The 115,343-nt window shown below is 73.7% G+C and carries 43 protein-coding genes and 2 pseudogenes (1 of these 45 cut by a window edge); 24 read left to right on the forward strand and 21 right to left on the reverse strand.

Annotation, left to right across the window (positions count from 1 at the left end; translation table 11 throughout):
* The 5 genes and pseudogenes from CP983_RS44620 to CP983_RS04435 all read right to left on the reverse strand — a co-directional run.
* Positions 1-4,518, reverse strand: the 5' end (the start) of a protein-coding gene (locus CP983_RS44620; RefSeq protein WP_229914636.1) for a type I polyketide synthase. 5,265 nt of this gene lie to the left of the window's left edge; only the first 4,518 of its 9,783 coding nucleotides appear in the window; the start codon lies at positions 4,516-4,518; the stop codon falls past the left edge of the window.
* Between the two features lie 108 nt (positions 4,519-4,626).
* A pseudogene (locus tag CP983_RS04405) lies at positions 4,627-7,812 on the reverse strand (type I polyketide synthase); the annotation flags it as partial.
* Positions 7,813-8,031: 219 nt separating this feature from the next.
* Entirely contained in the window at positions 8,032-23,115 is a 15,084-nt protein-coding gene (locus CP983_RS44625) for a type I polyketide synthase (protein ID WP_280116552.1), read from the reverse strand.
* Between the two features lie 48 nt (positions 23,116-23,163).
* Positions 23,164-37,704 (reverse strand): SDR family NAD(P)-dependent oxidoreductase, encoded by a 14,541-nt coding sequence (locus CP983_RS04430; RefSeq protein ID WP_444545305.1) that lies wholly within the window; start codon positions 37,702-37,704, stop codon positions 23,164-23,166.
* A gap of 20 nt (positions 37,705-37,724) precedes the next feature.
* Positions 37,725-76,619 (reverse strand): type I polyketide synthase, encoded by a 38,895-nt coding sequence (locus tag CP983_RS04435; protein WP_150498594.1) that lies wholly within the window; start codon positions 76,617-76,619, stop codon positions 37,725-37,727.
* 438 nt (positions 76,620-77,057) lie between these two features.
* Between CP983_RS04435 and CP983_RS04440 the strand changes: the two genes are divergently transcribed.
* The 5 genes from CP983_RS04440 to CP983_RS04460 are packed head-to-tail and all read left to right on the forward strand — an operon-like array spanning position 77,058 to position 80,639.
* A complete protein-coding gene (locus tag CP983_RS04440) occupies positions 77,058-77,531 on the forward strand; it encodes a carboxymuconolactone decarboxylase family protein (protein ID WP_107908714.1) in 474 nt (157 codons plus the stop codon).
* A gap of 36 nt (positions 77,532-77,567) precedes the next feature.
* Positions 77,568-77,972, forward strand: a complete 405-nt coding sequence (locus CP983_RS04445) for a cupin domain-containing protein (RefSeq protein ID WP_150498595.1) — start codon at positions 77,568-77,570, stop codon at positions 77,970-77,972.
* A gap of 22 nt (positions 77,973-77,994) precedes the next feature.
* The gene (locus CP983_RS04450) at positions 77,995-79,215 is read left to right on the forward strand and encodes a macrolide family glycosyltransferase (RefSeq protein WP_150498596.1); all 1,221 of its coding nucleotides are present in this window, start codon (positions 77,995-77,997) and stop codon (positions 79,213-79,215) included.
* 3 nt (positions 79,216-79,218) lie between these two features.
* Positions 79,219-79,704, forward strand: a complete 486-nt coding sequence (locus CP983_RS04455) for a hypothetical protein (RefSeq protein WP_150498597.1) — start codon at positions 79,219-79,221, stop codon at positions 79,702-79,704.
* The gene (locus tag CP983_RS04460; RefSeq protein WP_150498598.1) at positions 79,701-80,639 is read left to right on the forward strand and encodes a hypothetical protein; all 939 of its coding nucleotides are present in this window, start codon (positions 79,701-79,703) and stop codon (positions 80,637-80,639) included. Before CP983_RS04455 ends, CP983_RS04460 begins: the two co-directional genes overlap by 4 nt.
* An 8-nt stretch (positions 80,640-80,647) precedes the next feature.
* On the opposite strand, the gene CP983_RS04465 is transcribed toward CP983_RS04460, so the two are convergent.
* Complete coding sequence (locus CP983_RS04465; protein WP_150498599.1) at positions 80,648-81,547, reverse strand: UTP--glucose-1-phosphate uridylyltransferase; 900 nt, start codon at positions 81,545-81,547, stop codon at positions 80,648-80,650.
* A gap of 168 nt (positions 81,548-81,715) precedes the next feature.
* Between CP983_RS04465 and CP983_RS04470 the strand changes: the two genes are divergently transcribed.
* From CP983_RS04470 to CP983_RS04495, 6 genes are all read left to right on the forward strand, one after another.
* Complete coding sequence (locus CP983_RS04470; protein WP_150498600.1) at positions 81,716-82,480, forward strand: class I SAM-dependent methyltransferase; 765 nt, start codon at positions 81,716-81,718, stop codon at positions 82,478-82,480.
* A gap of 83 nt (positions 82,481-82,563) precedes the next feature.
* A complete protein-coding gene (locus CP983_RS04475; protein ID WP_150498601.1) occupies positions 82,564-83,460 on the forward strand; it encodes an RNA polymerase sigma-70 factor in 897 nt (298 codons plus the stop codon).
* Between the two features lie 159 nt (positions 83,461-83,619).
* Positions 83,620-84,114: an Ohr family peroxiredoxin gene (locus CP983_RS04480; protein WP_150498602.1), complete on the forward strand. Its 495-nt coding sequence runs from the start codon at positions 83,620-83,622 to the stop codon at positions 84,112-84,114.
* 99 nt (positions 84,115-84,213) lie between these two features.
* Complete coding sequence (locus CP983_RS04485) at positions 84,214-85,449, forward strand: NAD(P)/FAD-dependent oxidoreductase (RefSeq protein ID WP_373309784.1); 1,236 nt, start codon at positions 84,214-84,216, stop codon at positions 85,447-85,449.
* A gap of 132 nt (positions 85,450-85,581) precedes the next feature.
* Positions 85,582-87,282: an FAD-dependent oxidoreductase gene (locus tag CP983_RS04490; RefSeq protein ID WP_167537873.1), complete on the forward strand. Its 1,701-nt coding sequence runs from the start codon at positions 85,582-85,584 to the stop codon at positions 87,280-87,282.
* A gap of 114 nt (positions 87,283-87,396) precedes the next feature.
* Positions 87,397-88,143 (forward strand): SDR family oxidoreductase, encoded by a 747-nt coding sequence (locus CP983_RS04495; protein ID WP_150498604.1) that lies wholly within the window; start codon positions 87,397-87,399, stop codon positions 88,141-88,143.
* Positions 88,144-88,253: 110 nt separating this feature from the next.
* Here CP983_RS04495 and CP983_RS04500 read toward each other — a convergent pair whose 3' ends face one another.
* Together CP983_RS04500 and CP983_RS43845 are read right to left on the reverse strand one after the other, a co-directional pair.
* Positions 88,254-88,928, reverse strand: coding sequence for a sigma-70 family RNA polymerase sigma factor (locus tag CP983_RS04500; protein WP_107908737.1), 675 nt, complete (start codon positions 88,926-88,928; stop codon positions 88,254-88,256).
* Positions 88,929-89,019: 91 nt separating this feature from the next.
* Entirely contained in the window at positions 89,020-89,283 is a 264-nt protein-coding gene (locus CP983_RS43845) for a WhiB family transcriptional regulator (RefSeq protein ID WP_167537642.1), read from the reverse strand.
* Positions 89,284-89,488: 205 nt separating this feature from the next.
* Between CP983_RS43845 and CP983_RS04510 the strand changes: the two genes are divergently transcribed.
* On the forward strand, positions 89,489-90,205 hold the full coding sequence (locus tag CP983_RS04510; RefSeq protein ID WP_229914637.1) for a sigma-70 family RNA polymerase sigma factor family protein: 717 nt from the start codon (positions 89,489-89,491) through the stop codon (positions 90,203-90,205).
* Between the two features lie 20 nt (positions 90,206-90,225).
* On the opposite strand, the gene CP983_RS04515 is transcribed toward CP983_RS04510, so the two are convergent.
* The 3 genes from CP983_RS04515 to CP983_RS04525 form a co-directional block, all read right to left on the reverse strand.
* The gene (locus tag CP983_RS04515; protein WP_150498607.1) at positions 90,226-92,022 is read right to left on the reverse strand and encodes a stealth family protein; all 1,797 of its coding nucleotides are present in this window, start codon (positions 92,020-92,022) and stop codon (positions 90,226-90,228) included.
* 30 nt (positions 92,023-92,052) lie between these two features.
* Positions 92,053-93,723 carry a stealth family protein gene (locus CP983_RS04520; RefSeq protein WP_229914638.1) on the reverse strand — a complete coding sequence of 557 codons (1,671 nt, stop codon included), beginning with the start codon at positions 93,721-93,723 and terminating at the stop codon, positions 92,053-92,055.
* Between the two features lie 204 nt (positions 93,724-93,927).
* Entirely contained in the window at positions 93,928-94,761 is an 834-nt protein-coding gene (locus tag CP983_RS04525; protein WP_150498609.1) for an oxidoreductase, read from the reverse strand.
* 218 nt (positions 94,762-94,979) lie between these two features.
* On the opposite strand from CP983_RS04525, the gene CP983_RS04530 reads away from it, so the two are divergent.
* On the forward strand, positions 94,980-95,981 hold the full coding sequence (locus tag CP983_RS04530; RefSeq protein ID WP_208852829.1) for an AraC family transcriptional regulator: 1,002 nt from the start codon (positions 94,980-94,982) through the stop codon (positions 95,979-95,981).
* Between the two features lie 32 nt (positions 95,982-96,013).
* On the opposite strand, the gene CP983_RS04535 is transcribed toward CP983_RS04530, so the two are convergent.
* On the reverse strand, positions 96,014-97,402 hold the full coding sequence (locus CP983_RS04535; RefSeq protein WP_150498611.1) for a glycoside hydrolase family 43 protein: 1,389 nt from the start codon (positions 97,400-97,402) through the stop codon (positions 96,014-96,016).
* A 258-nt stretch (positions 97,403-97,660) separates the two neighbouring features.
* Between CP983_RS04535 and CP983_RS04540 the strand changes: the two genes are divergently transcribed.
* The 4 genes from CP983_RS04540 (at position 97,661) to CP983_RS04555 (ending at position 101,458) form a co-directional block, all read left to right on the forward strand.
* Positions 97,661-99,085 carry an amidase gene (locus CP983_RS04540; protein ID WP_150498612.1) on the forward strand — a complete coding sequence of 475 codons (1,425 nt, stop codon included), beginning with the start codon at positions 97,661-97,663 and terminating at the stop codon, positions 99,083-99,085.
* A 40-nt stretch (positions 99,086-99,125) separates the two neighbouring features.
* Positions 99,126-99,344 (forward strand): hypothetical protein, encoded by a 219-nt coding sequence (locus CP983_RS04545; RefSeq protein WP_229914639.1) that lies wholly within the window; start codon positions 99,126-99,128, stop codon positions 99,342-99,344.
* A gap of 134 nt (positions 99,345-99,478) precedes the next feature.
* Complete coding sequence (locus CP983_RS04550) at positions 99,479-100,948, forward strand: SPFH domain-containing protein (RefSeq protein WP_150498613.1); 1,470 nt, start codon at positions 99,479-99,481, stop codon at positions 100,946-100,948.
* A 63-nt stretch (positions 100,949-101,011) separates the two neighbouring features.
* Positions 101,012-101,458, forward strand: a complete 447-nt coding sequence (locus CP983_RS04555; protein WP_125524275.1) for a type II toxin-antitoxin system PemK/MazF family toxin — start codon at positions 101,012-101,014, stop codon at positions 101,456-101,458.
* Positions 101,459-101,531: 73 nt separating this feature from the next.
* On the opposite strand, the gene CP983_RS04560 is transcribed toward CP983_RS04555, so the two are convergent.
* Positions 101,532-102,344 carry a TIGR02452 family protein gene (locus CP983_RS04560; RefSeq protein ID WP_167537643.1) on the reverse strand — a complete coding sequence of 271 codons (813 nt, stop codon included), beginning with the start codon at positions 102,342-102,344 and terminating at the stop codon, positions 101,532-101,534.
* Positions 102,341-102,472, reverse strand: coding sequence for a hypothetical protein (locus CP983_RS44935; RefSeq protein ID WP_268256180.1), 132 nt, complete (start codon positions 102,470-102,472; stop codon positions 102,341-102,343). The genes CP983_RS04560 and CP983_RS44935 overlap by 4 nt, the downstream gene beginning before the upstream one ends.
* A 213-nt stretch (positions 102,473-102,685) precedes the next feature.
* Here CP983_RS44935 and egtA point away from each other — a divergent pair, with 213 nt between their 5' ends.
* The 5 genes from egtA to CP983_RS04585 all read left to right on the forward strand — a co-directional run bounded on the left by egtA (position 102,686) and on the right by CP983_RS04585 (position 107,338).
* The gene (gene egtA / locus CP983_RS04565) at positions 102,686-103,990 is read left to right on the forward strand and encodes an ergothioneine biosynthesis glutamate--cysteine ligase EgtA (protein WP_125524273.1); all 1,305 of its coding nucleotides are present in this window, start codon (positions 102,686-102,688) and stop codon (positions 103,988-103,990) included.
* A complete protein-coding gene (egtB, locus tag CP983_RS04570; RefSeq protein WP_150498615.1) occupies positions 103,987-105,306 on the forward strand; it encodes an ergothioneine biosynthesis protein EgtB in 1,320 nt (439 codons plus the stop codon). The genes egtA and egtB overlap by 4 nt, the downstream gene beginning before the upstream one ends.
* Complete coding sequence (gene egtC, locus CP983_RS04575; RefSeq protein WP_150498616.1) at positions 105,306-106,097, forward strand: ergothioneine biosynthesis protein EgtC; 792 nt, start codon at positions 105,306-105,308, stop codon at positions 106,095-106,097. The genes egtB and egtC overlap by 1 nt, the downstream gene beginning before the upstream one ends.
* Positions 106,094-107,056 (forward strand): L-histidine N(alpha)-methyltransferase, encoded by a 963-nt coding sequence (egtD, locus tag CP983_RS04580; RefSeq protein ID WP_150498617.1) that lies wholly within the window; start codon positions 106,094-106,096, stop codon positions 107,054-107,056. Before egtC ends, egtD begins: the two co-directional genes overlap by 4 nt.
* 66 nt (positions 107,057-107,122) lie before the next feature.
* A complete protein-coding gene (locus CP983_RS04585) occupies positions 107,123-107,338 on the forward strand; it encodes a dodecin (protein ID WP_030950329.1) in 216 nt (71 codons plus the stop codon).
* A gap of 30 nt (positions 107,339-107,368) precedes the next feature.
* Here CP983_RS04585 and CP983_RS04590 read toward each other — a convergent pair whose 3' ends face one another.
* Entirely contained in the window at positions 107,369-107,860 is a 492-nt protein-coding gene (locus CP983_RS04590; protein ID WP_150498618.1) for a phosphatase domain-containing protein, read from the reverse strand.
* Positions 107,861-107,893: 33 nt separating this feature from the next.
* Positions 107,894-108,277: a hypothetical protein gene (locus tag CP983_RS04595; RefSeq protein WP_107908811.1), complete on the reverse strand. Its 384-nt coding sequence runs from the start codon at positions 108,275-108,277 to the stop codon at positions 107,894-107,896.
* 176 nt (positions 108,278-108,453) lie between these two features.
* Between CP983_RS04595 and CP983_RS04600 the strand changes: the two genes are divergently transcribed.
* Positions 108,454-108,837: a hypothetical protein gene (locus CP983_RS04600; protein ID WP_125524268.1), complete on the forward strand. Its 384-nt coding sequence runs from the start codon at positions 108,454-108,456 to the stop codon at positions 108,835-108,837.
* 99 nt (positions 108,838-108,936) lie between these two features.
* Here the strand turns inward: CP983_RS04600 and CP983_RS04605 are convergent, their stop codons facing one another.
* The 5 genes and pseudogenes from CP983_RS04605 to pgm form a co-directional block, all read right to left on the reverse strand.
* Positions 108,937-111,420 (reverse strand): tetratricopeptide repeat protein, encoded by a 2,484-nt coding sequence (locus CP983_RS04605; protein WP_150498619.1) that lies wholly within the window; start codon positions 111,418-111,420, stop codon positions 108,937-108,939.
* Positions 111,413-111,787: an STAS domain-containing protein gene (locus CP983_RS44640; protein ID WP_229914710.1), complete on the reverse strand. Its 375-nt coding sequence runs from the start codon at positions 111,785-111,787 to the stop codon at positions 111,413-111,415. The genes CP983_RS04605 and CP983_RS44640 overlap by 8 nt, the downstream gene beginning before the upstream one ends.
* A 90-nt stretch (positions 111,788-111,877) precedes the next feature.
* Positions 111,878-112,207: pseudogene (locus tag CP983_RS44645) on the reverse strand (STAS domain-containing protein); the annotation flags it as partial.
* A 59-nt stretch (positions 112,208-112,266) separates the two neighbouring features.
* Positions 112,267-112,830, reverse strand: coding sequence for a hypothetical protein (locus tag CP983_RS04615; protein WP_150498621.1), 564 nt, complete (start codon positions 112,828-112,830; stop codon positions 112,267-112,269).
* Between the two features lies 1 nt (position 112,831).
* Positions 112,832-114,472: a phosphoglucomutase (alpha-D-glucose-1,6-bisphosphate-dependent) gene (gene pgm / locus CP983_RS04620; protein WP_150498622.1), complete on the reverse strand. Its 1,641-nt coding sequence runs from the start codon at positions 114,470-114,472 to the stop codon at positions 112,832-112,834.
* Between the two features lie 111 nt (positions 114,473-114,583).
* On the opposite strand from pgm, the gene CP983_RS04625 reads away from it, so the two are divergent.
* Complete coding sequence (locus tag CP983_RS04625; protein WP_167537644.1) at positions 114,584-115,264, forward strand: class I SAM-dependent methyltransferase; 681 nt, start codon at positions 114,584-114,586, stop codon at positions 115,262-115,264.
* Positions 115,265-115,343: the final 79 nt, after the last annotated feature.

Raw genomic sequence — 115,343 nt, forward strand, 5'->3', positions numbered from 1 at the left:
GGCTTCACGGGTGCCGGTCAGGGCGGCCAGCAGGTGTGCGGCGAGTTCGCGCGGGGTGGGGTGATCGAAGACGACTCCGGCGGTGAGTGGCAGACCCGTCGCGGCGACGAGCCGGTTGCGCAGTTCAACGGCGGTGAGGGAGTCGAACCCGGAGGCCCGGAAGGCGCGGTCGGGCGGTACGTCGGCGGCCCGGCGGTGGCCCAGGGCGCCCGCGGACTCGGCGCGCACCGCGTCCAGCACGAGCGTGGTGTGTTCGGCGGGCGGTGCCGTACGCAGCCGGTCGGCCAGGGGCGTGGTGGCCGGGGCCGGGGCGGGTGCGGCGGGGTGGCCGTCGAGGACCGGGCTGCGCCGCGGGCCCGTGCGGAGTGCTGCGGCCAGGGGCTCGAGGTCGGCGACCAGGAGAGCGGGGTGGGGGTCGGAGGTGGCTTCCAGCAGGGCGGTCAGGGCCAGTTCGGGGTCGAGGCCGCCCAGGCCCGATCGTCGGCCCTGCGCGTCGTCGAGTCCGGCGGCCATGCCGGCGCCGCGCCAGGCCGCCCAGGCGATCGACACCGCGGGGAGCCCTTCGGCGCGGCGGCGGGCAGCGAGGGTGTCGAGGACGGTGTTGGCCGCCGCGTAATTGGCCTGACCGGGGTTGCCGAGGGCGCCGGACACCGATGAGAAGAGCACGAACGCCGAGAGGTCGTGGTCCCGGGTCAGCGCGTCGAGGTGCAGCGCGGCGGTGGCCTTGGCGCGGAAGACGTCGGCGAACCGGTCCGGGGTGAGCCGCTCCAGCACGCCGTCGTCGAGGACGCCGGCCGCGTGCACCACGGCCGTCAGCGGCCGCTCGGCGGGGATCGCGGCGAGCAGTGCGGCGAGCGCGTCCCGGTCGGCGACGTCGCAGGCGGCGATGTCCACCTCGCAGCCGGCGGCGGCCAGTTCACGTCTCAGGTCGTCCGCACCGGGCGCGTCCGGGCCACGGCGCGAGACCAGCAACAGCCGCTCGGCACCCTCGCCGGCCAACCGACGCGCCACCTGCGCGCCGAGGCCACCGGTGCCGCCCGTGACGAGGGTCGTGCCGGCGGGACGCCAACCGGTGGCCGTCTCATCGGGCATCCGGGGCGCAGGCACTAGCCGTCGTACGAGGGCTCCGGTGGCACGTACGGCCACTTCGTCCTCGCCGCCCTGGGCCGTGAGGGCCCCCAGTGCCAGGGCGACGGTGGGCCCGCTCGGTTCTTCGGCGGGCAGGTCGAGCAGGCCGCCCCAGCGGTCGGGTGTCTCACGGGCGGCGACCCGGCCGAGGCCCCAGAGAGCGGCTCCCGCGAGGCCATGGGCCCGGTCGGTGTCGACGGCGGCCATCGCGTCCCGGGTCGCACACCACACGGGTGCCCGCAGTCCGGCGTCGCCGGTCGCCTGTACGGCGGTCAGCGCGGCGAGCAGCCCGGCGGGTACGTCCGCCGCGTCCGAGTCCTCGAGCGCGGTGAGGCACAGGACGCCGGCCGGCTCGGCGTCACGCAGCAGCGCGGTGAGCGTGGCGCGGTCGGCGCCGGCGGGGCAGCGGACCGGCAGGGCCGCCGTGCCGAGGGCGTCTGTGAGGGCGGTGGCCCAGGGGTCGTCGTGCTCGGGCAGCAGGACCAGCCACGGGCCGGTCGTCCCACCCGGCGCCGGGAAGGTGTGCGGCTGCCAGTGCTCGCGGTGGCGCAGGGCGTCGAGGGCGGTCCGGCTGCGGTGCCGGGACCGCCAGGACAGCAGGGCGGGGACGACGGAGCGGACGGCGTCCTCGGTGACGCCGAGGCGGCCCGCCAGTGCGGCCGGTTCGGTGCGGCGGAGCGCCGACCACAAGTCCGTGCCGTCCGTCTCGCGGTCGGCGTGGCGGAAGGGGAAGCGGCCGCGACGGAACGGGTAGGTGGGCAGCGCGACCCGTCGGGCCCCGGTCCCGGCGAACAGGGCCGTGAAGTCGACCGGGACGCCGTGGACGTACAGCCTGGCCAGGGCCGTGACGGCGGAGTGCTCCTCGTCGGGGCCGCCGTGCAGCAGGGGTGTGACGACGGCGTCGGGCGGCAGGGTCTCCTGGGCGAGGGCCGCGAGGACACCGCCGGGGCCGACCTCCAGCCAGGCGCCGACGCCGTGCTCGGCCAGCGTGCGCACGCCGTCGGCGAAGCGGACCGTCTCGCGCAGGTGACGTACCCAGTAGTCGGGGGTGGTCAGTTCGCCGGGTTCGGCGATGCGTCCGGTGACGTTGGAGACGACGGGCAGGGCGGGTTCGGCGAAGGACAGCTCCGCGACCGCCGCACGGAAGGGGTCGAGGGCGGGGTCCATCAGCCGTGAGTGGAAGGCGTGCGACACCCGCAGGCGGCCGGTGCGGTGCCCGGCATCGGCCAGCCGGGCCGCGACCGCTTCCACGGCCTCGTCGGGGCCCGAGAGGACCACGGAACGCGGGCCGTTGACGGCTGCGAGGACGACGCCGTCGGTGAGCAGCGGACGGACCTCGTCCTCACCGGCGGACACGGCGACCATCGCGCCGCCCGCGGGCAGGTCCTGCATCAGGCGGGCCCGCGCGGACACCAGGCGGCAGGCGTCCGCCAGGGACAGCACGCCGGCGACGTGCGCGGCGGCGATCTCGCCGACGGAGTGGCCCATGAGGTACTCGGGCCGTACGCCCCAGGAGACCACGAGCCGGTACAGGGCGACCTCGACGGCGAACAGCGCGGGCTGCGCGAACTCCGTGCGGTGCAGGGTCTTTTCGTCGCCGGCCCACATCGCCGACCGCACGTTCGGGTCGAGCTCGGCGAGGACCTCGTCCAGGGCCGCTTCGAACACCGGGAAGCGGTCCGCGAGTTCGCGTCCCATGCCGAGGCGCTGGCTGCCCTGGCCGGAGAACAGGAGGGCGACGGACGGCTCGTCGCCCGCCACGGCCTCGGCGAGCGGCGGGGCGTCCGGGGCCGAGCCGAGCAGCACGGCCCGGTGCTCGAAGGAGGACCGTCCGGTGGCCAGTGAGTGGCCGACGTCGAGCGGGTCGAGCCCGGCGGCCCGTTCGCGGACGCGGGTGATGTGGTCGGTGAGGGCTTCGGCGGTGCGGGCGGACAGGGGCCAGGGCACCGCGTGTGCGGGCGACGACGGCGCATGGGCCGGTTCGGGTGTCGGTTCAGGCACGTGGGCCGGTTCCGGCTCGGGAGCCGCCTCCAGGACCACGTGGGCGTTGGTGCCGCTGATGCCGAACGCGGACACGGCGGCCCGCCGGGGGCGGCCGGTGCGGGGCCAGTCGGCGGACTGGCGCAGCAGTTCGACACGGCCCGCGGTCCACTCGACGGCGTCGGTGGGGTCGTCCGCGTGCAGCGTGCGGGGCAGCCTGCCGTGCCGCATCGCGAGCACCGTCTTGATGACGCCGGCGACGCCCGCGGCGGCCTGGGTGTGCCCGATGTTGGACTTCAACGAGCCGAGCAGCAGGGGCCGTTCGCGGTCCTGGCCGTAGGTGGCGAGGAGCGCGGACGCCTCGACGGGGTCGCCGAGCCGGGTGCCGGTGCCGTGCGCCTCGACGGCGTCGACGTCGGCGGGATCGAGTCCGGCGGCGGCGAGTGCCTGCCGGATGACCTGCTGCTGGGCGCGGCCGCTGGGGGCGGTCAGGCCGTTGGAGGCGCCGTCGGAGTTGACGGCGGTGCCCCGTACCAGCGCCAGGACACGGTGCCCGTGACGGCGTGCGTCGGACAGGCGCTCCACGACGAGTACGGCGACGCCCTCGGACCAGCCGGTGCCGTCGGCGTCCGCGGAGAACGCCTTGCAGCGGCCGTCGGGGGCGAGTCCGCCCTGCCTGCTGAACTCGGTGAACACGGCCGGGTCGGAGAGCACGGTGACGCCGCCGACGACGGCGAGTTCGCTCTCGCCGGTCCGCAGGGCCTGGACGGCGGTGTGCAGGGCGACCAGGGAGGAGGAGCAGGCGGTGTCGAGGGTCAGGGCCGGGCCCTCGAGGCCGAGGACGTAGGCGAGCCGCCCGGACAGGACGCTGGACGCGGTGCCGGTCATGACGTGTCCGGCGCCGTCGCCGGGTCCGGGGCGGCCGGAGTCCCACTGGTAGGTGCCCGCGTACACGCCGGTGCGGCTGCCGCGCAGGGACTGCGGGTCGATGCCGGCGTTCTCCAGGGCCTCCCAGGCGACTTCGAGGAACAGCCGCTGCTGCGGGTCCATGGTGGCGGCCTCGCGGGGCGAGATCCCGAAGAACTCCGCGTCGAAGGCGTCGGCGCCGTCGAGGAACCCGCCCCCGCGGGCGGTGCTGCCGGCGAGCAGTGCGGGCAGGTCCCAGCCGCGGTCGGCGGGGAACGCGGTGACGGCGTCCCGGCCGGTGTCGACGAGCCGCCACAGGTCGTCCGGCGAGGTGACGTCCCCCGGTAGGCGGCAGCCCATGCCGACGACGGCGACGGGGTCGTCGCCCGGCGTTCCGGGGGCACGGTCCGACTCCAGTTCCTCGATGCGCCGGTGGGCACGGCGCAGCTCCGCCGTGACCCGTCGGAGGTAGTCGACGACTGTGTCCTGCTGCTCTTCCTGCACGGGATGTCCCATCGCGTCGGCGGGGGCGTACGTGGCCTGCGGGTGGGGGGTGGCCCGCTGAGGTCGCTGGCTTTCCGGGGATGTGGGGGTGCCGCTCCGGGGCGCCGGTCAGCGGACCGGGAACTCCTTGTCGATCGGGAACTCCTGGTCGATGAGGTCCAGGAGCCGGTCGACGGGGGCGGCGGCGATGTCGGCGGCCTCCGCCGTGGGATGACCTGCGGCGCCGTCGCCGTCGCCGCCGCCGTTGGCGCGGCCGGCCGGGGCGCGCCGGCCCAGGTCGTTCAGCAGGGCTTCCAGGCGGCGTACGGCGCGCCGGCGCTCGGGGTGGTTCCCGGGCAGGTCGCGCAGTGCCTGTTCGAAGCCGGTCGGCCAGTCGGGCAGCGGGAGCGGCTGCTCGTCGAGGTGTTCGGCGAGCCGGGCGGCGAGCGCGGCCGGGGTGGGCCGGTCGTAGAACAGGGTGGTCGGCAGGTCGAGTCCGGTGGCCTTGCCCAGGCGCACTCGCAGTTCGGTCTCGGCGTAGGAGTCGAGGCCCAGGGAGCGCAGGGCGGTGCGGGGTTCGACGCGGCCGGGGTCGGCGTGCCCGAGGGCGGCGGCGGCCTCGACCCGGATCAGGGTGAGCAGTGCGCGGACCCTGCGGGGGCCGGTGAGGGCCCGCAGGGCGTCGGGTTCGCCTGTCGGCCGGTCCGCCGGGGTGGGCAGGGGCGTGCGGGCCCGGTCCGCCGGGGTGGGCCAGTGGCGTTCGCGCTGGAAGGGGTATGTCGGCAGTTCGGTGCGGCGGGCGCCGGTGCCGGTGAACAGGGCGGGCCAGTGCACGTCGCTGCCGGTGACGTGGAGCCGGGCGAGCGCGGTGAGCAGGGCCGTCTCGGGGTCGGTGCCGGCTCGCTGGGCGGCGACCGTCACCACGCCGCTCCACGCGAGCAGTTCGACGGTGCTCGCGGTGAGGGCGGCGTCCGTGCCCACTTCGAGGAACGTGTGCACGCCCGCGTCGCGCAGGGCGGTGACGGCGTCGGCGAACCGTACGGTGGCGCCGGCCTGGCCGCTCCAGTGTGCGGGTGAGGCGAGGTCGGTATCGGTGACGCGGGCGCCGGTCAGGGTGGACACGACCGGGATGCGCGGGGTGCGCGGTTCGAGGCCGGCCAGGTCCCTGCGGAAGGCGTCGAGCGCGTCGGCCACGAGCGGGGAGTGCAGCCCGTGCGGGGCCGGGAGGGCGGTGGTGGCGTGCCCTTCGTTCGCCAAGGCGTCGGCGACACGGGCGACTTCACTCGCCGCGCCGGACAGCACGAGCCGGTCGGGGCCGTCGACGGCCGCGACACCGACGCCCGCGGTGAGCAGCGGTGCCACCTCGGCCTCGGTGGCGCGTACGGCGACGGTGGCGGCGGTGCCGAGCCGCTCGGCCAGCCGGACCCGGGCGGCGACGACCCGGCAGGCGTCGGTGAGGGACAGCGCACCGGCGGCATGCGCGGCGGCGACCTCGCCGAGCCCGTGCCCGACGACGTGGGTGGGAGTCCGGCCGAGGGATTCCAGCAGCCGGTACAGGGCGATCTCGTGGGCGAACAGGAGGGGTTCGGCCTGCGCGACGAAGGCCTGCTCGCCCGCCGAGATCTCCCGCTCACCCCCCACGAGGTCGCGCAGTGGTTCGGCCAGCAGACCGTCGAACGCCTCGCGTACGGCGGCGAAGGCGCGCGCGAACACCGGGAACCGTGCGGCGAGGGTGCCGGTCCGTGCGGCGTGCGGGGTGCCGCGTCCGGCGAACAGGACGGCGGACAGGCCGCGTTCGGCGACGCAGCGGGCGGCGGTGGGCGTGCCGTCGGCGGAGGCCAGCAGGACGGTGCGGTGCGGCAGCGCGGTGGCCCGGCCGGTGGCCAGCGAGTGGGCGATGTCGGCGCGGGCCCGGTCGTCGGCGGGGTCCAGCCGGCGCAGCCGGGCGACGGCGGCGTCCAGGGCGTTCGCCGACCGTGCGGAGACCACCCAGGGCACGATGTGCGGACTCCTGTCGGGCTGCTCGGCCGGTAGGGGTGCGGGCGGTGCCTGTTCGAGGACGACGTGGGCGTTGCTGCCGCCGATCCCGAAGGAGGAGACCGCGGCGCGGCGCGGCCTTCCGGTGGCGGGCCAGTCGGTGGGCTCGCTCAGCAGCCGCGCCGACCCCGCGTTCCAGTCGACGGCCGGGGTCGGCTCCGACAGGTGCGGGGTGGCGGGCAGGACGCCGTGCCGCAGGGCGAGGACGGTCTTGATGAGCCCTGCGATGCCCGCGGCGGCCTGGGCGTGGCCGAGGTTGGCCTTCACGGAGCCTATGAGCAGCGGGTGTTCGCGATCGCGTCCGTAGGTGGCGAGGAGTGCCTCGGCCTCCACGGGGTCGCCGACGCGGGTGCCGGTGCCGTGTGCCTCCACGGCGTCGACGTCGCCGGTGCCGAGCCCCGCGTCGTGCAGCGCCAGGGCGATCAGCTCGCGCTGGGCGGTGCCGCTCGGCGCGGTCAGCCGGTCGGTGGCGCCGTCGGCGTTGACGGCGGTGCCGCGGACGAGGGCGAGCACGGGGTGGCCGTTCAGCCGGGCGTCGGAGAGGCGTTCCAGGACGAGGACGCCGACGCCCTCGGCCCAGGCGGTGCCGTCGGCGTCGGCGGAGAACGGCTTGCAGCGGCCGTCGGGGGCGAGGCCGCCCTGCCTGGCGTAGCCGACGAGGCTGCGGGGCGTGGACAGCACGTTGGCGCCGCCCGCCAGGGCGAGGGTGCACTCCCCGGCACGCAGAGCCCGTACCGCGCAGTGCAGGGCGGTCAGCGAGGAGGAGGACGCGGTGTCGAGGCTGAGCGCGGGGCCGCGCAGTCCGAGGACGTGGGCGAGACGGCCGGAGGCGACGCCGGGCGCGGTGCCGGTGACGGTGCCCGCTGCCATGTCGTCGGCGGCCCGCGCGGTGACCAGGGCGTAGTCCTCGCCGCTGACGCCGACGTAGACGCCGGTGCGGGTGCCGTGCAGTGACAGCGGGTCGATGCCGGCCCGCTCCACGGCCTCCCAGGCGGTCTCCAGCAGCAGCCGCTGCTGGGGGTCGGTGGCGACGGCCTCGCGGGGCGAGAGTCCGAAGAAGCCGGCGTCGAAGTCGGCGACGCCGTCGAGGAATCCGCCGCGCCGGGGCACGGCGGCCCGGTCCGGCGCGTCGAGGGCGTCCGGGTCCCAGCCCCGGTCGGCGGGCAGCGGGCCGATGGCGTCACGGCCGGCGAGGAGCAGTTCCCACAGCCCCTCGGGGTCGGTGATCCCGCCGGGCAGTCGGCAGGCCATGGCGACGACCGCGACCGGCTCGGCGGCGACGGGGTCGTGCAGGTCGAAGAACTCCAGTCCGGACAGGATGGTCATGCCGCACCGCCTCCGATGGTCCAAACACTCAGCGAGACTGTTGTGGAAGGTAGGTCGGGGGGCTCTCGGTTTTCCTTAGACCTGTGGGCCGCCGCCCGGTGCCTTCCAGGGCATGGCGCGTCCGCGCACGGCACCTGTCGTGCCGTGCGCGGACGTGCGTGCGGGTGCGGGTCAGAGCCCTTCGGACTCCAGGGCCCGCAGCCACTCCTCCATCAGCCGGGCGGTCTCGTGGGACTGCTCGGCGACGAGGGTCTGGTGGGTGGCGTCGATCATGCGGGTGGTGTGGGCCGGTACGGGCGGGGCCTGGTCGCCGCGGTCGACCGCGGGCATGGACGTGGTGCAGCGGATCAGCAGGCTGGGCACGCCGGTCTTGTAGCGTTCCGCGCCGCCGGTGGTCATCCGCAGGAACCACTGGGCCATCGCGGACAGCCGGGCGCTGTCGAGCTTCACCGCGGGCTTGTCCATGTCGGCGAGGTAGTTCTCGTGGAAGAGGTCCCAGTCGACGCCCTCCCCCGCCTTGTACTCGAGGCTGAGCGTGTCGAGCATGATCACGCCCTCGGGGCGGATGCCCCAGGTCTCCTCCAGTACGCCCGCCGCGCGGTAGGCGAACGTGCCGCCCATGGAGTAGCCGACGAGCACGAACGGCTCGCCCTCGCTGGCCAGCAGGGCGCTCTCGGCGATGAGGCGGACCGCGGCCTCGCTGTCGGCGGGCAGCGCCTCGCCCTCGGCGAAGCCGAGCAGCGGCAGCGCGCTGACGTGCCGGCTGCCGCGGAACGGGGCGGCCAGCCGGGCGTACTGGTGCACACCACCGGTGGCGCCGGGCGCGCTGACGCAGATCAGCCGGGGTCGCGCGGGTCCTTCGGCCAGGGCGACCGGCTGCGGCAGTTCCGGTACCTCGGCGGTGAGTTCGACCTGCGGCCGGGTCGCCGCGACCGCCATCAGCAGCCTCATGGCCTCCAGGGTCTTGCCGTTCCTGACGGTGTCGAAGAACAGGTTGACCACCGAGTCCGGTGCGCTGTCGCGGGTGTTCGCGGTGAGCGTGCCGGGGCCGGCCGCAGCCCGGTTGCCGAGGGCGGCCAGCTGGCCCTGGAGCCATTCGGCGAGCCGGGCGGGGGTGCGGTGGTCGAAGACGGCCGATGTCGGCACCCGCAGCCCGAGCGCCTCGCCGAGCTGGTTGCGCAGTTCCAGGGCGATGAGCGAGTCGAAGCCCAGGGTGAGGAACTCACGGTTCGGGTCCAGGGGGCCGTCCTCGCGCCGGCCGAGCAGTACCGCCGAGGTCTCCACGATGAGGTCGGTGAGCGCCTTGTGCTGCTCGGCGGCGTCCAGCTCGGCGAGCCGGTCGCGGAGTGTGGCGAAGGACCGGGTGGCGGTGGCGGCGGTGCGCCGGGCTCCGCCGAGCAGGCCGCGCAGCAGGGGCGGTACGTCGCCGCCGGCGCGTGTCCGGTCGATCCGCAGCGGCACGAGGTGGGCCTCGTCGCGGCTGAGCGCGGCGTCGAACAGTGCCAGCCCGAACTCCAGGCCGAGCGGCGGGGTCCCGGAGCGTTCCATGCGCTGCACGTCGGTCTCGGTCAGCTGCGCGGTCATGCCGGTACGGCGGGCCCAGAACCCCCAGGACAGCGAGGTGGCGGGCAGTCCCTGTGCGCGGCGGTGGCCGGCGAGGGCGTCGAGGTAGGCGTTGGCGGCGGAGTAGCCGGCCTGTGCCTGGCTGCCGAGGACGCCGGAGACCGAGGAGTACAGGACGAACGCGGCGAGGTCCGACTCCCTTGTGGCCCGGTGCAGATGCCAGGCGCCGTCGGCCTTGGGGCGCAGCACGGCGGACACCCGCTCGGCGGTGAGCGACGGCAGCACGCCGTCGTCGAGGGCGCCCGCGGTGTGCACGACGGCCGTCAGCGGGTGTTCCGCGGGCACCGCGGCGACCAGCGCGTCGACGGCGTCGGCGTCGGAGACGTCGCAGGCCGCCACGGTCACCGAGGCGCCGGCGTCGGTGAGTTCGGCGCGCAGCGCGTCGGCGCCGGGCGCGGCCTCGCCGCCGCGGGACGCCAGCAGCAGGTGCCGTATGCCGTGCCGGGTGACCAGGTGCCGGGCGAGTTCGCCGCCGAGGCCGCCGGTGCCGCCGGTGATGAGGACGGTGCCGTCCGGGTTCCAGCCGGCGATTCCTCCAGTGCCGTCCGCGCTCCCGTCGGCGGCACCGCCGGTGCTCTCGGCCGGCGGCCCGGCGGTGACCCTGGCGAGCCTGGGCACGCTCGGGCGGCCGTCGCGGACCGCCCACTGCTCCTCCTCGGCCACGAGCACGGCGGGCAGGGCCGTGGCGGAGGTCTCCGCCTCGTCGAGGTCGACCAGGACGAAGCGGCCCGGGTTCTCCGACTGGGCGGAGCGCACGAGTCCCCAGACGGCGGCCGCGGCCGGGTCGGTCACCGCACCGCCGTCGGGGGCGACGGCGCCACGGGTGACGAGGAGGAGCCGCGAGCGGTCGAGGCGTTCGTCGGCGAGCCAGTGCTGAAGCAGCGTCAGGGTCCGGGTGACGGTGTCGTGCGCGGCGTCGGCGTCCCGGCCGCCGGTGACGGAGACGAGGAAGCCGTGCGGGACGGGGCCGTTGTCGCCGTCCTCACCGATGGCTGCGGCGAAGGTCTCGGCGTAGGCGACCACGCTCTCCCCCGCCAGCGCCAGGGCCTGGCCGAGGCCGTGGGCGTCGTCGCCGACGACGGCCCAGCGGGCGCCCGCGGGTGCGGACAGGTCGGCCGGCGCGGGTTCCCAGGTGAGGTGCAGCAGGGCGTCGCGCGGGTCGTCGACAGGGGTGGCCGTGGGCCGGTCGGTGCCGGCGCGCAGGGTGAGGGTGCCGACGGTGACGACGGGGTCGCCCTCGACGTCGGTCGCGGCGATGGTGAGGGAGTCGGGGCCGGTGCGGGTGATGCGGGCGCGGAGCACGGTGGCGCCGGAGGCGTGCAGGGTGACGTCCTGCCAGCCGAACGGCAGCATCCGCTCGTGGTTCTCCTCGCCCGCGTGGACACCGGCGTGCAGTACGGCGTCCAGGAGCGCCGGGTGCAGTCCGAGGCCCTGGGTGCTGCCGACCGGTTCGGGCAGGACGACCTCGGCGTAGGCGTCGTCGTCGAGCCGCCACACGCCGCGCAGTCCCTGGAAGGCGGGCCCGTAGTCGAGTCCGGCGCGGGAGTAGCGCTGGTAGATGTCGGTGACGTCGACCTCGGTGGCGCCGGCGGGCGGCCACTCGGTGGTGTCGAGCGGGGCCGGGGCGGCGGGGTCCTGGGAGAGGGCTCCGGTGGCGTGCAGCTGCCAGGGAGTGTCGCCGCGGGCGGGCCGGGAGTGGAACCGTATGCCGCGCCGGCCCTCCTCGTCGGCCGCGTCGACCCGGACCTGCACCTGCACGGCGCCGCGTTCGGGCAGGACGAGCGGGGCGGCGACGGTGAGTTCGTCGACCCTTGCGCAGCCCGCGGCGTCTCCGGCCCGGACGGCGAGTTCGAGGAATCCGGTGCCGGGGAAGAACACGGCTCCGGACACGCGGTGTTGACCGAGCCAGGGCTGCGCGGACAGGGACAGGGTGCCGGTGAGGACGAGGTCGCCGGAGTCGGCGACGGTGACGGCGGCGCCGAGCAGCGGATGCCCGGTCGGGTCGAGGCCGGCACCCGAAACGTCGGTGGTCATCGCGGCGGCGGTGGGCCAGTACCGCTGCCGCTGGAAGGCGTACGTGGGCAGATCGACGGCCCTGGAACGGCCGCCGATCGCTGCCGTCCAGTCCACGGGCACGCCGCGGACGAAGGCTTCGGCGAGGGAGGTGAGCACACGGTCCGTGCCGTCCTCGCCGCGCCGCAGTGTGCCGACGGCGACGGCGTCGATGCCGGCCGCCTCCGCGCACGACTGGACGGCGCCGGTCAGCACGGGGTGCGGCCCGCACTCCACGAACCGGGTGCAGCCCTGGTCGAGCAGCGCGTGGACGGCGTCCGCGAACCGCACGGTCTGCCGCAGGTTGCGGTACCAGTACTCGGCGTCCGTCGCGGCGGTGTCGAGGCGTTCGCCGGTGACCGTGGACAGCAGCGGGATCCGCGGGGCGCGCGGGGTCAGCGGCGCGAGGTCGGTGAGCAGGTCGGCGTGCAGGTCCGCGACATGGGCGGAGTGGGAGGCGTAGTCGACGGCGATGCGGCGGACGCGGACGCCGTCGTCGGTGAGCCGGCCGAAGAACTCGTCGAGGGAGGCCGCGTCGCCGCTGACGACGACGGCGTCGGGCGCGTTGACCGCGGCGAGGGACAGCCGCCCGTCCCAGGGGGCGATGAGGGGTTCGACGTCGGCGGCGGGCAGCGGGACCGCGATCATGCCGCCGCGTCCGGCGAGGCGGCGGGCGATGGCCCGGCTGCGCAGGGCCACGACGCGGGCGCCGTCGGTCAGGGACAGCGCCCCGGCGACGACGGCCGCGGCGATCTCGCCCTGGGAGTGTCCGACCACCGCGTCCGGGACGACACCGTGGGCCTCCCAGACCGCGGCCAGCGAGACCATGACGGCCCAGGTGGCCGGCTGGACGACGTCGACGCGCTCCAGCGCTGGGGCGTCCTCGGTGCCGCGCAGGACGTCGAGGAGGGACCAGTCGGTGAACTCGGCGAGCGCGGCGGCGCATTCGGCGATGCGCGCGGCGAACACCGGGGACTCCTCCAGCAGCCGGGCACCCATGCCGGCCCACTGGGCGCCCTGCCCGGGGAAGACGAGCACGGTACGGCCCTCGCCGTCGCCGCTTCCGCGTACGACTCCGGCGGCCACCGCGTCGCCCGCGGCGAGCGTGTCGAGTCCGGCGAGGAGGGCGTCGCGGCCGGTGCCGACGACGACCGCGCGGTGCTCGAAGACGGCCCGGTCGCCGGCGAGGGCGTGGGCCACGTCAGCGAGGTCCGCGGCGGGGTCGTGGCCGATGCCTTCCGCGAGTGAGGCGGCCTGGCCGCGCAGTGCGGCGGGGGTACGGGCGGACAGCACCCACGGCAACGCACGTCCGGCCGACGCCGGGGCACCGGTGTCGTCGTCCGTCCGTGACGGGAGGGGGTCCGCGGCCTGTTCGAGGACGACGTGCGCGTTGGTGCCGCTGATGCCGAACGAGGACACGCCCGCCCGGCGGGGCCGCCCCGTGTCCGGCCACGGGGTGGCGCGGTCGAGCAGCGTCACCGGGCCCGAGGACCAGTCGACGTGCGACGACGGCGTCTCGACGTGCAGTGTGGGCGGCAGGGTGCCGTGGCGCAGGGCCATGACGGTCTTGATGACGCCGGCGACTCCGGCGGCGGCCTGGGTGTGCCCGATGTTGGACTTCACCGAGCCCAGCAGCAGGGGCCGGGCACGCTCGGGCGCCCCGAACACCGCCATCAGGGCCTCTGCCTCTATGGGGTCGCCGAGTGTCGTGCCGGTGCCGTGCGCCTCCACGGCGTCGATGTCCGCGGGCGTGAGTCCGGCGGCGCCGAGGGCTTGGCGGATGACGCGCTGCTGGGAGGGCCCGTTGGGGGCGCTGAGCCCGTTGGAAGCGCCGTCCTGGTTGACGGCGGAGCCGCGGACCACGGCGAGGATCCGGTGCCCGTGCCGTTCGGCGTCGGACAGCCGCTCCACCACGAGCACTCCGACGCCCTCGGACCAGCCGGTGCCGTCGGCCGCGTCGGAGAACGCCCTGCAGCGGCCGTCCCCGGAGAGGCCGCCCATCGCGGTGAAACCGGAGAAGCTGGAGGAGCTGGTCATCACGGTGACACCGCCGGCGAGGGCGAGTTCGCACTCGCCGCCGCGCAGCGCCTGGGCGGCCAGGTGCAGGGAGACCAGGGAGGAGGAGCAGGCCGTGTCGACGGTGGCCGCGGGTCCCTCCAGACCGAAGACGTAGGCGATGCGGCCGGAGATGACGCTGGCGGCGAGGCCGGTGCCGAGGTGGGTCTCCAGGTTCTCGGCGCAGCGGGAGACGAGTTCGGCGTAGTCCTGCCCGTTGGTGCCGACGAAGACGCCGGTGCGGCTGCCGCGCAGGGTGTGCGGGTCGATGCCGGCCCGCTCGAAGGCCTCCCAGGTCGTCTCCAGCAGGACGCGCTGCTGGGGGTCCATCGCCAGGGCCTCGCGCGGGCTGATGCCGAAGAACTCCGGGTCGAAGTCGGCGACGTCGCCGAGGAATCCGCCCTCGGCGGTGGCGCTGTGCCCGCGGCCCGCCCCGGTGAGGACGTCGAGGTCCCAGCCCCGGTCGGTGGGGAACGGACCGATGGCGTCCCGGCCGCCCGCGACCAGCTCCCACAGGTCCTCCGGGGACCGGACGTCGCCGGGGAAGCGGCAGGCCATGCCGACGATCGCGAGGGGTTCGTCGGGGGCGGCGGCCCGTCCGGCGGGCACGGGAGCGGGCGCGGCGGCCGGCTCGCCGAGCAGCGTGTCGAGGAGATGCTCGGCGAGGGTGCGGGGCCGCGGGTGGTCGAAGAGCAGTCCGGCGGGCAGCGGCAGGCCGGTGACCCGGGCCAGCCGGGTGCGCAGCTCCATCGAGGTGAGCGAGTCGAAGCCGAGGTCCTGGAAGGGCTTGTCGGGGCGGATCGCGGCGGGGCCGGGGTGCGCGAGCACGGCCGCGGCCTGGGTGCGCACCAGGTCGAGCAGCAGCGGCAGCCGCTCGCCGGGAGTCGTGGCGTGCACCTTCTCCCGCAGGGCGCGGCGGGCGTCCTCACCGGCGGAGCGTGAGGTGCGGGCCGTGCGCAGCGCCTCCCGGCCGGCGGGCAGCGCGGCCAGGGCGGGCGACGGGCGGAGGCTGAACAGCGCCTGGAGGAACGGCGGATGCCGGAGCCCGGCGACCACCGTGACGGGGTGGGGTTCGGGGACGAGTTCGGCGAGCGCGGTGAGCGCCGCGACCGGGTCCAGCAGCGCGGCGCCGGCGGACCGCTCCGGGTCCTGGACTCCGGCGGCCATGCCTGCCCCGGCCCAGGCACCCCAGGCGACGGACGTGGCGGGCAGACCTTCGGCCCTACGGCGCTGCGCGAGGGCGTCCAGCACCGTGTTCGCCGCGGCGTAGTTGCCCTGCCCCGGGTTGCCGACCGCACCGGCCACCGACGAGAACAGCACGAACGCCGACAGGTCGTGCTCGCGGGTCAACTCGTCCAGCAGCAGCGCGGAATTGACCTTGGCGCGGAAGACGTCGGTGAACCTGTCGGGGGTCAGCCCGTCCAGCACGGCGTCGTCGAGGACACCGGCGGCGTGGACGACGGCGGTCAGCGGTACGTCGGCCGGGATCGCGTCCAGCGCGGCCGACAGCTCCGCGCGGTCGGCGGTGTCGCACGCGGCGATGGTCACACGCACCCCGAGCTGGGCCTCCAACTCCTGCGCACCGGGCGCCTGTCGGCCACGCCGGCTGAGCAGCAGCAGATGCCCGGCACCGTGCTCGGCCGCCCACCGGGCCACATGCCCGCCCAACGCACCCGTACCGCCCGTGATGAGCACGGTCCCCGACGGCTCCCACACCGGAGCCTCCTCCGCACCCGGCGCCTGCACGAAACGCCGACCGAGGACACCGGCACCGCGCACGGCGACCTCGTCCTCGTCACCCGGAGTGGCGAGGAAGGAGGCGAACCGGCTCAGCGCGGCGTCGTCCAAGAGGCCCGGCAGGTCGATCAACCCGCCCCACCGGTCCGGGTACTCCAGAGCGGCGACCCGCCCGAGCCCCCACAAGGCGGCCTGCGACGGATCGACGGACCCCGCACCGGAACCGGCGGTGGTGACGGCGCCCCTGGTCACCGACCACACCGGCGCGTTCAGACCGGCGTCGTCGAGTGCCTGGAGGAGCAGGGCCGTCGCGGGCAGGCCGGCGGGCACGTCGCCGGAGAGCGTGCTGGTGTCGGCGGCCAGCAGGGAGACGACTCGGGTGACGGAGCCAGCCGTCGCGAACTGCTGCAACTGTGCGGCGAGTGCGTCGCGCCCGGTGCCGTCCACGACGAGCAGCGCGGTGTCCGGGCCGAGCGCGTCGGCGACGGCGCGTGCCCAGGCGGCCGGGTCTGCGGGCAGCACCGCGAGCCAGGTGCCTTCGCGGCGACCGGCCGCCGTGGCGGTCAGCGGCTGCCAGGTCTCGCGGTGACGCCAGGAGTCGACGGTCGTACGCACCCGGCTGCGGCTCCGCCACGAGGACAGCGCCGGGACGATCGCGTCGAGGGCGTCGGGGGCGACGTCGAGGCGCCCGGCGAGGGCGGCGACGTCGGCGCGCTCCACGGCGGCCCAGAACTCGGCGTCCGCGCCGGAGCCCCGCGGTACCGGTTCGGCGGCCTCGGGCCAGTAACGGGCCCGCTGGAAGGCGTACGTGGGCAGGTCGACGCGGCGCGCGCCGGTGCCGGTGAAGAAGTCGGGCCAGTCCACGGGAACGCCGGTGGCGTGGAGCCTGGCCAGCGCGGTCACGGCGGCCGTCTCCTCGTCCTGGTCCCGGCGCAGCAATGGCACGGCCTCGACGACGTCCGCCACGCTCTCCCCGACCTGCGGGATGAGAACGGCGTCGGGACCGATCTCCAGGAAGTGCCGCACACCCGCGTCCCCGAGCGCCCGCAGCCCGTCTCCGAACCGCACGGTCTCCCGCACGTGACGCACCCAGTGCTCGGCGGAACGCCCGTCACCATCTGCCAGGTTGGAGACCAGACGCAGGGTGGGCTCACCGAAGGTCAGCCCGGCGAGGGCGGCACGGAAGTCGTCGAGCATCGGGTCCATCAGCGGCGAGTGGAAGGCATGGCTGACCGACAGCCGCGTGTGCCGCCGCTCCCCCAGCGCCGCCAACACCCGCTCCACGCCCTCCTCGGCACCCGAAAGCACCACGGCACAAGGCCCGTTGACCGCAGCCAACGCCACCTCACCGCCCAGATGCGGGAGCACTTCCTCCTCGGTCGCCTCCACGGCGACCATCGCGCCGCCCTCCGGCAACGCCTCCATCAACCGCGCCCGCGCCGACACCACCACACACGCATCCGCCAGCGACAGCACCCCGGCGACGTGTGCGGCCGTGATCTCACCGACCGAGTGACCGGCAACGTACTTGGGCACGACGCCCAGCGACTCGACCAACCGGTACAGCGCCACCTCGACCGCGAACAAGGCGGGCTGAGCCACACCCGTACGCTCCAACACCCCCGGGTCCGCACCCCACATCGCCTCCCGCACCCCAGGCGGCAACTGCCCCAACACCTCATCAAGGGCTCGCGCGAACACCGGGAACCGGCCGTACAGCTCCCGCCCCATCCCCAGCCGTTGACCACCCTGACCGGAGAACAGGACGGCGATCGGGCCGGGCTCGGCGACCGCCCTCGCGGCCTCGGTGAGTCCGTCGGGGGTGGCGAGCAGGACGGCCCGGTGGGGGAAGGTGGAGCGGCCGACGGCCAGGGAGTGGCCGACGTCCGCGGGGGCGTGGTCGCCCGCGTGGGCGCGGATCCGGTCGAGCTGGGCGTCCAGCGCAGCCTCGCTGATGGCGGTCACGGGCCAGGGCACCGCGTGCGGGGTGACGGCGACCGTCTCCTCCGCCTCGGCCCGCGGGGCCTGTTCCAGCAGGACGTGGGCGTTGGTGCCGCTGATGCCGAAGGAGGACACCCCCATGCGGCGCGGGCGGCCGGTGTCGGGCCAGTCGGTGTTGGCGGTGGCGATCTCGACAGCACCCACGGACCAGTCGACGTGGGAAGAGGGCACGTCCGCGTGCAGCGTGCGCGGGACGACGGCGTGACGCAGGGCCATGACGGCCTTGATGAGTCCGGCGGCGCCGGCCGCGGCCTGCGTGTGGCCGATGTTGGACTTCACCGAGCCCAGCAGCAGCGGCCGTTCACGGTCCTGGCCGTAGGTCGCCAGCAGGGCCTGCGCCTCGATCGGGTCACCGAGGCGGGTGCCGGTGCCGTGCGCCTCGACCGCGTCCACCTCGGCCGGCTTCAACCCCGCCGACGCCAAAGCCTGCCGGATCACCCGCTGCTGCGACGGACCGTTCGGCGCCGTGAGCCCGTTCGACGCACCGTCCTGATTGATCGCCGAGCCGCGCACGGTGGCCAGGACGGGATGTCCGTGGCGGACGGCGTCCGAGAGTCGTTCGAGTACGACCATGCCGACGCCCTCGGACCAGCCGGTGCCGTCGGCGTCGTCGCCGAAGGCCTTGCAGCGGCCGTCCTCGGCGAGGCCGCCGTGGTGGCGGAAGCCCATGAAGGCGGCGGAGGTGGTCATGACGGTGACGCCGCCGGCGAGGGCGAGGGAGCACTCGCCGCTGCGCAGCGCCTGCGCCGCGAGGTGCAGCGACACCAGCGCCGACGAGCACGCCGTGTCCACGGTGACCGCCGGGCCCTCCAGGCCGAAGACGTAGGCGAGCCGGCCGGAGATGACGCTGGCCGACAGCATGACGCCGCGGCCTTCCATGTCCTTGGCGCGGGCGATGAGGTGGTGGTAGTCGACGCCGTTGCTGCCGACGAAGACGCCGGTGCGGCTGCCGCGCAGGCTCTGCGGGTCGATGCCGGACCGCTCGAACGCCTCCCAGCCCGTCTCCAGCAGGACCCGCTGCTGCGGGTCCATGGCGACGGCCTCTCGCGGGCTGATGCCGAAGAACTCGGGGTCGAAGTCGGCGGCGTCGTGCAGGAAGCCGCCCTGGCCCCGGATCTCCCAGCCGCGGTCGGTGGGGAAGGCGGAGATGGCGTCGCCGCCGGAGGCGACCAGGTCCCACAACTGCTCGGGGGTCTGCACTCCGCCGGGGAAACGGCACGCCATGCCGACCACGACGACCGGGTCCTCGGTGGTGTCGGCGGGCTCCGCGGCGAGCAGCGGGCCGTCCGACTCGTCCTCGCTGCCGAGGAGTTCGGCGACGAGGTGCTCGGCGAGGGTCCGGGGCCGGGTGAAGTCGAAGAGGAGGCTCGCGGGCAGGGCGAGGCCCGTGGAGCGGGCGAGCTGGTTGCGCAGTTCCATCGACGTCAGCGAGTCGAAGCCGATGTCGTGGAAGGCGCGTTCGGCGTCCACGGCCTCCGGTCCCGCGTGGCCGAGGACGCCCGCGGCGTGGGCGCGGACCAGTTCGAGGAGCAGCGGGACGCGCTCGTCCTCGGGGGCGGCGTACACCTTGCGGCGCAGCACGGAGGCGGCGGAGCGGGTGTCGTCGCGGAGTCTGCGGGCCGCGGTGCGGGCCTCCGCCGCGGTGGGCAGGGCGCTGAGGGCGGCGCAGGGGCGGATGCTGAACAGCATTCGCAGGGTGTCCTGCTGCTGGAGGTCGGCGACGACGGTCACGGGCGCCGCGTCGACGGCGAGTTCGGCGAGCACGCCGAGGGCGAGCCCGGGTTCCAGGGCGGTGGTGCCGGTTTCGCGCAGCGCGTCGGTCAGCGCGGCGGCCATGCCTCCGCCGTCCCAGGCGCCCCAGGCGACGGACGTGGCGGGCAGGCCCTCGGCCCGGCGCCGCTGGGCCAGAGCGTCCAGCACCGTGTTCGCGGCGGCGTAGTTGCCCTGCCCCGGATTGCCGACCGCACCGGCCACCGACGAGAACAGCACGAAGGCCGACAGGTCGTGCTCACGGGTGAGTTCGTCCAGCAGCAGCGCGGGATTGACCTTGGCGCGGAACACGGCGCCGAAGCGCTGCGGGGTGAGGCCGTTGAGTACGGCGTCGTCGAGGACACCGGCGGCATGGACGACGGCGGTCAGCGGTACGTCGGCGGGGATCGCGTCCAGCGCGGCCGACAGCTCCGCGCGGTTGGCGGTGTCGCACGCGGCGATGGTCACGCGCGCGCCGAGCCCGGTCAGCTCGGCCTCCAACTCCTCGACGCCGGGCGCCTGTCGGCCACGTCGGCTGAGCAGCAGCAGATGCCCGGCACCGTGCTCGGCGGCCCACCGGGCCACATGCCCGCCCAACGCACCCGTACCACCGGTGATCAGCACGGTCCCGGACGGCTCCCACACCGGAGCCTCCTGCGCACCCGGCGCCGGCACGAGCCGGCGTCCGAAGACTCCGGTGCCCCGGACGGCGACCTCGTCCTCCTCGCCCCCGCCGGCCAGGTGAGTGGTGAACCGGCGCAGTGCGGCGGCGTCCGGCTGCCCCGGCAGGTCGATCAACCCGCCCCACCGGTCCGGGTACTCCAGAGCGGCGACCCGCCCGAGCCCCCAGAGCGCGGCTTGCAGCGGCCGCACGGTCTCGTCGGGCGAGGCGGCGACCGCGCCGCGGGTGGCGGCCCAGATCCGGGTGCGGATCCCGGCGTCGTCCATGGCCTGGAGCAGTACGGCGGTGTCGACCAGGCCGACCGGGACGCTGGTCCAGCGGGTGGCGTCGGTGCCGGCGAGCAGGGAGAGCACGCCGGTGAAGCGGGTTCCGTCGGCGGTGAGCCGGGACAGTTCCTCGGCGAGTTCACCGCGCGCGGGCCGCTTGCCGACCCGGACGGACACGGTGCCGGGTCCGAGCGCGCCGGTCACGGCGTCGAGCCAGGCGCTGTCCGTGTCGGGTCCGTCGGCGGGCAGCACGACCAGCCAGGTCCCGGACGGTCCGGCGGCGGGTGCCATGGGCAGCGGCTGCCACGTCTCGCGGAAGCGCAACGCGTCGGCCAGCGACCGGGCCCGCCGTCTGCTGCGCCAGGCGGACAGCGCGGGGATCACCCCGCCGAGCGCCTCGGTGCCGATGTCCAGCCGGTTGGCGAGCGCCGCGAGGTCCTCGCGCTCCACGGCGGCCCAGAAGTCGGCGTCCGCACCGTCACCGGACGCGGCCAGGGCCACCGCGTCGGCGGGTTCGGGCCAGTAGTGCTCGTGCTGGAAGGGGTAGGTGGGCAGGTCGACGGTGCGGGCGCCGGTCCCGGCGTAGAGCGCCGGCCAGTCCACGGGTACGCCATCGGCGTGGAGCCTGGCCAGTGCGGTCACGGCGGCCGTCTCCTCGTCACGGTCCCGCCGCAGCAGCGGTACGGCGTTCTCCACCAGGGGTGTGAGGACGGCGTCGGGGCCGATCTCCAGGAAGTGCCGCACACCCGCGTCCGCGAGCGCACCGACACCGTCGGCGAACCGCACGGTCTCCCGGGCGTGCCGCACCCAGTGGTCGGGCGAGGCGAGGTCGGCCGGGCGGATCGGCGCGCCGGTGACGGTGGAGACGACATCGACGTGCGCCTCGTGGGCCGTGAGCCCGGCGAGGGCGGCACGGAAGTCGTCGAGCATCGGATCCATGAGCGGCGAATGGAAGGCGTGGCTGACGGACAGCCGCGTGTGCCGCCGCTCCCCCAGCGCCGCCAACACCCGCTCGACGCCTTCCTCGGCGCCCGAAAGCACCACGGCACGGGGCCCGTTGACCGCAGCCAACGCCACGTCACCGCCCAGATGCGGCAGTACTTCCTCCTCGGTCGCCTCCACGGCGACCATCGCGCCGCCCTCCGGCAACGCCTCCATCAACCGCGCCCGCGCCGACACCACCACACACGCATCCGCCAGCGACAACACACCCGAGACATGCGCGGCCGCGATCTCACCCACCGAGTGACCGGCGACGTAGTCGGGAGTGACGCCGAGGGATTCCACGAGGCGATAGAGGGCCACCTCGACCGCGAACAAGGCGGGCTGAGCCACACCCGTACGCTCCAACACCCCCGGGTCCGCACCCCACATCGCCTCCCGCACCCCAGGCGGCAACTGCCCCAACACCTCGTCAAGGGCTCGCGCGAACACCGGGAACCGGCCGTACAACTCGCGCCCCATGCCCAGCCGTTGAGCACCCTGACCGGAGAACAGGAGGGCGAGCGGACCCTCCTGGGCCTCGCCCCGGGCCACCTCGGCCGGCGCTCCCCCGGCGGCGACCAGCACCGCGCGGTGTTCGAAGGCCGAGCGGGCGGTGGCGAGTGAGTGGCCGACGTCCAGCGCCGGGTGGTGCTCCGCCCGGGTGCGGATCCGGTCGAGTTGTTCGTCCAGTGCGGCCTCGGTGCGGGCGGCGACCGGCCAGGCGACGGCGCCGGGGGTGACGGTGGCCTGCTCCGGGTCGGTGGTGGCGGCAGGGGTGTGCTGTTCCACGATGACGTGGGCGTTGGTGCCGCTGATGCCGAAGGATGAGACGCCGACGCGGCGCGGCCGGCCGGTGTCGGGCCAGTCGGTGGTGGAGGTGAGGAGTTCGACGGCGCCCTCGGCCCAGTCGACGTGGCCGGAGGGGCGGGCGACGTGAAGGGTGGGCGGCAGTGCGGTGTGGTGCAGGGCCATGACGGCCTTGATGAGTCCGGCGGCGCCGGCCGCGGCCTGGGTGTGGCCGATGTTGGACTTCACCGAGCCGAGCAGCAGGGGCCGTTCACGGTCCTGGCCGTACGTGGCGAGCAGGGCCTGTGCCTCGATCGGGTCACCGAGGCGGGTGCCGGTGCCGTGCGCCTCGACCGCGTCCACCTCAGCCGGCTGCAACCCCGCCGACGCCAAAGCCTGCCGGATCACCCGCTGCTGCGACGGACCGTTCGGCGCCGTAAGCCCGTTCGACGCACCGTCCTGGTTGACCGCGGAGCCCTTCACCACGGCCAGGATGCGGCGGCCGTTGCGTATCGCGTCCGACAGCTTCTCCAGTACGACGACGCCGATGCCCTCCGACCAGGTGGTGCCGTCGGCGTCGTCGGAGAACGCCTTGCAGCGGCCGTCGGACGCGAGGCCGCCCTGCACGTCGAAGCCGGCGAAGGCTGCCGGGGTCGTCATCACGGTGACGCCGCCGGCCAGGGCGAGGGAGCACTCGCCGCTGCGCAGCGCCTGCGCCGCCAGGTGCAGCGACACCAGCGCCGACGAGCACGCCGTGTCCACGGTGACCGCCGGGCCGACGAGGCCGAGCACGTAGGCGACGCGGCCGGAGATCACGCTGGCGGCGAGGCCGGTGCCGGCGTGTCCGGACAGGTCCTCCTTCGCGGTGTGGACGAGGCGGACGTAGTCCTGGCCGTTGGTGCCGACGAAGACGCCGGTCTGGCTGCCGCGCAGGCTCTGCGGGTCGATGCCGGACCGCTCGAACGCCTCCCAGCCCGTCTCCAGCAGCAGCCGCTGCTGCGGGTCCATCGCGAGGGCCTCGCGCGGGCTGATGCCGAAGAAGCCCGCGTCGAAGCCGCCGGCGTCGTCCAGGAAGCCGCCGCGGCCCTGGAGGTCCCAGCCGCGGTCCGCGGGGAACGGGGTGATGGCGTCGGTGCCGGAGGCGACCAGCTCCCACAGTTGCTCGGGGGTCTGCACTCCGCCGGGGAAACGGCAGGCCATGCCGACCACGGCGACCGGCTCGTGGCGGCCCGACTCGGCCTCGTCGAGACGCCGCCGGGTCTCGTGCAGGTCAGCGGTGACGTACCTGAGGTACTCGACGAGTTTTGCTTCGTCCGGCATGGTCGATGCCCTTTCCTCGGTGGGAGACCGGTGGGGAGTTGCGACCGCTCAGCGGTCGGTGGGTCGGCCGATCTCGCTGTCGATGAAGGCGATGAGGTCTTCGGCGCCGGCGGCGTCGAGGCGCTTGCGCACGTCGTCGCCCGCGCCCTGCCGTTCGGCGCCGTCGTCGGTGATCCGGGCCAGCAGGGCCCGCAGCCGGGCGGCGGTGCCGGTGCGGGCGGCGGGGTCGAGGCCGTCCGCGTCGAGCGCGCCGGTCAGGGCCGTGTCCAGGCGGTCGAGTTCGGCGTGCAGGGCGTCGGCGGGTGCTGTCGGGCCGCGGCCGAGCCGGTGGGCGAGGTGCTCGGCGACGGCCAGCGGGGTGGGGTGGTCGAAGACGAGGGTGGCCGGGATGCGCAGGCCGGTGACGGTGCCGAGGCGGTTGCGCATCTCCACGGAGGTCAGGGAGTCGAAGCCGAGGGCCGCGAACTCGTCGTCGGCGCCGATCTGTTCGGGCGTGTCGTGGCCGAGCACGGTCGCGGCCTCGGTGCGCACCAGGTCGGTGAGGTGCCGGGTGCGTTCCTGGGGGCGCAGTCCGTCGAGGCGGGCGGCGAGTTCGGCGGCGCGGTTGCGGCCGGCGGCGGTGCGGCGGCCGCCGATCAGTCCGCGCAGGACGGGCGGCACCGGTCCGGCGAAGGGCAGGGCCGCGCCGGTGCGGGCGGCGGTGCGCATCAGCACGGGCCGGGCGTCGTCGCGGGCGGTGGCCGCGTCGAACAGGGCGAGGCCCAGTTCGGGTTCGAGGGGCGGGGTGCCGGAGCGGTTCATGCGCCGGATGTGGTCCTCGCCGAGTCCGCCGGTCATGCCGGCGCTGTGCGCCCAGGGGCCCCAGGCCAGCGAGTGGGCGGGCCGTCCGGTGGCGGTGCGGTGCTGGGCGAGGGCGTCGAGGAAGGCGTTGGCGGCGGCGTAGTTGGCCTGGCCGGGGCTGCCGACGACGCCGGCGGTGGAGGAGTACGTGACGAACGCGTCCAGGTCGAGGTGGGCGGTGGCGCGGTGCAGATGCCAGGCCGCGTCGGCCTTGGGCCGCAGGACGGTGTCGAACCGGTCGGGGGTGAGGGCGTCCAGGACGCCGTCGTCCAGAACGCCCGCGGTGTGGACCACGGCGGTCAGCGGGTGCTCGGCCGGGATGCCGGCGATCAGGGCGGTCACGTCGGCCGGGTCGGCCACGTCGGCGGCGGCCAGGGTGACCCGGGCGCCGTGGACTTCTAGTTCGTCGCGGAGTTCCGTGGCGCCCGGGGCGTCGGGGCCGCGTCGCCCGGCGAGCAGCAGGTGGCGTGCGCCGTGGGCGGTGACCAGGTGGCGGGCGAGGATGCGGGCCAGGCCGCCGGTGCCGCCGGTGATGAGCACGGTGCCGTCGGTGCGCCAGCCGGCCGGTCCCGGGGTGGCTGTGGCGGCGGCGTCGGGCACGCGGGCGAGGCGCGCCACGCGCAGGCATCCGTCGCGCACCATGAACTGCTCCTCGTCCGTGTCCGGCAGGGCGGGCAGCACGGACGTGGTGGACGCGCCGCCGTCGGCGTCGACGAGGAGGAACCGGCCGGGGTGTTCCATCTGGGCGGACCGCACCAGGCCCCAGACCGCCGCGGCGGCCGGGTCGGTGACGTCCGCGCCGTGGGGTGCGACCGCGCCGCGGGTGAGGAACACCATGCGGGTGCGGGCGAACCGGTCCTCGGCGAGGAACTCCTGCGTCAACGTCAGTGCGCGGTGGGTCAGTTCGTGGACCGCCGCGGCCGCGTCGGCGCGGCCCGTGAGCGGGACGGCGAGCAGCCGCACCGGCGCGTCGTCACCTTCTCGCAGTTCGGCTAGGGACTTCACTGGTTCCGCGAGCGGTCCGAGGGCGAGGGCCGGGTCGGTGTCGTCGTCGGTGAGGACGTACCAGGGGGCCGGTGCGGCGGGCACGGCCGGGACGGGCCGTTCCTCCCAGTCCAGGTGGAACAGGGAGGTGCGCAGGTCGGGTCCGGCGGCGGGGGCGTCGGCGGGCCGCTGTGCGGGGCGCAGGGCGACCGAGCGGGCGGTGAGGACGGGTGCGCCGGAGGGGTCGGCGGCGACGAGTCGGCGTGTGTCGCCGCTGCCGGTCAGCCGGATCCGCAGTTCGGTGGCCGATACGGCGTGCAGGGACACCTCGCCCCAGTCGGCGGCGAGCAGCCGCTCGGGCTCGGCCTGTCCGGGCTCGGTGACGAGGTGGGCGGCGTGCAGGGCGGCGTCGAGGAGCACCGGGTGCAGTCCGAACCCGGCGTGTTCGCCGGTCTCCTTGGGCAGGGCGAGTTCGGCGTACAGGTCGTCGCCGTGCCGCCAGGCGGCGCGCAGGGCGCGGGCGGCGGGGCCGTGTTCGACTCCGGCGTCGGCGAGCCGGTCGTAGAGGTCGTCCAGGGCGAGTTCGGTGGCGTCGGGCGGAGGCCACTGACCGGCGGCGTACCGGGTGGTGTCGGGTGCGGGGGCCGGTGGCTCGGCGGTGAGGCGGCCGTGGGCGTGCTCGGTCCACGCGGCGTCCGGTTCGTGGGCGGGCCTCGTGTGGCACCACAGGCGGCGGGCCCCGTCGTCGCCGGGGGCGCCGATACGGAGCTGGAGCTGGAGGGCGCCCTGGTCGGGCACGGTCACCGGTTCGGTCAGGGCGAGTTCGTCGACGTGCGGTGTGCCGACCTGGTCGCCGGCGCGTACGGCGGCCTCCACCAGGGCGGCGCCGGTCAGCCTGACCGTGCCGTCCACGGCAGAGCCGTCCAGCCAGGGGTGCAGGGTGCGGGACAGGGTGCCGGTGAGGACGAGGTCCCCTGCTCCGGCGACGGGCAGCGCTGCGCCGAGCAGGGGGTGATCGGTGGCGGCGAGGCCGAGTCCGGTCGCGTCGGCGGAGCGCAGGGAGGCGGTGGGCCACAGCCGGCGCCGCTGGAAGGGGTAGGTCGGCAGGTCGTGCAGGCGCCGGGCGCCCGTGCCGGCGTACAGGGCCGTCCAGTCGACCGTGACGCCCTGGACGTGCAGCGCGGCGAGCGCGGCCACCGTCGACGCCTCCTCGGGACGGTCGCGGCGCAGCAGCGGTACGGCGACGGCGGCGGGTGCGAGGTCGGCGACGAGGGAGGTGAGGCCGCCGTCGGGGCCGATCTCCAGGAAGGCGTCGGCTCCGGTGCCGGCCAGCGTGCCGATGGCGTCGGCGAAGCGGACGGGTTCACGCAGGTGGCGCACCCAGTACTCGGGGGAGGCGAGGTCGTCGCCGGCCGGGGCGCCGGTCGCGGCGGACACGAACGGGATGCGGGGCCGGTGGTGGGTGAGGGTCGCGGTGACGGTCCGCAAGTCGTCGAGCATCGGGTCCATCAGCGGGGAGTGGAAGGCGTGGGACACGTCCAGTCGACGGGTGCGGCGGTCGCCGAGCCGGGCGAGGACGGCCTCCACGGCGGGTTCGGCGCCGGACAGCACGAGGGCGTTCGGGCCGTTGACGGCGGCGACGGCCACGTCCGAGGTGAGGAGGGGCAGCGTCTCTTCCTCGGTGGCGGCGACGGCCACCATGACGCCGCCGGGCGGCAGTTCGCCCATCAGGCGGGCGCGGGCGCAGACCAGGGCGCAGGCGTCGTCGAGGGTGAGGACGCCCGCGACATGGGCGGCCGCGATCTCACCGACGGAGTGCCCGGTGACGCACTCAGGTGTGACGCCGAGGGACGTCACGAGGCGGTGCAGGGCGATCTGGAGGGCGAACAGGGCGGGCTGTGCGTGCTCGGTGCGGCGCAGTGTGTCGGGGTCGTCGCCCCAGACGATGTCGCGCAGGCCGGGCGGGAGATGGCCGAGCACCTCGTCGAAGGCTTCGGCGAACACCGGGAACCGGTCGTACAACTCCCGCCCCATGCCCGGCCGTTGCGCACCCTGTCCGGAGAAGACCAGGACCGGGCCGCGTTCGGCGGCGGTGCCGCGCACGGTGTCGCCGTCGGCGAGGAGCACCGCGCGGTGGGCGAAGTGCGAGCGGGCGGCGAGGGAGTGGCCCACGTCGCGCGGGTCGCGGCCGCGCGCCCAGTCGGTCAGCGCGGCGATCCGTGCGTCGAGGGTCTCCTCGGTGCGGGCGGACACCGGCCAGGGCGCGAGGGTCGCTTCCGCGCGGGCGGGTGTGGTCTCCGACGTCTCCGGCTCGGGTGTCGGCGCGCCCTCGATGATGACGTGTGCGTTGGTGCCGCTGATCCCGAACGCGGACACGGCGATCCGCGCCGGCCTGCCCGTCTCGGGCCACTCGGTGGTGTCGGTGAGCAGGGACAGGGCCCCGGAGGACCAGTCGACACGGCTGGAGGGTGTGCCGGCGTGGAGGGTGCGGGGCAGCCGGCCGTGGCGCAGCGCGAGCACCGACTTGATGACCCCGGCGACTCCGGCGGCGGCCTGGGTGTGGCCGATGTTCGTCTTCACCGACCCGAGCAGCAGGGGCCGTTCGCGGTCGCGGCCGTAGGTGGCGAGCAGCGCCTGGGCCTCGATGGGGTCGCCGAGCCGGGTGCCGGTGCCGTGTGCCTCGACGGCGTCGACGTCGGCCGGGGTGAGGCGGGCGCTCGCGAGGGCCTGGCGGATGACGCGCTGCTGGGAGGGGCCGTTGGGAGCGCTGAGGCCGTTGGAGGCGCCGTCCTGGTTGACGGCGGAGCCGCGCACGACGGCCAGCACCTCGTGACCGTTGCGCACGGCGTCCGAGAGCCGCTCCACGACCAGCATGCCGATGCCCTCGGACCACACGGTGCCGTCGGCGTCGTCGGAGAACGCCTTGCAGCGGCCGTCCGCCGCGAGGCCGCCCTGGATGCTGAAGCCGACGAAGCTGACCGAGGTGGTCATCACGGTGACGCCGCCGGCCAGGGCGAGTTCGCACTCGCCGCCGCGCAGCGCCTGGGCGGCGAGGTGCAGCGAGACGAGGGACGAGGAGCAGGCCGTGTCGACGGTCAGCGCCGGGCCTTCCAGGCCGAACACGTACGCCAGCCGGCCCGAGATCACACTCGCGGCGAGGCCGGTGCCGAGGTGGCCGCCGATGTCCTCGCGGGCGCGGGTGGCGAGGTGGACGTAGTCCTGGCCGTTGGTGCCGACGAAGACGCCGGTGCGGCTGCCGCGCAGCGCCTCGGGGTCGAGTCCGGCGTGTTCGAACGCCTCCCAGGAGGTCTCCAGGAGCAGCCGCTGCTGCGGGTCCATCGCGAGGGCCTCGCGGGGGCTGATGCCGAAGAAGCCGGGGTCGAAGTCGGCGGCGTCGTACAGGAATCCGCCACGGCTGGTGGCGCTGCTGCCGGGGCCGGTGCCGTGCAGGGTGTCGAGGTCCCAGCCGCGGTCGTCCGGGAAGGGTCCGGTGCCGTCGCGGCCGGCGAGCATCAGCTCCCAGAACTCCTCGGGGGTGCTGACGTCGCCGGGGAAGCGGCAGGCCATGCCGACGATAGCCAGCGGCTCGTCCGGTGCGACGGGCGCGGCCGATGCGGCCGACCGGCCGGCGGTGTCCCCCAGCAGTTCGGCCAGCAGGTGCGCGGCCAGTCGGCGCGGGCTCGGGTAGTCGTAGACCGAGGTCGCGGGCAGTTGGAGACCGGTGCCGGCGGTGAGCCGTCTGGCCAGCTCCACGGCGGTGAGCGAGTCCATGCCCAGCCTGCCGAACTCGTGGTCGGGGTCGATCTCGTCGCTGCCGCGGTGGCCGAGGACGGCGGCTGTTTCCGTGCGCACCAGCCCCAGCAGATGTCGTTTGCGCTCCTCCGGGCCAAGGGCGGTGAGCCGCGCGGCAAGCCCCTCCTGGGGGACGGCCGGTTCGGTCCGGGGGACGGGCCGGGGGGCGGCGGGTCCGCCGTCGGGCCAGTGGCGCTCCCGCTGGAAGGGGTACGTCGGCAGCTCGACGCGGCGTCCCCCGGTGCCCGCGCCGACGGCTCGCCAGTCGACGGGTACGCCCGCGGCGTGGAGCGTGGCGAGCGCCCCGATCACGGTGTCCTCCTCGCCCCGGTCGCGGCGCAGCAGCGGGGTGGCGACGCCGTCGGCCGGGCCGGTGGCGAGGACGATGCCGCTGAGCACACCGGACGGGCCGGCCTCCAGGAAGGCCCCGGCGCCCGCGGTACGCAGGGCGTCCACCGCGTCGGCGAACCGCACGGTCTCCCGGGCGTGCCGCACCCAGTACTCCGCCGAGCACAGTTCCTCCGGCTCGGCGACACGGCCGCTGAGGGCGGACGCCACCGTCATCCGGGGCGCGTGGAACTCCAGTCCGGCCAGGGCCTGCCGGAAGTCGTCCAGCATCGGCTCCATGAGCGGCGAGTGGAAGGCATGGGACACGGCTAGGCGGGTGTGTCGCCGCTCCCCGAGGGCGGTGACGACGGCGGTCGCCTCGTCCTCGGTGCCGGAGACGACGACCGCGGTGGGGCCGTTGACCGCGGCGAGGGAGACGCCGTCGGTGAGCAGTGGCCGTACCTCGTCCTCGGTCGCCTCGACCGCGATCATCACGCCGCCCGGCGGCAGCGCGGCCATCAGCCGGCCCCGGGCCGCCACCAGCGCGCAGGCGTCCTTGAGGGAGAGGACTCCGGCGACATGGGCGGCGGCCACCTCGCCGACGGAGTGCCCGGTGACGTGTCCGGCGGTGACGCCCCAGGATTCCAGCAGCCGGAACAGGGCCACCTCTACGGCGAACACGGCGCTCTGGGCGTGGTCGGTGCGGCTCAGCAGCACCTCGTCCGTGCCCCACATCGCGTCCCGGACGGCCGGGTCGAAGTGGCCGAGGACCTCGTCGAGGGCGGCGGCGAACTCCGGGAAGCGGGCGTGCAGTTCGTGGCCCATGCCGGGGCGCTGGCTGCCCTGGCCGGGGAAGACGACGGCGAGGGAACGGTCGGCGGCGAGGCCGCGGGCGAGTTCGGTCGTGCCGTCGGGGTGCAGGACGGCACGGTGTTCGAGGCAGGCACGTCCGGCCAGCGTCCAGGCCACGTCGCGGGCGTCCAGCCCTTCGGCGGCGGCCCGGATCCGGGCGATCTGGGCGTCGAGGGCTGTTTCGGTGCGGGCGGAGATCACCCACGGGAGCCGCGCGGTGGGCGTCGAGCGGTCCGGCTCCGGTGCGCCCGGCGGGGGCCCGTCCTGCGGCGGCTGTTCGAGCAGGACGTGTGCGTTGGTGCCGCTGATGCCGAAGGAGGAGACGCCCGCGCGGCGGGGTCGGCCGGTGTCCGGCCAGGGCACGTTGCCGGTGAGGAGTTCGACCGCGCCGCTCGACCAGTCGACGTGCCGGGACGGCGGGTCGGCGTGCAGGGTGCGGGGCAGGACGCCGTGCCGCATCGCCATCACGGTCTTGATGAGTCCGGCGGCGCCTGCCGCGGCCTGGGTGTGGCCGAGGTTGGACTTCACGGAGCCGAGCAGCAGGGGCCGTTCGCGGTCCTGGCCGTAGGTGGCGAGCAGGGCCTGGGCCTCGATCGGGTCGCCGAGGCTGGTGCCGGTGCCGTGGGCCTCCACGGCGTCCACGTCGGCGGGGGTGAGCCCCGCGTTGGCGAGGGCCTGGCGGATGACCTGCTGCTGGGAGGGGCCGTTGGGCGCGGTGAGCCCGTTGGAGGCACCGTCCTGGTTGACGGCGGAGCCGCGCACCACGGCGAGGACCTCGTGCCCGTTGCGCACGGCGTCCGACAGCCGCTCCACGACGAGCACCGCGACGCCCTCGGACCACCCGGTGCCGTCGGCGCCGTCGCCGAAGGCCTTGCAGCGGCCGTCGGCGGCGAGGCCGCCCATGCGGGAGAACCCGGCGAAGCCCACCGGCGTGGACATGACGGTGACCGCTCCGACGAGGGCGAGTCCGCACTCGCCGCCGCGCAGCGCCTGCCCGGCGAGGTGCAGGGCGACGAGGGAGGAGGAGCAGGCGGTGTCGACGGTGAGGGCGGGGCCCTCAAGACCGAACACGTACGCCAGCCGGCCGGAGGCGACGCTGGTGTTGAGGCCGGTGGTGGCGTGGGCCTCGACGTCGACGGCGGACTGCATGACGAGGGTGCCGTAGTCCTGGCCGCTGAGGCCGACGAAGACGCCGGTGCGGCTGCCGCGCAGGCCGTGCGGGTCGAGGTCGGCCCGCTCCAGTGCTTCCCACGCGGTCTCCAGCAGGAGCCGCTGCTGCGGGTCCGTCGCCACGGCCTCGCGCGGGGAGATCTCGAAGAACGCGGCGTCGAACTCGCTCGCGCCGCGCAGGAATCCGCCCGCGACGCCGTCGGCGGAGGCGACGCCGGTGTGCTTCTCCCAGCCCCGGTCGTCGGGCATGCCGGAGATGGCGTCGCCGCCGGCGGCGACGAACTCCCACAGTTCTTCGGGCGAAGTGATGCCGCCGGGATAGCGGCAGGCCATGCCGACGACGGCGAGCGGCTCGTCCGTGGGGCCGGTAGCGGACGCGGCCGGTGTCGCGGGGGCGTCGCCGACGGCGCCCTCCTCGATGAGTTCACCGAGCAGGTGGACGGCGAGCCGGCGTGGCGTGGGGTAGTCGAAGACCAGCGTGGCGGGCAGTTGGAGGCCGGTGGCGGTGGCCAGCCGGTTGCGCAGCTCGATCGCGGTGAGCGAGTCCACGCCGAGCCGGCGGAACTCGCTGTCTGCGTCGACGGCGTCGCTCGTGCCGTGCCCCAGCACACCGGCCGCTTCCGCCCGCACCAACTCGACGAGGTGGCGGCGGCGTTCGTCGGGCCGTTGTCCCGCGAGCCGGTCCATGAGGGCGCCGCGTGTCACGGTTCCGCTGCCGGCGGTGCGTCGCCCGGGGCGGACGAGGCCGCGCAGCAGCGCGGGGACGGGGACGCCCGGGGGCAGGGGTGTGCCACCCACGGGCAGCGGGGCGAGGGCGGCCGCGTCGGTGGCGAGGGCGGCGTCGAGGAGGGCGAGGCCCTGCTCGGCGGTCAGGGGCGGGAGCCCGAGGGCGGAGACGCGGTCCCGGTCGCGGTCGGCGAGCGCCGCGGTCATGCCGCCGCCGTCCTGTTCCCAGCCGGGCCAGCGCAGCGCCAGCGCGGGCAGGCCGTGCGCGCGGCGGTGCTCGGCGAGCGCGTCGAGGAAGGCGTTGGCGGCGGCGTAGTTGGCCTGGCCGGGGCTGCCCATCAGGCCGGCGGTGGACGAGTACAGCACGAACGCGGCCAGGTCCAGGTCGCGGGTCTGCTCGTGCAGTTGCCAGGCCGCGTCGGCCTTCGGCCGCAGCACGGTGTCCAGCCGGTCGGGTGTGAGGGCGTCCAGCACGCCGTCGTCGAGGACGCCCGCCGTGTGGACGACCGCTGTCAGGGGGTGCGCCGCGGGGACGGCGTCGAGCAGGGCGGCCACGGCGCCGGGCTCGGTGAGGTCGCAGGCGACGAGGTCGACCTCGGCGCCGTGCGCGGCGAGTTCCCCGGCGAGTTCGCGGGCGCCGGGCGCGTCCGGTCCGCGGCGGCCGGCCAGCAGCAGGTGCCGTGCGCCGTGCCGGGTGACGAGGTGGCGGGCGAGGAGGCTGCCGAGGCCGCCGGTGCCGCCGGTGATCAGGACCGTGCCGTCAGGGTTCAGGGCGGGCGGCAGGGTGAGGGCGAGTTTGCCGGTGTGCCGGGCGAGGCTCATGAAGCGGAACGCCTCGGCGGCCCGCCGCACGTCCCAGGACCGCACCGGCAGGGGCCGCAGGACGCCGTCGGCGAACAGCGTGTCGAGGGCGGTCAGCATGCGCCGGATGCCGTCGGGGTCCACCCAGCCCAGGTCGAAGGGCTCGTAGCGGATGCCGTCGGGGACGGTGTCCGCGGCGCGCAGGTCGGTCTTGCCCATCTCCAGGAACCGGCCGCCGGGTCCGAGGAGTCGCAGCGAGGCGTCGACGAACTCCCCGGACAGGGCGTTGAGGACGACGTCGAGGCCGACTGCCGAGAACCGGTCGGCGAAGCCGGTGTCGCGGGACGAGGCGATGTGGTCGTCCGGCAGGCCCAGTCCGCGCAGGACGGGCCACTTGGGCTCACTGGCGGTGGCGAAGACCTCCGCGCCGAGGTGGCGTGCGAGCTGGATCGCGGCCATGCCGACACCGCCGGCCCCCGCGTGCACGAGGACCTTCTCGCCGGGCCTGACGTCGGCGAGTTCGACGAGCGCCCGGTAGGCGGTGAGGAACACCAGCGGCATCGAACCGGCCGTCTCCCAGGACCAGTCGGCGGGTACGGCGGTCAGCTGCCGTTCGTCCACGACGACACTCGGCGCGAAGCCACCGGCGACCATGCCCATCACGCGGTCGCCCGGCCGCCACAGCTCGGCCCCGGGACCCGTCTCCACGACGACACCGGCGGCCTCGGAGCCCAGCAGCCCGGCCTCGCCCGGGTACATGCCGAGCGCGCTCAGCACGTCCCGGAAGTTGATCCCGGCGGCCCGCACCGCGATCCGTACCTGCCGCCCCGTCAGCTCCTGCTGCTCGCAGGGCGTCAGCGCGAGCCCGTCCAGGCTGCCGCGTTCGGTCACGTCCAGCCGCCACGGCCCGGTCACCGGCGGCACGAGCGAGTCGCCCGCGCCCCGCGCAAGCCGCCCGACCCGCAGTTCCCCGTCGCGCAGGACGGCCTGCGGTTCGGCGTCGTCGAGGAGGGCGGGCAGGGCCGGCAGCAGCGCGGCGGAGGCCTCGTCGGTGTCCACCAGCAGCAGCCGGCCGGGGTGTTCGGCCTGCGCGGACCGGACCAGTCCCCATACGGCGGCGCCGCCCAGGTCGGTCACGTCGTCGGCGTCGGTCGCGGCGACGGCGCCTCGCGTGACCAGCAGCAGCCGGGAACGGCGGAAGCGGTCGTCGGAAAGGAAGTCCCGCAGCAGGGCGAGCACTTGGCGAGTGGCGGCACGGGCCGCCTCGGCACCCTCGCCCGCCCCGGCGACGGAGACCACGAGGTGCCGCGGAGCCCGCTCCCCCGACAGCGCGTCCGCGCCCTCGCCCGGCCCGCCGACAGGAACCACGACGTGCCGCGTAGCCCGCTCCCCCGACAGCGCGTCCAGCGTCGGCACCTGCGCTGCGCCCTCCAGATGGGCCGCGAGCCCGAGCAGGTCCTCGCCGACCAGTGCCCAGCCGCCCTGCGCGGCGGCCGGCACCTCGTGGTGCTGCCACTCCAGGCGGAACAGCGACCCGGCCGGGTCGGGCAGGGCGGGCGTGGCGGCGGCGTCGGGGGCGGCGCGCAGGGTGAGGCCGGCGACGGAGACGACCGGGGCGCCCTGTGCGTCGGCGGCGTCGACCACGACGGTGTCCGGTCCGGTGCGCAGCAGCCGGGCGCGCAGCAGTCCGGCGCCCGAGGCGTGCAGGGTCACATCGCGCCACTCGAACGGCAGCAGGCGCTCGGAGTCGTGGTCCAGGGCGGCCGCGTGCAGGACGGAGTCCAGCAGGCCGGGGTGCACGCCGTACTCGCCGGTGTCGCCGACCGAGGCATCCAGGGCGATCTCCGCGAACAGTTCCTCACCGCGCCGCCACAGGGCGCGCAGTCCTCGGAACGCGGGGCCGTACGCCAGGCCGACGGCCTCGTAGCGGTCGTAGCGGTCGGTTATGTCGACGGCCTGCGCGTCGCGCGGCGGCCACTCGGCGGCGTCGAAGCGGGCCGGTTCGGCGGGGTCCGGTGCGAGCCGGCCGGTGGCGTGCAGGGTCCACGGCGCCTCGGGCCGGTCGGCGGGGCGGGAGTGGAACCACAGCTCGCGGCGCCCGGTCCCGTCCGGCCCGCCGACCTTCAGCTGGACCTGCACGGCACCCTCGTCGGGCAGCACGAGCGGTACGGCGAGGGTCAGTTCGGCGACGCGGGCGCAGCCCACCTGGTCCCCGGCGCGGATCGCCAGTTCCAGGAAGCCGGTGCCGGGGAAGAACAGCATGCCGCCGACGCGATGGTCGGCGAGCCAGGGCTGTACCGCGGTGGAGAGCACGCCGGTGAGCACGAGGTCGTCGGAGCCGGCGACGACCATCGCGGCGCCGAGCAGGGGGTGCCCGACCGCTTCGAGCCCGGCGCCGGTCACCTCCAGGGTGCGGGCGCCGCCGGCCGGCCAGTACCGCTCGCGCTGGAAGGCGTACGTCGGCAGGTCCACGCGGCGGGCGCCGGTGCCGGCGAAGAACGCGGCCCAGTCGACGGAGACGCCGTGGACGTGGATCCCGGTGAGGCCGGTGACGAGCGCGGGCTCCTCGGGCCGGTCCCGGCGCAACAGCGGCTGCACCAGGACCTGTTCGGGCAGGCAGGCGTGGGCGGCGGCGGACAGTACGGCGTCCGGGCCGACCTCCAGGAAGGCGGTGGCCCCGGCTTCGGCGAGCGCTGTGACACCGTCGGCGAAGCGCACGGTCTCACGTACGTGCCGTACCCAGTACTCCGCCGAGCACAGCTCCTCCGGCTCGGCGATCAGGCCGGTGAGTCCCGAGACGACGGCCAGGTCCGGTGCGTGCCACGTGAGCCCCTCGGCGACCTCGCGGAAGTCGTCCAGGATCGGGTCCATCAGCGGTGAGTGGAAGGCGTGGCTCACCGCGAGCCGGGTGTGCCGCCGCTCCCCCAGCGCCGCGAGCACCCGCTCGACATCCGCCTCGGCGCCCGAAAGGACCAGCGCGCGCGGCCCGTTGACCGCGGCCACCGCCACGCCGGGTGTCAGCAGCGGCCGTATCTCGTCCTCGCTCGCCTCGACGGCGACCATGACGCCGCCCGGCGGGAGGGCCGCCATGAGCCGGCCGCGGGCCGTCACCAGAGTGGCGGCGTCCGCGAGGGACAGCACGCCAGCCACGTGCGCGGCGGCGATCTCACCGACCGAGTGCCCGGCGACGAACTCGGCGCGCACGCCCCAGGACTCCAGCAGCCGGTAGAGCGCGACCTCTACGGCGAACAGCGCGGCCTGGGTGTGGTCCGTGCGGTTCAGCAGCGCCTCGTCCGTGCCCCACATGACCTCGCGCAGCCCGGGGTCGAAGCAGGCCAGCGCCTCGTCCAGGGCGGTGGCGAACACCGGGAACCGGGCATGGAGTTCACGGCCCATGCCGAGCCGCTGGCTGCCCTGACCGGAGAACAGCAGGGCCAGTCTGGGCCGGCCGGTGACCTGGCCGTGGCGGGTGCCGGGGCCGGTGGGGTCGGCGAGCGCGGCGGGCGTGCGGTCGACCGCGGCGGTGCGGTGGTCGAGGGCGGCGCGGGTGACGGCGAGGGAGTAGGCGACGTCGATGGGCCGCAGGTTCTCGTCGTCGGCGAGGAGGTCGCGCAGTCGGGCGGCCTGGTCGCGCAGGGCGGCCGGGGTGGCGGCGGACAGCAGCCAGGGCAGGACGCCGGGGGTGCGGGCGGGGGCCGTCGGCCCGGGCCGCGGCGGGGCGGGCGGGGCCTGTTCGAGGATGACGTGGCTGTTGGTGCCGGTCACGCCGAAGGAGGAGACGCCGGCGCGGCGCGGGTGGCCGGTGTCGGGCCAGGGCCGCTCGGTGGCGAGGACCTCGACCTCGCCGGACGTCCAGTCGACGAGGCGGGTGGGGGTGTCGGCGTGCAGGGTGCGCGGCGCGATGCCGTGCCGGATCGCCATGACGGTCTTGATGACGCCGGCGACCCCGGAGGCGGCCTGCGCGTGCCCGAAGTTGGACTTCACCGACCCCAGCAGTAAGGGCCGTGCGCGGTCCTGGCCGTAGGTGGCGAGCAGGCTCTGTGCCTCGATGGGGTCGCCGAGCGGGGTGCCGGTGCCGTGGGCCTCGACGACGTCGATGTCGGCGGGGGTGAGGCGGGCGGCGGCGAGGGCGGCGCGGATGACGCGTTGCTGGGAGGGGCCGTTGGGGGCGGTGAAGCCGTTGGAGGCGCCGTCCTGGTTGACGGCGGAGCCCCGGACGACGGCCAGTACCTCGTGGCCGTGGCGTTCGGCGTCGGAGAGCCGCTCCAGCAGCAGCACCCCGGCGCCCTCGGCCCAGCCGGTGCCGTCGGCGCCGTCTCCGAAGGCCTTGCAGCGGCCGTCCCGGGCGAGCCCGCCCTGCCGGCTGAACTCGACGAGCGGTCCGGGTGTCGCCATCACGTTGACACCGCCGGCCAGCGCCAGGGTGCTCTCGCCGCCCCTCAGTGACTGGCAGGCCAGGTGCAGGGCGACGAGGGAGGAGGAGCAGGCCGTGTCGACGGTCAGCGCGGGCCCTTCGAGGCCGAGCGTGTAGGAGAGCCGTCCGGACAGGGCGCCGGCGCCGATGCCGCTGCCGACCTCGCCGTCGGCGTCGGACAGGGAGCGCAGTACGAGATGGGCGTAGTCCTGGCCGTTGGTGCCCATGAAGACGCCGGTGCGGCTGCCGCGCAGGGTGGTGGCGTCGAGGCCGGCGCGTTCGATGGCCTCCCAGGAGATCTCCAGCAGCAGGCGCTGCTGGGGGTCCATGCGCTGTGCCTCGCGCGGGGAGATGCCGAAGAAGGCGGCGTCGAAGTCGGTGACGCCGTCGAGGAAGCCGCCGCGGGTGCTGAGTTCGTGTCCGTGCTCGTCGGTCCCGGCGCCGTTCAGCGCGGTGAGGTCCCAGCCGCGGTCGGCGGGCAGCGCGGACACGGCGTCGGTGCCGTCGGTGACGAGCCGCCACAGGTCCTCCCCGGAGCGCACGCCGCCGGGGTAGCGGCAGCCGATGGCGACGACGGCGATCGGCTCCGCCGCGGCGGCGGCCAGCTGCCGGTTCTTCCTGCGCAGACGGTCGACGTCCTTCATGGCGGCCCGCAGGGCCTGGACGACCTGCTCGCTGGGCATCGTGGTCATGGCTGGCTCCGTCACTCGGCGGACTCGTCGGTCAGGTCGTCCGGGTCATCGGGTTCGGTGGGGTCGTCGGGGCCGGCTCCGTGCCCCTGGAGCGCGGCGCGCACGAGGTCGTCGAGCGCCATGCCGTCGATGTCGGCGTCGGGCCCGGGGTCCGCCGACGGCTCGGCGGCGAGGGCGAGGAGTTCGTCGAGCAGGCCGCTCTCGCGCAGCCGGTCCAGGGGCAGGCGGGCGAGCGCCGAGCGGATCCCGGCGTCCTCGGGGGCGTCGTCGGGCGGGGTGGTGGACGTCTCCGGTGTCGCGGGGGCGAGGCGTTCCGTCAGGTGCTCGGCGAGCGCCAGTGGCGTGGGGTGGTCGAAGACGAGGGTGGCGGCGAGGGGCAGACCGGTCGCGGCGGTGAGCTGGTTGCGCAGCTCGACCGCGCCGAGGGAGTCGACGCCGAGGTCGCGGAAGAGGCGTTCGGCGCCGATGGCGGCCGGGTCGCGGTGACCGAGGACGGCCGCGGACCGGGCCAGCACCAGGTCCAGGACGGCGTCGGTGCGGCGTGCCGGGGGCAGCTTGGCGAGCCGTTCCCGCAGGGCGGTGGCCGGTTCGACGGTCGGCTCGGCGGTGCCCTGTGGCCGGTCGTGGCCGGGGAGGCCGCGCAGCAGGGCACGGGGACGTCCGGCGGCGGGCCCGGCGAACGCGCCGGCGGCCAGTCCCGCGACCAGGGCGGTCGGGTGGGGTTCGGCGACCAGCCGGCACAGCATCTCGGCGGCGAGCTCGGGATCCATGGGCTCGATGCCGACCCGCCGCATGGCCTCCTCGGCGGCCGCGCCCCCGGCCATGCCGCCGCCTCCCCAGACTCCCCACGCGATGGACGTCGCGGGCAGGCCCTCGCCCCGGCGTCGTTCGGCGAGCGCGTCCAGCACGGCGTTGGCGGCGGCGTAGTTGGCCTGGCCGGGGTTGCCGACGAGGGCGGTCGCCGAGGAGAAGAGGGCGAACACCTCCAGGTCGCGGTCCCGGGTGAGTTCGTCCAGCAGCAGCGCGGAGGCCGCCTTGGCGCGGAAGACCGTCGCGAACCGCTCGGGGGTGAGCCGGTCCAGCACACCGTCGTCGACGACCCCGGCGGTGTGCACCACGGCCGTCAGCGGCAGGTCTTCCGGTATCGCGGCGAGCAGGCCGGTGAGCTGCTCCCGGTCGGCGACGTCGCAGGCTGCGAGGGTGACGCGGGTGCCGAGGCCGGTCAGCTCGTCGCGCAGTGCGGCTGCACCCGGTGCGTCGGGTCCGCGTCGTCCGGCGAGTACGAGGTGCGGGGCGCCGGACTTGGCGAGTCGCCGCGCGACATGGGCGGCCAGGGCGCCGGTGCCGCCGGTGATGAGGATGGTGCCGGTGGGCTGCCAGGCGGTGTCGGTGCCCGATGCCGGGAGGCCGGCGTCGGGTCCGTCGGCAGGGGCCGGCACGATACGTCCCGCGAAGACCGTGCCGCCGCGGACGGCGACCTGGTCCTCGCCGTCCTGTCCGGCGAGGACGGCGGCGAGGGCGTCGAGTTCGCGCGCGCCGGGCACGGCGGCCGGAAGGTCGACCAGACCGCCCCAGCGGTCGGGGTACTCCAGCGCGGCGACCCGGCCGAGGCCCCAGACGGCGGCCTGTCGCGGGGCCGGGGCCACGTCCGCCGCCCCGACCGCGACCGCACCGCGCGTGACGCACCACAGGGGCGCGGTCACACCGGCGTCGCCGAGTGCCTGGACGAGGGCCGCTGTCCGGGAGGGGACCTCGTGGTCGGCCGTACGGTCGTCCAGGGCCAGCAACGACAGCACACCCGTGAAGCCGGTCTCCAACTTGCCTACTTCAGCGGCAAGTTGAGCCCTCTCCGTACTGTCGACGCGCATCCGCACGACACTCGCGCCGAGCCCGTCGAGGACCGCGTCCGTCCAGGCGTCGTCGGCGCCGGAGGCGGGCAGTACCGCGAGCCAGGTGCCGGTGGCGCGGCGGGCCGGGAGGCCGGACAGCGGCTGCCACTCGACGCGGTACCGCCAGCCGTCCATGCGGGTCTCGGTGTCACGGCCGCGCCGCCAGTCGAGGAGCGCGGGCAGCACCTTGGCCAGGGCGTCGTCGTCGACATCGAGACGGGCGCCCAGCTCGGCGAAGTCCTCCTGCTCGACGGCCGTCCAGAAGTCACCGTCCATGCTCTGCGCGGCCCGCTTGGCGGTGTGCTCGGGCCAGAACCGCTCGTGCTGGAAGGGGTACGTCGGGACGTCGACGCGGCGCGCTCCGGTGCCGGCGAAGTACGCGTCCCAGTCCACGCCGAGTCCGGCGAGCCGCAGCCGGGCCACGGCGGTGCTCAGCGAGGCGGCCTCCGCGTGGTCCCGGCGCAGCAGCGGCACGGCGAGTGCGGACGCGGCGTCACCGGCGCCCGCCGGACCGAGCAGCGCACCGCCCGGTCCGACCTCCACCAGCACCGACGCCTGACGCTCGCCCAGGGTGCGCACCCCGTCGGCGAACCGGACGGCCTCGCGTACGTGCCGCACCCAGTACGCGGGAGTCCCGAAGCCGTCGTCGGCGGTGGCGAGTCGTCCGGTCAGGTTGGAGACGACCGGGATCGCGGGCGCCATGACCGTGAGGCCGGTGAGTTCGGCGCGGAAGCCCTCCAGCATGGGCTCCATGTGCGGGGAGTGGAAGGCGTGGCTGACCCGGAGGTGGCTGGTACGGCGGCCCAGGTCGGCGAAGTGCCCGGCGATGCGCAGGACTTCGTCCTCGTCGCCGGAGACGACGACCGCGTCGGGCCCGTTGACGGCGGCCAGGGACACCCGGTCGGTGAGCAGCGGCCGGACCTCGTCCTCGGTGGCCTGCACCGCGCTCATGGCGCCGCCCTCGGGCAGCCGGTCCATGAGGCGGGCCCGGGCTGCGACCAGCCGGCAGGCGTCGGCGAGCGGGAGGGCGCCCGCGACATGGGCGGCGGCGATCTCACCGACGGAGTGCCCGACGACGTAGTCCGGGGTGATGCCCCAGTGCTCCAGCAGCCGGAACAGCGCGACCTCGACGGCGAACAGGGCCGGCTGCGCCGTGCCGGTGCGGTCGAGGGCTGCCTCGTCGTCGCCCCACATCACGTCCCGCACGCCCGGGCCGAAGTGCCCGAGCACCTCGTCGAGGGCGGCGCGGAAGGCCGGGTGGGTGTCGTACGACTCGCGTCCCATGCCGAGGCGTTGGCTGCCCTGCCCCGGGAAGAGGAACGCGACCCGGCCGGTGCGAGGGGCGTCCGCCCGCAGCACGCCGGGGGCGTCGACGATGCCGGACGGGTCGGCAAGCGCCGCCAGTCCCGTCATGAGGTCGTCATGGCCGGTGGCGGTGAGCGCGGCACGGTGCTCGAAGAGGGCGCGTCCCGTGGCCATTGCGTACGCCAGGTCGGCGACGGCCGGGCGCGGCTCGGCGGTGACCCGGTCGAGCAGTCGGCGGGCCTGGTCGCGCAGGGCGGCGGGGGTACGGGCGGAGAGCACGACTGGCAGCGGGTGCCGCACGTCCGGTGCGGGCTCTTCGCCGGGCCCCGCCGGTGCCTGTTCCAGTATGACGTGGGCGTTGGTGCCGCTCGCGCCGAAGGAGGACACGCCCGCGCGGCGCGGTCGGCCGGTGTCCGGCCAGTCGGTGGCCTCGGTCAGCAGGCGTACGGCGCCGGAGGCCCAGTCGATGTGCGGGGACGGTGTGTCGGCGTGCAGGGTGCGCGGCAGCAGGCCGCTGTGCATCGCCTGCACCATCTTGATCACGCCGGCGACACCGGACGCGGCCTGGGTGTGGCCGATGTTCGACTTCACCGAGCCGAGCAGCAGGGGCCTTTCACGGTCCTGGCCGTACGTGGCGAGCAGGGCCTGGGCCTCGATCGGATCACCGAGGCTGGTGCCGGTGCCGTGCGCCTCGACGGCGTCGACGCCGGCCGGGGGGAGCCCGGCGGCGGCCAGGGCCCGGCGGATGACGCGCTGCTGGGCGGGCCCGTTGGGGGCGGTGAGCCCGTTGGAGGCGCCGTCCTGGTTGATGGCCGTACCGCGGACGACGGCGAGCACCCGGTGTCCGAGGCGTTCGGCGTCCGAGAGCCGTTCGACGACGAGCATGCCGACGCCCTCGGCCCAGCCGGTGCCGTCCGCGTCGGCGGAGAACGCCTTGCAGCGGCCGTCCGCGGACAGCGCGCCCTGCGCGGTGAACTCGACGAAGCCGACCGGCGTCGACATCACCGTCACACCGCCGGCCAGCGCCACGGTGCACTCCCCCGCGCGCAGCGCCTGCACTGCGAGGTGCAGCGCCACCAGGGAGGAGGAGCAGGCGGTGTCGACGGAGACGGTGGGGCCTTGCAGCCCCAGTGCGTAGGCGACGCGGCCGGAGAGCAGGCTGCCGGACTGCGCGGTCTCCCAGCGGCCGAGGTCGTCCGGGAGCCGGTAGTCGCCGCTGGTGCCGCCGACGAACACGCCCGCGTCGCCGCCGCGCAGCCCGGTCGGGTCGATACCGGCCCGCTCCAGCGCCTCCCAGGCGGCCTCCAGGACGAGCCGCTGCTGCGGGTCCATCACGAGGGCCTCGTTGGGCGAGATGCCGAAGAAGCCGGGGTCGAAGTCGGCGGCGTCGGCGAGGAATCCACCGCGCCGGGTGACGCTGCCGCCGGGCCCGCCGGAGAGCAGCCGGTCGAAGTCCCAGCCGCGGTCGAGCGGCATGTCGCCGGTGGCGTCGACTCCGGCGACCACGAGGTCCCACAGGTCCTCCGGGGACCGTACGCCGCCGGGGTAGCGGCAGCTCATGCCGACGATGACGATCGGGTCGTCGGTGGCTGCGGCGGGGACCTGGAGGGTGTCCGTCGGCTCGGACCGCACTTGGCCGGTACCGAGGAGTTCGGTGAGCAGATGGCGGGCGAGTTCGTCCGGGGTGGGGTGGTCGAACACGGCCGTGGCGGGCACCGGCAGGCCTGTGGCGCGGGCCAGTTGGTCGCGCAGGTCGACGGCGGCGAGGGAGTCGAAGCCGAGGTCGCGGAAGGGGCGGTCGGGTTCGATCGCGTCGGCCGCCGACGTGCCGTGGCCATGGCCCAGAACGACGGCGCTCCTCTCCCGCACGAGGCGCAGGAGCCGGTCGGCGCGTTCGGTCGCGGCGGGAAGGGCACGGAGCTCTTCACGCAGGCGCGTGGCCGGGTCGTCGCCGGGTTCGGTTGCGGTTGCGGCTGCCAGTGCGTCGCGCGCCTCGGGCAGGGCCGCGAACAGGGCGGCGGATGCGCCGCTCGCGGGGGCGAACGTCGCCCAGTCGACGTCGGCGGCGATGACGGCGGGCAGGCCGAGGCCGACGGCCCGGTCGAGGGCGGCGAGCGCGGTGTCCGGGGCGAGGGCCGGTAGCCCACTGAGCCGCAGATGCCCGGCGAGGGACGGCTCCACGGTGCCGGCCCAGGCGTTCCAGGCGACGGCCACGACAGCCCTGCCCCGCTCCCGGCCACGCTCGGCCACGGCCTCCAGAGCGGCACCGGCAGCGGCTTCGGCGGCACGGCCCCGGGCGCCCCAGGTGGCGGCGATCGAGCCGAACAGCACGAAGGCGTCCAGGTCACGGTCGGCCAGGAGTTCGTCCAGCGCGAGCACTCCGGCGAGCGCGTCGTCGAGGGTCCTTCCGGTTTCGGATTCCTCCGCGTGGACGACGGCGGTGAGCGCGGCCACGTCCGGACCGTCGAGGAGCGCGCTCAGGGCGGCACGGTCGGAGATGTCGCAGGCCTGGACGGTGAGGCGGGCTGTGGGCGTGGGGCGGTCGGCGGTGTTCGGGTCGGGGAGGACGCGAGCGGTAGTGACCGCATCGGGGTCGCGCCCGACGGGCGGGGCGTGGTCGGCGGGGTCCGCGTCGGGGAGCACGCATTCGGCAGTGTCCGCGTCGGGGAGGACGTGAGCGGCTGTGCCCGCGTCGGAGAGAACGCGAGTTGCAGTGGCCGAGTCGGGTCCGCGCCCGACGGGCGGGGCGTGGTCGGCGGGGTCCGCGTCGGGGAGAACCCGTTCGGCAGCGTCCGTGCCGGGGAGGACGCGAGCGGCCGTGTCCGCCTCCGGGTCGCGCCCGACGAGCAGGACGTGGTCGGCGCCGCCGAGTGCGGCGTGACGGGCGACGGCCACCCCCATCGGGCCGGTGCCGACGACGAGCACGGTGCCGCGCGGCGTCCAGGCGGCGCCGTGGGCATCCGGACGTACGCGCACGATCCGGCGGGCGCGCAAGCCGTCGGCCCGCAGCGCCAGTTCGCGTTCGGCCGACGCCTCGGCGATGGTGAGCAGGGCGCCCAGCCGTGCGTCAGGGGTGGTGCCGAGGTCGATCAGGCCGCCCCAACGGCCCGCGTGCTCCAGTGCCGAGACGCGCCCGGCACCCCAGGCCGCGGCGGACACCGGCTCCGGCGCGGGGTCGGTGGCATCGGCCTTGACGCCCTGGCGGGTCGCGCACCACAGCGGCGCCGTGAGACCCGCCCGCTCCAGCATGAGCAGCAGGCCATCCGGACCATGAGCACGCACCGCGCCGGGCAGGGCCAGCACGCCGGTCGGTTCGAGGGCGACATCGGCGAGCGCGTCGCTGTCGGCCGGCTGAGGACGACCGGCGCCCAATTCCCGGACGGCGACGCCCCGCTGGACGCGATCGTCACCGAGCTCCGGTACGGCAGTGTCGACCAGCCCAACGCGATCGCCACCAAGCTCCGTCACGGCAGCGTCGACCGGCTCAACGGGATCGCCACCCAACTCCGCCCCCGCAGCATCGACCAGCTCAACGCGATCGGCCCCCAGCGCCGCCACGGCCGCCTCGGCCCACGCCCCGTCCCCCTCCCCTGTCAGCAGCAGCCAGCGTCCGGTGCCCGAGTCCTCCGGGAGCGTGGTCGTCGCCCACTCGGTGCGGTAGAGCAGGTCGTCCGCGGTGGCGCGGGCGCGGCGCCTGCGGCGCCACGTCGCCAGGGCGGCCGTCGCCTCGGAGCCGAGGTCGGCCCCCAGGGTGGCGGCGAGTGCCGCCGGGTCGGCCGCCTCGACCGCCTTCCAGAACTCCGCCTCCACAGGGTCCGTCGAAGCCACGGGCGCGGTCTCGGGCCAGTAGCGGCGGTGCTGGAAGGCATAGGTGGGCAGATCGACCAGGCGGGCGCCGGTGCCGGCGAAGAAGCTCGCCCAGTCCACCGGGACACCGTCGGCATGCAGCCGGGCGAGAGCGGTCAGCGCGGCGGTCGGTTCGTCGCCGTCCAGGCTCAGCAGCGGCACCACGGGCGTGGCGTCGTCGAGTTGGGAACGTACAGCGCCGGAGAGCACGGCGTCCGGCCCCGCCTCGACGAACGCGCCGACGCCGGCGTCCCGCAGCGCGGCGACGCAGTCGGCGAATCGCACGGTCTCGCGGACGTGCCGCACCCAGTAGTCGGGGTTGCCGAGTTCGCCGTCCGTGGCGGGCCGGCCGGTGAGGTTGGAGACGACGGTGAGCTTCGGCGGGTGGAACTCCAGCCGGTCGAGCGCGGCGCGGAACTCGCCGAGCATCGGCTCCATCAGCGGCGAGTGGAAGGCGTGGCTGACCCGCAGGCGGGTGACCTGCGCGGCGTCGAGCCGGTCGAGGACGGCGTTCAGCGCGCTCTCCTCGCCGGACAGCACCACCGCGTCGGGCGCGTTGACGGCGGCGACGGCGACGGCCGCACCCAGTAGCGGCCGTACGTCCGCCTCGCGCGCCCGTACCGCGGCCATGGCGCCGCCGGACGGCAGGGCGTCCATGAGCCGGGCCCGGGCGGCGACCAGGGCGCAGGCGTCGTCGAGGGTGAGGACGCCCGCGACATGGGCGGCCGTGATCTCACCGACGGAGTGGCCGGCGACGTACTCGGGTGTGACGCCCCAGGACTCCAGCAGCCGGAACAGGGCGACCTCGACGGCGAACAGGGCGGGTTGCGCGGTGCCGGTGCGGTCGAGGGCGGCCGTGTCGTCGCCCCACATCAGAGGGCGCAGTGGGCGGCCGAGTTCCAGGTCGAGGCGGGCCAGTACGGCGTCGAGCGCGTCGGCGAACACCGGGAAACGGGCGTGCAGTTCACGGCCCATGCCGAGGCGCTGGCTGCCCTGCCCGGAGAACAGGACGGCGAGCGGGCCGCGGCTACCCCGGGCCCGGCCGCGTGCGACCTCGGTCGTGCCGTCGGGTCCGGCGAGCAGTACGGCGCGGTGCGGGAGGGCGGCGCGGGCGGTGGCCAGGGTGAGGGCCACGTCCGCGGCGGAACCGTCCGGGGCCGCGGTGCGCAGCCGGTCGAGCTGCGCGTCGAGGGCGGCGCCGGTACGGGCGGAGACCACCCACGGCCACGGAACGAGGGCTTCCCCTCCGGCCTCGGCCGACCGCCCGGTGGTGACCGGTTCCCCGGGCGCCTGCTCCGCTGCGACCGATTCCTCGGGCGCCTCCTCCACGACCACGTGCGCGTTGGTGCCGCTCATGCCGAACGCCGAGACTCCGGCGCGGCGCGGGCCGTGGTCGGTGGGCCATTCGGTCGGCTCGGTGAGGAGGGTGAGTCCGCCGGGTGTCCAGCCGATGTGCGGGGAGGGCTCGTCGGCGTGCAGGGTGCGCGGCAGGACGCCGTGGTGCATGGCGAGGAGCATCTTGATGACACCGGCGACACCGGCGGCGGCCTGCGTGTGACCGAGGTTGGACTTCACCGTGCCGAGCAGCAGGGGCCGTTCCCGCTCTCGTCCGTAGGCGGCGAGGAGGGCCTCGGCCTCGATCGGGTCGCCGAGGGTCGTGCCGGTGCCGTGGGCCTCGACGGCCTGGACGTCGGCGGGCCGCAGCCCCGCGTCGGCGAGGGCGTGCCGGATGACGCGCTGCTGGGAGGGGCCGTTGGGGGCGGTGAGGCCGTTGGAGGCGCCGTCCTGGTTGACGGCGGAGCCGCGGATGAGGCCGAGGACGTGGTGTCCGTTGCGGCGGGCGTCGGAGAGCCGTTCGAGGACGAGGACGCCGACGCCCTCGGACCAGGAGGTGCCGTCGGCCGCGGCGGAGAACGCCTTGCAGCGGCCGTCGGAGGCGAGTCCGCCCTGGGCGCTGAACTCGACGAACGCGTCGGGTGCCGACATCACCGACACACCGCCGGCCAGGGCGAGGCCGCAGTCCCCGTCGCGCAGCGCCCGTGCGGCCCAGTGCAGGGCGACGAGCGAGGCGGAGCAGGCGGTGTCGACGGTGACGGCCGGTCCTTCCAGGCCGAGGACGTAGGCCAGTCGGCCGGAGAGCACGCTGGCCGTGTTGCCGGTGGCGGCGTAGCCCTGGACGTCGGCGGTGCCGCGCCGCAGGACGGTGACGTAGTCCTGGCCGTTGGTGCCGACGAAGACGCCGGTGGGGGTGGCGCGCAGGCCGGTCGGGTCGATGCCGGCGCGCTCCAGGGCCTCCCAGCTGGTTTCGAGCAGGAGCCGCTGCTGCGGGTCCATGGCGAGGGCCTCGCGCGGGCTGATGCCGAAGAAGTCGGCGTCGAAGTCGGCGACGCCGTCGAGGAATCCGCCCTCGCGGGTGGTGGAGGCGCCGTCGGCGAGCGCGGCGAGGTCCCAGCCGCGGTCGTCGGGGAACGGGCCGATGGCGTCGTGGCCGTCGGCGAGCAGCCGCCACAGGTCGTCGGGTCCGGTGACGCCGCCGGGGAAGCGGCAGCCGATGCCGACGACGGCGATCGGGTCGCCGGCGACCGCCCGTGCCTGCGGCACCGTGTCCCCGGGCGCGGACTCGGCGGTGTCGCCGAGGAGTTCGCCGAGGAGGAAGTCGGCGAGGTGCTGCGGGGTGGGGTGGTCGTAGACCAGGGAGGCGGGCAGGGTGAGGCCGGTGGCGGCGGCGATGCCGTTGCGGAGTTCGAGGGTGGTCAGCGAGTCGAAGCCGAGGTCGCGGAAGGTCCAGTCGGCCTCGACGGTCCGTGGGTCGGCGTGGCCGAGGACGGCGGCGATGCCGGCGCGCAGCAGGTCGAGCAGGGTCCGTCCGCGTTCGGCGGCGGGCAGCCCGGCCAGCCGGGACCGCAGGTCGTCCCCGCCCGGGTCGGCGGAGTGTTCCTCGGCAGCCGTGGGCCCGGCGAGTTCGGTGAGCAGTGCGGCCGTGGCGGGCTGGAGCGCGGCGAGGCGGGACCAGTCGACGTCGGCGACGGTGACGGCGGTGTCGTCGTGGGCGACGGCGTCAATGAGGGCGTCGACGCCGGCTTCGGGGTCGAGTGGGGTGAGTCCGGCTCGGCGCAGTCGGCGGTCGATGTCGTCACCGGCGGCCATGCCGGATCCGGCCCAGGGTCCCCAGGCGATGGCGGTGGCGGGCAGCCCGTCGGCGCGGCGGCGGGCGGCGAGCGCGTCGAGCCGGGCGTTGGCGGCGGCGTAGTTGCCCTGTCCGGCGGCGCCGAGGACTCCGGCGGTCGAGGAGTACAGCACGAAGGCGGTCAGCGGCAGTTCGCGGGTGAGCGCGTCGAGGTTCTCCGCCGCGGTGACCTTGGCCCGTAGGACGGCCGTGAAGTCGGCCGGCGTGAGGGCGTCCAGGACGCGGTCCTCGACGACGCCGGCCGTGTGGAGTACGGCGGTCAGCGGTGCGTCGGCGGGCAGTTCGGCCAGGACGGCCGCGAGGGCGTCCCGGTCGGCGGCGTCGCAGGCGGCCAGGGTGACGCGGGCGCCCAGCGCGGTCAGTTCGTCCCGCAGCCCGGCGGCCCCGGGCGCGTCGGGTCCGCGGCGGCTGAGGAGCAGCAGATGCCCGGCACCCTCGCGGGCGAGGCGACGCGCGGCGTGGGCGCCGAGGGCGCCGGTGCCCCCCGTGACGAGGACGGTGCCGTGCGGGTCGGCGAGGCCATGGGCCGGCGTCGCCGGGTTCTCCCGGTGCGGCGCCCGCACGAGCGTGCGGACGTACACGCCCGAGTCACGTACGGCGGTCTCGGCGTCGCCGCCGGCCAGCACGGCCCGCAGTCGCCGCCCGGCAGCGGCGTCGATCCGCTCCGGCAGGTCCACCAATCCGCTCAGTCGCCCGGGTTGTTCGAGCGCGACGACCCGGCCCAGTCCCCACACCCCGGCCTGGGCGGGGTCCCGGACGGGCTCGCCGACGCCGAGGACGGAGACGGCGCCACGGGTCACGCACCACAAGGGGGCGTCGAGCTCGGCGTCCCCGAGGGCCTGGGAGGCGGTGGCGGTCAGCGCGGCGCCGTCCTCGCCCGCGAGTGCCAGCAGGGACAGCACGCCAGTGAACGTCCCCTCCAGGGCGCGGAGTTGATCGGCGGTCCGGGCACGTTCGCCGGTCACGGTGACGCGTACGACGGGTGTGCCGAGGGCGGCGAGGGTGGCCTCCGCCCACTCGGCGTCGCCCGTGTCCTCGGGCAGCAGGGCCAGCCAGGTGCCGGTGAGGGTTGCCGTGGCGGGCCGGGCGGGACGCCAGACCACATGGTGGCGCAGGGCGTCGAGGCGGGCCCGGTCGTGGCGGCGCCGGCGCCAGGCGGCGAGAGCGGGCGTGAGGGAGCCGGCGGTGTCCGTGTCGAGGCCGAGCTGGGCGGCGAGGGCGGTGGTGTCCTCGCGTTCCACGGCGGACCAGAAGGCGGCGTCGGCGGGGTCCGCGGCGGCCGCCGGTGTTCCGGTGCCGGGTTCGGGCCAGTAGCGCTGCCGTTGGAAGGCGTAGGTGGGCAGGTCGAGGTGGTGGTCCGGCACGTCCGTGGCGGCGAGGAAGGCGGCCCAGTCCACGGTCACGCCGTGCACATGGGCGCCCGCGACGGCGGTGGTGAGCTGCGGGACCTCGGCACGGTCGCCACGCAGCAGGGGCACGACGGCCGCGGAGGCGCCCGTGGCGGGGTCGGCGTCGAGGACGGCGCGGGTCATGCCGCTGAGGACGGCGTCGGGCCCGACCTCAAGGAACGTCCGCACTCCGCGAGCGGTCAGGGTCGTCACGGCGTCGGCGAACCGTACGGTGTCGCGCAGGTGCCGCACCCAGTGGTCGGGGGCGGCGAGTTCGTCGTCGGTGCTGACGTCGCCGGTGCGGGTGGACACGAGCGGGAGTACGGCGGGCGCCGATTCGATGCCGGCGACGGCCTCGGCGAACGCGTCGAGCACGGCGTCCATGCGGGGCGAGTGGAAGGCGTGGCTGACGCGCAGCCGGCGGGTGCGGTGGCCGCTGGCGGAGAGCGCGGCGGCGACGGCCTCGACGGCGTCCTCGTCGCCGGAAAGCACCAGTGAGGCGGGCCCGTTGACGGCCGCGACGGACACCCGCTCGTCCAGCAGCGGGGTCACTTCGTCCTCGGTCGCCGTCACGGACACCATCGCGCCGCCCTCGGGCAGCCGGGCCATGAGGCGGGCGCGGGCGGCCACCAGTGCGCAGGCGTCGGCGAGTTCGAGTACCCCGGCCGCGTGGGCGGCGGCGATCTCGCCGACGGAGTGCCCGGCGACGTAGTCCGGTGTGATGCCCCAGGACTCGACGAGGCGGTACAGCGCGACCTCGAAGGCGAACAGGGCGAGCTGCGTGTATCCGGTGCGGTCCAGCAGCGCGGCCTCGGGGGTGCCCTCGGCCGCGAACATCACGTCCCGCAGCGGCACGTCGAGATCCGTGTCGAGGTGGGCGAGGGCGGCGTCGAGCGCGTCGGCGAACACCGGGTGGCGGTCGTACAGTTCACGTCCCATGCCGAGGCGCTGGCCGCCCTGCCCGGTGAAGAGGAAGGCGACCCGGCCGCGTCCGGCGCCGGACGCGGCCGGGCGGATCACGCCGGGGTCGGGCTGTCCGTCGACGAGCGCGTGCAGGCCGCGCAGCAGGTCGTCCCTGCCGTGTGCGACCACGGCGGCGCGTCGCTCGAACACCGAGCGGTGCAGGGCGAGCGCGGCGGCGAGCCGGTCGACCGGCAGATCCGGCCGCTCCTCGGCGAACGCGAGGAGGCGGCCGGCCTGGGCGCGCAGGGCGTCGTCTCCGCGGGCGGAGAGCAGCACGGGGAGCGGGTGGGACGCCGCCAAGTCCTGGGATGCGGCGAGTTCTTGGGTATCGGGTGTGCACGAGGAACTCTGCTGTACGTCCTCGGAGGCGCCCGCATCCGGCCGCCGCGGCTCCTCGTCCCGGCGCCCCCCGGTCCCCTCCGGGGCCTCCTCCAGCACCGTGTGCACGTTGGTGCCGCTGATGCCGAACGACGACACCGCGGCGCGTCGGGGTCGGCCCGTCTCCGGCCAGTCGGTGGCCTCGGTGAGCAGCCGTACCTCGCCCGCGGACCAGTCGACGTGCGCGGAGGGTGTGTCGGCGTGCAGGGTCGGCGGGAGGACACCGTGCCGCAGCGCGGTGACCATCTTGATGACGCCGGCGACGCCGGAGGCGGCCTGGCTGTGCCCGATGTTGGACTTCACCGAGCCGAGCAGCAGTGGGCGTTCGCGGTCCTGGCCGTACGTGGCGAGCAGGGCCTGCGCCTCGATCGGGTCGCCGAGGGCGGTGCCGGTGCCGTGGCCCTCGACGGCGTCCACGTCGGACGGCTCCAGGCGGGCACCCGCGAGGGCGGCGCGGATGACGCGCTGCTGGGCGGGCCCGTTGGGCGCGGTGAGCCCGTTGGAGGCGCCGTCCTGGTTGACGGCCGACCCGCGGACGACGGCGAGCACGGGGTGGCCGTTGCGGACGGCGTCGGAGAGCCGTTCCACGAGGACCATGCCGACGCCCTCGGCGAGCGCCATGCCGTCGGCGCCGTCGCCGTAGGCCTTGCAGCGGCCGTCGGGGGCGAGGGCGCGCTGGCTGCTGAAGCCGATGAAGGTGTTCGGGGTGGCCATGAGGCTGACGCCGCCCGCGAGGGCGAGGTCGCTCTCGCCGCCCCGCAGCGACTGGCAGGCCAGGTGGAGCGCGGTGAGGGAGGAGGAGCAGGCGGTGTCGAGGGTGACGGCCGGGCCCTCGAGGCCGAGCAGGTAGGCGACGCGGCCGGACAGGACGCTGGTGAGGGAGCCGGTCACGGCGTGCCCGTCGGCGCCCTCGCCGTGGGCGGCGGGGTAGTCGTGGTAGCTGGCGCCGATGAACGCGCCGGTGCGGCTGCCCCGGATCGACTCGGGCACGATCCCGGCGCGTTCGAAGGCTTCCCAGGACGTCTCGAGGAGCAGGCGCTGCTGCGGGTCCATGGTGAGGGCCTCGCGGGGCGAGATGCCGAAGAAGAGCGGGTCGAAGCCGGCGGCGTCGCGCAGGAATCCGCCCTGCACGGCGTAGGTGCGGCCCGGGGTGTCGGGGTCGGGGTCGTACAGCGCGTCGACGGGCCACCCGCGGTCGGCGGGGAAGCCGCTGATGGCGTCGGTGCCGGACATGACGAGGTCCCACAGGGCCTCGGGCGAGTCGACGCCTCCGGGGTAGCGGCAGCTCATGCCGATGACGGCGATCGGGTCGTCGGCGGTGACGGCGACGGGTGCGGCGGGGCCGGAGGTGCCGGGGCCGGTGTCGTCGAGGAGGGTGCGCAGGAACGCCGCGAGCGCGGCGGGCGTCGGGTGGTCGAAGACGAGGGTGGCGGGCAGGGTGAGCCCGGTGGCGGAGGCGATCCGGTTGCGCAGGTCGACGGCGGTGATCGAGTCGAAGCCGATGTCGCGGAACGCGCGCCGCTCGGACAGGTCGTCGGGCCCGGCGAGGCCGAGGACGGCGGCGGCCTGCCCGCGCACGGTGTCCAGCAGCAGCCGGTCCCGTTCGGCGGCCGGCAGTGCGGCCAGCCGGGCGGCGAACTCGCCCTCGACTGTGCCCTGTTGCCGCTCGGTGCTCTCGACGGCCCGGCGGGTGTCGGGCACCTCGTCGAAGAGCCGGGTCTCGCGGACGGAGGTGAAGACGGGGTGGTAGCGGTCCCAGTCGACGTCGGCGACGGCGAGGACCGCCTCGTCGTCGTCCAGGGCGCGGCGCATCCCGGCGAGCGCGAGGTCGGCGTTCATGAACACGAGGCCGGTGCGGCGCACTTGGTCGGGGGCGACACGGCCGACGCCGAGTTCGTTGGCCCAGATGCCCCAGTGCACGGAGGTCGCCTTGAGGCCCCGGGCGCGGCGTTCGGCGGCGATCGCGGCCAGGTGGGCGTTACCGGCGACGTACGCGGCGTGCTGTCCGCTGCCCCACAGTCCGGCGACGGAGGAGAACAGCACGAACGCGTCGAGGTCGTGGTCGGCGAGGAGCGCGTCGAGGTTGCGGGCGCCGTCGACCTTGGCGTGCAGGACGCGGGAGAGGGCGGCGAGGTCGGTGGCGGCGAGGGTGTGCAGCTCGATGACGGCGGCGGCGTGGATCACCGTGCGCAGGGTGTGCCCGTCGGCGCGCAGCCCGTCCAGGAGTGCGCCGAGGGCGGCCCGGTCGGTGATGTCGCAGGCGGCGACGGTGACCTCGGTGCCCGACTCGGCCAGTTCGGCGACGAGTTCGGTGGCGCCGGGCGCGTCCGGGCCGCGGCGGCTGACCAGCACGATGCGCTCCGCGCCTTGGGCGGACAGCCAGCGGGCGATGTGGGGGCCGAGGGTGCCGGTGCCGCCGGTGACCAGGGTGGTGCCGCGGGGGGTCCAGCCGCCTGTGCCGTGATGGGTCGTTGTTCGGCTGCCGCGCCGTCGTGGCTGGTCGCGCAGTTCCCCGCGCCCCTTTGCCGCGCTGCCGTGCTGAGCCGTGCGGTCGCGTACGACACGGCGGGCGAAGACGCCCGAGGCGCGCAGGGCGAGTTGGTCCTCGGCCGTGTGCGCGCCGCCCGTCAGAAGTGCGGCGAGCCTGCGCGCGGCCCGCTCGTCCAGGGTCTCGGGCAGGTCGACCGTCCCGCCCCAGAGGCCGGGGTGCTCCAGTGCCGCCGTCCAGCCGATGCCGACCGACTGCGCCTGCACGGGCCGGGTGACCCGGTCGGCGCGGCCGGTGGCGGCGGCTCCCCGGGTCAGCAGCCACAGCGGGCGGTTCGCGTCGAGGTCGCCGAGGGCCTGGACGAGGACGACGTTGAGGGCGGTGCCGAGAGCGGCACCCGGATGGCCGGGGCAGTCCTGTTCGGCTTCGGCAAGCAGGGAGACGATGCCGGTGACGGGGGTCGTGTCGCCCGACACGCCCTCGTCCCGCAGCAGCTCGGCGACCGTCTCGCGGTCGAGGTGGGTGTCGTCGAGCACGACCCGCACAGTTTCGGCTCCGTGCGCGGCGAGAGCCTCCGCGACATCCGTACCACCGCCGGCGTCGGCGGTGACGACGAGCCACCGCCCGCCGGCCGCAGCGGACGGCGCGGACAGCGGCACCCAGCGCACCTTGTACCGCCAGTCGTCCAGCGTGGACTGCTCGCTGCGGCGCCTGCGCCATGCGGTGAGGCCGGGCAGTACGGCGGCCAGCGCGTCCTCTGCGACGTCGAGGTCCCGGGAGAGTCCCGGCAGGTCGGCCTCCTCCACGGCGCTCCAGAAGGCGGCGTCCTCCGTGCCGCCACCGCCCTCGCCCGCCCCGGGTGTCACGGGCGGTACCCAGAGCCGCTGGTGCTGGAAGCGGTAGGTGGGCAGGTCGACCCGGCTTCGCGCCCCGTCGCCGTACGCCGCGGTCCAGTCGACGCGCACGCCGCGCACGAACGCCTCGGCGAGGGAGGTGAGCACGCGCCGCGCGTCGTCCTCGCCGCGTCGCAGTGTGCCGCCGACGTACGCGGCGACGCCCGCCTCGTCGACGGCGCCCTGGATGCCGAGGGTGAGCACGGGGTGGGCGCTGATCTCGATGAACGCCCGGTGCTGCCCGGCGAGGAGGCGTTCGACGGCCGGTCCGAAGCGGACCGTCTGCCGCAGGTTGCGGTACCAGTACGCGGCGTCCGTGCCGCCACCGCCCGCGACCGGGTCGCCCAGCCACTCCCCCGTCACGGTGGACAGCATCGGGATGCGCGGCTCGCGCGGGGTCACCGGGGCGAGCACGTCGAGGAGTTCGTCGTGCAGGTCCGTCACGTGCGGGGAGTGCGAGGCGTAGTCCACGGGGATCTTGCGGGCCCGCACGCCCTCGGCGGTGAGTTCGTCGTGCAGGGCGTCCAGGGCCTCGGGGTCGCCGCAGACCACGACCGCGCCGGGCCCGTTGACGGCGGCGACGGTCAGCCGCTCCTCCCACGGCTCCAGCCGTGCGGCGGCCTCGGCGGCGGGCAGCGGCACCGACATCATGCCGCCGCGCCCGGCGAGGGTGCGGCCGATGGCCTGGCTGCGCAGCGCCACGACCCGGGCGCCGTCCTCCAGGGAGAACGCGCCCGCGACGACGGCCGCGGCGATCTCGCCCTGCGAGTGCCCGATCACGGCGTCGGCACGGACGCCGTACGCCTCCCACACGGTGGCCAGGGACACCATCACGGCCCAGGTGACGGGCTGGACGACGTCCACCCGGTCGAGTCCGGGCGCGCCGGGTTCCTGGCGGAGCACGGCGGTCAGGGACCAGTCGACGAACGGTTCGAGGGCGAGGGCGCAGGCGGCGACGCGCTCCGCGAACACGGGCGACAGGTCGAGCAGGCGCGCGCCCATGCCGTCCCACTGGGTGCCCTGGCCTGGGAAGACGAACACGGTACGGCCGTCGACGTCGGCCTCGCCGTGCACGACGGGCGCGGCGGGTTCCTGCCCGGCGAACGCGCCCAGCGCGACGGCGAGTTCACCGGCATCTGCGCCGAGGGCGACCGCGCGGTGGTCGAGCAGCGAGCGGGTGGTCACCAGGGCGTGGCCGGTGTCGGCCGGGTCGTCACCGGGCCGTGCCGCGGCGTGGGCGGCGAGCGCGATGGCCTGGTCCCGCAGCGCGGCACGGGCACGGGCGGACAGCACCCAAGGGAGGGCGCCGGACACGGGAGGCGCGGTGGGCAACGGGGGCTCGGGGGCCGCCGGCAGTGCGTCCGGTGCCTCCTCCAGGACGGTGTGCGCGTTGGTGCCGCTGATGCCGAAGGAGGACACGGCGCACCGGCGCGGACGCCCGTGCGCGGGCCACTGCCGCTCCTCGTCGAGCAGCCGCAGCACTCCCGTGGTCCAGTCGATGTGCCGGGACGGCGTGTCGACGTGCAGGGTGGGCGGCAGGACGCCGTGCCGCAGTGCCAGCACCATCTTCATGACACCGGCGACACCGGCCGCGGACTGCGCGTGCCCGATGTTGGACTTCACCGAGCCGAGCCACACCGGACGCTCCGGGTCCCGTTCCCTGCCGTACGTCGCGACCAGCGCCTGCGCCTCGATCGGGTCGCCGAGCGCGGTGCCGGTGCCGTGCGCCTCGACGGCGTCGATGTCGTCCGGCGTGACGTGCGCGTTGGCGAGGGCCTGCCGGATGACGCGCTGCTGGGAGGGCCCGTTGGGGGCGGTCAGCCCGTTGGAGGCACCGTCCTGGTTGACGGCGGAGCCGCGGATCACGGCGAGGATCGGGTGGCCGAGTCGCTGGGCGTCGGAGAGGCGTTCCACGAGCAGCAGCCCGACGCCCTCGCCGAGGGTCATGCCGTCGGCCTCGTCGCCGAACGCCTTGCACCGGCCGTCGGAGGCGAGCGCCCGCTGCCGGCTGAACGCCACGAACGAGTCCGGCGTCGTCATGACCGTCGCACCGCCGGCCAGGGCGAGGGTGCTCTCGCCGCCCCGCAGCGACTGGCACGCCAGATGCAGCGCGACGAGGGAGGACGAGCAGGCCGTGTCGACGGTGACGGCGGGCCCTTCGAGCCCGAGGACGTACGACAGCCGGCCCGACAGCACGCTCGGGCTGGACCCGGTGACCATGTGCCCCTCGGTGCCCTCGCCGGCGCCGCGTCCGTAGTCCTGGTAGCTGGAGCCGATGAACGCGCCCGTGCGGCTGGCGCGCAGCGTGCCCGGGTCGATGCCGGCCCGCTCGACGGCCTCCCACGCGGTCTCCAGCAGCAGCCGCTGCTGCGGGTCCATGACGAGCGCCTCACGCGGCGAGATCCCGAAGAACGCGGGGTCGAAGTCACCGGCCGCGTCGAGGAATCCGCCCTGTGTGGAGTACGTGGTCCCGCTCCGGTCGGCGTCCGGGTCGTACAGCCCGGACACGTCCCAGCCACGGTCGGCGGGGAACTCCCCGATGGCGTCCGTGCCGGAGGCGATCAGCTGCCAGAAGGCCTCCGGGGAGTCGACGCCGCCGGGGAAGCGGCAGCTCATGCCGATGATGGCGATCGGTTCGTCGGACACGTCGGCGGCGGTCACGTCGACGTCGGCCCCGTCGCCCTCGGCGAGGATCTCCCCGAGCAGATGGCGGGCCAGCGCGAGCGGCGTCGGATGGTCGAAGACCATGGTGGCCGGCAGCGGCAGACCGACGGCAGCGGTGAGCCGTTTACGCAGCTCGACGGCCATCAGCGAGTCGAACCCGTGCTCCTGGAAGGCCCGCTCGGGCTTGACGGCGTCCGGCCCGGGATGCCCGAGCACGGCCGCCGCGTGGGTGCGGACCACATCGAGGACGAACGGCAACCTGTCGTCCTCGCGGTTCGCCAGCAGGCGCGTGCGCAACTCGGCCGCGGCACCCGCGCGTTCCTGCCGGGCCTGCTGGGCGGCGGCCGCGATCTGGCGGGCGCCGGGCAGTGAGGTGAGGGACGCGGTGTGCCGCAGCGCGAACATGCCGTCCAGCAGTTCGGCGTCGGCGAGGTCGGCGACGACCGTGTCCGGCGCGCTCTCGGCGACCAGTTCGGCCATCGCCGTCAACGCGAGCTCCGGCTCCAGGGAACGCCCGGACGCATGCCGGCTGAGCCGCCCCTCGGCGGCCATGCCGGCTCCGCGCCAGGCACCCCAGGCGAGGGCGGTCGCGGGCAGCCCGGCAGCGACCCGTCGACGGGCCAGAGCGTCCAACGCCGCGTTCGCGGCGGAGTAGTTGGCCTGGCCGGGGTTGCCGACGGCGCCGGCGAGCGACGAGAACAGCACGAAGGCGTCCAGGTCCGGGACCAGGTCCCGGGTCAGCTCGTCGAGGACCTCGGCGGCGGCCACCTTGGCCCGGAACACCGCGTCGAACCGCTCCGGTGTGAGCGCGTGCAGCACACCGTCGTCCAGGACACCGGCCGTGTGCACCACGGCCGTCAGCGGCGCCTCGTCCGGTATCGCGGCCAGCAGTTCACCGAGCCCGTCCCGGTCGGCGACGTCGCAGGCCGCGACGGTGACGGCGACTCCGAGCGCCGTCAGCTCCTCCTCCAACTCCGATGCACCGGGCGCCTGCGGCCCACGCCGGCTCACCAGCAGCAGCCGCTCGGCCCCGTTCCCGGCGAGCCAGCGCGCGACGTGGGCGCCGAGGGCCCCGGTGCCGCCGGTGACGAGGACGGTTCCGGAGGGACGCCATGCGGCAGGGGGCTGAACCGGGTCGGCGTGGCTGTCGGCAGGCCGCCTCTCAGCGGGCGCCGCGACGAGCCGTCGGCCGTACGAACCCGCTTCCCGTACGGCGACCTGGTCCTCGCCGTCGGTGCGCGCGAGCACGTCCAGGAACCGTCCCAGGATCCGCTCGTCCAGTTCCTCGGGGAGATCGACGAGCCCGCCCCAGCGCTCGGGATGCTCCAGCGCGACGACCCGGCCGAGCCCCCATACGGCGGCGGCCCGCGGCTCGGGCAGCCCGCGCGCGGCGTCGTCCGCGGCCGGCACACTCACCGCACCACATGTCACGGCCCAAACCCGGCCGTCGAGCCCGGCCTCCTCAAGGGCCCGCACCAGAGCGGCCGTTCCGGTCGCGGCCACCGGAGCCCCGGAGTCCCGTACGTCGGTCGCGGCGGCCGGCAGCGACACCACACCGGCGATCCCGACACCGTCGTCCAGCCCGGCGAGGCTCTCGCGCAGCCGCAGCGCGAGGTCGTGCGCCGCCTCCTCGGCACCGACCTCCACAACCACGGTCTGCCCGCCCAGCGCTGTCACGACGGACCGCACCCATGGGTCCTCACCCCGCCCGAACGGCACCACGGCGAGCCACGGCCGCTCGGCCTCACGGCCCCCGCCGACCCGCGCGACACCGTCCCCGAGGGCCTGCCACGTCTCCCTGAACCGCAGCGCGTCCACGGCCGACCGCATCCGCCGCCGCCCGCGCCATGCCGACATCGCCGGTACTACGTCGCTCAACGCCTCGCTGTCGACGCGCAGTTGAACTGCGAGACCCTCGACGTCCGCATCGTCCACGGCCGCCCAGAACTCGGCCTCGGCGGCACCGCCGACGGACGCCGACAGCGCGGCGGCGGCACCGGACTCGGGCCAGTAGTTCTGCCGCTGGAAGGGGTAGGTGGGGGCGTCGGTGAGACGGGCGCCGGTACCGGCGAAGAGGGCAGGCCAGTCCACGGAGACGCCGTGCGCGAAGAGCCTCGACAGGGCCGTGAGGGCGGCCGCCTCCTCGGGACGGTTCTTCCGAAGCACCGGCGCAACGACGGCTTCCTCGGCCGTGCTGTCCTCGATGAGGGCGGTGAGCGTGCCGTCGGGGCCGATTTCGAGGAAGCGGGTGACGCCCTGGTCGTCGGCCAGGGTGCGGATGCCGTCGGCGAAACGGACGGTCTCACGGACGTGCTGGACCCAGTAGTCGGTGGTGTCCGGGCTGGTCAGGTTGCCGGTGAGGCTGGAGACGAAGGGGATGCTCGGCTCGCCGAAGCGAAGATCGGCGATGGCGGCCCGGAAGTCCTCCAGCATCGGGTCCATGAGCGGCGAGTGGAAGGCATGGGAGACACGGAGACGGCTGGTTCGACGCCCGGGCAGAGCGGCGGCGACCGCGAGGACCGCCTCCTCCACACCTGAGAGCACGATGGAGGTCGGGCCGTTGATAGCTGCAATGCTCACCTCGTCGGTGAGGTACGGGGCGACCTCGTCCTCGGTCGCTTCGACCGCCAGCATCAGCCCGCCCTGAGGGAGGGCCTGCATCAGCCTGGCCCGTGCCGACACCAGCGTGCACGCGTCCGTGAGTGAGAGCACGCCGGCAACGTGGGCGGCGGCGATCTCACCGACGGAGTGACCCGCGAGGTATTTCGGCCGTACGTCGAGGGACGTCACCAGCCGGAACAGGGCCACTTCGATGGCGAAGAGCGCGGGCTGGGTGAACTCCGTGCGGTTGAGGGCCTGTTCGTCGTCGCCCCAGATCACGTCACGGAGGGCGGGGTCGAGCTGGGCAAGCACCTGATCCAGGGACTCGGCGAACACGGGGAAACGGCCGTACAGTTCCCGGCCCATGCCGAGACGCTGGGCGCCCTGACCGGAGAACACGAAGGCCGGCGGCCCTTCGGCCACCACTCCCCTGGCCGCCTCGGTGACACCGTCCGTCGAGGCCAGCAGCACCGCGCGGTGCGCGAACCGGGCCCGGCCGCCCGCCAGCGTGTATGCGACGTCCACCGACGGCTCGACCGCCCGAAGCACCTCGATCTGCGCGTCCAGAGCCTGCTCCGACCGGGCCGACACGACCAACGGCAGCACGGGCAGCTGCCCAGCGGGGGTTGATTCCGGTGCGTCCGCGGGCAGTTCGAGAATCACGTGGGCGTTGGTGCCGCTGAGACCGAAGGACGAGACACCGACGCGGCGCGGTCGCCCGCTGTCCGGCCATACAACCGGCTCCCGGACCAGCTCCACCGCACCGGCCGACCAGTCCACGTGGGACGACGGAGCGTCCACATGCAGGGTCGGCGCGACGGTGCCGTGCCGCATCGCCAGGATCGACTTGATGAGTCCAGCGGCCCCGGCGGCGGCCTGGGTGTGGCCGAGGTTGGACTTCACCGAGCCGAGCAGCAGCGGCCGTTCGCGGTCCTGGCCGTAGGTGGCGAGCAGCGCCTGCGCCTCGATCGGGTCGCCGAGGGCGGTGCCGGTGCCGTGGGCCTCGACGACATCGACGTCCGCGGTGCTCAGCCCCGCCGAGGCGAGCGCCTGGCGGATCACCCGCTGCTGCGACGGGCCGTTCGGCGCGGTCAGCCCATTCGAGGCGCCGTCCTGATTGACCGCACTGCCCCGCACCACGGCGAGAATCCGGTGTCCGTTGCGCACGGCGTCCGACTGCCGCTCCAGCAGCAGTACGCCCACACCCTCGGCCCAGCCGACACCGTCAGCGGAGTCGGAGAACGCCTTGCACCGCCCGTCCGGCGCCAGTCCGCCCTGCCGGGAGAACTCCACGAAGGTCGTCGGCGTCGACATGACCGTCACACCACCGGCCACCGCAAGGGAGCATTCGCCGCTCCGCAGCGCCTGCGCGGCCAGATGCACCGCCACCAGCGACGAGGAGCAGGCCGTGTCGATGGAGACGGACGGGCCTTCCAGGCCGAGGGTGTACGCGACACGGCCGGAGACGACGCTCTGGGAGCTGGCGTTGCCGCGGAAGCCCTCGAACTCGGGGCCCGCAAGCAGGTGGGCGTAGTCGCTGTACATGACGCCGGCGAAGACGCCGGTCTGGCTGCCGCGCAGGGAAGTCGGGTCGATGCCGGCCCGTTCGACGGCCTCCCACACCGACTCCAGCAGCAGCCGCTGCTGGGCGTCCGTCGCCAGTGCCTCGCGCGGACTCATGCCGAAGAACTCGGGGTCGAAGCCGCCGACGCCGTTCAGGAAGCCGCCCTCTCGGGCGGACGAGGTGCCCGTGTGCTCGGGGTCCGGGTGGTAGAGCCGTTCCAGGTCCCAGCCACGGTCCTCGGGGAATCCGGACACGGCGTCCCCGCCCTCGGACACCAGCCGCCACAGCTCCTCCGGCGAGGCGACGTCCCCCGGGAACCGGCAGGCCATGCCCACGACGACCACCGGATCGTCGGCCAAGGCGACCGCCGAGGTCACCGGGGCGGCCGTACGCGAGCCGAGGACCTCGTCCAGCAGGAATCCGGCGAGCGCGCTGACCGTCGGATAGTCGAACACCAATGTCGCGGGCAGCCGCAGCCCGGTCACCGACTGCAGGCCGTTGCGCAGTTCGACGGCGAGCAGCGAGTCGAAGCCCAGGTCGCGGAAGGACCGTGAGTCGTCGAGGCCGGCCGGGCTGTCATGGCCCAGGACCAGCGCCACCTGCCCACGCACGAGGTCCAGCAGCACCTCGCGCCGCTCCACCTCGTCCAGCCCGGTGAGCCGCTGGAGCAGACCGCCCGCCGCGACCGCCCGACGGCGCGAACGCACCAGCCCGCGCAGCACGGCGGGTACGTCACCGCGGTCGCGGATCGTGCGCAGGTCGAGCGGGACGGGAAGGACGACGGCGGTGTCGTGGGCCAGGCGCATGGCGGCGTCGAACAGCGCGAGCCCTCGCTCCTCGGTCACGGCGGGGAAGCCGGTCCGGGCGAGGCGTTCACGTTCGGCGGGGGTGAGGTCGCCGGTCATCCCCGTGCCGTCGAGGTCCCAGGGTCCCCATACGAGGGACGTGGCGGGCAGGCCGAGGGTGCGGCGGTGCTCCGCGAGGGCGTCGAGAAAGGCGTTGGCGGCGGCGTAGTTGGCCTGTCCGGTGCCGCCGAAGGCGCCGGCGGCGGAGGAGACGAGGACGAAGGCCCCCACGTCGGGAAGGAGTTCGTGCAGGTGCCATGCCGCGTCGGCCTTGGGCCGCAGCACGGAGTGCAGTCGGTCGGGGGTGAGGCTGCCGACGAGTCCGTCGTCGAGTACGCCCGCGGCGTGGACGACGGCGGAGAAGGACCGCCCGGTGAGGGCCTCGGCCAGCGCGTCACGGTCGGCGACATCGCAGGCCATCACGTCGACGCCCTGTGCCCCCAACTCGTCCAGCTCGACGACAAGTTGCTCGACTCCAGGCGCGTCGGCGCCCCTCCGCGACAGCAGCACCAGCTCACGCACACCGTGAGTGCGAACGAGGTGCTTGGCCAGGACGGCTCCAAGGCCGCCGGTGCCGCCGGTCACCAGGACGGGGCCGTGGCCGGTCCAGTGATCGGCCGAGTCTGCGGGTACGGCGGCCCGTACGACCCTCGGGGCTTCCAGCCGGCCTTCGCGTACGGCGATTTCGGGCTCGTCGAGGACGGCGGCGAGGGCCCGGCGCACCAGGTCGGGGTCAACGCCGTCCGCCGACGGCCAGGACAGCAGGCCGACTCGTCCGGGGTGTTCGTTCTGCACCGTGCGGAGCAGGCCGCGTACGGCGCCGAGGACGGGTTCGGGCATGCCGGTGGTGGTCACGACGAGACGGGCGTCGGTGTTCCTGCCCAGGTCGAGCCACTCCTGAACGAGGCGCAGGACGCTGGCTGTTGTGTCGTGCACCGCGGTGATCAGGTCGTCGGTGTCGCCCTCGATGTGGGCGAGGACGACGCCGGGTGACGGGTCGGCGAGGGAGGCGAGATCGGGATGTGCGGTGGCGCCCCATGCCTCGGCGAACTGAGCGACGTCCGTGCCGACGACGGCGATCGGGCCGCCGTAGGGCTCCTTGGCGGTGATCCGTGTCCACTCGATGCGGTAGAGGTCGCTGCTCGTACGGCTCGCCGAGAGGCGGTCGTCGACCGGGCGGACGACGAGACGGTTCACCGATGCGACCGGGTTCCCGTCCTGGTCGGACACGGTCACGGCGATGTTGCCGGTGCCGGCTGCGTTTGCGGGGCCGGTGCGCACGAGCTTGGCCCTCACCGTGGAGGCACCGGTCGCGTGCAGCGACACCCCCTCCCAGGCGAACGGCAGCAGTCCGCCCGACTCCTGGGTCTCGCCGCCGGTGAATGCGGCCGCGTGGAGCACGGCGTCGAGTAGGGCCGGGTGCAGACCGAAGCCGCCGGTCTGCACGTGCTCGGGAAGCCCGGCCTCCACGAACACCTCGTCGCCGCGCCGCCAGGCAGCGCGCAGGCCCTGGAACACCGGGCCGTACGCGAATCCGTCCTCCGCGCGTCCCTCGTAGAAGCCGTCGAGATCCAGGGGCCGGGAGTCGGCGGGCGGCCATGTCGTGACGTCGAGCGTCCGCGGCGGGCCGTCCTGCGCGGTGAGCGTGCCGGAGGCGTGCTGCGTCCAGGGCAGGTCGTCGTCGGATGTGTCAGGGCGGGAGTGGACGCCGACGGAACGGCGGCCGTCCTCGTCCGGAGCACCGACGGCGATCTGGATCCGCACGGCCGCACGCGGGCCGAGGATCAAGGGCACACCGAGGGACAGCTCCTCGACCAGCCCGCATCCGACCTCGTCCCCCGCACGCAGGACCAGGTCGAGGAACGCCGTCGCCGGCAGCAGCACATGGCCGTGCACCGCGTGATCGGCGAGCCAGGTCTGCGTACCTGCGGAGAGGCGTCCGGCGAGAACGACACCGTCGGACTCCACCAACGGCACGACCGCACCCAGCAGTGGATGCCCGACGGGTTCCAGGCCCAGGGCCACGGCGTCCTGTAGGGACGCGGTGACGGCGGGCCAGTAGTGCCGGCGCTGGAAGGGGTAGGTGGGGGCGTCGGTGAGACGGGCGCCTGTACCGGCGAAGAGGACGGGCCAGTTCACGGGGACACCGTGCGCGAAGAGCCGGGACAGGACCGTGAGAGCGGCTGTCTCTTCGGTCATGTTCTTGCGAAGTACCGGGACGACGAGGGTGTCCTCGGAGGCGGTCTGTGCGATGAGGGCGGTGAGGGTGCCGTCGGGGCCGATCTCCAGGAAGCGGGTCACGCCGTGGTCGGTCAGGGTGCGGATGTTGTCCGCGAAGCGGACGGTGTCGCGGACGTGCTGGACCCAGTAGTCGGGCCTGTTCGGGCTGGTCCCGGAGACGAAGGGGATGTTCGGCTCACCGAAGTGGAGGTCGGCGATGGCGGCCCGGAAGTCCTCCAGCATCGGGTCCATAAGGGGTGAGTGGAAGGCGTGGGAGACGCGGAGGCGGGTGGTGCGGCGGTCGGGGAGGGTGGCGGCGACTGCGAGGACCGCTTCCTCTGCACCCGAAAGCACCAGCGACATAGGGCCGTTGATCGCTGCGATGCTCACCTGGTCGGTGAGGTGCGGGGTGACCTCGTCCTCGGTGGCCTCGACCGCGAGCATCAGCCCGCTCTCGGGCAGGGCCTGCATGAGCCGGGCCCGCGTGGACACCAGCGTGCACGCGTCCGCGAGCGACAACACCCCCGCGACATGGGCGGCGGCGATCTCACCCACAGAGTGACCGGCCACGAAATCCGGCCGCACACCGAGTGATTCGGCGAGACGGTAAAGCGCCACCTCGATGGCGAACAGCGCGGGCTGAGTGAACTCCGTGCGGTTGAGCGCCTGTTCGTCGTCGCCCCAGATCACCTCCCGCAGTGCGGGGTCGAGCCCGCCAAGCGCTTCGTCCAGCGCCTGGGCGAAGACCGGGAAACGGCCGTACAGCTCGCGACCCATGCCAAGACGCTGGGCGCCCTGACCGGAGAACACGAAGGCCAACGGCCCCTCGGCCGCCACCCCCCTGGCCGCCTCGGAGATGCCCTCCGCCGACGCCAGCAACACAGCCCGATGCGCGAACCGAGCACGACCACCGGCCAACGTGAACGCGACATCCACCGACGGCTCGGCGGCCCGCAGCACGTCGATCTGCGCATCCAAGGCCTGCTCCGACCGAGCCGAGACCACCAACGGCAGCACGGGCATTGGCTGAGCGGGGCTCGACTCCATTGCGTCCGTAGGCAGTTCGAGAATCACGTGGGCATTGGTGCCACTGAGCCCGAAGGAGGAGACGGCGGACCGGCGCGGCCGATCGTTCTCCGGCCACGCAATCGACTCACGGACCACCTCGAGCGCACCGGCCGACCAGTCCACGTGAGACGACGGCTCATCCACGTGCAGCGTGCGCGGGACGACACCGTGCCGCATCGCCAGCACGCTCTTGATCACACCCGCCACACCGGCAGCGGCCTGAGTGTGACCCAGGTTGGACTTCACCGAGCCCAGCAGCAGCGGCCGTTCACGATCCTGGCCATAGGTCGCCAGCAACGCCTGCGCCTCGATCGGGTCGCCCAGCGTCGTACCCGTACCGTGCGCCTCGACCGCATCCACCTCGCCGGCCGACAACCCGGCCGACGCCAGCGCCTGCCGAATCACCCGCTGCTGAGAAGGCCCATTCGGCGCGGTCAGCCCATTCGACGCACCGTCCTGATTGACCGCACTCCCCCGAACAACCGCCAGAATCCGATGCCCATTACGCACCGCATCCGACCGCCGCTCCAGCAGCAGTACACCCACACCCTCGGCCCAACCGACACCATCAGCCGCGTCCGAGAACGCCTTGCACCGCCCATCCGGCGCCAACCCACCCTGCCGCGAGAACTCCACAAAGGTCGTCGGCGTCGACATCACCGTCACACCACCGGCCACCGCAAGCGAACACTCACCACCCCGCAACGCCTGCGCAGCCAAATGCAGACCCACCAACGACGACGAGCACGCCGTATCGATCGTCACCGTCGGACCCTCAAGGCCCAGCGCATACGCAACACGACCGGACGCGATGCTCGGTGAGCTGCCACTCCCCCTGAAGCCCTCGAACTCGTCGCCGGACAGGAGGACGCCGTAGTCGTTGTACATGAGACCGGCGAAGACACCGGTCTGGCTGCCCCGCAGGGACGTCGGGTCGATGCCCGCCCGCTCGATCGCCTCCCACACCGACTCCAGCAGCAACCGCTGCTGCGCATCCGTCGCCAACGCCTCACGCGGACTCATCCCGAAGAACTCCGGATCGAACCCGCCGGCGTCGGCGAGGAAGCCACCGGCCCGCGTCGACGACGTTCCGGTGTGCTGCGGATCCGGGTGGTAGAGCCGCTCCAGGTCCCAGCCGCGGTCGGACGGGAAGTCACCTACCGCGTCCACACCCTCCGACACCACCCGCCACAGGTCCTCCGGCGAGGAGACACCACCGGGATAACGGCAGGCCATCCCCACGATCACCACCGGATCGTCGGTCATCACCGCCACCGGCGACGACGGCACCGGAGCCTGCGCCCCCAGCACCTCACCCAGCAGGAAGTCCGCCAGGACGGCCACCGTCGGATAGTCGAACACCAACGTCGCCGGCAACCGCAGCCCGGTCACCGACTGCAAGCCATTGCGCAGCTCGACCGCCAACAGCGAGTCGAAGCCCAGATCCCGGAACGACCGAGAGTCATCGACACGCGCGGCGCTCTCGTGGCCCAGGACCAGCGCCACCTGCCCCCGCACGAGGTCCAGCAGCACCTCGCGCCGCTCCACCTCGTCGAGCCCGGTGAGCAGCCGAAGCAGACCGCCCGCCGCGACCGCCCGACGGCGCGAACGCACCAACGCGCGGAAGAGCGGGGGCACTTCGCCCGTCTCCCGGATCGCGCGCAGGTCGAGCGGAGCGGGTACGACGACCTGCTCGGGCGTCCGCAGCGCCGCGTCGAACAGGGCCAGGCCCTGGTCGACCGTGATCGCGGGAATGCCGGTACGGGCCGTCCGCTGCGGGTCGGCCGTCATGCCTCCGGCTTCCTGCTGCCAGGGACCCCATACGAGGGACACCGCGGGCAGTCCCATGTCCCGGCGCAAGGTCATCAGGGCGTCGAGGCAGGCATTGGCGGCGGCGTAGGCGGCCTGGCCGACGCTGCCGAACAGACCGGCGACGGAGGAGAAGACGACGAGCGGTGTCTCGTCGGGGAGGAGTTCGTGCAGGTGCCAGGCCGCGTCGACCTTGGGGCGCAGTACGGCTTCGACACGCTCGGGGGTCAGGCTGCCGACGAGCCCGTCGTCCAGGACACCCGCGGCATGCACGACACCCCGCACGGACCGCCCCGCCAGCACACCGGCCAGCGCCTCACGATCCGCCACATCACACGCGACCACATCGACCCGGGCACCCAACTCGCCCAGCTCAGCGACGAGTTCACCAGCCCCCGGCGCATCCGCACCCCGCCGCGACAGCAGCACCAGCTCCCGCACCCCATGCACCCGCACCAGATGCCGCGCCACCACCCCACCCAGACCACCCGAACCACCCGTCACCACCACGGCACCCGGACCGGCCCACTCCACCCCCACCCCACGCGAACCAGCGACACGCACCAGCCGAGGAACACGCACGGTCCCGCCTCGCACGGCGACGTCGGTTTCATCGGCGGCCAACGCGCGCAGCGCGGCGCCGAGTTGGTCGCCAAAATCGGCATCCGCGATGTCCAGCGTCGCGAAGCGGCCCGGATACTCGGCGCCCGCAGCTCGCACGAGCCCACGCACCGCGGCAGAGACCACGGTCGAGCCGCCCCGCGTGAGCACCACCAGCCGCGCGTCCCGGAACCCCTCCTGCGCGACCCACTCCTGCACGAGGGCCAGTGCCTGCGCGACGGCGGCGTGCGTCTGTCCGGCCAGGTCCCGTCCGCTGTCGTCGGCGACCTCCAGTGCAGCCACGACCAGACCCGGAACCGACCGGCTCAGGTCGGAATCGGCATCGCCGCCCGTCGCCAACTCGTCCAGGTCGGCGTAGCTCCGAACTTCGGCCACGGCGCCCCGCATCACCTCCGCGAGCGCCTCCCCGCCCCCGATCAACGCCACGGCCGGAAGCTCCGCCGACGTCTCCGCCGCCTCGGTCCAGTCGACCCGGAACAGAGACCCGGTCGCCGTACTCGCCCCACCCAGCTGGTCGCTCGTCACGGGCCGGACGACGAGCCCGGACACCCGTGCCACCGGGTGGCCCTCGACATCGGCGAGGTCGACGGCGATGGCGTCCCGGTCGCCCTGCCGGACCAGTCGGGCGCGTACCTCGCTCGCACCGGACGCGTACAGCGTGACGCCCTCCCAGGCGAAGGGCAGCGCGGGGCCGCCCGTCCCTCCGGCGGCGGCCGCGGCGATGGCGTGCAGGGTCGCGTCGAGCAACGCCGGGTGCAGCCCGAACCCGCCGGCATCGGTACCGGTCGGCAGCGTCACCTCGGCGAACGTCTCGTCTCCGCGCCGCCAGACGCCGCGCAGCCCTTGGAAGAGGGGGCCGTAGGTGAGGCCGGCGTCGGCCAGGTCGTCGTAGAGGTCGTCCGTCCCGACACGCTCCGCGCCGGCGGGCGGCCACTGCGCGGCAGCATCGGCCCAGTCCGTCCGCAGTGGTGGTTCATCGGAGAGAGCGCCTGCGGCGTGCTGTGTCCAAGGAGCGTCGCCGCCCGTCTCGTCGGGGCGGGCGTGCACCGTCACCGTGCGGCGACCGGCGTCCTCGGTCTCCGCGACCCGGACCTGGATCTGCACGGCGCCCGTGTCCGGGACCACGAGGGGCGTCGACACGGTGAGGTCGTCCAGGGTGCCGAACCCGACCTCGTCGCCGGCACGCAGCGCCAGTTCCACGAAGGCCGTGCCCGGGACGACCACCCGGCCGAGGACCATGTGGTCGGCCAGCCACGGGTGCGTGGCCGTCGACAGCCGTCCGGACAGCACCACGTCCTCGGAGTCGGCCAAGGACACGGCGGCCCGGAGCAGCGGATGGTCGGCGGCGGCGAGGCCCGCGGCCCGCACGTCCCCGGCACCCATCGCGTACGCCCCCGCCGGCCAGTAGTTCTGGCGCTGGAAGCGGTAGGTCGGGACATCCGCCGGCCGGACGCCCGTGTCCTTGAACAGGGCCGGCCAGTCCACGGGCACGCCGTGCGTGTAGAGCTGCGCGAGTGCGGTGAGCGCGGCTGCCGGCTCGGGCCGGTCCTTGCGCAGTACGGGCGCGACGAGCGCCTCGTCCGCCACTGACTGCCGTATCAGCGCAGCCAGCACGCCGTCGGGGCCGATCTCCAGGAAGCGCGTGACGCCGTGTTCGGTGAGGGTGCGGATGCCGTCGGCGAATCGGACGGTGTCACGGACGTGTCGGACCCAGTAGTCGATGGTGTCGGGGCTGGTCAGGTTGCCGGTGAGGTTGGAGACGAAGGGGATGCGCGGCTCGTCGAAGCGCAGACCGGCGAGCGCCGCTCGGAACTCCTCCAGCATCATCGGTTCCATGAGCGGGGAGTGGAAGGCGTGCGAGACCCGCAGTCGTGTCGTGCGTCGATCCGGCAGGGCGGCGGCGACGGCGAGTACGGCCTCTTCCGTGCCCGAGAGCACCACTGAGGACGGCCCGTTCACCGCCGCGATGGACACGCCCTCGACCAGATGCGGGGCGACCTCGTCCTCACCCGCCTCGACCGCCAGCATGAGCCCGCCCTCCGGCAGGGCCTGCATCAACCGCGCCCGCGCCGACACCAGCGCGCAGGCGTCCGCGAGCGACAGCACGCCCGCGACATGGGCAGCCGCGATCTCACCGACGGAGTGACCCGCGAGGTACTTCGGCGTGACACCGAGCGAGGTCACCAGCCGGAACAGCCCGACCTCGATCGCGAAGAGGGCGGGCTGAGCGAACTCCGTACGGTTCAGAGACACCTCGTCCTCGCCCCAGATCACACCACGCAGGGCAGGGTCGAGCTCGGCGAGCACCTCGTCCAACGCACGGGCGAACACGGGGTATTGGGCGTACAACTCCCGTCCCATGCCCAATCGTTGGGCACCTTGTCCCGAGAACACGAACGCGAGCGGCTCCTCGGCCGCGGTGCCTCTGGAGACCTCGGCGACGCCGTCCGCGGACGCCAGCAACACTGCCCGGTGCCCGAACGTGGCCCGTCCCGCCGCCAGCGTGTAGGCGACGTCCGCCGACGGCTCGACGGCCCGCAGCAACTCGATCTGCGCATCCAAGGCCTGCTCCGACCGGGCCGACACCACCAGCGGCAGTACGTCGAACTCGGCGCCGGCCGAAGCCGGTTCGGCCTCCGGCCCGGCCTCCAGGATGAGGTGCGCGTTGGTGCCGCTCAGCCCGAAGGAAGACACACCGACGCGACGCGGGCGCCCGGTCTGCGGCCAGGCCACCTGCTCCCGGACCAGCTCGACCGCGCCGGCCGACCAGTCCACGTGGGAGGACGGTGCGTCGACGTGCAGGGTGCGCGGGAGGACACCGTGCCGCATCGCCATGATCGACTTGATGACGCCGGCGACCCCGGCGGCGGCCTGGGTGTGGCCCAGGTTCGACTTCACCGAGCCGAGCAGCAACGGCCGTTCACGATCCTGGCCATAGGTCGCCAGCAGCGCCTGCGCCTCGATCGGATCACCGAGCGTCGTACCCGTACCGTGCGCCTCGACCGCATCCACATCGCCGGCCGACAACCCGGCCGACGCCAGCGCCTGCCGAATCACCCGCTGCTGCGACGGTCCGTTCGGCGCGGTCAGCCCATTCGAAGCGCCGTCCTGATTGACCGCACTCCCCCGAACAACCGCCAGAATCCGATGCCCATTACGCACCGCATCCGACTGCCGCTCCAGCAGCAGTACACCCACACCCTCGGCCCAGCCGACCCCATCGGCCGAGTCGGAGAACGCCTTGCACCGCCCATCCGGCGCCAACCCACCCTGCCGCGAAAACTCCACAAAGGTCGTCGGCGTCGACATCACCGTCACACCACCGGCCACCGCAAGTGAGCACTCACCGCTTCGCAGCGCCTGCGCGGCCAGATGCAGTGCCACCAGTGACGACGAGCACGCCGTATCGATCGAGACGGTGGGTCCCTCGAAGCCGAAGGAGTAGGCGACCCGGCCGGAGGCGATGCTCATCGCGCTCCCGTTGCCGCGCAGGCCCTCGAACTCGCGGCCGTCGAGGAGGAGTCCGTAGTCGTTGTACATGACTCCGGCGAAGACACCGGTCTGGCTGCCCCGCAGCGAGGTCGGGTCGATGCCCGCCCGCTCGATCGCCTCCCACACCGACTCCAGCAGCAGCCGCTGCTGCGCATCCGTCGCCAACGCCTCACGCGGGCTCATCCCGAAGAAGTCCGCGTCGAATGCACCCGCCTCCCGGAGGAAGCCTCCGGCCCGGGTGGACGACGTACCGGTGTGCTCCGCGTCCGGGTGGTACAGCCGCTCCAGGTCCCAGCCCCGGTCGGCCGGGAACTCCCCGACCGCGTCCCCGCCTTCCGACACCAGCCGCCACAGCTCCTCCGGCGACGACACCCCACCGGGGAACCGGCAGGCCATCCCCACGACGACGACCGGATCGTCGGCCATGGCCGCAACCGGCGACGACGGCATCGGAGCCTGCGCCCCCAACACCTCCCCCAGGAGGAAGTCCGCCAGGACGGCCACCGTCGGATAGTCGAACACCAACGTCGCCGGCAGCCGCAACCCCGTCACCGACTGCAAGCCATTGCGCAGCTCGACCGCCAGCAGCGAGTCGAAGCCCAGATCGCGGAACGACCGCGACGCGTCCACGCCCAGGGCACCCTCGTGCCCCAGCACCAACGACACCTGCCCCCGCACGAGATCGAGCAGCACCTCGTGCCGCTCCACCCCGTCGAGCGGCGCGAGCCGCCGGACCAGGTCGGGGGCGCCGGTCCCGCTGCTCGCGGTGCGGCGGCGGGGTCGTGCGAGCCCACGGAGGAGTGCCGGGATCTCGGTGCGGGAGCGGGCCGACCGCAGGTCCAGCGGGATCGGGAGTACGACGTCGTCGGCGCCCGCGAGGGCCGCGTCGAAGAGTGTCAGGCCCTCCTCCGGGGACACCGGCCTGATGAGCGCGGACTCGTCGTGCGGCTCCGTGGGCGGCTGTCCGGCCGTCATGCCGGCGCCGTCGATCTGCCACGGCCCCCAGGCCAGGGAGATCGCGTGCATGCCCTGGGCGCGGCGGTGCGCGGCGAGGGCGTCGAGGTGGGCGTTGGCCGCGGCGTAGGCGGCCTGGCCCACGGGGCCGAAGGTGCCGGCGGCGGAGGAGACGAGGACGAAGGCCTCGACGTCGGGGAGGAGTTCATGGAGGTGCCGGGCCGCGTCCGCCTTTGGGGCGAGTACGGCGTGCAGGCGCTCGGGGGTCAGGCTGCCGACGAGCCCGTCGTCCAGGACACCCGCGGCATGCACGACACCCCGCACGGACCGCCCCGCCAGCACACCGGCCAGCGCCTCACGATCCGCCACATCACACGCGACCACGTCAACCAGGGCACCCAACTCGCCGAGCTCGGCGACGAGTTCACCAGCCCCCGGCGCATCCGCACCCCGCCGCGACAGCAGCACCAGCTCCCGCACCCCATGCACCCGCACCAGATGCCGCGCCACCACCCCACCCAGACCACCCGAACCACCCGTCACCACCACAGCACCCGGACCGGCCCACTCCACCCCCACCCCACGCGAACCACCGACACGCACCAGCCGAGGAACACGCACGTGCCCCTCCACGAGGGCGGCCTCGCGTTCGCCGACGGTGAGGGCCTTACGGAGAAGGGTCCCGTCCACGGGCTCGGCGCCGAGGGTCAACAGGCCGATGCCACCCGGGTGTTCGGACTCGGCGGCGCGTAGCAGGCCGCGCACGGCGGCGGTCTCGGGTCGGTCGTCACGGAGGACGATGACCAGGCGGGTGCCGCGCAGGCGCTCGTCGTGCTGCCAATGGCGGACCAGTTCGAGGGCACGGGCGGTCAGCGTGTGCAGTTCATCGACCGGGTTCGTCGCGTCGGGGTCGGCCGTGAGCGGAGCCAGGACCACATCCGGGACAGGGCCCGTCTGCGCAGGGTCTGCCTGGATGCGCATGGGCGTGTCGCCGCCGAGGGCGTCGCTGATCTCCTGGGCGAACGGGCCGTCGGTGAGCAGGGCGAGGGGGCCTTCGTACGGCGTCGTCTCGGGGGCCGGGACCCAGTCGACGCGATACAGCGTGTCGGCGGCCTTCGAGGTACCGGCGCGCGCGGTGTCGAGGGGGCGTGTGGTGAGCGCGTCCACGGACAGGACGGGTGCGCCCATGGTGTCCACGACGTCGATGGCGACGGTGTCCTCGCCCTGCGCGGTGAGGCGGGCGCGGATCTTGGTGGCGCCGGTGGCGTGCAGGCCGACGCCCTCCCAGGCGAACGGCACACCCAGGCGGCCGTCTCCCGCGTGGGCGACGGCGTGGAGGAGGGCGTCGAGCAGTACGGGGTGGAGGGCGAAGCCGGCGGTGCGGGTTCCCTCGGGGAGTTCGGCCTCGACGTAGAGGTCGCCGTCCCGGCGCCAAACGGCACTGAGGCCGCGGAACGCCGGCCCGTAGGCGAAGTCGTGCTCGGCGAGGGCGTCGTAGGCGCCGTCGACCGGGACGGGTTCGGCGCCGGCGGGGGGCCACTGCGTGACGTCCGGTACGGCGGGTGTGGCGGCGTCCGTGCCGGGGCCGAGCCGACCGGTGGCGTGCAGCGTCCAGGCGTACTCGTCCTGCCCGTGCTGGCCGTCCCCCTGCTCGCCGTCCCCCCGCTCGCCCTGCCCGTGCTCCCCGTGCCGGACGTCGGGGCGGGCGTAGATGGTCACCGGTCGTTGGCCGTTGGCGTCGGAGGCGCCGACGAACGTCTGGATCTGGACTGCGCCCTGCTCGGGGAGTTCGAGCGGGACGGGGAGGGCGAGTTCGGTGACGCGGTCGCAGCCGAACTCGTCGCCGGCGCGCAGGGCGAGTTCGACGAAGGCGGCGCCGGGCAGGAGGACGCGGCCACCGATGCGGTGGTCGGCCAGCCAGCGGTGGGTGGCGAAGGAGAGGCGGCCGGAGAGGAGGGCGCCGTCGGAGTCGGCGAGGGACACGGCCGCGCCGAGGAGGCCGTGTTCGGCGGGGGCGAGACCGACGGCGCGGACGTCCCCGGCGCCGCCGACGCCCGCGGCCGGCCAGTGCCGGCGGCGCTGGAAGGCGTAGGTAGGGAGGTCGACGGGTTGGGCGGGGGCGTCGGCGAAGTAACGCGTCCAGTCGACGGGGGTGCCGGTGGTGTGCAGGGCGGCGAGTGCCGTGGTGAGAGCTGCGGTCTCGGGGGCGTCCTTGCGGAGGGCCGCCAGGGCGACGGTGCCCTCGGGTGCCGTCTCGGGGACCAGGCCGGTGAGGACGCCGTCGGGGCCGAGTTCGAGGAAGGTGCGGACGCCCTGCGCGTCCAGGGTGCGCAGGCAGTCGGCGAAGCGGACGGTCTCCCGGACGTGGCGGACCCAGTACCCCGGGTCGCACACGTCCTCCGGGGTGGCGAGGGTGCCGGTGAGGTTGGAGACGAGCGGGATGCGTGGCGGGTGGAACGCGATGCCGGACAGGGCCTGCGCGAAGTCGCCCAGCATCGGGTCCATCAGCGGGGAATGGAAGGCGTGGGAGACCCGCAGGGGTGTGGTGCGGTGGCCGTCGGCGGTGAGCCGTGCGGCGGCTTCGGCGACGGCTTCGGCGGTGCCGGAGAGGACCACGGAGGCCGGGCCGTTGACGGCGGCCACGGCGATGTCGGCGGTGAGGTACGGCCGTATCTGCTCCTCGGAGGCCCGTACGGCCGTCATGGCGCCGCCCTCGGGGAGGTCGGCCATCAGCGCGGCGCGGGCGGTGACGAGGGTGCAGGCGTCGGCGAGGGACAGTACGCCCGCGACATGGGCGGCGGCGACCTCGCCGATGGAGTGCCCGGCCACGAAGTCGGGCCGTGCGCCCCACGATTCGAGGAGGCGGAACAGGGCCACCTCCATGGCGAACAGGGCGGGCTGGGCTGCGCCTGTGTCGTTCAGGGCGGAGGCGTCGGTGCCCCACATCGCGTCCCGTACGGAGGGCGGGAGGAGGGCGAGGGACTCGTCCAGGGCCGCGCGGAAGGTGGGGTGGGCGTCGTACAACTCGCGTCCCATGCCGAGGCGTTGGGCGCCCTGGCCGGAGAAGAGGTACGCGCTGGGGGCGTCGGTCGCGGTGTGGCGCAGCAGGCCGGGGGCCGGGGTGCCGGCCGCGAGGGCGGTGAGGCCGGCGGTGACGGTGGCGAGGTCGGAGGTGACGAGGGCCGCACGGTACTCGAAGGCAGTGCGGGTGGTTGCGAGGGTGCGGGCCAGGGTGTCCAGTCGCGGCGGCTGTCCGGGGCGGTCCAGGGCGGTGCCCAGCCGGGCCGCCTGGGCGGCGAGGGCCTGCGGAGTACGGCCCGACAGGACGAGCGGTACGGGGGTGCCGGGTGCGGGGATGGGTGCGGCCTCGTCGGACGGGTCGGCGGGGGCCTGTTCGATGACGGCGTGGGCGTTGGTGCCGCTGATGCCGAAGGAGGAGACGGCGGCGCGGCGGGGCTGCCCGGTGTCGGGCCAAGGGGTGTTGCCGGTGACGAGGCGTACGGTGCCATCGGACCAGTCGACGTGGGTGTTGGGCTCGTCGACGTGCAGGGTGCGGGGCAGGATGCCGTGGCGGATGGCCTGCACCATCTTGATGACGCCGGCCACGCCCGCCGCGGCCTGGGTGTGGCTGAGGTTGGACTTCACCGAGCCGAGCAGCAGCGGGCGTTCGGCGGTGCGGGCGCGGCCGTAGGTGGCGAGGAGTGCCTGGGCCTCGACGGGGTCGCCGAGGGTGGTGGCGGTGCCGTGGGCCTCGACGGCGTCGATCTGGTCGGCGGAGAGCCGGGCGTTGATCAGGGCCTGTTCGATGACGCGTTGCTGGGAGGGGCCGTTGGGTGCGGTGAGGCCGTTGCTGGCGCCGTCCTGGTTGACGGCGGAGCCGCGGACGACGGCGAGGACGCGGTGGCCGTTGCGGCGGGCGTCGGACAGGCGCTCCAGCAGCAGCACGCCGACGCCCTCGGACCATCCGGTGCCGTCGGCGGAGTCGTCGAAGGAGCGGCACAGTCCGTCGGCCGACAGGCCGCCCTGGCGGCCGAACTCCAGGTGGGTGGAGGGGGTCGACATGACGGTGACGCCGCCGGCGAGGGCGAGGGTGCATTCGCCGGTGCGCAGGGCGTGGGAGGCGAGGTGCAGGGCGACGAGGGAGGAGGAGCAGGCGGTGTCGACCGTCAGTGCGGGGCCGGTCAGGCCGAGGGTGTAGGCGATCCGGCCGGACAGGACGCTGCCGGCGTTTCCGGTCAGGTGCAGGCCGCGGGCGCCGTCCTCGGCGCCGGCGCGGTACTCCTGGGCCATGGCGCCCATGAACACGGCGGTCTCGCTGCCGCGCAGTGCGGTGGGGTCGAGCCGGGCGGACTCGATGGCCTCCCAGGTGGATTCGAGCACGATCCGCTGCTGGGGGTCCATGGCTACGGCTTCGCGCGCGCTGATGCCGAAGAACTCGGCGTCGAAGTCGGTGGCGTCGTGGAGGAAGCCTCCGCCGGAGGCGGCGGCCGAGACCGCTTCGAGGTCCCAGCCGCGGTCGTCGGGGAACGGCCCGATGCCGTGCCGGCCGTCGACGAGCAGGTCCCAGAGGCCGTCGGGGTCGGTCACGCCGCCCGGGTAGCGGCAGGCCATGCCGATGACGGCGATGGGTTCGTGGGCGGCGGCCTCGAGGTCGTGGACGCGCTGCCGGCTGTGCCGCAGGTCGGCGGTGGCCCGCTTCAGGTAGTCCCTGAGCTTGTCTTCGTTGTCCATCTCAAGTCACCTCGACAGCGGTTACCGATGCGGGATGTCGTCGACCTGGCCCGGGCCGGTGCGGTCACGGACCGGGCGTCTGCCCGGCGCGGGGGCGCGGGCGCGCGAGTGCACGCAGAGGGCGGCCGCCCCGGGGGATGGGCGGCCGCCCCGTCGGAACGACCTGGGCCGGGACCCGCCGGGACGCGGGGCGTCGGCTCAGGTCAGACGGCGTGTTCTGCGGGTTCTCTCGGATGCGGCACGGTGAGAGTCTCGGTCCGCGGGTACGGGAAAAACCCTAGTAACGCCGAGGCCGCCTCGGGCACTGCCGCGCCCCCGAGGTGCGGTCCTCGGCGAACAGTGGTGAGACGTGGTTCACACATGCCGTGCTGTCACACCTTGCGGCCCCGTTCGGTCAGTGCTGTGTAGGCCATCCCGAACGGCAAGGAGAACATCACCGTGGAACCGCGTCTCGACTACTTCGGAAACCCCCTCGCGGGAAAGGTGCTGCGGCACATCAACTCGGCGAGCAAGCTGCTCGCGGACTCGTCCCTGCCGATCACGATCCAGGAACTGGTGAAGATCCGCGCCAGCCAGATCAACGGCTGCGGCTTCTGCACGGACATGCACACCAAGGACGCCGCCGAGGCCGGTGAGACCGCGCAGCGCCTGAACCTGGTCGCGGCCTGGCGGGAGGCCAAGGTCTTCACGGAGGCCGAGCGCGCCGCCCTGGAGCTGGCGGAGCAGGGCACCCGTATCGCCGACGCGGCCGGCGGCGTCACCGACGAGGCCTGGGCCGACGCGGCGAAGCACTTCGACGAGGAGCAACTCGTGGCGCTGATCTCGCTGCTCGGCGTCATCAACGCCTACAACCGCATCAACGTCATCAACCAGCAGCCCGCCGGGGACTACCAGCCCGGCCAGTTCGGCTGACCGCCACGCCACCCCCGTACGAAAGGAGCGGTCGGCATGTCGTATCCGAAGCGGGTCTACGACGGTGACGGCGGCGAGATCAACGCGGACTTCCGGCCGGCGGACACCCCGCCGGACGTCGGCACCGCCGGCGCGGACGCCATCCACTACCTGGCGACCACGACCACCACGCGCGGCGAATTCGGGCTCTACCGGGTCGAGATGAGCGCGCGGGCGGGCGGCCCGAAGACCCACTTCCACCGCACCATCTCGGAGTCCTTCTTCATCCTCGGGGGTACCGTGCGGCTCTTCGACGGCGAACAGTGGGTCGACGCCCGGCAGGGCGACTTCCTGCACGTCCCGCAGGGCGGGCTGCACGCCTTCCGCAACGACTCCGACACCCCGGCCGAGATGGAGCGGGCGAGGTTCTTCGACGAACACGACTCGTACTTCGTGGAGTAGGCGGGAAACGGGAGACAGGGCTGTGAGCACCATCGCGTTCCTCAACATCGGCATGCACGGGCACATCAATCCGACGCTGCCGGTGGTGGCCGAGCTCGTCCGGCGCGGGCACACGGTCACATACCACACCTCGCCGGCGTTCCGTCAGGAGATCGAGGCCACGGGCGCGTCCGTGCGTCTCTACCCCGGCGGCGAGCAGCCGTTGCCCGATCCCCCGACGCCGGTCACCCTGCTGGAGTCGCTCGCGACCACGAGTCTGCGTCTGCTGCCCACCGTGCTGGACGACCTGCGCCGCGACGGGCCCGACCTGATCGTCCACGACAGTTCCTGTCTGTGGGGCGCGGTGGCGGCACGCGAACTGGGTGTGCCGGCGGCCTCGTCGTTCACCACGTTCGCCTTCAACCGGCAGGTGCCGAGCCCCACGCACGCCTCGTGGGATCTGCTGGCGGCGGCTCGTGGTCAACTCGGGAGTGTACGGGGCTACTTGCGGGCCCGCCGGGAGCTGCGCCGCCGGTTCGACGCGCGCGGGCTGCCGCCGCTCGACCTGCTGAACATCCGCCAGGGGCTCAACCTGGTGTACACATCACGGGCGTTCCAGCCCGCCGTCGAGCACTTCGACGAGTCCTACCGGTTCGTCGGCCCGAGCATCGGTGCCCGCCCGGCCGATCCGTCGTTCGACGCCGGCCGGCTCCGGAGTCCGGTGCTGTACGCCTCGCTCGGCACGGTGTTCGGCGCCGATCCGAAGCTGCTGCGTACGTTCGCCGTCGCGCTCGCCCCGCTGGGCGGCACGGTGATCGTGTCCACCGGGCAGACCGACCCCGGGGCTCTGGGGCCGCTGCCCGCCAATGTGGTTCCGCTGCGTTTCGTACCGCAGTTGGAGGTTCTGGACCGTGCGGCGCTGTTCGTCACCCACGGTGGGATGAACAGTGTCAACGAGGCCATGCAGGCGGGGGTCCCGATGCTGGTGGTCCCGCAGGGCGCCGACCAGCCGATGACGGCGGCTCGTGTGGTCGAGCTCGGCGCGGGTCTGTCGATCCGTACCGAGGACGTCGACAAGGGCTCGGTGCGCGCCCTCGCCCGACGTCTGCTGCACGAGCCCGCCTTCCGGGAGGCGGCGGCCACTCTGAAGGCCGCCCAGCGTGACGCGGGCGGCTACCGGAGGGCGGCCGCCGAACTGGAGCAGTACATGCACGTGGCGGGCGCTGCCCGCCGACCGGTCACCGATCCGGCACGGCGGGGCTGAGTCATGTCCCTCGTCATCGTGCTGCTGCTGTTCGCCGGGCTGTCGGAGGCCGCCGGGCGCATCCTCCCGCTGCTGGCGCGCCGGCCGGGCATGCCCCGGAACCTGGTGGTCGGGCTGCTGATCGGCGCCGGTCTGGTCGAGGCCGCCGTATTCACGCTGTGGCCGCTGACCGCGTGGACCCTGGCCGAGCTGCCGGTGTCCTCCCCTCCGGCGGGCGAGGCCCTGGAGTGGACGCCGGGTCTGGCCGCCCCGCTGCTGCTGTGCGCCGTGCTCGCGTTCCCGCTGCTCGGACCCCTGCTCCACCTGGTGCTGTTCGTGGCGGTCGGCGCCGGTCTGGCCGGACCGCTCGCTGCGGCAACCGACCTCGGCTGGTGGGGCGCCGCCGGCTGCGTGGCCGTCGCCGGGGTGGGACTGGGCCTTGCCGTGGAAGCCGTACGGCGGCTGGTCGTGCGGCTCAGCACGCCTCGTACACCGGAGCCGATCTCATGAACGACTTCCTGCTCTGGGCCTGCGTGCTCGGGCCCGTCCTGCTCGCCGAGGGGCTGCTGGCCCGCTACGAGGTGCTGGCCTACAGCGCCGGCTTCCGGGCACCCACCACCGAGCTGCCCGAGGGCATGCCCTACGCCCGGGGCGCGGCCGCCGACGCTCCCCCGGCGGCGTACCTGGTCTACCTGGACGGCATCGGCAAGCGCCGCGTGCGGGACACCCGGGACGGCGGGCAGCTGGTCAAGGCGGTGCTCGCCGGGGCGCCCGAGCTGCGGGTTTTGGGCCAGGTGCAGCCCTACTCGCCACTGGCCGACCCGCTCGCCGACCGTCCGGTGTGGGCGTGGCTGCGCCGGCACATCGGTCTGCTGCTGTTCCTGCACAACGTCATGCAGATCTTCGTCGCCGCCGACCACCGCTACCGGCCCCTGTACAACCGGGCCGTCGGCTCCCAGATCGCCACGCAGCTGCGGCTGGCCGGCTACCGGCCCGGCAGCGGGGTGCCGGTCGTGCTGCTCAGCTACAGCGGCGGGGCGCAGGTCGCCACCGGCGCGGTCGGTGAACTGCACGCCCGGCTGCGCTGCCCGCTCGTGGTGATCACGCTCGGCGGGTTCCACAACGGCGCCAACGACCTCTCACGAGTCGAGCAGCTGCACCGCCTCACCAGTGCGTACGACCGGATCGAGCGGGTCGGCACCTGGATGTTCCCGCAGCGCTGGCCCCTGTTCCGCGGGAGCGGCTGGAACCGGGCCCGGCGCGCCGGGAAGGTCACCGTGCATCGGCTCGATCCGGCGACCCACCTCGGCCCCCGCAGCTACATCAGCCGGGACCGGACGCTACCCGACGGGCGCAGCCTTCTCGACCGCACGACCGACACGGTGATCTCCCTCATCCGCGCCCGGCAGGACGCGCCGGCGGCGACGGACCGGCCCGTGCCGTGAGCGCCCGGTCAGCCGGCGTCGTCGAGTCCGGCGACCAGTCCGCGCAGGAGAGGGCCGTACTCGGGGTGGGCGAGGGCGGACGCCATCTGGGCGACCAGGTAGTCGGCCGGATTGCCGGTGTCGTACCAGCGGCCCTTGATGACCTGCCCGTACACCGCGCGGGTGGCGGCGTAGGCGTTGATGGCGTCGGTCAGATAGACCTCGCCGGTCCGGTGCTCGTACCAGCGGCGGGTCTGCTCGCGCAGTTCGTCGATGATGCCGGGGGTGACGACGTACCCGCCGATGGCCGCGTACGAGGACGGGGCGGAGGCGGGCTCGGGCTTCTCGACCAGGCCGGTGATGCGCAGCTGGCCGTCCCCGAGGTCCTCCTTGACGATGGGGACGCCGTAGCGCTGGGACTCGGTCGGGTCCATGGGCAGCAGGGCCAGCACCGGGCAGCCGGTCTGCTCGTAGGCACGGATCAGCTGCTGGGCGCGGGGCACCTCGGCCACGAAGACGTCGTCGGGCCACAGCACGAGCACCGGTTCGTCGCCGAAGGAGCGGGCGGCGTTCAGCACCGGGGTGCCGTTGCCGTACGGGCCGTACTGGTCGAGGTAGGTGATGTGGCCCTTGCGGGCCAGCTCGGCGACCTCCTCGACGGCGTCGGCGTAGGCCGTCTTGCCGTCGGTGCGGAGCTGTTCGACGAGGGCGGGGTTGGGGCGGAAGTGGTCCTGGATGAGGCTCTTGCCGCCGGAGACCACGATGGTGATGTCGGTGATTCCGGAGTCCACCAGCTCGCGCACGGTGTGCTCGATGACCGGCTTGTCGCCGACCGGGAGCATCTCCTTGGGTGTCGCCTTCGTCAGGGGCAGCAGTCGGGAGCCGAGTCCGGCGGCGGGGATCACAGCCCTGCGGATCGTCGGGGACATCGCATCTCTCTCGGTCGGTCGGCGCGTCGCACCGGCAGGCGCGGCACGATCGACGCTACCAACGCCTGTCACGACCCCGCCGGGCGCCCACCGGCGCAGCCCGCGCCGCCGGCGCTCCCCCGTCGAGCCCACTGTCACAGATGGGCCCTCCGGCCTGTCTATCTCTATATGCCTCTCCTGCCAGATGTCACCGTTGATCCGCCGAGCCCGGAGCCACGGGACGCCTACGAGGTCAGTGCCGAGTTCTACGACATCCTTCAGGCGGACCGGGACAGGGCCCGGGTGCACCGGTTCTACGCCCGCGACGTGCGTACCGCCCGCAGGGGCGTGCTGGACGTCGGTGCCGGGACCGGGCGGGTCACGCTCATGAGCCTCGCCGAGTCGCGGGTTCCCGTGCACGCGGTCGAGCCGACGCGCTGCATGCGGTCGCTGCTGATGACCCGCCTCGCGGCCCTGCCCGCCGGCATGAGGACGCGGGTCACCGTGCACCCCCAGGGGCTCGGCGAGGCCGGGCTGCGGGAGGTCGCGGACGTGGCGATATGCCACAACACGATCGGCTGTCTCCCGCCGGACGCGCGCCGCGCCCTGTGGCCGGCCGTCGCCGAAGCGCTGCTGCCGGGCGGGGTGCTCCTCGTCCATCTCCCGCCCGACCGCCTCCCCCGTGACGAGGCCACGCACGTCCTGCCGGCCCAGAAGGTCGGCCAGCACGTGTACGGAGGGCGCATGGTGATGTCGGCCGACGCGGACCGGATCCGTACCCGCTTCGAGTACTGGGTACGCGGCGCGCGGGGTGTCCTGCGCGAGTACACGGAGACGTTCTGGATGTGGCCGGCCTCCCTGGCGGAAGTGATCGCGGAGCTCGCGGGCTCCGGGTTCGTACCGCTGCCCGGACGGGCCGATCCCGCCGTGCTGACCGTGCGGCTCGGGCGTTGAAGGACGTCCGGCGGAGGCGGCCCCGGCCGCGCGTCCGGCCCTACCCGCTTGTAGCCTGGTCGTCCAGGACTGGAGGACATTCCATGCGCGCCGAGGACGGCACCGACTCCCTCGACCGGGCAGCACAGCAGTTCATGGCGGCGCGCCCCCAGCTCTTCGGTATCGCCTACCGCATCCTCGGCACCGCCGCGGAGGCCGAGGACGTCGTCCAGGACGCGTGGCTGCGGTGGCAGAAGACCGACCGCGGCGAGATCAAGGAGCCGGCCGCGTTCCTCGCGACCGTCACCGCCCGGCTGGCGATCAACGTCGCCCAGTCCGCCAGGATGCGGCGTGAGTCGTACACCGGGCCCTGGCTGCCGGAGCCGGTCGACACCAAAGCGGATCCGCAGCTGGGTGCCGAGCGGGCCGAGGCGCTCGACATGGCGGTGCTCCTGCTCCTGGAGAAGCTCAACCCCGTGGAACGGGCCGCGTATGTGCTGCGGGAGGCCTTCGACTACCCGTACAAGCGGATCGCGGAGATCCTGGAGACGAACGAGGCGAACACCCGCCAGCTGGTGACCCGGGCCCGCAAGCACATGACGGCGGAGCGCAAGGAGCCGGTCAGTTCGACCGCGCACAAGCGCCTGCTGGAGGTGTTCCTCGACGCGGCCCGGACCGGCAGCCTGTCGGGGCTGGAGAACGTCCTCGCGGAGGACGTGGTCAGCTACGCCGACGGCGGCGGCATCCGCGGGGCGTCCAAGATCCCGGTCGTCGGCCGGCTGCACGTCTCCAAGTACCTCGTCGCCTTCGCCCCGCGGTTCTGGCCGCCGGCGGAGGTCCGCTGGGTCGAGGCCAACGGCCGGCCGGCGGTCCTCGTGTCGGCCGAGGGAAACCCGGTGGCGCTGCTCTGCGTCGACGTCTCCGAGCGGGGCATCGAACGCATCATGTGGGTCATGAACCCGGCCAAGCTCGCTCCCTACGTGGCGTCGCTGACCGACTGAGGCCGACGGCCGCACCCCTCCTCGCGCCGACGGGTGTCACAGGTTCGGTGACTCGTCGGTCAACCTGCCACACCCTCGACCAGGCTGAGGTGCGGCGAAGATGGCATGTGGAGTGACCGGTGCGGGGGTCCCGCCCCGCTGCCGGGCGGGAGGCGCCCGATGAGCGAGCCGTTCGAGTTGCCGGGACTGTCCGCCGAGAAGGACTACGCCGGTGAGTCCTTCGCCCCCATCTACACCACCACGGTGACGGTGAACGGCGGCCCTTCGAGTCACGGACGGGCCTCCGGCAGGGCACGCTCGTCCGACGGGGTCCTCGACATCGACCTGCGCATGCCCGCCGAACTGGGCGGCGACGGCCGGGGCACGAACCCCGAGCAGCTGTTCGCGGCCGGGTTCGCCGCCTGCTTCCACGGCGCCCTGAGCCTGGTGGCACGCCAGGAGGAACTCGACCCGGCCCCGATCGCCGTCGAGGCCACCGTGTCCTTCGGCCGCGACCCCGGCGACGGCGGCTACCTGCTGCACATCGACCTGCTGGTCGGCTGGCCGGACATCGACCCGGAGATCGCCGCCCCACTCCTGGAGAGGGCCGACTCGCTGTGCCCGTACGCACGGATGGCCTGGCGGGGAACACCGACGACGATCACCTTGGCGTAGGAGATCTCTGTGTCACAGACCGGGGAGCTGCACGGTCTGACGAGGTGACCCTCCGGACACCCGACTCGCCGTGTGCGACATCCGAGACGAGGAATCCCCGTGAACAACTTTGTGATCGTCGGCGGCGGCCTTGCCGCAGGCAAGGCGGCGGAGAAGCTGCGGGAGCACGGCCACAGCGGCCGGATCGTCATCGTCGGTGACGAACGTGAGAAGCCGTACGTGCGGCCGCCGCTGTCGAAGGGCTATCTGCTGGGCACGGAGGAGCGCGATTCGATCTTCGTGCATCCCGACGACTGGTACCTGGACAACGACGTCGAGCTGCTGCTCGGCACGCGCGCGAGCGCCATCGAGCCGAGCGCCCGGCAGGTGGCCCTGGAGGACGGCCGTCAGCTCTCCTACGACCAGCTCCTGCTGGCGACCGGATCGTCGCCGCGGCGGCTGGCCGTCCCGGGGGCCGACCTCGACAACGTCCTGTACCTGCGCCGGGTGGAGGACAGCGAACGGCTCAAGGCCGCCTTCCGGGCGGGCAGGAACATCGTCGTGATCGGCGGCGGATGGATCGGCCTGGAGACCGCGGCGGCCGCCCGGACGGCCGGCGCCGACGTGACCGTCCTCGAACACTCGGAGCTTCCGCTGCTGAAGGTGCTGGGGCGGGAGGCGGCCGAGGTGTTCGCCGCGCTGCACGCCGACCACGGCGTCGAACTCCTGCCGAACGCGGGGGTGGAGTCGCTCACCGGGACCGACGGCAGGGTGAGCGGGGTGCGGCTCGCCGACGGCCGGCACGTGCCCGCGGACGCCGTGGTCGTCGGCATCGGCATCACCCCGAACGTGGGGCTCGCCGAGGACGCGGGCCTGGAGGTGAACAACGGCATCGTGACCGACGAGCACCTGCGGACCTCGGTGGACGGCATCCTCGCCGCCGGTGACGTCGCCAACGCCCGCCACCCGCTGCTCGGCCGTCACCTGCGGGTCGAGCACTGGGCCAACGCCCTGCACCAGCCGGAGGTCGCCGCGCTGAGCATGCTCGGCAGGGACGCCGTGTACGACCGGCTGCCGTACTTCTTCACCGATCAGTACGACCTCGGCATGGAGTACACGGGCCATGTGGAGCCGGGTGGCTACGACCGTGTCGTCTTCCGGGGCGAGCCGTCCGAGCGCCGGTTCATCGCGTTCTGGATGGCGGGCCGTCGGGTGCTGGCCGGGATGAACGTCAACGTGTGGGACGTCGTCGACGCGATCCGCACGCTCATCACCTCCGGCGCGGACGTCGACGACAAGCTCCTCGCCGATCCCGACGTTCCCCTGGACCGCGTCCTGTCCGGACACGACAAGTGACGACGAACACACGCAGAAGGGACCCCCGGGCGCCGGAAGACTGTCACAGATGAGCCGCCGGTCCGGTCGTAACTGGTGACATCCCCCCGATCGGAGAAGACCGTGGCTATCACCGAACAACGTCTTTCCACCATGGTGCTGGTGATCGGCACCGGCGGTGCGGGTCTGCGCGCGGCGATCGAACTGGCCGAGGCCGGTGTCGACGTCCTCGCGGTCGGCAAGCGCCCCAAGGAGGACGCACACACGGCGCTGGCCGCCGGCGGCATCAACGCGGCCCTGGCCACGATGGACCCCGAGGACAGCTGGCAGCAGCACGCGGCGGACACGATCAAGGAGAGCTATCTGCTCGCCGATCCCCGCACCGTCGAGATCGTCACCCAGGGCGCCGCCCGCGGCATCGACGACCTGGAGCGGTACGGCATGGCCTTCGCCCGCGAGGAGGACGGCCGTATCTCCCAGCGGTTCTTCGGCGCGCACAAGTTCCGGCGGACCGCGTTCGCCGGCGACTACACCGGTCTGGAGATCCAGCGCACGCTCATCAGGCGAGCCCAGCAGCTCGACATCCCCGTGCTCGACGGTGTCTACATCACCCGGCTGCTGGTGCACGACGGCGCCGTCTTCGGTGCCTACGGCTTCGACCTCGCGAGCGGGCGGCGCTACCTGATCCAGGCGGACGCGGTGATCCTCGCCGCGGGCGGCCACACGCGGATCTGGCGGCGCACCTCCTCGCGGCGCGACGAGAACACCGGCGACTCCTTCCGGCTGGCCGTGGACGCGGGCGCGCGGCTGCGCGACGCCGAGCTGGTGCAGTTCCACCCCTCCGGGATCATCGAGCCGGAGAACGCGGCCGGGACCCTGGTCAGCGAGGCCGCCCGCGGCGAGGGCGGGATCCTGCGCAACGCCCTCGGGGAGCGGTTCATGGCCCGCTACGACCCCGACCGGATGGAGCTGTCCACGCGCGACCGGGTGGCCCTGGCCTCGTACACGGAGATCAAGGAAGGGCGGGGCACGCCCAACGGCGCGGTGTGGCTCGACGTCTCCCATCTGCCCCGGCAGACGATCATGACGCGGCTCCCCCGCGTCTACCAGACGCTGCTCGACCTGCAGATGCTGGACATCACCCGCGAGCCCATCGAGATCGCGCCGACCGCGCACTACTCGATGGGCGGGGTGTGGGTGCGTCCCGAGGATCACAGCACGGACGTGGCCGGGCTGTACGCCATCGGTGAGGCGTCGAGCGGGCTGCACGGAGCGAACCGGCTCGGCGGGAACAGCCTCATCGAGCTGCTGGTCTTCGGCCGGATCACGGGGCAGGCGGCGGCCGCCTACTCGCAGTCCCTGACCGCGCAGCGGCGTTCGGCGGCGGCCGTCGCCGAGGCCCGTGCGGAGGTCGACGATCTGCTCGCCGCGGACGGGCCGGAGAACGTGCGCGCGCTGCAGCGCGCCATCCGCAACACCATGACGGAGCACGCGGGGGTCGTACGCGACGAGGAGGGCCTGCGGGCGGGCCTCGCGGAGCTCTCTGTGATCGAGAAGCGGATGGCGGACGTCGGCGTGCACCCGGACATCGCCGGCTATCAGGACCTCGCGCACGCCTTCGACCTGAAGTCGGCTGCCATGGCCGCCCGGGCCACGCTCGAATCGGCGCTGGAGCGTCGCGAGACGCGTGGCTGCCACAACCGCAGCGATCACCCCGACCAGGATCCGGCTCTGCGGGTGAATCTCGTGTGGTCCCCGGCGACCGGTGTGACCCGCGAGAGCATCCCGGATGTTCCGGACGAGATTTCCGCGCTGATGCAGGAAGTCTCGACCGAAGGAAAGCTTGTCGAATGAGCCGAGGGCGCCGGGCGGAAAAACTTCCGGATTTCTGCCCGGGGCCTGTCACAGGCAGAACCCCTGCCCTGTCAATTCTGGTGCAGAACGAATTTTCTCCGAGAGGAATCCGTCATGAAGGTCGTAGTGATCGGTGGAACCGGGCTCATCGGCTCGAAGCTGGTCGGCAAGCTGAACGAGCACGGGCACGAGGCGGTCGCGGCCGCGCCCAACACCGGCGTCAACACCCTCACGGGAGAGGGTCTCGCGGAGGTGCTGAAGGGCGCGTCGGTCGTGGTCGACGTGTCCAACTCGCCCTCGTGGGAGGACGAGGCCGTCCTGACCTTCTTCCGGACCTCCACCGCCAACCTGCTCCAGGCGGAGGCCGAGGCCGGTGAGACGCACCACGTGGCGCTGTCCGTGGTCGGCACCGACCGGCTCCAGGAGAGCGGGTACTTCCGTGCCAAGCAGGCGCAGGAAGAGCTGATCAAGGCGTCCGGCATGCCCTACTCCATCGTCCACGCCACCCAGTTCTTCGAGTTCATCAAGGGGATCGCGGACATCTCGACGGACGGTGACACCGTGCACATGTCCTCGGCCAAGTTCCAGCCGATCTACTCCGACGACGTGGCGGCGGCCGTCGGCCGCACCGCGGTGGGCGCGCCCGTCAACGGCGTGGTGGAGATCGCCGGCCCCGAGGTGTTCCAGCTCGACGAGCTGATCCGGAAGACCCTCGCCGACGCGAACGACCCCCGCACGGTCGTCACGGACCCGAAGGCCGGCTACTCCGGTGCCCAGCTCCAGGAGACGACGCTCCTGCCGGGTCCGGACGCGCACATCGCGGAGACCAAGCTGTCCGACTGGATGGCGCGGCAGCAGTAGAACACGGCCGGAAAGTGGCCCCTGCCGACGGGCAGGGGCCATTCCCCGTCATTTGATGTCTCCACTCATTTGATGTCTGCGCTTCGGATTCGCCTTCATGACCGGTCGGTTTATGCGTGCGCGTCCGTCGAGAGGACCGCTTCCAGATGCGCGAGGTCGCCGTACTGGGCCGCGGCGAGGAATGCCTGGACGAGCCGGCGGTGCGCGACGGAGTCCACGGGCTGCCGGGGACGGTCCGCGGCGAGCCGCTCCTGGGCCCTCGACGCCTGCTGCCTGGTGTTGTCGACGCCGATGCCCAGGAGCTCGGCGATCCGGCCGTACGGGTAGTCGAAACCCTCCCGCAGGACGTACACCGCACGCTGCCTGGGTGTCAGCGTCTGCATCAGCAGGCGGACCGCTCCTTCGGCGACGTCGTGCCGCTCCGCCACCGCTTCCGGTGTGGCGTCGAGGTCCGTGGACTCCGGGAGCCAGGGACTGGCGCAGGACTCCCGGCGCTTCCAAGCGGACTGGACGAGGTTGATCGCGAGGCGGGCGGTGGTCGTCCTGAGCAGCGCCGAAGGGTTGCGGACGACGGTGCGGTCGGCCCGCTGCCAGCGCAGCCAGGCTTCCTGGATGACGTCCTCCGCCTCGTCGGTGTCACCGACGATCCGATGGGCGATCTTGAAGAGACCGGGTCTGGCCTGCATGAACACCGATGTGGCGTCGTCGGGTACGACCATCGCCGGGGCGGCCGTCCCGACCGCCCCCTTCCGGCCTGGCCCGGCTTCGACCAGATGCGTCTCCACGACCGGCTCCCTGGCTCGGTGGGTCGGCGGCCCGAAAAGGGGCCTACTCCAACATCCCGCCACGGACGAGCGACCGCACCTCGCGGCCGGGTCAGGGTGTGACGCGTCCCGGGGAAGCGGGTACCGGGCGCCGGGTCATGGCCTGGCGTTCCTGTTCCGTGGTGCCGCCCCAGATGCCGTCCATCGGTCCCGCGTCGAGGGCCCAGGCGAGGCACTGCTCGCGCACCGGGCAGCGCCGGCAGACAGCCTTCGCCTCGTCCGTCTGGATCAGCGTCGGACCGCTGCCGCTGTGCCCGACGGGGAAGAACAGATCAGGGTCCTCGGCCTGGCAGCTCGCCCTTTCACGCCATTCCACGGAAGACCTCCTCGGCGATCGGCTGCCGGTGCCGCACGGGGCGCGGCACGGCCCGTCACTGCTGTGACCGGATGGCGGCCGTTTTCGTGACAGGCGGGCCCCTGTCACAGGGCGCGGGCCTGTCCGGTCACACCTGACGAGCGGACGCATCACGAGAACGATGCGGTGGTCGTCCTGGGGAGCTGCGCGCGAGGGAGGTCGGGTTGTGGCGGGTGCGGACGATGCGGTGTCGCTGGTGGAGTTGGTGGACGAGCGGCGGCATCTGCTGGATGTGGCGTTCTGGATGCTGGGCAGCGGGCGCGAGGCCGAGCGTGTGATCGACGAGGCGTACCGGCGGTGGTTCGGGCTGCCGGACGCGGAGCGGACCCGGATCTCGGAGCCGCGGTCGTGGTTGTGCCGGGTGGTGGGCGGCGCGTGCCTGTCCCGGCTGGCGTCACCGGGACAGTGCGGGACGGGCGCGGATGAGGTCGGTGGGGCGCTGGTGGACTCTTCGTCCCCGGCGGACCGGGCACGCCGGAGTCTGCGGGACCGGCGGGGGCGGCCGACGTCGGTGGAAGAGCACGACGCGGTGGTGCGGGCGGTGCGTGAGGCGTGTGCGCGTGAGGACGAGGAGGTGCTGGCGTCGTTGCTCGCGGCGGACACGGCGGCGTTCTTCGACGGTGGCGGGAAGGTCCGGGCGCTGATCAGGCCCGTGGAGGGAAGGGGGTCGGTGGCGCGGAGTCTGCTGACGCTGCTGGCGCGGCATCCTCGGACCACGCTGGACACGCATGCGGTCAACGGCCGGACCGGGCTGGTGGTGCGCTACGGCCGTCAGGTCGCTGCGGTCATCAGCCTCGACGTCGTCGGACCGCACGTCGTGCAGGTCTGGGTCACCCTCAACCCCGACAAACTCCGCACCTGGAATCACCCGGTCGGCCCGTGACGTCGCGCCGGCCCGGGCCTCTACCGCGCCAGGCGTTCCTGAGCCACTTCACCGCTCGGTATGACCGGGCGTGGGGCGATCACGGGTGCCGTCCCTTCGAATCGGCTGGGGAACGGGTACTTCCGTTCCAGGAAGTCGTGGATGACGGCCTGCGTCGCCGATCGCGCGGCCGGGTCGGTGTCCACGTCGTTGAGGCAGAAGAAGTCGATGTCCTCGCCGGCCGCGAGGCGGGCCAGGCGGCGCCGCATGTCCGGTGTGCCCAGTTGGACGTAGCGGAACCGGTAGTCGGCGGGGACGGCCCGGCCGCTCATGATCGCCCAGTGATGGTGGAGCGTGGACGCCGGAGCGACGTCCGAGGTGGAGCGGAAGCGCGAGTAGGAGGTCCGCTCGAGCTCCTCGATGCCGAGGCTCTCCATCTCCCGCATGACCGAGAGCAGTTGGGGATGCGGAGTGTGCAGCGACTTGTGGGTGATGTTCGTGCCGTGGAAGCGTCTGATCACCTCGCGGGCGTTCTTGCCCGCGGAGTTCGGGGCCGGCTCCAGCGGATGCGGGGCGCCGACGCCGAGCTTCAGCGGTGACAGCGGGATCCGGGCGATGCCGTTGCCGTGGAAGAAGTGCTCCGCCCGTACCGGGCGGTTGATGAAGACGTCGTCGTTGAAGTAGAGGTAGTGGTCCGACAGGCCACGGATGTGGTGCAGCCTGCTCTCTATGGCATGCGAGTTGAAGACGGGGAGCGCGTCCGCCGGGAGGATCTCCCGGTGGTCCACCACCGTCAGGCCCTCCGCGTCCGGGTCCAGCCAGGCGGGAAGCTGGGAGTCGGTCACGAGGTACACGTGCCGCACGAAGCCGGCGTACATCTCCAACGACCGCAGCGCGTACCTCAGTTCGTCGTGGTCGGTGTAGCGGGAGGCGCCGGTCTCGCGCGGGGCGATGACGTTGTCGGAGAGCGCCTGGTGGGCGCGCCGCTTCGCGGCCATCGCGGGGTCGTCCCCGTCGACCCAGGTGTACACGGCGTCGACGGGGAACCGCACCTCGTCGATGCCCGGCTCGGCGAACGGGGCGAACGTCGGCACGCTGCGGCCGCGCGACGCCACCGCGGCCGGCTGCTGCGCCGCCACCGGCAGCACCTCCGACACGGGGTTGCGGCGCGGGGCGACGAGCGCCGTGCCGAAGGTGTCCGGCAGCCGGCTGCCGGGCACGGTGAACCAGGACGGATCCCCCGAGGCGGTGCCGAAGTCCCGGCCGTGCCGCCAGAACTCGATGTCGCACCCCGTTTCGAGGCCGGTGAGCACCTGCTTCCCCGGGCCGAGGCGCACCACGCCGGTGCGGAGCACCGCGGCCCGCTTCAGCGCGCGCGGCAGCTTCCGGTCCGCCCACAGGGCCGCGTTCGTCACCGCTCCGTCGGCGCCGACGGCGGCGACGTACCCGACGGTGCCGGCGAAGCGCAGGGCGGCCTGCGAGAGGACCATGCCGCGGTACGTCTCCGCGACGCCGACGATCTGCCGCGGCCCGCCCTGCCCGAGGTCGGCGGGGACGAGGAAGTACGGGACGCCCAGCTCCTCCAGCAGGGCGCACACCCGGTCCAGATCGGCTTCAACGGCGTCCGCGGCGGTGTAACCCGCGACGGTACGGCCGTACAGCCGCATCGGTCCGAAGGTGACCCGGCGCAGTCCCGGGTCGGCGGCCCGCAGGCGCCGTCGGGGCCGGGCCGCGCGCAGCGCCCACAGCCGGGCCGACAGCCAGAGCCTCAGGCGTACCAGATTGCTCCGCACCGCCCGCACGCCCCCGAGCGTGGCAACGCGGTGACGGATGTCCATGCCCCCCATGTCCATGCCCCCCAGCCCCCGTCACTTCTGCTTCTCGAACGGACTCGCGAAGGGGAAGTAGTCCTCGAGGAACTCGTTCATCCGGACGCCGACCCGCTCCCGTTCCTCGGGCGGCACATCGACGTCGTTGAGGCAGAAGAAGTCGAAACGGCGGTTGCGGCGCAGGTCCGCCAGGCGTCCCTCGGCGTCCGGGCGGCTGATGTTCACGTACCGGAAGCTGTACTTCCCCGGTACGCCGTGGCCGGTCATCAATGCGTACTGGTAGAGCAGCGGAGCCGTCATGGCGAGGTCCTGCGGGGAGCGGAAGCGGGACGCCGTGGTGCGGGCGATGTCCTCGCGGAAGAGCTCTTCCAGGGTCTGAAGCGTCTCGCGCTGCTGCGGCAGCGGGGTGTGCATGAAGTTGTTCGTCGTCATCCGCCCGAACTTCTCCAGCAGCAGCCGGCGGACGTTCTTGTTCGCGGAGTTGGTGGCCGTCTCCTCGGCGTGCGGCTTGCCGACGCCCATCTTGAGCGGGGACACCGGGACCTTCATCAGGCCGCTGCCGTGGAAGAAGTGCTCCGCGGTGACCCGGCGGCCGACGAACACGTCGTCGTTGAAGTACAGATAGTGCTCCGACAGGCCCGGTATGTGGTGCAGCCGGGTCTCGATCGCGTGCGAGTTGAACACCGGCAGGACGCCCTCGGGAAAGATGTCGCGGTGGTCGACGACGGTGATTCCCGGGGCGCTGTCATCGAGCCAGTGCGGCTTCTGACCGTCGGTCACGAGGTAGATGTGCCGGACGAAGTCGGCGTACATCGCGAGCGACCGCAGCGAGTACTTCAGCTCGTCGTGGCTGGTGTAGCGGGAGGCGCCTGTCTCCTTGTCCAGGATCTCGGCGATGCCGCTCTCCTGGTAGCGGGCCCGCTTGGCCCGCATCCGCGGTTCCTCACCGTCCACCCAGGTGTAGACGATGTCGACGGGGAAGGTCACGTCGTTCACGGTCGGCAGGGTGAGCGGGGCGAAGCTCGGCAGCTCCCGCTCGCCCACCCGCACCGCGACCGGCTGCTGCTCGGCCGCCGGCAGTACGTCCGTGATGCCGTTGTTCCGTGGCGCGACGAGGGACTCGGCGAAGACGTCCTCGGACGCCTGCGGCTGCACCTTGGCCAGTCGGCGGGGACCGTCGTCGGAGGCGAGGAGGTGTGCCCCGTCGTCCCAGAACTCGACGTCGCAGGCGAGTTCCGGCCCGGCGAGCAACTGGCCCGAGGGACCAAGGTGGTTCTCGCCGATCCGCAGTACGGATGCCGTGCGCAGCGGGGTGGGCAGTACGCCGTCCATGAACAGGGCGGGGTTCTTGAGCTTGCCGCCGGGCAGCGGTCTGCCGATGAACACCGCCCTCCCCGCGTTCTGTTGCTCCAGGGTGGCGAGCAGGCGCTCCCGGTCGACGGTGTTCACGCCGACGGTGTGGCGGATGCGCGAGGCCGGTACCAGGAAGTACGGGACGCCTGCCTGCTCCAGGGCGGCGACGACCAGGCCGAGGTTGGCGGCGGCGGCCTCGGCGGCGCTGAACCGGGTCACGACCCGCCCGTAGAGCTGCTGCCCGCGCACGGCCACCGGGCGGAGCACCGGGTCCGTGACCGCGGCCCTGCGGCGCCGCCGCATGGTGCGCAGCTGCCAGACCTGTTCGGCGGCTTTCCGCTCGACTCGCGGTCTCATCCGCCGGGCAAAGGAACGCACGGTCACGTTCTGAGCTCCTCTTCATCAACCCCTGAACATCCCTGCGTTAGCCAGACAGACGCATGCGACAGAAGGTTGTAGAAGAGTTCTCCGAGAATTAACGACCGAAGGACCGTTGACACCACAGCCCGACATCTGCGTGTGGTAGAGGCTCTGACTCCACTTGTGCAGGCCCCGAAGGGGTCAGCGGGGAAGGCCCATGGACCGGGAGATCAGGGTGTCGAAGGCCCGGTCGGGCAGGAAGCGCCGGAGGCCGATGAGAGGACGTGCGCTGAAGCCGGTGGCGTAGCGGGTCCTGGGCCGGCGCGCCGTGACGGCCTTGCCGATGGCGTCGGCGATGACGGTGGGCGGGGACATGCGCCTGGCCATCGTCTCGGAACGCAGCGAGGCGGCGACGGCCTTGGCCTGGCCGGTGTAGGCACCCGCGGCGGAGGACTTCTCCAGGTTGTCGGCGGCGATGCCGCTCCACTCGGTGCGGATGCCGCCGGGTTCGATGACGACGACGTCGATGCCGAACGGCTTGACCTCCATGCGCAGGCAGTCGCTGAGGGCTTCGAGGGCGAACTTGGTGCCGTGGTACCACCCGCCCAGCGGGGTGTAGATCTTCCCGCCCATCGAGGTGATGTTGACGACCGTCCCGCTGCGTCGGGCCCGCATGTGGGGCAGGACGATCTGGGTCAGGCGGACGGCGCCGAAGACGTTGACGTCGAACTGGCGGCGGGCCTCTTCCTGCGAGACGTCCTCCAGAGCGCCGTACGAGCCGTATCCGGCGTTGTTGACCAGGACGTCGATGCGTCCGGTCTCGGAGACGATGCGGTCGACGCCGTTGCGCATCGAGTCGTCGTCGGTGACGTCCATCGCCAGCGGGCGCAGGCCGCGTTCGGCGAGCTGCTGCAGCCGGTCGGTGCGGCGGGCCGCTCCGTAGACGGTGTAGCCGAGGCTGATCAGCTTGAGGGCGGTCGCCTCGCCGATGCCGGAGGAGGCTCCGGTCACGAGGGCGGTCTTGGTGGTGGTCATGGGATTCCTCATCGTCGGACGGGGTGGGGCCTCGTCGGTACCGTGTCCACCGCGGCGGTGGTCCGTGGCTTCCACGCTAGGTGGAGAATCACGACAGGGAACTAGCGAAAGACGCCCGCCTTCTTGCCGTTCACGCCATCGGAGGAGTGGCGTCTTCTGCGTGCCGAATGGCGCACACGGCATCCCCGTGGCCGCATGCGGGGCACTAGTCTGAAGTGATGGCGTCAAAGGAGTTCACCCTCGACCCGGGGGCCCGTGCGCTCCTGCACGACCTCGGCATCTCCGTCGCTCGCGTGCTGCGGCGGGCGCAGCTGCCGGCCGGGCTCTTCGCCCATGGCGCGGTCACGATGACGACCGAGGAGTACTACCGGTTCTGGGAGGCGCTGGACGCCGAGGCCGCGGATCCCGACCTGGCGGTGCGGATCGGGCGGGCCCTGTCCGTCGAGGTGTTCAACCCGCCGATCTTCGCGGCGCTGTGCAGCGCGAATCTGCGTACCGCGGCCGGCCGCATCGCCGCGTTCAAGCCGCTCATCGGCCCGGTGAACCTAGACATCACGGACGACCCTGCCGGGCTGACGATCGCAATCCACTGGCCCGAGGGCCCGACGCCACCACCGCTGCTGGTCACCACCGAACTCGCGTTCTGGGCGGCACTGGCACGCATCGGCACACGGCGCGAGGTGCACCCGACCCGCGTCACCATGCGCCGGGTTCCGCAGCCCGCACCCGAGGCTGCCTCCTACTTCGGCACACGGATCCGCGAGGGCGGGATGGACGCCCTCACCTTTTCCGCCGAGGACGCCTCACTGCCGTTCCTCACCGAGGACGAGTCCATGTGGAACTTCTTCGCACCGGAACTGCGCCGCCGCCTGTCCGAACTCGAAGCGTCGGCCACCACGGCCGACCGGGTGCGTGCCGCGCTCCACGAGCGGCTGCCCGCCGGCGAGAGCTCGATCAACGCCATCGCCGGCCAGCTCATGCTCAGCCCCCGCACGCTCCAGCGGCAGCTCCAGGCAGAGGACACCAACTACCAGGCAGTCCTCAGCGACACCAGGGAGAAGCTCGCCCGTCGCTACCTCGCGGACCGGTCCCTGCCCACCTCACAGGTCGCCTATCTCCTCGCCTACGACGACACCAACTCCTTCTACCGGGCGTTCCGCCGCTGGACCGGACTCACCCCCGAAGCCGCACGCAACGGGGGCCATCCCACTCCTGCGTGACCGGAACACCGACGCTCCCGGTTCGGCGCGGGTCACGCCCAGGAGGTCACCGGCACGAACGAACTGTCCTGCCGGAACAGATCCGTGCCGTCCGTCCGGTCCACCCGTAGCTGGTAGTTGTAGTGCCGCAGGTAGTGGCCGGGGTAGTTGTACGACTCCCAGCGGATCGAGCCGGTCGCGGTTCCCGTGCGCGCGATGAACGTGGCGTCCTTGGCGAACGTCGACGTGCCGGCGTCGGTGTCGAAGCGGGCGCGGAAGTCGTAGTGACGCAGGTACTTCCCGGACGAGTCGCGGAAGGAGTAGCCGTTCGCGTCGGCGAGGCCGGCCACGACGGTGAAGGTCGACCCCTGCTTCTCGGCTGTGGTGCTGGAGCCGCTGACCACAGGGAGGTTGAGCAGGGAGGACTGGGTCTGCCAGTAGCGGGTGGTGTAGTTGCCGGACTGGAAGGAGCGGGTGACGTTCTTCGCCAGGGCCGGGCCGCCGGAGACGGTCTCCTTGACGACCGTGAAGTGCCGGGCCGTTCCGGAGACCGCGGGCAGGGCGGCCGGGGCGGACCACGTGGCGAAGGTGTCGTGGCTGTCGCTGTAGTAGTAGGTGCCGTCGCCGTAGCCGTCGAAGAAGATCCGCCAGCCGCCGTTGTCGAGCTGGACGAGGGCGGGGCCCTCGCGATAGCTGCCCCAGCCCGCCCAGTCGCCGGTCCTGGAGATCGTGTAGGGGCCGGTCGGGGAAGTGGCCGTCGCGTACTCGATGTACTTCGTCGTCTCGTTCTTGGTGAACGCGTGGTAGGTGGAGCCGGTCTTCACGAGGAACGTGTCGATGTGGTTCTTCCCGATACCGGACAGCGCGACCGGTGAACTCCACGCAGACAGCGCGGAGTTGGTGGCCCGCAGCAGGTACGGCGTGAAGATCCACTCGTCGTCGGTGGTGGAGCAGGACACGATGACGTTCACGCTGCCGTCGCTGTCGACGAACCACTCCGGCGCCCAGGCCCGGGAGAGGGCGGCGATCGGGACCGTGTAGTCGTACAGGAACGTCCAGTTGACCCGGTCGGCGCTGCGCGCGAAGCCGATGGTGGTGCTGGTGTCCTGCCAGGTGTGGGTCGTGTAGGTGATGTAGTAGTAGCCGTTGGTGTGCTTGAACAGGCTCGCGTCGCGGATGCGGTTGCTCGGCGGTGTGTAGGCGGAGGCGCGGGCAAGGCGGAAGTCGGTCGCGTCGTCCGACTGGTAGACGTTCACGGTCCCGTCGTTGCTGTTCAGGAACGGCACGATGGTGTACCGGGTCGCCGAGCCGCTCGGCGGCGCGGCCGCGAGTGCCGTGCCGAGCAGGCCGGGGGCCTCGCCCAGGACCAGCGCCGAGGCGGGCAGGGCGGTCATCGCGCGGAGCAGGGTGCGGCGGGACGGGGTGTGGGGGCGTCTGGTCACGTACGGCTCTCCCTACGGCTCAAGGGACGACTCCGAATCCACGAACACTCACCATGGCGTTCGCTATTTCGAACGCGGTTCGTAAATTCGATCAGAAGGTAGGGGTGAGGTCCTGACGCGTCAATGGTTTGCGCACGCCGGGGCGGGGCCTGGGAGAAACCTGTGGTGAACCTCGGAGCCGCACCGGGCGAAAACGTTCCGCCGTCCGCCCACCGGAGGTTACCGTTCGGTAGACAACGTCGTCCCGGAGGTGCCCGAATGACGCCCGACCGTGCCGCAGGCCTCGCCGAGTCCGCCCGTGCGCTGGCCGACGGGGAGGTGACGTCGAGGGCCCTGGTCGAGGAGGCGCTCGCGCGGATCGAGGCGACGCAGGGATCCCTCAACGCCTTCCGGGTGGTGCGGGGCGAGGCCGCACTCGCCGAGGCCGAGGCCGCCGACCGGGAACTGGCCACCGGAGCGCGCCTGCCGCTCCTCGGCGTGCCGATCGCCGTGAAGGACGACACGGATGTCGCGGGCGAGCCCACCGCGTTCGGCTGTTCGGGCCAGTTCCCGCCCGCCGCGAAGGACGCCGAGGCGGTACGGCGGCTGCGCGCGGCCGGTGCCGTGATCGTCGGCAAGACCAACACCTGCGAGCTGGGGCAGTGGCCGTTCACCGAGGGGCCCGCCTTCGGCGCGACCCGCAACCCCTGGCACCGGGACCACACGCCGGGCGGCTCGTCCGGCGGTTCGGCCGCCGCCGTCGCCGCCGGGCTCGTCCCCGCGGCCCTCGGCTCGGACGGCGCCGGCTCGGTGCGGATCCCGGCGTCGTGGACCAACCTCATCGGCATCAAGCCGCAGCGCGGCCGGGTCTCCACCTGGCCGCGCGGCGAGTCCTTCAAGGGCATCACCGTCAACGGCACCCTCGCCCGCACGGTCGCCGACGCCGCCCTGCTGCTGGACGCCGCCGCCGGCAACCACGAACTCGACCCGCACCGGCCGCCGTCCATCGACGCCACCCAGGCCGTCGGCCGGGACCCTGGCCGGCTGCGCATCGCGCTCGCCCTCAAGCCGCCGTTCACCGCCCTGCCCGCCCGCCTCGACCCCCGGGTGCGGGCCAGGATCGTCGAACTCGGCGAGAAACTCAGCGCGTTGGGACACCACGTCGAGGAGGCCGACCCGCCCTACGGCCAGATCGGGCTGACGTTCATCCCGCGCGCCACGGCCGGAATCGCCGAGTGGGCCGACGAGGTGCCCTCCCCCGCGCTGCTCGACCCGCGCACCAGGAGCGCCGCCCGCCTCGGCCGGCTCCTCGGCGGGGCCCCGCTGCGGGCGGCCCGGCGCGCGGAGGCGGTCCTGCACCGCCGTATCGGCCGGTTCTACGAGTCGTACGACGTCGTCCTCGCGCCCACGACGGCCGCTCCCCCGCCCCGGATCGGCGCGATGCTCGGCCTCGGCGGCTTCGCCACCGACCGGGCGATGATCGCCGCCTGCCCGTACGCCTGGCCGTGGAACGTGCTGGGCTGGCCAGGCGTCAACGTCCCCGCGGGATTCGCGGACGGGCTGCCGGTGGGCGGCCAGCTGCTCGGGCCCGCGAACAGCGAGCCGCTGCTGATCTCGCTGGCCGCGCAGCTGGAGACGGAGCTGCGGTGGCACGAGCTGTGGCCGCCGCAACAGGACGAGACGGCGCCCAGCGCGGTCGCTTGAGGCCGGACAGGTCCCGGCCCTCAGGCCCTACTCTGTGACCATGGACGACGCGTCGATGGTCGGGCTCATGGGGCGGGTCACGGGGACGGTCGGGCCGGGACTCGTCGGCGAGGTGATCGTGCGCGTGCGCGGTGGCGCCGAGCACTTCCTCGCCTATCCGGCCACCGGCACCGGGCGGATCGAGCGCGGCACGGTGGTGATGGTGGTGGAGTACCAGCCGCCGCGCACGGTCTACGTCCAGGCGGCATACGACAGTTGAGCTCACTCCTTCGCAGGTGAGAGACCTGTGTGTCAAGGTTGCGACAAGGATCCGTCAACGTCTGTACCTCCGCTCGGCACAGGCGCACACTCCCATTCGTTCGGTGCCGAAAGGGCACCATGCAAAGGGGGCGTATGCCGATGGTTGTCGGCGTCGTGGCGGGGGTGGCGGTTGCCGCCGTTCTCGTTCTGATCGGTCTGTTCAAGATGATGTGGCGGGTCGCCGAACCCAACGAGGCTCTGGTCATCTCCGGCTCCAAGCACCGCACGGAGGGCCTGGAGGAGGGGATGGGCTTCCGGATCGTCACCGGGCGCGGCACGCTCGTGCTGCCCGGGGTGCAGGCGGTGCGCAAGCTGTCGCTCGACCTGAACGAGACCGAACTGCACGTGGACTGCGTGACCCACCAGGGCATTCCGCTGAAGGTGCGGGGCGTGGTCATCTTCAAGGTCGGCGACGACTTCGTGTCGATCGCCAACGCGGCCCGTCGTTTCCTGGACCAGCAGAAGCTGATGTCGGAGCGGGTCCACAACGTCTTCGCCGGTCATCTGCGGTCCATCGTCGGCGGGTTGACGGTCGAGGACATGATCCGCGACCGGGACAAGCTCACCGGTCAGACCCGGGCGGCGTGCGGGACGGAGATGGAGAAGCTCGGGCTCATCGTCGACTCGCTCCAGATCCACGAGATCGAGGACCCGACCGGTTACATCCAGAACCTGGCCGCGCCGCACGCGGCGGCCGTGCAGCGGGACGCGCGGATCGCACAGGCCGAGGCGAACCGGCTGGCCACCGAGGCGGAGCAGCAGAGTTACGCGCGGATGGCGGAGGCGACCCGGGACAGCGAGATCCTCCAGGCCGGCTATCAGGCCGAGCGCGACAAGGCGGGCGCCAAGGCCCGGCAGGCGGGCCCGCTCGCCGACGCGGCCGCCCGGCAGGAGGTCGTCGTCCAGGAGACGCGGGTGGCGGAGCTGGAGGCGCACCGGCGCGAGCAGCAGCTCCAGGCCGATGTCCGCAAGCCCGCCGACGCACAGGCCTACGAGAAGCGGACGCTGGCCGAGGCCGAGCGTGACGCGCGTATCTCGGCCGCCGAGGCCAGGGCGAAGGAGACGGAACTGGCGGCCGCCGCCGAGGCCACCCGGGTCAAGGCGGCCGCGGGTGCCGAGGCGGAGGCGACCAAGACGCGCGGCGCGGCCACGGCGTCCGCGACCCGTGCCACCGGTGAGGCCGATGCCGCCGCGGCCCAGGCCAGGGGCCTCGCGGAGGCCGAGGCGGCCAAGGCCAAGGGGCTCGCGGAGGCGGAGGCCATCAAGGCCCGTGCCGCCGCTCTCGCCGAGAACCAGGAGGCCGTCGTCGCCCAGCAACTCGCCGAGAACTGGCCGGAGATCGTCCATGCGGGCGCGTCCGCGTTCGGCAACGTCGACAACATGGTGGTGCTCAACGGCGCCGACGGCATGGCCGACATGTTCGCCAAGGCGCTCACCATGGGCGGCACCGGGCTGGGTCTGGCCCGCCGGCTGCTCGCGTCGATGAACCAGGACGGGCAGGCACCGGAGGGCAACTCGCCGCTCAACGGGCTCGTCCAGAAGGTACCGATGGACGAGAAGTGAAGCTTCGCACGTAACAGCGACCCTTCACGCCCGGCTCACGGGGGCAGCCCCTAAGGTGCCCCCGTGAGCACGTACACCGACGAGAACGTCCCGGGCCGCAGCGGCCCCACCGCCACGACCGAGGCCGACCCGCGCGCGGTCGGCAAGGTGCGCACGGAGTACTCCCCCGCGCACGACGGCGACCCCGACCCCGGGGAGATCGTCTGGACCTGGGTCCCCTATGAGGAGAACGACGGCCGGGGCAAGGACCGCCCGGTCCTCGTCGTCGCGCGGGAGCCCGGCGGGACCTTCCTCGCCGTGCAGCTCTCCAGCAAGCGGCACGACGGGGATCGTGAGTGGGTGGCGATCGGCAGCGGTCCGTGGGACCGGACGGGCCGCGACTCCTGGGTGGACGTGGACCGCATCCTGCGGCTGCACGAGCGGGGCATGCGCCGCGAGGCGTGCGCCCTGGACCGGGGGCGCTTCAACCTGGTCCGGAAGCGGCTGCACGAACGCTACGGCTGGACCTGAGCGCCGAAGCACGGTTCACACGTCGGGGGAGTCCCTCGCGAATACCGCCCGCTGTCCTGCGTACGGCCGCGGTTCACGCCTCGGGGAAGGCCCTCGCGAAAGCCGCCCGCACCGGGCTGTCCGGCGTGCGGTCGAGGATCCCGAACACCACGTGCTCGAAGGCCCCGGCGAACCGCCCGCCGGGCCCGAGCAGCGCACGGAACGCGCCCGCCACCTGCGCCGGGTCGTTCTGGAACACCCCGCAGCCCCAGGCGCCGAGCACCAGTCGCCGGTACCGGTGCGCGGCCGTGGTCTCCAGCACGCGCTCGGCCCGTGTCGCCAGCGCCCGCGGCAGCTCGGCCGCGCGCCCGGGTTCCGTACGCCGCACGACGCCCGCGTTCGGCGCGGCGGCCGTGAGGAAGCCCGCTGTGTACGGCTCGTCCAGCAGGCCGCCGCGGTCGTCGCGGAAGACGGGCACGCCGGGTGAGTGGATGACACGGTCCGTGTAGAACGGGTCGCGGTGGGCGCGGTGGTGGTCGTAGAACTCCCGGACCCCGAGCAGGCAGGCGTACAGCGCCGATCCGCGGCACAGGGCTTCCTCCTGGGCCTGGGCGCCGTTCAGATAGCCGCCGCCGGGATTGCGGGCCGACGCGAAGTTCAGTACGGCCGTGTCGCCGCCGAGCCGGCGGGCCGCCTCCAGGCTGCTCTCCCCCGTGACCTCGAAGAACGTCTCCCCAGCGGAAATCCGGGGCACCTCCACCGGCTCCGGCCCGTACATCCGGGTGCCCGAGCGGGCCGCCTCGATCTCCGCCGCGACGGACACCTCTCGGCCGTCCGGCGCGCGGTAGATGCCCGCCGCCACGATCTCTTCCGTCTGCTGCGCGATGCCGCGCAGGCGCGCGCTCACGGCGCCACCGCCGGCCGGCTCCGGACGCCGAGCGTCACCGCCGTGCGCCGCACTGTCATACGGCCGCTGCGGCCGCCCTCGATCTCCCCCGTCGTGCCCACCCCCGCATCCTGAGCGATGCTGGTCATGCGGTGCAACAGAATTCCCGGGCCCCACATCCGACCGGAAGAACGACCGGGAAAGCCCCTGCTAACACCCGGAGAGCGGAAATTACCGCCCCGGAACGTGCCGGTACGCACCCTTGTGCGAATCGACGCGAGGGTCTTGGGTGGGTCGAGTGTGCCGACCCGGCCCACAAGATCCGGGCCGGTGGCACTCTGGACTATCAGGAGGATCCCGACATGTCCGATTCGGTAAGTGACTGTACGGAGCGGCCCCGCACCGCAGTCACCGAAGCCGAGGTGGAGGCCCTGGTCCAGGGCATCTGCTTCAAGACCGGCCCGCCCCGCACCCTCGGGGTCGAAGTGGAATGGCTCGTCCACGAGCTGCGCAGCCCGCAGCTCCCCGTAACACCCGAACGACTGGAAGCGGCCTACGCCGCACTGCGGACCGTGCCCCTGAGGTCGGCGCTCACCGTCGAGCCCGGCGGCCAGCTGGAACTGAGCTCGCCGCCCGCCACCTCTCTGATGGAGTGCATCGGTACCGTCTCCGCCGACCTCGACACCGCCCGCGCCGTACTGCGCGAGCACGATCTGGATCTGGTCGGCATCGGCAACGACCCCTGGCACTCGCCGCGGCGCTTCCTGCGCCAGCCGCGCTACGACGCCATGGAGACCTGCCTCGACCGCGCCGGCCCGGCCGGCCGGGCCATGATGTGCACCTCCGCCTCGGTACAGGTGTGTCTGGACGCCGGCTACGAGGAACCCGGCCCGCTCGGGCACGGCCGGCGCTGGTGGCTTGCGCACCAGCTCGGCGCGGTCCTGGTCGCGGCCTTCGCGAACTCGCCGCTGGCCGGGCGCGAACCCACCGGCTGGCTCTCCACCCGCCAGCTGCTGTGGATGGAGATAGGCCCGGACCGCGCGGGCGCTCCCCCGCTGAACGGCGATCCACGGGCCGCCTGGGCCCGGCACGTCGTGGACGCGCCGGTGATGTGCGTACGGCAGGACGGCGGCGCGTGGGACGTCCCCGAGGGCCTGTCGTTCAGGGAGTGGACCAGATCGGGGGCGCCCAGGCCGCCGACGCAGGAGGATCTGGACTACCACCTCACCACGCTGTTCCCGCCGGTGAGACCGCGCGGCCATCTGGAGCTGCGCATGATCGACGCGCAGCCCGGCGAGGACGGCTGGATCGTGCCGCTCGCCGTGACGACCGCGCTCTTCGACGACCCGGAGGCCGCCGAGACCGCCTACCGGGCCGTGAAGCCACTGGCCGAGCGCGCCCTGTCGCAGCCGGCGCCGCACAATCCGCTGTGGCTCGACGCGGCCCGCTCGGGCCTCGCCGATCCCGAGCTGCGGGAGGTGGCGGACGTCTGTTTCGCGGCGGCACTGGAGGCCCTGCCCCGGCTGGGCGCCACGACCGCCGTCACGGACGCGGTGGCGGCGTACCGGGACCGCTATGTCGCGCGGGGCCGCTGCCCCGCCGACGACCTGCTGGACGAGCTCTACGGCACGGACCGCACTCTGCATGGGAAGGACATCCGCACATGACCGACCCCGCTTTCGACGCCGACACTCTCCGCGAGCGGGCGCTGACCACCCTGACCACCGCCCGTGCCCGCACGACCCTGCTCACCTCCTGCGTGGAGGAGCCCGACCTCACCGCGCAGCACTCGCCGCTGATGTCGCCGCTGGTGTGGGACCTCGCCCACATCGGCAACCAGGAGGAGATGTGGCTCCTGCGGGCGGTCGGAGGGCGGGAGGCGATGCGGCCCGAGATCGACGGCCTCTACGACGCCTTCGAGCACCCCCGCGCCGAACGCCCCTCGCTGCCGCTGCTGCCGCCCGCCGAGGCCCGGCACTACGCCTCCGAGGTGCGCGGCCGGGTGCTGGACATCCTGGAGAGCACCGCGTTCCACGGGACGCGGCTCACCGAGGCGGGCTTCGCCTTCGGGATGATCGCGCAGCACGAGCAGCAGCACGACGAGACGATGCTGATCACGCATCAGCTCCGCAAGGGCCCGCAGGCCCTGACCGCCCCGGACCCGGACCCGGTGCCCCTGTTCACGGGGCCGTCCGAAGTCCTGGTCCCCGGCGGCCCGTTCATCATGGGCACGTCGACCGAGCCATGGGCGCTGGACAACGAACGCCCGGCGCACCGGCGGGAGGTGCCGGCGTTCTACATGGACACCACGCCGGTGACGAACGCCGCGTTCCAGGCGTTCATCGCGGACGGCGGCTACGACACCGAACGCTGGTGGACGCCGGAGGGCTGGGCGCACATCCGGCAGCACTCGATCCACGCCCCGCTCTACTGGCACCGGGACGGCAAGCAGTGGCTGCGGCGCCGCTTCGGCGTCACCGAGGTCGTCCCGCCCGACGAGCCCGTACTGCACGTGTGCTGGTACGAGGCCGACGCCTACGCCCGCTGGGCCGGGCGCCGGCTGCCCACCGAGGCCGAGTGGGAGAAGGCGGCCCGGCACGACCCGGCCGGCAACCGCTCGACGCGCTACCCGTGGGGCGACGCCGACCCGGCGCCGGAGCACGCCAACCTCGGCCAGCGCCATCTGCGGCCCGCACCCGCCGGGAGCTACCCGGAGGGCGAATCCCCGCTCGGCATACGTCAGTTGATAGGTGACGTGTGGGAGTGGACGGCGAGCGACTTCCTGCCGTACCCGGGTTTCCAGGCGTTCCCGTACAAGGAGTACTCGGAGGTGTTCTTCGGGCCCGAGCACAAGGTGCTGCGCGGCGGCGCGTTCGCGGTGGACCCGGTCGCCTGCCGGGGCACCTTCCGCAACTGGGACTACCCGATCCGGCGCCAGATCTTCTCCGGATTCCGTACGGCCCGCTCCGCCGGGGACGCCTGATGTGCCGTCATCTCGCGTACCTCGGCCCCGAGGAGCCGCTCGGCCGGCTCCTCGTGGAGCCGCCGCACAGCCTGTACCGCCAGTCGTGGGCACCGCGGCGACAGCGGTACGGGACGGTCAACGCCGATGGTTTCGGGGTCGGTTGGTACGCCGACGGGGATCCGGCGCCGGCCCGCTACCGCCGGGCAGGGCCCATCTGGGCGGACCTGTCCTTCGCCGATCTCGCCCGGGTCGTGCGCAGCGGCGCGCTGCTCGCCGCCGTACGGGACGCGACGGTGGCGGGAGCCGACGGGGAGGCCGCGGCGGCGCCGTTCGCCGCGGGCCCCTGGCTGTTCAGCCACAACGGCGCGGTGAAGGGCTGGCCGGGCTCGATGGCCCCGCTCGTACCCGGCGTGCCGCCCGTGGAACTGCTGTCGATGGAGGCCCGCAACGACTCCGCGTTCGTGTGGGCGCTGATCCTCGCACGGCTGCGCGGCGGCGACGAGGCGGGGCAGGCGCTGGCCGACACGGTCGTGGAGGTCGCCGAGGCGGCCCCCGGCTCCCGGCTCAACCTGCTGCTCACCGACGGCGAGAGCATCGCCGCGACCGCCTGGGGCGACACGCTCTGGTATCTGACCCGGCCCGGCGGCGGCACCGTCGTGGCCTCCGAGCCGTACGACGACGATCCGCACTGGCGGGAGGTCCCCGACCGCACCCTGCTCGCGGCGAGCCGCACCGACGTACTGCTCACCCCGCTCAAGGACCCCAGCGACACCCTGGTACCCGCACCACCGAAGGAGCCCCGCACGTGAGTCCGTTCCTTCTCACCCGCAACCTGCCCGAGGACGCCACCGACGCCGCACTGCGCGCCGACGTCCTCAAGGGCCTGACCGGCACACCGAAGACGCTGCCGCCGAAGTGGTTCTACGACGCTCAGGGCAGCGAACTCTTCGAGAAGATCACCGAGTTGCCCGAGTACTACCCCACGCGAGCCGAACGCGAGATCCTCGTCGACCGGGCCGGCGAGATCGCCGCGGCCACCGGCGCCCGCACCCTGGTCGAACTGGGCTCCGGCTCGTCCGAGAAGACGCGGTTCCTCCTCGAGGCGCTCACCGGGCTGCACACCTACGTTCCCGTCGACGTCAGCGAGAGCGCGCTCACCCAGGCGGGGCAGGCCCTGGTCGAGGAGCGGCCGGGGCTGGACGTCCATGCCCTGATCGCCGACTTCACCGGCGGAATGGCCCTGCCGGACACGCCGGGGCCGCGGCTGGTGGCGTTCCTCGGCGGCACGATCGGCAATCTGCTGCCGGCCGAGCGCGCCGGGTTCCTCGCCTCCGTCCGCGCCCTGCTCTCCCCCGGTGACGCGCTGCTGCTCGGCACGGACCTGGTCAAGGACGAGCAGGTACTCGTCGAGGCGTACGACGACGCCGCCGGTGTGACGGCCGCGTTCAACAAGAACGTCCTGACCGTGATCGACCGCGAGTTGGGCGCCGACTTCGACCCGGGTGCCTTCGAGCACGTCGCGGTCTGGGACCGGGACAACGAGTGGATCGAGATGCGGCTGCGCTCCCGTACGGCGCAGACCGTGAAGGTGCCCGCGCTGGACCTCGCCGTGCACTTCGCCGCCGGTGAGGAGATGCGCACCGAGGTGTCGGCGAAGTTCCGCAGGGACGGTGTCCGCGCGGAACTGTCGGCGGCCGGACTGGAGCTGGCGCACTGGTGGACGGACGGTCAGGGCAGGTTCGCCCTGTCACTGAGCGTGGCGCGGTGACGGACGGCTCGCGCGTTGCCCCTCCTTGGGGCACCGTGGAGTGACGCGTGTGAGAGGAGCACCCACATGTCGAACCACACCTACCGGGTCACCGATATCGTCGGCACCTCGCCCGAGGGCGTGGACCAGGCCATCCGCAACGGTATCGACCGCGCCTCGCAGACCCTGCGCAACCTGGACTGGTTCGAGGTGACCGAGGTGCGCGGCCAGCTCGAAGAGGGGCAGATCGCGCACTGGCAGGTGACCATGAAGGTCGGCTTCCGCCTGGACGAAGCCGGGTAGCACGCCGGGTACGCCCCCGGTCCCGGGTCCTCAGGTCCGCCCCTCCCGCTCCTGCGCCGACTCCAGCGCCGCGGAAGGGGCGGTCCAACGCGCCCGTACGACGGTGAAGCCGGCCCGTTCGGCGTCCTCGCACACGAGCTCGTCGTCGTCCACCAGCACCCGGATCTCACGGGTGCGGGCGAGACGGTTCAGGATCTCCAGCTTGGTGCGCCGGGCGGGCCTGCGGTCGTCGTTGCGCCGCATGTACACCCGCCCTTCCGGCAGCCCGTGCGCCGCGAGCCAGTCGAGCGTGTCGCGCCGGCAGCGCTCGGGGCGCCCGGTCAGGTAGACGACCTCGCACTCCTCACCGCTGGCCCGCGCCATGGCGACCCCTTCCTCGATGGGCGGGTCCTGCGGGGCGGCCGCGAAGAACGCGTCCCAGTCACGGGGCCTGCGCTCCAGGAAGCGCTGCCGGTGCGCCGTGTCGGCGAGCGTGTTGTCGAGGTCGAACACGGCGAGCGGGGGCTTGTTGCTGTCGGTCACACCGCTCACCCTAAGAGATCGCCGCGCCAGGCATCAGATCGCGCAGCCGTTCGAGCCGGGTACGCCGTCGATCCAGTTGCTGCTGTTCTCGATGTAGTAGCTGGACATGATCCCGTACTTGTCCCAGCCGCGCGGCGAGACCATCACCCAGTACGGGTTGCCGCCGACCGACTGGCCCGGGATCTGGCAGTAGACGAACACCTCGTCCCAGGAGTTGATCTGGCCGACGATCGAGGGGCAGTTCGCGGTGCTCGGCGAGGTGGCGCAGTTGCCCTCGGTCATGTCGCGGATGTTGACCCCGTCCGCCCACACGCCGTACCAGCCACGGCCGTGGCCCGCGGCCGAGGCGCTCTGGGAGGTGGTGAACACGAGGGCGAGTGCCCCGGCAGCGGCGAGTGCCGCAGTCCACTTGCGCATGAGGTCCCCTTCGACGGCGTGGCGGATCGGCTCGCGGGAGTTCCCGCGGTCGTCGCCCCGCACATTAGGCAGGCCGGAGCGGCCCCGGTCCCTGACATCTGTCAGGGACCGGGGCCTCGTACGAGCCGCGATGCTTGGCCACTCACCAGCCACCAGTGACTGAGACGGAGGAAACCTTGAAGGCACGGTTTCGCAAGAGGGCCGGCATGGGCGCGGCGGCACTTCTGATGACGGTGGGCACGGCGGTGGCCTCGGCACCCCCGGCGTCGGCCGACGTGTCGGACTGCCCCAGGGAGTACGTCTGCGTGTGGGACAACGACGTGGCGTGGGGCCAGCCGAGGTGGAAGTCGACGGGGAACCTGTACAACCTGTACTCCGAGCACGGCATGGTCATCGTCAACAACGGCGTGCACTTCCCGGGCGCCGACCACATCCGGTTCAACGTCACCTCCGGCGGCCAGAACCTCCAGGGCTGCCTGCACTACCCGAACGACCCCAACCGCGACTCCTTCATCGGCGCGGTCACCCTGAACAGCGCGGTGTGGGGCCCCGAGTGCTGAGCTGATCGCGGCGCGGCCGGGGGACGGGGGACTGAGCGGCGTTCACAGCTTCGGCGTACGCCGCTCAGGGCCGTACTCGACCGACCGGGCCGGCCGCTCTCAGCCCTCCGCCGGCAGTCCGGTCGTACGCAGTCGCGCCACCGTCCGCGCCGAGACCGCGCGGGGCGTCTGGGCCGCCAGCACCGACAGCAGCCCTTCCCAGGCGTCGGGGAGACCCGCGTCCACGGCCGACCTGTACGCGGCGCGGGCCTCGGCCGACCGACCCTGTTCCTGGTACAGGGCGCCGAGTGCGGCGTACGCCTCCGTGTCGTCGGCCTCGCAGCCGCGGACGTAGGCGCGTTCAGCGGCCTGGGTGTCGCCCAGTTGTTCCCGCACGCGGCCCAGCGCCGTCCAGGCGTCGGAGGCACCGAGGCCCGCGGCCCGCAGGACCGCGCGCCGGGATCCCTCCCGGTCCCCTGCGCGTTCACGCATCCGGGCAAGTGCGGACCAGGCATCGGTCGCACCGCGCTCGGCCGCCAGGTCGGCGGCCTGCTCCGCGCCGCTCGTGTCCCCGGCGTTCTCCCGGGCCCGGGCCAGCATGATCCAGGCGTCCAGGTCTCCCGCGCGTGCCGCCTCCGCGGCGGCGTGGGCGGCGCCGACGTCGTCCCCGATCTCCTCGCGTGCTTCGGCCAGCGCGGTCCATGCTTCCGGGTCACCCGTGCGAGCCGCCTGGGTGGCGGCGTCCTCGGCGGCCGCCCCGTCGCCGTCCGACTCGGCGAGCAGCGCCAGTTCGCGCCAGGCGGCGCCCACGCCCAGGGCCGCCGCCTCACGATGGGCCGCGGCGGCACCCGACCGGTCGCCGGCCGTTTCACGCAGCCGGGCCAGGATGGACCAGCCCTCCGGGTGCCCGGCGTCCGCGCCGCTCGTGGCCGCATCCCGGGCTGACGCGCGGTCACCCAGGGCCCAGTACAGACGTACCAGTGCCGCCCAGGCCGAGCCGACCTCGGTGCCGGCCGCCCGGGTGGCATGCATGACGGCCGAGTCGAGGTCACCGGCGCGTTCGGCGACCTGCGCGAGCCCCATGTGCCCCCAGCCGTCGCCGGCGTTCGCCGCCCGCTCGAACGCCTCGGTCGCCGGGCCGCCTCGGGCCGCCCGCATCCGGCCGAGCGTCCGCCAGGCCAGCGGTTCGCCGGCCGCGGCCGCCCGGGCCGCGACAGCGTCCGCCGCTGCCGGGTCCCCCTCCGCCTCACGGATGCGGGCCATGGCCGCCCAGGCCCACGCGTCGCCCGACTCCGCCGCGCGCCGGTACGCGTCGTAGGTACCCGGCCCGTCGCCCTCGGCTTCCCTCGACACGGCGAGCGCCGCCCAGGCGACGGGATCCGACGCGGCCGTCTCCTCCGCGGCGGCCCGTCCGTCGGTGGTCTCCCGCAGCACGGCCAGCGCCGCCCGGGCCCGCACGTGGCCCAGCACGATCGCCCGCTCGTACAAAGGCGCGGCGCTTGCGTAACGACGCCGTTGTTCGGCGGACCGCGCGAGGGCGTGGACGTCGTCGGCGGTCCTCGCCCAGCGTGCCCCCGACCAGAACTCGGCGGGTGGTGCCCGGTGGGCACGGACCCTGCGGATGTGCTGTTCGAGGTAGTCGTCGGGGCGATAGCTGTCGGGTTCGCCGACCCCCGGCTCGTACCGCTCCGCGATGAGCGGCGGCGGGCCGCCCTCCGTGGCCGTCAGCGCGCCGATCGCGTCCGGGAACCACTCCTTGCCCGCGGTCGCACGCGCGGTGGAGTCCATGAATCCGGCCGCCGCGTCCCTCAGCAGGCGCGCGGGCACCGCGCTCGCGTGACCGAGCCTGCGTGCCTCCGCGGCCGCCGTCAGCACGGCGTGCTCGGTCGCGGTGAACCACTGGTCCGGGCCCATCTCCCAACGCCGCACCAACTCCGGCCCCGCGGTCAGGTGTTGCAGCACCCGCTGCCCGGATCCGGCGGCCCGTACGGCGGCGGCGATACGCGGGTCACGTACGGCGGCCGAATCGACGGCCGCGGCATCACCGGACAGCGTGTCGGGCACCGTGATCATCCCGTGGGGCCCGGTGAGCAGGGCGAGGGTGTGCGGCGCGCTCTCCAGACCGTTCTGGCGTGCCGTCAGACGCCGCATGTGCTCCGGCCACATCGTGCCCACCACCGCGAGCGGCGCCACCCGGTCCAGCAGCCGCCCCAGCGCCCGGGCGGCCCTCTCACCGGCGACACCGTCCAGATAGCGCTGCGTCTCGTTGAGCCACAGCACGGTCCGCGGGTCGATGCCGTCGCCCTCGATCCACTCCACCAGTTCCTCCGCATCGGCGGGGAACAGTACGGGCCAGTCGGGCAGCACCGCGGCCACCGCTTCGTACAGCGCCCGCGTCTTCCCGCTCGCGGAACGCCCCACCAGCAGCACCAGCGCCGCCTGATTGGTCTCCGCGGCACGGGCCAACCGCCGGCGCAGGGTGGCATCGTGCGGGCGGGCGAGGTACTCCGTCAGCGGCAGATCCATGGCCCCGTCCGGACCCGGGGCCGGGTGGACACCCAGGCGAACGGGATCCCACTCGGCGGCGGCCTTCGCGTCAGCCATGGACGCCGGACGCCTCTCGGCCGAGGAACTCGACGGCGGGGTCGGCTGTGTCGAAGATGGGAAACACTTTGGTCAGTCCGGTGATCCGGAAGACTTTCGCAATCCTCTCCTGCGGTACGACCAGCGCCATGCCGCCGTCGTAGGCGCGGACTCGCTTCAAACCCCCTACCACCACACCGAACCCCGTGGAGTCGAGATAGTCGACAGCCGTCATGTCTAGGACCAGGAATACCCGCCCGTGGTTGACCAACTGGACCAGCAATTCGCGCAAGTACGGCGCGGTGTAGACGTCCAACTCTCCCACGACCGTCACCACGGTGACATGGTCGGAGACATGTTCGTACGAATGGCCCCCCGAGGGGACGATGTGGTTCGCCCGGTCCGCGAGGGCGGCGCGCCGCTGCTCAATGCTCGTCTCCGCGTAATCGGCGGCCATTTCAACGACCGCGTTCGCCGCCGTCTCGTAGAGGCCGAAGACCTGGTCCAGGCGTGTGGCGGCAAGAATCTCCCGCACCCGCTGATTCGTCCCGACCAGCGCGACCGTCCCGCCCTGGCGGCGAACCCGCTTCAGCCCGCCGACCAGCACACCGAGGCCCGCCCTGTCGACACTGACCACCGCACTCATGTCGACGACCAGAAGAAGCCGCCCGCGCCCGATCGTCTCCAGCAGCACGGATCGCAGCGCGGGAGCGGAGGCGGCGTCAAGTGCGCATCCCTCGCCTTCGCCTTCGATCCGCACGACTGTGATGCCGTCCGGTCCGTCCTCGTACGACACCTTCAGGTGCACCTGGCCCCCGCTTCATGCCCACTGCTCGGGAATCACTGATCTTATCCGTCGGGCACGGCCTACGCAGGGGTGAGCGCCGCCCGGGCCGCAGCCAGGAATGCCTCCTGGGCGACGGCGTGCCCCGTCCCGGGAGCGTTGGCAGCCAGTGAGTCGCGCAGGATCTCCGCGGCCGCCGTCACGGGGTCGGGCCCTTCCAGTCGTACGACGTTCAGCGCCTCCCCGACCTCGGCCATAGCGGCGTCGTACTCCCGCCGCCGCTGCGCCTCGTCCGTCGTGCCGATCGCGTTCTGCCAGGCCGCCAAAGCCTGTTGGGCGCTGTCGGTGCGGCTCAGGTACGTGACGTACGCCGCCCGCCGCAGCTCCCGCTGGTTCGCGAGTGTCTGCTCGGTGAGGGTGCGGCGGGCTACGTCGAGTTGGGCCGTGGCCTGGAGTTGTCCGGCGTCCCAGGCGGCGGCTGCCTGTTGGCGGCCGGCCTCCCAGGCTGCCGCGGCCTGGCGTTCGCCCGCCGCCCAGGCGGCGTCGGCCTGGCGCTTGGCGGCGGCGAAGGTGAACACCCCGGTCAGCGCCCCGCCGCCGATCGCGGCACCGGCGGCGATCAGCGCCGTCAGCACGGCCTCGTCCACGTCAGGTGCCGAGTGCCGTCAGGACCACCGACCTGGCCTCCTCCTGGACCCGGGTGAGGTGGTCCGGGCCGAGGAAGGACTCCGCGTAGATCTTGTAGACGTCCTCGGTGCCCGAAGGGCGGGCCGCGAACCAGGCGTTGTCGGTGGCGACCTTGATGCCGCCGAGGGCGGCACCGTTGCCGGGGGCCTCGGTGAGGACCGTGGTGACCGGCTCGCCGGCGAGGGTGTCGGCGGTGACCTGACGCGGGGACAGCTTGGCGAGCAGGGCCTTCTCCTCGCGGGTGGCCGGGGCGTCGACGCGGGCGTAGGCGGGGGCGCCGAAGCGTTCGGTGAGCTGCGCGTAGTGCTGCGACGGGGTCCTGCCGGTGACCGCCGTGATCTCGGAGGCGAGCAGGGCCAGGGTGATGCCGTCCTTGTCGGTGGTCCACACCGACCCGTCGCGGCGCAGGAAGGACGCGCCGGCCGACTCCTCGCCGCCGAAGCCGAGGGTGCCGTCGGACAGGCCGTCCACGAACCACTTGAAGCCGACGGGGACTTCGACCAGTGGCCGGCCGACGTCCGCCGCGACCCGGTCGATCATGCTGGACGAGACCAGGGTCTTGCCGATGCCGGCGCCCGCGGGCCACTGCTCCCGGTGCGAGAAGAGGTACGAGATCGCCACGGCCAGGTAGTGGTTGGGGTTCATCAGCCCCGCGTCGGGGGTGACGATGCCGTGCCGGTCCGCGTCGGCGTCGTTGCCGGTGGCGATGTCGTACCGGTCGCGCTGTTCGATGAGCGAGGCCATGGCGTACGGCGAGGAGCAGTCCATGCGGATCTTGCCGTCCCAGTCCAGCGTCATGAAGCGCCAGGTGGGGTCGGTGAGCGGGTTCACGACGGTGAGGTCGAGCCCGTGCTGTTCGGCGATGCGGCCCCAGTACGCGACGGAGGCGCCGCCGAGCGGGTCGGCGCCGATCCGTACGCCCGCGGACCTGATCGCCTCCAGGTCCAGCACGTTCGGCAGGTCCGCCACGTACCGGCCGAGGAAGTCGTGGCGACCGGTGCCGGGGGCGGCCAGAGCGCGGTTGTAGGGGATGCGCCGTACGTCCTTCATGCCGCCGGTGATGATCTCGTTGGCGCGGTCCTGGATCCAGGAGGTCGCCTCGGAGCCGGCGGGGCCGCCGCTCGGCGGGTTGTACTTGAAGCCGCCGTCGGCGGGCGGGTTGTGCGAGGGGGTGACGACCACGCCGTCGGCGAGGCCGGAGGTGCGGCCGCGGTTGGCGGTGAGGATGGCGTGGGAGACCGCCGGGGTGGGCGTGTAGCCGTCGGCCTCGTCGATGAGGACGGTCACGTCGTTGGCGGCGAAGACCTCCAGGGCCGTGATCCGGGCCGGCTCGGACAGGGCGTGGGTGTCCGCGCCGAGGAAGAGGGGGCCGTCGGTGCCCTGGGCGGTGCGGTACTCGCAGATGGCCTGGCTGGTAGCGGCGATGTGGTCCTCGTTGAACGCCGTCGCGAGGGCCGATCCGCGGTGTCCCGAGGTGCCGAACGCCACTCGTTGCGCGGGTTCGGCCGGGTCGGGGTGCAGCGCGTAGTACGCCGTGACCAGGCGGGCCACATCGATGAGGTCCTCGGGCCCGGCGACCTGCCCCGCTCGCTCGTCCTGCATCTCCCGGCTCCTCCGCAAGGGTCGGTTGGGTACGGCCCTCATTCTCCCCTGCCGGGGCCGCGGGGACGCGCACCGGGCACCCGTTGTGGCACGCGTCCCGCGGATGCGACGATGCGGGCCGGCGAGCGAAGGGACTCCTACGTGAGGCACGACGACCAACGGCCGCCTGCCGCCGTGCTGTTCGACGATCTCGGCCCCGACTACGAGAAGGCGTTCGCCCACGCCCCCGCCCACCTTTCGGCGCTGGAGTGGCTGATCGAGCGGCTGCCGCCCGCCGCGCGGACGCTGGACGTGGGCAGCGGCACCGGACGGCCCACCGCGGCCACGCTGGTCGGGTCGGGGCACTCGGTGCTGGGCGTCGATGTCTCCCCGGTCATGGTGGAACTGGCCGCCCGTCAGGTTCCCGGGGCCGAGTTCCGCTGCGACGACATCCGGGAGCTTCCGCTCGACGCGGGCTCCTTCGACGGCGTGTGCGTGTTCTTCTCCCCGCTCCAGATGACCCGCGCCGAGCAGTCGGCCCTGATGCGGCGGCTGACGCGGGCCCTGAAGCCCGCCGGCCACCTGGTGCTGGCCACGGTGCCCGCGGACGTGGAGGACGTCGAGGTGGTCTTCATGGGTCACCGGGTCCTCGCGACCAGCTTCGCCGAGGACGACCTCACCGACATGCTGGAGTCGGCGGGCCTGACGGTGCTGTCCCGCCACGCCACCACCTTCACCCCGGCCCACCCCGACGCCGGCCCCGAACCGCACCTCTTCGTGCACTGCCGCCGGGCCGGGACGCCGGCACACTGACGCCCCGGCGGTCGCCCATGGGCCACCCCGGCAACCTCCCGGCCCCCTGCGGCCACTGCCGTACGACATGGCACGCAGG

Origin of the sequence: Streptomyces chartreusis (genome assembly GCF_008704715.1) — a bacterium.
Taxonomy (GTDB): Bacteria; Actinomycetota; Actinomycetes; order Streptomycetales; family Streptomycetaceae; genus Streptomyces; species Streptomyces chartreusis.

Bases quoted from the DNA above. Each gene is read 5' to 3' on its own strand.
- CP983_RS04525 (WP_150498609.1), bottom strand. From the start codon at position 94,761: ATGACCACCACCAAGACCGCCCTCGTGACCGGAGCCTCCTCCGGCATC.
- CP983_RS04540 (WP_150498612.1), top strand. From the start codon at position 97,661: ATGACGCCCGACCGTGCCGCAGGCCTCGCCGAGTCCGCCCGTGCGCTG.
- CP983_RS04530 (WP_208852829.1), top strand. From the start codon at position 94,980: ATGGCGTCAAAGGAGTTCACCCTCGACCCGGGGGCCCGTGCGCTCCTG.
- CP983_RS04515 (WP_150498607.1), bottom strand. From the start codon at position 92,022: ATGGACATCCGTCACCGCGTTGCCACGCTCGGGGGCGTGCGGGCGGTG.
- egtC (WP_150498616.1), top strand. From the start codon at position 105,306: ATGTGCCGTCATCTCGCGTACCTCGGCCCCGAGGAGCCGCTCGGCCGG.
- pgm (WP_150498622.1), bottom strand. From the start codon at position 114,472: ATGCAGGACGAGCGAGCGGGGCAGGTCGCCGGGCCCGAGGACCTCATC.
- egtB (WP_150498615.1), top strand. From the start codon at position 103,987: ATGACCGACCCCGCTTTCGACGCCGACACTCTCCGCGAGCGGGCGCTG.
- egtA (WP_125524273.1), top strand. From the start codon at position 102,686: ATGTCCGATTCGGTAAGTGACTGTACGGAGCGGCCCCGCACCGCAGTC.
- CP983_RS04445 (WP_150498595.1), top strand. From the start codon at position 77,568: ATGTCGTATCCGAAGCGGGTCTACGACGGTGACGGCGGCGAGATCAAC.
- CP983_RS04430 (WP_444545305.1), bottom strand. From the start codon at position 37,704: ATGCCCAGCGAGCAGGTCGTCCAGGCCCTGCGGGCCGCCATGAAGGAC.
- CP983_RS04470 (WP_150498600.1), top strand. From the start codon at position 81,716: ATGCCTCTCCTGCCAGATGTCACCGTTGATCCGCCGAGCCCGGAGCCA.
- CP983_RS44625 (WP_280116552.1), bottom strand. From the start codon at position 23,115: ATGCCGGACGAAGCAAAACTCGTCGAGTACCTCAGGTACGTCACCGCT.
- CP983_RS04465 (WP_150498599.1), bottom strand. From the start codon at position 81,547: ATGTCCCCGACGATCCGCAGGGCTGTGATCCCCGCCGCCGGACTCGGC.
- CP983_RS04490 (WP_167537873.1), top strand. From the start codon at position 85,582: ATGGTGCTGGTGATCGGCACCGGCGGTGCGGGTCTGCGCGCGGCGATC.
- CP983_RS04475 (WP_150498601.1), top strand. From the start codon at position 82,564: ATGCGCGCCGAGGACGGCACCGACTCCCTCGACCGGGCAGCACAGCAG.
- CP983_RS04460 (WP_150498598.1), top strand. From the start codon at position 79,701: ATGAACGACTTCCTGCTCTGGGCCTGCGTGCTCGGGCCCGTCCTGCTC.
- CP983_RS04435 (WP_150498594.1), bottom strand. From the start codon at position 76,619: ATGGACAACGAAGACAAGCTCAGGGACTACCTGAAGCGGGCCACCGCC.
- CP983_RS04585 (WP_030950329.1), top strand. From the start codon at position 107,123: ATGTCGAACCACACCTACCGGGTCACCGATATCGTCGGCACCTCGCCC.
- CP983_RS04455 (WP_150498597.1), top strand. From the start codon at position 79,219: ATGTCCCTCGTCATCGTGCTGCTGCTGTTCGCCGGGCTGTCGGAGGCC.
- CP983_RS04550 (WP_150498613.1), top strand. From the start codon at position 99,479: ATGCCGATGGTTGTCGGCGTCGTGGCGGGGGTGGCGGTTGCCGCCGTT.
- CP983_RS44935 (WP_268256180.1), bottom strand. From the start codon at position 102,472: ATGACCAGCATCGCTCAGGATGCGGGGGTGGGCACGACGGGGGAGATC.
- CP983_RS04520 (WP_229914638.1), bottom strand. From the start codon at position 93,723: ATGAGACCGCGAGTCGAGCGGAAAGCCGCCGAACAGGTCTGGCAGCTG.
- CP983_RS04595 (WP_107908811.1), bottom strand. From the start codon at position 108,277: ATGCGCAAGTGGACTGCGGCACTCGCCGCTGCCGGGGCACTCGCCCTC.
- CP983_RS04605 (WP_150498619.1), bottom strand. From the start codon at position 111,420: ATGGCTGACGCGAAGGCCGCCGCCGAGTGGGATCCCGTTCGCCTGGGT.
- CP983_RS04495 (WP_150498604.1), top strand. From the start codon at position 87,397: ATGAAGGTCGTAGTGATCGGTGGAACCGGGCTCATCGGCTCGAAGCTG.
- CP983_RS04625 (WP_167537644.1), top strand. From the start codon at position 114,584: ATGCGGGCCGGCGAGCGAAGGGACTCCTACGTGAGGCACGACGACCAA.
- CP983_RS04480 (WP_150498602.1), top strand. From the start codon at position 83,620: ATGAGCGAGCCGTTCGAGTTGCCGGGACTGTCCGCCGAGAAGGACTAC.
- CP983_RS04545 (WP_229914639.1), top strand. From the start codon at position 99,126: ATGGACGACGCGTCGATGGTCGGGCTCATGGGGCGGGTCACGGGGACG.